The 115,343-nt window shown below is 71.4% G+C and carries 92 protein-coding genes, 8 tRNA genes and 1 other RNA gene; 47 read left to right on the top strand and 54 right to left on the bottom strand.

All coding sequences use genetic code 11. The annotated features are described in order from the left end of the window. The 5 genes from ACIQMU_RS11770 to ACIQMU_RS11790 form a co-directional block, all read right to left on the bottom strand. Positions 1-1,974: DEAD/DEAH box helicase (locus ACIQMU_RS11770; protein WP_402688762.1), on the bottom strand; the 1,974-nt coding region annotated here is incomplete at its 3' end. Between the two features lie 239 nt (positions 1,975-2,213). Then, a complete protein-coding gene (locus ACIQMU_RS11775) occupies positions 2,214-2,786 on the bottom strand; it encodes a hypothetical protein (RefSeq protein ID WP_402688763.1) in 573 nt (190 codons plus the stop codon). 341 nt (positions 2,787-3,127) lie between these two features. Then, positions 3,128-3,502: a CrcB family protein gene (locus tag ACIQMU_RS11780; RefSeq protein WP_352239402.1), complete on the bottom strand. Its 375-nt coding sequence runs from the start codon at positions 3,500-3,502 to the stop codon at positions 3,128-3,130. Between the two features lie 85 nt (positions 3,503-3,587). Continuing rightward, positions 3,588-4,052 carry a CrcB family protein gene (locus ACIQMU_RS11785; RefSeq protein ID WP_352239401.1) on the bottom strand — a complete coding sequence of 155 codons (465 nt, stop codon included), beginning with the start codon at positions 4,050-4,052 and terminating at the stop codon, positions 3,588-3,590. Then, positions 4,049-4,399: a metallopeptidase family protein gene (locus tag ACIQMU_RS11790; protein WP_012380216.1), complete on the bottom strand. Its 351-nt coding sequence runs from the start codon at positions 4,397-4,399 to the stop codon at positions 4,049-4,051. Before ACIQMU_RS11790 ends, ACIQMU_RS11785 begins: the two co-directional genes overlap by 4 nt. Before the next feature lie 112 nt (positions 4,400-4,511). Here ACIQMU_RS11790 and ACIQMU_RS11795 point away from each other — a divergent pair, with 112 nt between their 5' ends. The 4 genes from ACIQMU_RS11795 to ACIQMU_RS11810 all read left to right on the top strand — a co-directional run bounded on the left by ACIQMU_RS11795 (position 4,512) and on the right by ACIQMU_RS11810 (position 6,528). Further along, positions 4,512-6,167, top strand: a complete 1,656-nt coding sequence (locus ACIQMU_RS11795; RefSeq protein ID WP_352239432.1) for a metallophosphoesterase — start codon at positions 4,512-4,514, stop codon at positions 6,165-6,167. An 80-nt stretch (positions 6,168-6,247) separates the two neighbouring features. Then, positions 6,248-6,320, top strand: a tRNA-Glu gene (locus ACIQMU_RS11800). A 38-nt stretch (positions 6,321-6,358) separates the two neighbouring features. Then, a tRNA-Asp gene (locus ACIQMU_RS11805) sits at positions 6,359-6,433 on the top strand. A gap of 21 nt (positions 6,434-6,454) precedes the next feature. After that, positions 6,455-6,528: transfer RNA gene (locus ACIQMU_RS11810), tRNA-Phe, on the top strand. Between the two features lie 41 nt (positions 6,529-6,569). On the opposite strand, the gene ACIQMU_RS11815 is transcribed toward ACIQMU_RS11810, so the two are convergent. The 3 genes from ACIQMU_RS11815 to ACIQMU_RS11825 all read right to left on the bottom strand — a co-directional run bounded on the left by ACIQMU_RS11815 (position 6,570) and on the right by ACIQMU_RS11825 (position 8,776). Further along, positions 6,570-7,469: a cytochrome c biogenesis CcdA family protein gene (locus ACIQMU_RS11815; RefSeq protein ID WP_402688764.1), complete on the bottom strand. Its 900-nt coding sequence runs from the start codon at positions 7,467-7,469 to the stop codon at positions 6,570-6,572. Next, entirely contained in the window at positions 7,466-8,275 is an 810-nt protein-coding gene (locus ACIQMU_RS11820; protein ID WP_352239399.1) for a thioredoxin domain-containing protein, read from the bottom strand. Before ACIQMU_RS11820 ends, ACIQMU_RS11815 begins: the two co-directional genes overlap by 4 nt. A gap of 63 nt (positions 8,276-8,338) precedes the next feature. Beyond that, positions 8,339-8,776, bottom strand: a complete 438-nt coding sequence (locus ACIQMU_RS11825) for a hypothetical protein (protein ID WP_352239398.1) — start codon at positions 8,774-8,776, stop codon at positions 8,339-8,341. 133 nt (positions 8,777-8,909) lie between these two features. Here ACIQMU_RS11825 and hrpA point away from each other — a divergent pair, with 133 nt between their 5' ends. The 3 genes from hrpA (at position 8,910) to ACIQMU_RS11840 (ending at position 13,543) form a co-directional block, all read left to right on the top strand. Next, entirely contained in the window at positions 8,910-12,866 is a 3,957-nt protein-coding gene (gene hrpA, locus ACIQMU_RS11830; protein WP_402688765.1) for an ATP-dependent RNA helicase HrpA, read from the top strand. Positions 12,867-12,994: 128 nt separating this feature from the next. Then, positions 12,995-13,069 (top strand) — tRNA-Asp (locus ACIQMU_RS11835). Between the two features lie 153 nt (positions 13,070-13,222). Beyond that, a complete protein-coding gene (locus ACIQMU_RS11840; RefSeq protein WP_402688766.1) occupies positions 13,223-13,543 on the top strand; it encodes a DUF6274 family protein in 321 nt (106 codons plus the stop codon). A 612-nt stretch (positions 13,544-14,155) separates the two neighbouring features. Here ACIQMU_RS11840 and bldC read toward each other — a convergent pair. Continuing rightward, complete coding sequence (gene bldC, locus ACIQMU_RS11845) at positions 14,156-14,362, bottom strand: developmental transcriptional regulator BldC (RefSeq protein ID WP_003949541.1); 207 nt, start codon at positions 14,360-14,362, stop codon at positions 14,156-14,158. 675 nt (positions 14,363-15,037) lie between these two features. After that, positions 15,038-15,883, bottom strand: a complete 846-nt coding sequence (locus ACIQMU_RS11850; protein WP_352239395.1) for a hypothetical protein — start codon at positions 15,881-15,883, stop codon at positions 15,038-15,040. A 175-nt stretch (positions 15,884-16,058) separates the two neighbouring features. Here ACIQMU_RS11850 and ACIQMU_RS11855 point away from each other — a divergent pair, with 175 nt between their 5' ends. Both ACIQMU_RS11855 and ACIQMU_RS11860 read left to right on the top strand, forming a co-directional pair. After that, positions 16,059-17,141: a Leu/Phe/Val dehydrogenase gene (locus ACIQMU_RS11855; protein WP_402688767.1), complete on the top strand. Its 1,083-nt coding sequence runs from the start codon at positions 16,059-16,061 to the stop codon at positions 17,139-17,141. A 294-nt stretch (positions 17,142-17,435) separates the two neighbouring features. Next, complete coding sequence (locus ACIQMU_RS11860) at positions 17,436-17,693, top strand: DUF3073 domain-containing protein (protein WP_352239393.1); 258 nt, start codon at positions 17,436-17,438, stop codon at positions 17,691-17,693. 138 nt (positions 17,694-17,831) lie between these two features. Here ACIQMU_RS11860 and purM read toward each other — a convergent pair whose 3' ends face one another. From purM to purS, 9 genes are all read right to left on the bottom strand, one after another. After that, positions 17,832-18,905 carry a phosphoribosylformylglycinamidine cyclo-ligase gene (gene purM, locus ACIQMU_RS11865; RefSeq protein WP_352239392.1) on the bottom strand — a complete coding sequence of 358 codons (1,074 nt, stop codon included), beginning with the start codon at positions 18,903-18,905 and terminating at the stop codon, positions 17,832-17,834. 60 nt (positions 18,906-18,965) lie between these two features. Then, positions 18,966-20,492 (bottom strand): amidophosphoribosyltransferase, encoded by a 1,527-nt coding sequence (gene purF / locus ACIQMU_RS11870; RefSeq protein WP_352239391.1) that lies wholly within the window; start codon positions 20,490-20,492, stop codon positions 18,966-18,968. Between the two features lie 332 nt (positions 20,493-20,824). After that, a complete protein-coding gene (locus tag ACIQMU_RS11875; RefSeq protein WP_352239390.1) occupies positions 20,825-21,673 on the bottom strand; it encodes an META domain-containing protein in 849 nt (282 codons plus the stop codon). Between the two features lie 61 nt (positions 21,674-21,734). Continuing rightward, positions 21,735-22,538, bottom strand: a complete 804-nt coding sequence (locus tag ACIQMU_RS11880) for a sterol carrier family protein (protein WP_352239389.1) — start codon at positions 22,536-22,538, stop codon at positions 21,735-21,737. A 10-nt stretch (positions 22,539-22,548) separates the two neighbouring features. Further along, positions 22,549-23,442: a M23 family metallopeptidase gene (locus ACIQMU_RS11885; RefSeq protein WP_402688768.1), complete on the bottom strand. Its 894-nt coding sequence runs from the start codon at positions 23,440-23,442 to the stop codon at positions 22,549-22,551. Positions 23,443-23,481: 39 nt separating this feature from the next. Next, the gene (locus ACIQMU_RS11890) at positions 23,482-23,988 is read right to left on the bottom strand and encodes a helix-turn-helix domain-containing protein (protein ID WP_352239387.1); all 507 of its coding nucleotides are present in this window, start codon (positions 23,986-23,988) and stop codon (positions 23,482-23,484) included. A gap of 129 nt (positions 23,989-24,117) precedes the next feature. Then, positions 24,118-26,367: a phosphoribosylformylglycinamidine synthase subunit PurL gene (purL, locus tag ACIQMU_RS11895; RefSeq protein ID WP_352239386.1), complete on the bottom strand. Its 2,250-nt coding sequence runs from the start codon at positions 26,365-26,367 to the stop codon at positions 24,118-24,120. Beyond that, on the bottom strand, positions 26,364-27,044 hold the full coding sequence (purQ, locus tag ACIQMU_RS11900) for a phosphoribosylformylglycinamidine synthase subunit PurQ (protein WP_388537128.1): 681 nt from the start codon (positions 27,042-27,044) through the stop codon (positions 26,364-26,366). The genes purL and purQ overlap by 4 nt, the downstream gene beginning before the upstream one ends. Continuing rightward, complete coding sequence (purS, locus tag ACIQMU_RS11905; RefSeq protein ID WP_352239384.1) at positions 27,041-27,289, bottom strand: phosphoribosylformylglycinamidine synthase subunit PurS; 249 nt, start codon at positions 27,287-27,289, stop codon at positions 27,041-27,043. Before purS ends, purQ begins: the two co-directional genes overlap by 4 nt. 423 nt (positions 27,290-27,712) lie before the next feature. Here purS and ACIQMU_RS11910 point away from each other — a divergent pair, with 423 nt between their 5' ends. The 8 genes from ACIQMU_RS11910 (at position 27,713) to ACIQMU_RS11945 (ending at position 32,618) form a co-directional block, all read left to right on the top strand. Beyond that, positions 27,713-28,048 (top strand): Lsr2 family protein, encoded by a 336-nt coding sequence (locus ACIQMU_RS11910; RefSeq protein ID WP_352239383.1) that lies wholly within the window; start codon positions 27,713-27,715, stop codon positions 28,046-28,048. A 243-nt stretch (positions 28,049-28,291) separates the two neighbouring features. Continuing rightward, positions 28,292-28,363, top strand: a tRNA-Gly gene (locus tag ACIQMU_RS11915). Positions 28,364-28,442: 79 nt separating this feature from the next. Further along, positions 28,443-28,515 (top strand) — tRNA-Gly (locus ACIQMU_RS11920). A gap of 168 nt (positions 28,516-28,683) precedes the next feature. Beyond that, the gene (locus ACIQMU_RS11925) at positions 28,684-29,691 is read left to right on the top strand and encodes an ABC transporter ATP-binding protein (RefSeq protein WP_402688769.1); all 1,008 of its coding nucleotides are present in this window, start codon (positions 28,684-28,686) and stop codon (positions 29,689-29,691) included. Next, on the top strand, positions 29,688-30,506 hold the full coding sequence (locus ACIQMU_RS11930) for an ABC transporter permease (RefSeq protein WP_352239381.1): 819 nt from the start codon (positions 29,688-29,690) through the stop codon (positions 30,504-30,506). The genes ACIQMU_RS11925 and ACIQMU_RS11930 overlap by 4 nt, the downstream gene beginning before the upstream one ends. A gap of 1 nt (position 30,507) precedes the next feature. Next, on the top strand, positions 30,508-31,902 hold the full coding sequence (locus ACIQMU_RS11935; protein WP_402688770.1) for a sensor histidine kinase: 1,395 nt from the start codon (positions 30,508-30,510) through the stop codon (positions 31,900-31,902). Next, positions 31,899-32,519: a response regulator transcription factor gene (locus ACIQMU_RS11940; protein WP_352239379.1), complete on the top strand. Its 621-nt coding sequence runs from the start codon at positions 31,899-31,901 to the stop codon at positions 32,517-32,519. The genes ACIQMU_RS11935 and ACIQMU_RS11940 overlap by 4 nt, the downstream gene beginning before the upstream one ends. 23 nt (positions 32,520-32,542) lie before the next feature. After that, positions 32,543-32,618 (top strand) — tRNA-Gly (locus ACIQMU_RS11945). A 55-nt stretch (positions 32,619-32,673) separates the two neighbouring features. On the opposite strand, the gene ACIQMU_RS11950 is transcribed toward ACIQMU_RS11945, so the two are convergent. The 6 genes from ACIQMU_RS11950 to ffs form a co-directional block, all read right to left on the bottom strand. After that, positions 32,674-33,588: a phosphoribosylaminoimidazolesuccinocarboxamide synthase gene (locus tag ACIQMU_RS11950; RefSeq protein WP_352239378.1), complete on the bottom strand. Its 915-nt coding sequence runs from the start codon at positions 33,586-33,588 to the stop codon at positions 32,674-32,676. A gap of 108 nt (positions 33,589-33,696) precedes the next feature. Then, positions 33,697-35,151 (bottom strand): N,N-dimethylformamidase beta subunit family domain-containing protein, encoded by a 1,455-nt coding sequence (locus ACIQMU_RS11955; protein ID WP_352239377.1) that lies wholly within the window; start codon positions 35,149-35,151, stop codon positions 33,697-33,699. 517 nt (positions 35,152-35,668) lie between these two features. Further along, positions 35,669-37,348 carry a hypothetical protein gene (locus ACIQMU_RS11960; protein WP_352239376.1) on the bottom strand — a complete coding sequence of 560 codons (1,680 nt, stop codon included), beginning with the start codon at positions 37,346-37,348 and terminating at the stop codon, positions 35,669-35,671. Positions 37,349-37,800: 452 nt separating this feature from the next. Further along, a complete protein-coding gene (purD, locus tag ACIQMU_RS11965; protein ID WP_352239375.1) occupies positions 37,801-39,051 on the bottom strand; it encodes a phosphoribosylamine--glycine ligase in 1,251 nt (416 codons plus the stop codon). 302 nt (positions 39,052-39,353) lie between these two features. Then, complete coding sequence (locus ACIQMU_RS11970; protein ID WP_402688771.1) at positions 39,354-41,624, bottom strand: DNA polymerase III subunit gamma and tau; 2,271 nt, start codon at positions 41,622-41,624, stop codon at positions 39,354-39,356. Between the two features lie 134 nt (positions 41,625-41,758). After that, positions 41,759-41,853, bottom strand: an RNA gene (gene ffs, locus ACIQMU_RS11975) — signal recognition particle sRNA small type. A gap of 144 nt (positions 41,854-41,997) precedes the next feature. Here ffs and ACIQMU_RS11980 point away from each other — a divergent pair. The 3 genes from ACIQMU_RS11980 (at position 41,998) to ACIQMU_RS11990 (ending at position 44,998) form a co-directional block, all read left to right on the top strand. After that, a tRNA-Ser gene (locus tag ACIQMU_RS11980) sits at positions 41,998-42,085 on the top strand. Positions 42,086-42,590: 505 nt separating this feature from the next. Then, positions 42,591-44,222, top strand: coding sequence for an Eco57I restriction-modification methylase domain-containing protein (locus ACIQMU_RS11985; protein WP_313750812.1), 1,632 nt, complete (start codon positions 42,591-42,593; stop codon positions 44,220-44,222). A gap of 26 nt (positions 44,223-44,248) precedes the next feature. Next, positions 44,249-44,998, top strand: a complete 750-nt coding sequence (locus ACIQMU_RS11990; RefSeq protein WP_402688772.1) for a PaeR7I family type II restriction endonuclease — start codon at positions 44,249-44,251, stop codon at positions 44,996-44,998. A gap of 26 nt (positions 44,999-45,024) precedes the next feature. Here the strand turns inward: ACIQMU_RS11990 and ACIQMU_RS11995 are convergent, their stop codons facing one another. The 6 genes from ACIQMU_RS11995 to ACIQMU_RS12020 form a co-directional block, all read right to left on the bottom strand. Continuing rightward, entirely contained in the window at positions 45,025-45,615 is a 591-nt protein-coding gene (locus ACIQMU_RS11995) for a hypothetical protein (RefSeq protein WP_402688773.1), read from the bottom strand. 455 nt (positions 45,616-46,070) lie between these two features. Continuing rightward, a complete protein-coding gene (locus ACIQMU_RS12000; RefSeq protein ID WP_313750815.1) occupies positions 46,071-47,123 on the bottom strand; it encodes a hypothetical protein in 1,053 nt (350 codons plus the stop codon). Positions 47,124-47,304: 181 nt separating this feature from the next. Next, positions 47,305-47,817 (bottom strand): hypothetical protein, encoded by a 513-nt coding sequence (locus ACIQMU_RS12005; protein WP_030632948.1) that lies wholly within the window; start codon positions 47,815-47,817, stop codon positions 47,305-47,307. Positions 47,818-47,872: 55 nt separating this feature from the next. After that, entirely contained in the window at positions 47,873-49,633 is a 1,761-nt protein-coding gene (locus ACIQMU_RS12010; protein ID WP_402688774.1) for a tyrosine-type recombinase/integrase, read from the bottom strand. Next, positions 49,630-49,926, bottom strand: coding sequence for a helix-turn-helix domain-containing protein (locus tag ACIQMU_RS12015; RefSeq protein WP_313750817.1), 297 nt, complete (start codon positions 49,924-49,926; stop codon positions 49,630-49,632). The genes ACIQMU_RS12010 and ACIQMU_RS12015 overlap by 4 nt, the downstream gene beginning before the upstream one ends. A 177-nt stretch (positions 49,927-50,103) precedes the next feature. Further along, positions 50,104-50,592, bottom strand: coding sequence for a helix-turn-helix transcriptional regulator (locus ACIQMU_RS12020; RefSeq protein WP_313750818.1), 489 nt, complete (start codon positions 50,590-50,592; stop codon positions 50,104-50,106). Positions 50,593-50,913: 321 nt separating this feature from the next. On the opposite strand from ACIQMU_RS12020, the gene ACIQMU_RS12025 reads away from it, so the two are divergent. The 4 genes from ACIQMU_RS12025 to ACIQMU_RS12040 all read left to right on the top strand — a co-directional run bounded on the left by ACIQMU_RS12025 (position 50,914) and on the right by ACIQMU_RS12040 (position 56,337). Further along, complete coding sequence (locus ACIQMU_RS12025; RefSeq protein WP_402688775.1) at positions 50,914-52,431, top strand: DnaB-like helicase N-terminal domain-containing protein; 1,518 nt, start codon at positions 50,914-50,916, stop codon at positions 52,429-52,431. Positions 52,432-52,683: 252 nt separating this feature from the next. Then, entirely contained in the window at positions 52,684-54,024 is a 1,341-nt protein-coding gene (locus ACIQMU_RS12030; protein ID WP_402688776.1) for a hypothetical protein, read from the top strand. 273 nt (positions 54,025-54,297) lie between these two features. Then, positions 54,298-54,684, top strand: a complete 387-nt coding sequence (gene mobC, locus ACIQMU_RS12035; protein ID WP_402688777.1) for a plasmid mobilization relaxosome protein MobC — start codon at positions 54,298-54,300, stop codon at positions 54,682-54,684. Next, on the top strand, positions 54,685-56,337 hold the full coding sequence (locus tag ACIQMU_RS12040; RefSeq protein ID WP_402688778.1) for a relaxase/mobilization nuclease domain-containing protein: 1,653 nt from the start codon (positions 54,685-54,687) through the stop codon (positions 56,335-56,337). 176 nt (positions 56,338-56,513) lie between these two features. Here the strand turns inward: ACIQMU_RS12040 and ACIQMU_RS12045 are convergent, their stop codons facing one another. Together ACIQMU_RS12045 and ACIQMU_RS12050 are read right to left on the bottom strand one after the other, a co-directional pair. Further along, complete coding sequence (locus ACIQMU_RS12045) at positions 56,514-57,263, bottom strand: ATPase, T2SS/T4P/T4SS family (RefSeq protein ID WP_402688779.1); 750 nt, start codon at positions 57,261-57,263, stop codon at positions 56,514-56,516. After that, on the bottom strand, positions 57,212-57,406 hold the full coding sequence (locus ACIQMU_RS12050; protein ID WP_402688780.1) for a hypothetical protein: 195 nt from the start codon (positions 57,404-57,406) through the stop codon (positions 57,212-57,214). The genes ACIQMU_RS12045 and ACIQMU_RS12050 overlap by 52 nt, the downstream gene beginning before the upstream one ends. 9 nt (positions 57,407-57,415) lie before the next feature. Between ACIQMU_RS12050 and ACIQMU_RS12055 the strand changes: the two genes are divergently transcribed. Further along, complete coding sequence (locus tag ACIQMU_RS12055; RefSeq protein ID WP_402688781.1) at positions 57,416-58,417, top strand: DUF3800 domain-containing protein; 1,002 nt, start codon at positions 57,416-57,418, stop codon at positions 58,415-58,417. A gap of 285 nt (positions 58,418-58,702) precedes the next feature. Here the strand turns inward: ACIQMU_RS12055 and ACIQMU_RS12060 are convergent, their stop codons facing one another. The 4 genes from ACIQMU_RS12060 to ACIQMU_RS12075 are packed head-to-tail and all read right to left on the bottom strand — an operon-like array spanning position 58,703 to position 61,805. Then, entirely contained in the window at positions 58,703-59,107 is a 405-nt protein-coding gene (locus ACIQMU_RS12060; protein ID WP_402688782.1) for an NUDIX domain-containing protein, read from the bottom strand. A gap of 53 nt (positions 59,108-59,160) precedes the next feature. Continuing rightward, a complete protein-coding gene (locus ACIQMU_RS12065; protein ID WP_402688783.1) occupies positions 59,161-60,075 on the bottom strand; it encodes an FAD-dependent oxidoreductase in 915 nt (304 codons plus the stop codon). A gap of 4 nt (positions 60,076-60,079) precedes the next feature. Continuing rightward, a complete protein-coding gene (locus ACIQMU_RS12070; protein ID WP_402688784.1) occupies positions 60,080-60,649 on the bottom strand; it encodes an isochorismatase family cysteine hydrolase in 570 nt (189 codons plus the stop codon). Positions 60,650-60,671: 22 nt separating this feature from the next. Then, complete coding sequence (locus ACIQMU_RS12075; protein WP_402688785.1) at positions 60,672-61,805, bottom strand: helix-turn-helix domain-containing protein; 1,134 nt, start codon at positions 61,803-61,805, stop codon at positions 60,672-60,674. A 208-nt stretch (positions 61,806-62,013) separates the two neighbouring features. On the opposite strand from ACIQMU_RS12075, the gene ACIQMU_RS12080 reads away from it, so the two are divergent. The 9 genes from ACIQMU_RS12080 (at position 62,014) to ACIQMU_RS12120 (ending at position 71,529) form a co-directional block, all read left to right on the top strand. After that, complete coding sequence (locus tag ACIQMU_RS12080) at positions 62,014-62,481, top strand: NUDIX domain-containing protein (protein WP_359368679.1); 468 nt, start codon at positions 62,014-62,016, stop codon at positions 62,479-62,481. Positions 62,482-62,484: 3 nt separating this feature from the next. Next, positions 62,485-63,132: a hypothetical protein gene (locus ACIQMU_RS12085; RefSeq protein WP_359368676.1), complete on the top strand. Its 648-nt coding sequence runs from the start codon at positions 62,485-62,487 to the stop codon at positions 63,130-63,132. After that, entirely contained in the window at positions 63,129-64,928 is a 1,800-nt protein-coding gene (locus ACIQMU_RS12090; protein ID WP_402688786.1) for a DUF4254 domain-containing protein, read from the top strand. Before ACIQMU_RS12085 ends, ACIQMU_RS12090 begins: the two co-directional genes overlap by 4 nt. A gap of 47 nt (positions 64,929-64,975) precedes the next feature. Next, a complete protein-coding gene (locus ACIQMU_RS12095; RefSeq protein ID WP_402688787.1) occupies positions 64,976-65,551 on the top strand; it encodes a phosphoribosyltransferase domain-containing protein in 576 nt (191 codons plus the stop codon). After that, on the top strand, positions 65,548-66,708 hold the full coding sequence (locus tag ACIQMU_RS12100) for a glycosyltransferase family 9 protein (RefSeq protein WP_402688788.1): 1,161 nt from the start codon (positions 65,548-65,550) through the stop codon (positions 66,706-66,708). Before ACIQMU_RS12095 ends, ACIQMU_RS12100 begins: the two co-directional genes overlap by 4 nt. Further along, positions 66,705-67,841 carry a hypothetical protein gene (locus ACIQMU_RS12105; RefSeq protein ID WP_402688789.1) on the top strand — a complete coding sequence of 379 codons (1,137 nt, stop codon included), beginning with the start codon at positions 66,705-66,707 and terminating at the stop codon, positions 67,839-67,841. The genes ACIQMU_RS12100 and ACIQMU_RS12105 overlap by 4 nt, the downstream gene beginning before the upstream one ends. Next, positions 67,826-68,587 (top strand): SDR family NAD(P)-dependent oxidoreductase, encoded by a 762-nt coding sequence (locus tag ACIQMU_RS12110; protein WP_402688790.1) that lies wholly within the window; start codon positions 67,826-67,828, stop codon positions 68,585-68,587. Before ACIQMU_RS12105 ends, ACIQMU_RS12110 begins: the two co-directional genes overlap by 16 nt. Then, positions 68,580-69,137, top strand: coding sequence for a histidine phosphatase family protein (locus ACIQMU_RS12115; RefSeq protein WP_402688791.1), 558 nt, complete (start codon positions 68,580-68,582; stop codon positions 69,135-69,137). Before ACIQMU_RS12110 ends, ACIQMU_RS12115 begins: the two co-directional genes overlap by 8 nt. Before the next feature lie 1,033 nt (positions 69,138-70,170). Then, positions 70,171-71,529 carry a hypothetical protein gene (locus ACIQMU_RS12120; RefSeq protein WP_402688792.1) on the top strand — a complete coding sequence of 453 codons (1,359 nt, stop codon included), beginning with the start codon at positions 70,171-70,173 and terminating at the stop codon, positions 71,527-71,529. 279 nt (positions 71,530-71,808) lie between these two features. Here ACIQMU_RS12120 and ACIQMU_RS12125 read toward each other — a convergent pair whose 3' ends face one another. From ACIQMU_RS12125 to ACIQMU_RS12180, 12 genes are all read right to left on the bottom strand, one after another. Next, a complete protein-coding gene (locus ACIQMU_RS12125; RefSeq protein ID WP_402688793.1) occupies positions 71,809-72,294 on the bottom strand; it encodes a hypothetical protein in 486 nt (161 codons plus the stop codon). Further along, positions 72,291-72,617 (bottom strand): hypothetical protein, encoded by a 327-nt coding sequence (locus tag ACIQMU_RS12130; protein ID WP_402688794.1) that lies wholly within the window; start codon positions 72,615-72,617, stop codon positions 72,291-72,293. Before ACIQMU_RS12130 ends, ACIQMU_RS12125 begins: the two co-directional genes overlap by 4 nt. Before the next feature lie 838 nt (positions 72,618-73,455). Continuing rightward, positions 73,456-74,295 carry an ABC transporter permease gene (locus tag ACIQMU_RS12135; protein WP_402688795.1) on the bottom strand — a complete coding sequence of 280 codons (840 nt, stop codon included), beginning with the start codon at positions 74,293-74,295 and terminating at the stop codon, positions 73,456-73,458. A gap of 4 nt (positions 74,296-74,299) precedes the next feature. Then, the gene (locus tag ACIQMU_RS12140) at positions 74,300-75,124 is read right to left on the bottom strand and encodes an ABC transporter permease (protein ID WP_402688796.1); all 825 of its coding nucleotides are present in this window, start codon (positions 75,122-75,124) and stop codon (positions 74,300-74,302) included. A 26-nt stretch (positions 75,125-75,150) separates the two neighbouring features. Next, positions 75,151-76,035 (bottom strand): ATP-binding cassette domain-containing protein, encoded by an 885-nt coding sequence (locus tag ACIQMU_RS12145; protein ID WP_352239370.1) that lies wholly within the window; start codon positions 76,033-76,035, stop codon positions 75,151-75,153. Positions 76,036-76,166: 131 nt separating this feature from the next. After that, entirely contained in the window at positions 76,167-77,270 is a 1,104-nt protein-coding gene (locus ACIQMU_RS12150; RefSeq protein WP_352239369.1) for a hypothetical protein, read from the bottom strand. An 85-nt stretch (positions 77,271-77,355) separates the two neighbouring features. Beyond that, a complete protein-coding gene (locus ACIQMU_RS12155; protein ID WP_402688797.1) occupies positions 77,356-78,897 on the bottom strand; it encodes a hypothetical protein in 1,542 nt (513 codons plus the stop codon). Then, positions 78,894-81,353 carry a pyridoxal-dependent decarboxylase gene (locus tag ACIQMU_RS12160; RefSeq protein ID WP_402688798.1) on the bottom strand — a complete coding sequence of 820 codons (2,460 nt, stop codon included), beginning with the start codon at positions 81,351-81,353 and terminating at the stop codon, positions 78,894-78,896. The genes ACIQMU_RS12155 and ACIQMU_RS12160 overlap by 4 nt, the downstream gene beginning before the upstream one ends. Then, positions 81,353-82,018 (bottom strand): class I SAM-dependent methyltransferase, encoded by a 666-nt coding sequence (locus ACIQMU_RS12165; RefSeq protein ID WP_402688799.1) that lies wholly within the window; start codon positions 82,016-82,018, stop codon positions 81,353-81,355. Before ACIQMU_RS12165 ends, ACIQMU_RS12160 begins: the two co-directional genes overlap by 1 nt. Then, positions 82,015-83,088, bottom strand: coding sequence for a hypothetical protein (locus ACIQMU_RS12170; protein ID WP_352239365.1), 1,074 nt, complete (start codon positions 83,086-83,088; stop codon positions 82,015-82,017). The genes ACIQMU_RS12165 and ACIQMU_RS12170 overlap by 4 nt, the downstream gene beginning before the upstream one ends. An 8-nt stretch (positions 83,089-83,096) precedes the next feature. Beyond that, positions 83,097-84,179 carry a monodechloroaminopyrrolnitrin synthase PrnB family protein gene (locus ACIQMU_RS12175; protein ID WP_352239364.1) on the bottom strand — a complete coding sequence of 361 codons (1,083 nt, stop codon included), beginning with the start codon at positions 84,177-84,179 and terminating at the stop codon, positions 83,097-83,099. Between the two features lie 162 nt (positions 84,180-84,341). Then, the gene (locus tag ACIQMU_RS12180; protein ID WP_352239363.1) at positions 84,342-84,998 is read right to left on the bottom strand and encodes an HAD-IA family hydrolase; all 657 of its coding nucleotides are present in this window, start codon (positions 84,996-84,998) and stop codon (positions 84,342-84,344) included. Positions 84,999-85,675: 677 nt separating this feature from the next. On the opposite strand from ACIQMU_RS12180, the gene ACIQMU_RS12185 reads away from it, so the two are divergent. Together ACIQMU_RS12185 and ACIQMU_RS12190 are read left to right on the top strand one after the other, a co-directional pair. Continuing rightward, positions 85,676-86,710 carry an LPXTG cell wall anchor domain-containing protein gene (locus ACIQMU_RS12185; RefSeq protein WP_402688800.1) on the top strand — a complete coding sequence of 345 codons (1,035 nt, stop codon included), beginning with the start codon at positions 85,676-85,678 and terminating at the stop codon, positions 86,708-86,710. A gap of 675 nt (positions 86,711-87,385) precedes the next feature. Then, positions 87,386-88,279, top strand: a complete 894-nt coding sequence (locus ACIQMU_RS12190) for a phosphorothioated DNA-binding restriction endonuclease (protein WP_402688801.1) — start codon at positions 87,386-87,388, stop codon at positions 88,277-88,279. 99 nt (positions 88,280-88,378) lie between these two features. On the opposite strand, the gene ACIQMU_RS12195 is transcribed toward ACIQMU_RS12190, so the two are convergent. Next, entirely contained in the window at positions 88,379-88,936 is a 558-nt protein-coding gene (locus ACIQMU_RS12195) for a hypothetical protein (protein WP_352239360.1), read from the bottom strand. A gap of 593 nt (positions 88,937-89,529) precedes the next feature. On the opposite strand from ACIQMU_RS12195, the gene ACIQMU_RS12200 reads away from it, so the two are divergent. The 11 genes from ACIQMU_RS12200 to ACIQMU_RS12250 all read left to right on the top strand — a co-directional run bounded on the left by ACIQMU_RS12200 (position 89,530) and on the right by ACIQMU_RS12250 (position 111,041). Continuing rightward, entirely contained in the window at positions 89,530-91,383 is a 1,854-nt protein-coding gene (locus tag ACIQMU_RS12200; protein ID WP_402688802.1) for a lysyl oxidase family protein, read from the top strand. Between the two features lie 418 nt (positions 91,384-91,801). After that, complete coding sequence (locus ACIQMU_RS12205; RefSeq protein WP_352239358.1) at positions 91,802-92,512, top strand: Crp/Fnr family transcriptional regulator; 711 nt, start codon at positions 91,802-91,804, stop codon at positions 92,510-92,512. A 125-nt stretch (positions 92,513-92,637) separates the two neighbouring features. Beyond that, positions 92,638-93,549, top strand: a complete 912-nt coding sequence (locus tag ACIQMU_RS12210; protein ID WP_402688803.1) for a hypothetical protein — start codon at positions 92,638-92,640, stop codon at positions 93,547-93,549. Between the two features lie 2 nt (positions 93,550-93,551). Continuing rightward, positions 93,552-96,464 (top strand): hypothetical protein, encoded by a 2,913-nt coding sequence (locus tag ACIQMU_RS12215; protein ID WP_402688804.1) that lies wholly within the window; start codon positions 93,552-93,554, stop codon positions 96,462-96,464. Continuing rightward, positions 96,457-97,548, top strand: a complete 1,092-nt coding sequence (locus ACIQMU_RS12220) for a hypothetical protein (RefSeq protein WP_402688805.1) — start codon at positions 96,457-96,459, stop codon at positions 97,546-97,548. Before ACIQMU_RS12215 ends, ACIQMU_RS12220 begins: the two co-directional genes overlap by 8 nt. Continuing rightward, positions 97,545-98,096, top strand: a complete 552-nt coding sequence (locus ACIQMU_RS12225; RefSeq protein WP_352239354.1) for a Pycsar system effector family protein — start codon at positions 97,545-97,547, stop codon at positions 98,094-98,096. Before ACIQMU_RS12220 ends, ACIQMU_RS12225 begins: the two co-directional genes overlap by 4 nt. A gap of 119 nt (positions 98,097-98,215) precedes the next feature. Continuing rightward, on the top strand, positions 98,216-100,483 hold the full coding sequence (locus tag ACIQMU_RS12230) for a VWA domain-containing protein (RefSeq protein ID WP_402688806.1): 2,268 nt from the start codon (positions 98,216-98,218) through the stop codon (positions 100,481-100,483). Between the two features lie 133 nt (positions 100,484-100,616). Then, positions 100,617-104,342, top strand: coding sequence for a tubulin-like doman-containing protein (locus ACIQMU_RS12235; RefSeq protein ID WP_402688807.1), 3,726 nt, complete (start codon positions 100,617-100,619; stop codon positions 104,340-104,342). Continuing rightward, entirely contained in the window at positions 104,339-106,984 is a 2,646-nt protein-coding gene (locus ACIQMU_RS12240) for a hypothetical protein (RefSeq protein WP_402688808.1), read from the top strand. Before ACIQMU_RS12235 ends, ACIQMU_RS12240 begins: the two co-directional genes overlap by 4 nt. Next, entirely contained in the window at positions 106,978-108,990 is a 2,013-nt protein-coding gene (locus ACIQMU_RS12245) for a hypothetical protein (protein WP_402688809.1), read from the top strand. Before ACIQMU_RS12240 ends, ACIQMU_RS12245 begins: the two co-directional genes overlap by 7 nt. Beyond that, positions 108,987-111,041: a hypothetical protein gene (locus ACIQMU_RS12250; protein ID WP_352239349.1), complete on the top strand. Its 2,055-nt coding sequence runs from the start codon at positions 108,987-108,989 to the stop codon at positions 111,039-111,041. The genes ACIQMU_RS12245 and ACIQMU_RS12250 overlap by 4 nt, the downstream gene beginning before the upstream one ends. Positions 111,042-111,065: 24 nt before the next feature. Here the strand turns inward: ACIQMU_RS12250 and ACIQMU_RS12255 are convergent, their stop codons facing one another. From ACIQMU_RS12255 to ACIQMU_RS12270, 4 genes are all read right to left on the bottom strand, one after another. Then, the gene (locus tag ACIQMU_RS12255) at positions 111,066-112,172 is read right to left on the bottom strand and encodes a DUF4037 domain-containing protein (RefSeq protein WP_352239348.1); all 1,107 of its coding nucleotides are present in this window, start codon (positions 112,170-112,172) and stop codon (positions 111,066-111,068) included. Between the two features lie 129 nt (positions 112,173-112,301). Then, a complete protein-coding gene (locus tag ACIQMU_RS12260; RefSeq protein ID WP_352239347.1) occupies positions 112,302-112,808 on the bottom strand; it encodes a hypothetical protein in 507 nt (168 codons plus the stop codon). Positions 112,809-113,020: 212 nt separating this feature from the next. Next, a complete protein-coding gene (locus tag ACIQMU_RS12265) occupies positions 113,021-114,847 on the bottom strand; it encodes an alpha/beta hydrolase (RefSeq protein ID WP_402688810.1) in 1,827 nt (608 codons plus the stop codon). A 7-nt stretch (positions 114,848-114,854) separates the two neighbouring features. Further along, positions 114,855-115,316, bottom strand: coding sequence for a hypothetical protein (locus tag ACIQMU_RS12270; protein ID WP_352239345.1), 462 nt, complete (start codon positions 115,314-115,316; stop codon positions 114,855-114,857). Positions 115,317-115,343 lie beyond the last annotated feature (27 nt).

A 115,343-nucleotide genomic window follows, 5' to 3' on the forward strand; every position in this document is an offset into this window, starting at 1 on the left:
GCGGTTGAACGCCGGACGGTCGTTGTCCCGACGCTCGAACGAACGGCCACCACGGTCGTCCCGACGGTCACTGCCGCCACCCGAGCGGAAGCCGCCCGAAGGGCGCTCGTCACGACGGTCGCGGTTGAACGCCGGACGGTCGTTGTCCCGACGCTCGAACGAACGGCCACCACGGTCGTCCCGACGGTCACTGCCGCCACCCGAGCGGAAGCCGCCGGAGGGGCGCTCGTCACGACGGTCGTTGCCGCCGCGGTAGCCGCCACGGTCGCCACCGCGGTTGTCGCGGCGCTCGAAGTTGCCCCGCTCGTCGCGGCGCTGCTCGTCGCGGGCGGCCGGCTGCTCCGGCACGGAGACGGCTGCCACGAGGGCGGCCTCGGCCTCGGCGGCCACCGCGGCCACCGCGGCCTCCGGGTCGTCGCCCCGCTCCCGCGCGGCGCGGGCGACCAGGCGGTCGGCCTCCTCGCGCAGCTCGACGGCGCGGCGCTGGACGCGCTCCAGCTGCTTCGTCAGGTCGGCGGCCTCGCGCTCGGCCTGCTTGGCGGCGTTGTTCGCGGAGTCGGCCTGGACCTCGGTGAGCGAACGGGCGCCGGTGATCTCGGCGACCTCCGGCTCGAAGACGCCCGCGCCCTGGACGATGTGGCGCGAGGCGTCGACGCCCGCGTCCTCCATCAGGCGGAAGATCTGGCGGCGCTGGTGCGGAAGCGCCAGCGAGACGACGACCCCGGACTTGCCGGCGCGGGCGGTACGGCCCGAGCGGTGCAGGTAGTCCTTGTGGTCACCGGCGGGGTCCACGTTCAGGACGAGGTCGATGCCGTCCACGTGGATACCGCGGGCGGCGACGTCGGTCGCGACGAGCGCGTTGACGTAACCCTTCTTGAAGTCCTCCAGGACCCGCGTACGGGCGCCCTGGGTCATGCCGCCGTGCAGCGCGTCGGCCTTCACGCCGGACTCGATGAGCTGCTCGGCGATGCGGTCGGCGCCCAGCTGGGTGCGGACGAAGATGATCGTGCGGCCCTTGCGGGCGGCGATGGCGGCCGTGACCGGCGCCTTGTCCTTCGGCTTCACGACGAGGACGTGGTGCGACATGGTCGTGACGTTGCCCTGGGCGCTGTCGACCTCGTGCGTCACCGGGTTGGTGAGGTAGCGCTTGACCAGGGTGCCGATCTCGTTCTCCATGGTGGCGGAGAAGAGCATCCGCTGACCGCCACCGGGGATCTGGTCGAGCAGCTCGGTGACCTCGGGCAGGAAGCCCAGGTCGGACATCTGGTCGGCCTCGTCGAGGACGGCGACCTGGACGCTCGCCAGGGAGCAGGCGCCGCGGTTGATGATGTCGCGCAGCCGGCCCGGGGTGGCGACGAGGACGTCGACACCGCGCTCCAGCGCGTAGATCTGGTTGCCCATCGACGTACCGCCGCAGACGACCTTCATCTTGAGGCCGAGCACGTCGCCGTACGGCTGCAGCGCGTCCGCGACCTGCATGGCGAGCTCACGGGTCGGGGTGAGGATGATGCCGCGCGGCTTCTTCTTCTCGGTGGTGCCACCGGAGAGCGAGGCCAGCAGCGGCAGACCGAAGGAGAGCGTCTTGCCGGAGCCCGTACGGCCGCGGCCGAGGATGTCCTTGCCGGCCAGGGCGTCCGGAATGGTCGCCGCCTGGATCGGGAAGGGGGCGGTCACGCCGTTCTGCGCGAGCTTGCGGACGATGCCGTCCGGCAGGCCCAGCGAGCCGAAGGTGACGGTCGGCTCGGCGGCCTCCTCGGCCTCGGCGGAGGTCTCGGCGACGGGAGCGGTGGTCACCTCGGTGGAGGCGTCGGCCTGCGCGTCGGCGACGAAGTCGGCGACGGACTTCTCGGCCACGACGGGCTTCTCCGCGACGACGATCTCCTCGGCGGCCGGGGCGGAGGCGCCGGCGGGAGCCTCGGTCACAGCCAGCTCGACGAGCTCGGCGAGCTCGGCGTTGTCGACGTTCTCAGGCATGACGGTGTGGTCAGAACTGGAAATTGACATGCGAAATGCGAAACCTTCCGGAGTCTCGGCACGCGCCCATAACTCCGTGATTCGCAATTTCGACCGCCTCAATGCGGTCCAGCCACGGCAAGGGAGAGTACGCGCCACACGGCGCTCTTCTGTGTCGGCGCCGGGCAATGGGATCAAACGATCTACTACCATACGCACTCCCACCCACATTGCGCAAACCGGCCGTGCCGGCACCCCGGCTACACGGGCCCCACCTGCGGCGATGCCTCCGGCGTCCGCAACGGCCGAGCACTCTCCGGCCCGCTCATCGCGTGGGCTCGCAACTGTGCGGCGGGCGACGCGGAGGGGGACGGATCCGGCGGATCGGTGGGCTCCGGCTCGGGCTCCGGGTCCGGCGCGGGCGTCGGCGAGGCCGGCGGCTCCGGAGTGGTCGGCGGGGGCTCCCCCGGGCCCGGCGCCGACGGCGTCGGCGAGGGCGGCGGAGCGTCCGCGGTGGGCTCCGGGGCGCCGGGTTCGGGGCGCGGCCCCCGGGGGGTGACCGTCGGCACGGCACGGGACGCGTCCGGGCTCGGGCTGCTCCCGGGAACGGCCCGGTCCGAGTGCGGGTGGGCGCGCCCGGCGCGCCCCCGGACCTGTCCGGAACCGGGGACCGTGTCGCCGGCCGGGTCCGCGGCGGAGCCCTTCGGTCCGGCCGACCGCGAGGGCCCCGGCCCCCCGGCGCCGTCCTCGCCGACACTCATACAGCCGGTGGACGCGGCGATCGTCAGCGCGGTGACGGTTGCCCAGCGGGCGGGGGCGGACAACTGGCGCACGAGTGGCACCTCCGGGGCGAGGGGGCGAGGGGGCGGGAAGCAGGCGAGGAGCGGAAGCAGCAGCGAGGGAAGGCAGCGGGGGAAGCAGCGACGGGAAGCGGAGAGCGCGCGGCGCGGACGGCGGAGCGGGAAGCAGAAGCGAGCGGTACGGCGTCGTACCGTGCCCAACTCCCCCGACCCCGCCGGAGACACGCCCGAAACGCCACCCGCCCCGCACCGCGACCGCCGAAACGCCTCCGGGCACCGCGTGATCCGGCCGGGCCCGGCGCCCCCGCCGAACGCGCCGGGCAGGGCCGCGGGCGGGCGGAGCCGTGCCGCGCCGCGACCGCCGGAGCCTCCCGCTACACCCCGGCCCCGCCCGCCAGCTCCGCCCCCAGGAACACCGCGCCCAGGCCCGTCAGCAGCGACGCCAGCACGTTGGCCGCGGCCAGGAAGGCCCGGCCGGTCTCGGCCAGGCGGAGGGTCTCGTACGAGAACGTCGAGTACGTCGTCAGCGCCCCGCACAGGCCCGTCGCCAGCAGGGCGTGCGCCGGGGAGGAGACCGCGGCGCCGGTCACGAGCCCGAGCAGCAGGCTGCCCGTCGCGTTCGCCGTGAAGGTGCCCCAGGGGAAGAGGTACGGGGTGCCCGGCCCCTGGGCCGCCTGCACCGCACGGTCCGTCAGATAGCGCAGGGGCGCGCCCACCGCCCCGCCGATCGCCACCAGCAGCCAGTTCACGCGGCCCGCCCCTCGCCCCTGCCCGACCGGCCCAACCGGTCCAACCAGTCCAACCGGTCCAACCGGTCCGACCTGCTCACGCGGCTCACGCGGCTCTCCCCTCGTCCGGGGCGCCCCGGTCCAGCCAGGTCCGCGTCGCCACGGCCGCCGCCCACACCGACCCGAGCGCGGCCGACGCCGTCGCCACCGCGTACGCCGCCGCGACCGCGACCTCCTGACGCGCCAGCAGGTCCGAGACTCCGGCCGCGTACGTCGAGAAGGTCGTGAAGCCGCCGAGCACGCCCACACCGAGGAAGGGCCGCACCAGGGGACGGGCCACCCGGCCCCGTTCGACGGTGAGCACCATCAGCACGCCGATGAGGGCGCAGCCGGTCACGTTGACGACGAGCACCGTCCACGGGAAGCCGCCCGCGCCGGGCCACAGCACCAGCGCCCCGTAGCGGGCGAGCGCTCCCAGCGCGCCCCCGGCCGCGACCGCCGCCAGGACCCGGCCCTGCGGGGCGGCGGGCGGACCGGGCTCCGGCAGCTCGTCCGGGGCCTGCTCGCTCACCCGTAGCCCAGGGCGTGGAGCCGCTCGTCGTCGATGCCGAAGTGGTGGGCGATCTCGTGGACCACGGTGATCTCGGTCTCCGCGACGACGTCCTCCTGCGTCTCGCACATCCGCAGCGTCGGCCCCCGGTAGATGGTGATCCGGTCCGGCAGCACTCCGGCGTACCACTCGCCGCGGTCGGTGAGCGGGGTGCCCTCGTAGAGCCCGAGCAGGTCGGGATCGCCGGGCTCGGGTTCGTCCTCGACGAACACCGCCACGTTGTCCATCAGCCGCGTCAGCTCCGGCGGAATGCGGTCCAGAGCCTGGCTCACCAGCTCCTCGAACTGTTCGCGCGTCATCTCCAGCACCCGGCCATTGTCACGCACGACGGCCCCGTACGGGCGGGCCCCCGACGGCGAACGTGCGGACGCCCGGCCCGCGAACGGCATGGGCGGGGCCGGACCGGGACATACGGGCCCAATGGTCCGCGTCCCGTTCCGTGCCGCAGCCGACCGCGTCCGGCACCGCCTCAGTCAGCTCGTCGGCCCGCAGTCCCGGGGCCGTGCCTCCGTCCGCGCCCATCCCCGTATCCCCGCCGGCACCGGCGCGGCGGCCTCGGGCGGCCTGACGGGCCCCGTACGCCGCCCCGCCCTCCGGGCCCTCGGCCTGCTCGCCGTCGTCGTGCTGGGGGCCTGGCTGGGGCTCCTCGCCGTGGGGAGCATCCGTACGCCGGTCGGCCCCATGGACACGAACATGACGCTGCGCCCCTCCCTCACCGGCGGCAGCAAGATCAACGTGGCTCCGCTGGGGGCCCTGGAGCTGGACTCGCACGTGGCGCCGCTCCGTCTCGACGTGGACGTGGACCGCCTCGACCCCGAACGCTCCCAGGCCCTGGTCGACCAGCCGGAACGGTTCGCCGGCCTCCAGGACGAGGTGACCCGGGACGTCGCCGCCGGCACCCGGGAGCTGGCCGTGCGCTCCTGCGTCGCCGTCGTCTCCGGCGCGACCGCGCTCGGTCTCGTCGTCTACCGCCGCCCCCGCCGCGCCCTGGCCGCCGGCGGGCTCGCCCTCACGCTGCTGGCCGCGTCCGGCGTCAGCGCGTACGCCACCTGGAACCCGAAGTCCGTCCTGGAGCCGAAGTTCTCCGGGCTGCTCTCCAGCGCCCCGTCCCTGGTCGGCGACGCCCGCTCGATCGTCACCGAGTTCGACATCTACCAGCAGGAACTGGCCCGCCTGGTCACCAACGTCACCAAGCTGTACGACGCGGCCTCCACCCTCCCCGTCTACCGGCCCGACCCCGGCACCATCCGCGTGCTGCACGTCTCCGACATCCATCTCAACCCGGCCGCCTGGCACATCATCGCCTCGCTCGTCGAGCAGTACGAGATCGACGTCATCGTCGACTCCGGCGACACGATGGACCACGGCTCCGCCCCCGAGAACGGCTTCCTCGACCCGATCCGGGGCCTCGGCGCGCCCTACGTCTGGGTGCGCGGCAACCACGACTCGCCCGTCACCCAGACCTATCTGGAGAAGTTCGAGAACGTCCACGTCCTCGACGACGGCAAGGCGGTCGACGTCGGCGGGCTGCGGATCGCGGGCACCGGCGACGTCTCCTTCACCCCGGACCGGACCGCCCCGACCGGCGGCAAGGAGGCCGCTCGGCTCGAAGGCGCGCGCCTGGCCTCCGCGCTGCGCGACCAGGAGCACGCGGGCACACCGGCCGACATCGCCGTCGCCCATGACCCGAACACCGCCCGGGAGACCGACGGCACGGTCCCGCTGGTGCTGTCCGGCCACCTCCACCGCCGGATCAACGAGCAGCTGAAGTTCGGCACGCGGCTGAAGGTGGAGGGCTCCACGGGCGGTGGGGGGCTGCGCGCCGTGCAGAACGACAAGCCGGAGAAGGTGCACGCCTCCGTGCTCTACATGGACCGCTCCACCCGTCGGCTCCAAGCCTGGGACGAGATCACCCTGGGCGGCCTGGGGCTGACGACCGCCGAGGTCAGCCGCCACCTTCCGGAGGAGAACCTGAAGCAGGGCTCCCCCGTCTCGCCCTCCCCGTCGCCCTCTCCGTCCCGGGACTCGTCGCCGTCTCCGGGCCGCTCCCCGGCGCGCCCGACGCCCTCGCCGTAAACCGTTTTGGCGATAGCTCCGCCCATCCCATATGCTTCTCACGTCCCCGACGCGCTGCAAAGCGAACAGGCGGGCCAATAGCCCTCATCGTCTAGTGGCCCAGGACGCCGCCCTTTCAAGGCGGTAGCACGGGTTCGAATCCCGTTGGGGGCACGTTTCACCGTGTGCGAGACTCGTTTCGCACATTGCTTGGTCCTGTGGAGCAGTTTGGAGTGCTCGCCACCCTGTCAAGGTGGAGGCCGCGGGTTCAAATCCCGTCAGGACCGCTGCAGCCCCAGCGGCTGCGTGGCTGGGTAGCTCAGTTGGTACGAGCGATCGCCTGAAAAGCGATAGGTCGCCGGTTCGATCCCGGCCCCAGCCACCTCTCGAAGGCCCCGTCCACCGGACGGGGCCTTCGTCGTGTCACACCTTCTCGGCCTTCTCGGCCTTCTCGGCCTTCTCGGCCTTCTCGGCCTTCTCGGCCTCTTCCGCGGGCAGCCCGGATACGCGCCGGCGCCAGGCCCGGACGGCCAGGGCCGACAGCACCACGAGCACCACCGCCCCCAGCAGAATCCCGTCCGGCACCTGCTCGCCCAGCTTCTGCGCCCACTGCTCGACCGCGAACGAGTCGTCGACGCTCAGCAGCCCGGGCAGCGCGGTCGTCCCGTCGTACACGAGGAACAGCGCGCCGAGCCCGATGAAGAACAGTCCCGACAGCAGCGACGTGGTGTGCAGCTCGAACCGGCCGAGGCGGACGGCCCGGCCGCGCAGCCAGGCCCGGCGGCCGAGGTCGAAACGCTCCCAGAGCAGGGCGAGCACGAAGAGCGGCACGGCCATCCCGAGCGCGTAGACCGCCAGGAGCAGCCCGCCGTAGACGGGGCTGCCGCTGACCGCCGCCACGGTCAGGACGCTGCCGAGAATCGGGCCCGCGCAGAATCCGGCCAGCCCGTAGACGGCGCCCAGGGCGTAGACGGAGAACGCGGTGGTGGGGCGGACCCGGCCGCTGAGGGCCGCGATCCGCCGCGAGGCGAAGCCGAGTCCGACGATCTGCGCGAGGCCCAGCACGATGATCAGCCAGCCCGCGCCCGTGACGAGGGCGTCGCGGTGGCCGTAGAACAGCCGCCCGGCGTAGGAACCCGCCGCGCCGAGCGGGACGAGGGTCGTGGCGAGCCCGGCGTAGAAGATGCCGGTGCGGGCCAGCAGCCGGGAGGCGGAGTCGATGGAGTACGCGAAGAAGGCCGGCAGCAGCAGTGCGCTGCACGGGCTGACCAGGGCGAGCAGCCCGCCGAGGAAGGCCGCGAAGTAGCCGATGTCCGCCGTCACGGCGCGGGGTCCCCGGCGTCGTCGCCCGCGTTGCCGGTGTCCTCGCCGGTGGCCCTCGCCTGCTCGGCGGCGGCCTCGATGGCCTGGTCGAACGTCTCGTCCGGCTGCGCTCCCGCGATCGGGCGGCCGTTGATCAGGAACGACGGGGTGGACGTCGCGCCGATCCCGTACGCCTGCTCCTGGTCCTTCGCGACGGCGGCCCGGGCAGGTTCGCCGTCGAGGTCCTTCATGAACCGGTCCAGGTCCTTCACCCCGGCCTCCTCGGCGAGGGCCTTGACCCGGTCCTTGCCGAAGCCCTTCTCCTTCGCCCCCTCCGCGTAGGCGGCGCGGTGGAACTCCCAGAAGCGGTCCTGCTGCCCGGCGGCCCAGGCGCCGCGCGCGGCGTTCTCGGACTCCTCGCCGAAGATCGGGAAGTTGCGCCACTCGATGCGCAGCGTGCCGTCCTTCACGTACTTCTCGATCAGCTCGGGCTCGGTGTCCCGGGCGAACTTGCCGCAGTAGCCGCACTTGAAGTCGGCGTACTCGATCAGGACGACCGGGGCGTCCGCCCGCCCGGTGGCCAGCTTGTCGTCGGCGTCCCGGCGGGCGAGCTTCGCCAGTTCCGGGTAGACGCCGTCCCGCGGGCCGGCGGAGACCTCGGCGGCCGGGGCGGAGGAGGTGTCCTGGGCGGTGCCGCCGGGGGCGGTGGCCCGGTAGGAGGCGAACCCGAGGAGGCCGGCGGCCACGACGATCGCGGCCCCGTAGACCAGGGGTTTGCGGGCGGAGGACGTCGCGCTCGGGGAGTTGGGCTTCTTGGGTGTGGGCATGCGGCACTCCGTGCTGGTGGTGCGGAAGGGGAAAGGGCGGGCGTGGAACGGGCGGGGGCCCGCCTACACCCGCAGCACGGAGAGCTCGACCGGGGTCGGAGTGACGGGGACCGGCTCCCTGACCCGTATCCCCGGCGGCGGCTCGGCCGGCAGCGCGCCCGTCGCGGCGGGCAGCCCCCACGGCGCGAGGCCGGGCGCCTGGTCGTACGCCGTGCGGACGCGGGAGGGGGCGGCGGGCTCGCCGTCGTGGTCGCGGAGCTTCCCGCAGCCGGGGACCGGGGCGCGGGTGTCGGCGGCCTCCGCCGCCGGAGGCGTGGCCCGGGCGCGCGCGACGGGGGTCGCCGGCGCGGAGGCCAAGGGCCCGGGGGCGAAGTGCGCCGAGGCCGTCGGCGCGAGAGCTCCGGGCGCGGAAGCCGGGGACGCCGTCGCAGCCGGTCCGCACAGCAGCCCCACGACGACCGCGAGCAGCGCCGTCAGGCTCCACCAGTGCGTACGGGACACGGAACCGGGCCTTTCTCGCGCAGAGGGCGGGGGGCTGAGCGTTCGACTGCCCGAAATGGTACGTGCCGCGTGACGCAGCCCGCGCGAAATGAGGTCGCCACCGCGCGGGCCCGGGTGAGATCCTGGGAGCCGTATGTCTACTTCCTTCGCCGATCTCCAGTCCCAGCTCGGACAGCTCTCGCTCCGTGACGCGAACCGGCTCGGCCGGCGCCTCGAAGGAGCGCGCCGCATCCGCAAGCCCGAGGCCCGCCAGTCCGTGCTGGACGAGATCGCGGCCCAGGCGGGCAAGGCGGCCGAACGGCTCGCGGCGCGCGCGGCCCGGCTGCCGGCCCTGTCGTACCCGCAAGAGCTGCCGGTCAGCCAGAAGAAGGACGAGATCCTGGAGGCGATACGCGACCACCAGGTCGTGATCGTCGCCGGGGAGACCGGGTCCGGCAAGACCACGCAGATCCCCAAGATCTGTATGGAGCTGGGGCGCGGCGTCCGGGGCATGATCGGGCACACCCAGCCCCGCCGGATCGCCGCCCGTACGGTCGCGGAGCGGGTCGCGGACGAGCTGAAGACGCCGCTCGGTGAGACGGTCGGCTGGAAGGTCCGCTTCACCGACCAGGTGAACCCGGAGTCGACGTATCTGAAGCTGATGACGGACGGCATCCTGCTCGCCGAGATCCAGACGGACCGCGAGCTGCTGGCGTACGACACGATCATCATCGACGAGGCCCACGAGCGGTCCCTGAACATCGACTTCCTGCTCGGCTATCTGGCCCGGCTGCTGCCCAAGCGCCCGGATCTGAAGGTCGTCATCACCTCGGCGACCATCGACCCGGAGCGGTTCGCCGGCCACTTCGGCGACGCGCCGATCGTGGAGGTCAGCGGGCGGACGTATCCGGTGGAGGTGCGGTATCGACCACTGCTCGAAGGGGCCGACGAGGATGCGGCGGACTCCGACCGCGACCAGATCACCGCGATCTGCGACGCCGTCGACGAGCTGGGCCACGAGGCCCCGGGCGACGTCCTGGTCTTCCTCTCCGGCGAGCGCGAGATCCGGGACACGGCGGACGCGCTGAACAAGCGGAACCTCCGCCACACCGAGGTGCTCCCCCTCTACGCGCGCCTCTCGCACGCCGAGCAGCACCGGGTGTTCCAGCGCCACACCGGCCGCCGCATCGTGCTGGCGACCAACGTGGCCGAGACCTCGCTGACGGTCCCCGGCATCAAGTACGTGATCGACCCGGGCAACGCCCGTATCTCCCGCTACAGCCACCGCACCAAGGTCCAGCGGCTGCCGATCGAGCGGATCTCCCAGGCCAGCGCCAACCAGCGCAAGGGCCGCTGCGGCCGTACGTCGGACGGCATCTGCATCCGGCTGTACTCCGAGGACGACTTCGTCACCCGGCCGGAGTTCACCGACCCGGAGATCCTGCGGACCAACCTGGCCTCCGTCATCCTCCAGATGACCGCCGCCGGGCTCGGCGACATCGAGAAGTTCCCCTTCATCGACCCGCCGGACCACCGCAACATCCGCGACGGCGTGCAGCTCCTCCAGGAGCTGGGGGCCCTGGAGCAGGGCGAGAAGTCCACCCGGGAGGGGAAGACGGGGCAGCGTCTGACGCCGCTGGGCCGCAAGCTCTCCCAGCTGCCCGTCGACCCGCGCCTGGCCCGCATGGTCATCGAGGCCGACCGCAACGGCTGCGCCCGCGAGGTCATGGTCATCGCCGCCGCGCTCTCCATCCAGGACCCGCGCGAGCGGCCCGCGGAGAAGCAGACCCAGGCCGACCAGAACCACGCCCGGTTCAAGGACGAGACCTCCGACTTCCTGGCCTACCTGAACCTCTGGGCCTACGTCCGCGAGCAGCAGAAGGAGCGCGGCTCGTCCTCGTTCCGCCGGATGTGCAAGCAGGAGTACCTGAACTTCCTGCGCATCCGCGAATGGCAGGACATCTACGCGCAACTGCGTACGGTGGCCAAGCAGATGGACATCACCGTCGAGGAGCCCAAGACGGAGGGGTCCGTCCCCGAGCAGGCGGTGCACACCTCGCTGCTGGCCGGGCTGCTGTCGCACATCGGGCTGAAGGACACCGAGAAGAACGAGTACGTGGGCGCGCGCAACGCCAAGTTCGCGATCTTCCCCGGGTCGGCGCTGTTCAAGAAGCAGCCCCGGTTCGTGATGTCGGCGGAGCTGGTGGAGACCTCCCGGCTGTGGGCGCGGGTCAACGCGAAGGTCGAGCCGGAGTGGATCGAGCCCCTCGCCGGGCATCTGCTGAAGCGCACCTACAGCGAGCCGCACTGGGAGAAGGACCAGGCCGCGGTGATGGCGTACGAGCGGGTCACCCTCTACGGGGTGCCGATCGTCGCTCAGCGCAAGGTCAATTTCGGTCGTATCGACCAGGAGGCATCGCGGGAGCTGTTCATCCGCAACGCCCTGGTCGAGGGCGACTGGCGCACCCATCACCAGTTCTTCCATGACAACCGCAAACTCCTCGGCGAGGTCGAGGAGTTGGAGCACCGCGCGCGGCGCCGCGACATCCTGGTGGACGACGAGACGCTGTTCGACTTCTACGACGAGCGGATTCCCGAGCACATCGTGTCCGGGGCGCACTTCGACTCCTGGTGGAAGAACAAGAAGCGCGAGGAGCCGGACGCGCTCGACTTCGAGCGCTCCATGCTCATCAACGAGAAGGCCGGGGCCGTCACCAAGGACGACTACCCGGACTCCTGGCGGCAGGGGAAGCTCAAGTTCAAGGTGACGTACCAGTTCGAGCCCGGTGCGGACGCGGACGGCGTGACCGTCCACATCCCGCTCCAGGTGCTCAACCAGGTCACGTCCGAGGGCTTCGACTGGCAGATTCCGGGGCTTCGCGAGGAGGTCGTCACGGAGCTGATCCGCTCGCTGCCGAAGCCGGTCCGCCGGCACTACGTCCCGGCGCCGAACTACGCCGCCGCGTTCCTCGACCGGGCGGTCCCGCTCCAGGAGCCGCTGCCGTTCACGCTGGCGCGGGAGCTCCAGCGGATGGTCGGCGTGCCGGTCACGGCCGACGACTTCGACCTCTCCCGGGTCCCGGACCATCTGAAGATCACGTTCCGGATCGTCGACGAGCGGCGGCGGAAGGTCGCCGAGGACAAGGACCTGGAGGCGCTGAAGCTCCAGCTGCGGCCGAAGGCCCGGCAGGCGCTCTCCAAGGCGGCCGCGGCGACCGCCGGGCCGTCCGGCGAGTCCATCGAGCGTTCCGGCCTCACCGACTGGACGATCGGCACGCTCGGCAAGGTCTTCGAGACGCGTCGCGCCGGGCAGCCGGTGCGGGCCTACCCGGCCCTGGTCGACCAGGGTGAGACCGTCGCCGTGCGCCTCTTCGACACCGAGGCCGAGCAGCGGCAGGCGATGTGGCGCGGCACCCGGCGGCTGATCCTGCTGAACATCCCGGTGAACCCGGCGAAGTTCGCCTCGGACCGGCTCTCCAACCAGCAGAAGCTGGCCCTGTCCCGTAATCCGCACGGTTCGGTCCAGGCGCTCTTCGAGGACTGCGCCACCGCCGCGGCCGACCGGCTGATCGCCGCGCACGGTGGGCCGGCCTGGGACGAGAAGGCGTTCCGGACGCTGTACGACAAGGTGCGCGCCGACCTGGTGGACCTGACTGTCCGCACGATCGACCAGGTGCAGCAGGTCCTGGCCGCCTGGCAGGCGTGCGAGCGCCGGCTGAAGTCGACCAACAGCCTGACGCTGGTGGCCAACGTCACCGATGTGCGCGAGCAGCTGGCCCGTCTCGTACCGCCCGGTTTCGTTACGGCCACCGGCCTGCGCCGGCTGCCGGACCTGATGCGCTACCTCGTCGCGGCCGACCGGCGGCTCCAGCAGATGCCGACGGCCGTGCAGCGGGACACCACGCGGATGGCGAAGGTCCACGAGATGCAGGACGAGTACGCCTGGCTGCTCGAACAGCTGCCGCGGGGCAGGCCGGTGCCGCAGGAGGTGCTGGACGTGCGCTGGATGATCGAGGAGCTGCGGGTCAGCTATTTCGCCCACGCGCTGGGCACCGCGTTCCCCGTCTCCGACAAGCGGATCGTGAAGGCGATCGACGCCCTCGCGCCCTGAGCGCGGGACCCGTGAGGGCGCCCCCGGGGCGGTGACGGAGCCACCACCAGGAGTGAAGTCGACCTGGACCTCCCACCTCCTGTACAGTCTGGTTTCGCAGCAAGCCGCAAGGCAAGCGGCGAAAACCTGGTCCTGTGGAGCAGTTTGGAGTGCTCGCCACCCTGTCAAGGTGGAGGCCGCGGGTTCAAATCCCGTCAGGACCGCAGTAGAAGAAAGCCCGGATCGTTTCGATCCGGGCTTTCTCGCGTCTTGACGGCCCCGGGCCCGACGGGTACCCCGTAGATGCAGCGGCCGTCCCTGTCCCCCCGGCGCTTCGCACGGCGGGGGACGGCCGGGCTCGCCGGGAGGTGGCTCGTATGTCCGCGTCCACAGCACGACATGAGACCCGCGCACTGCTGCGCGCCCATCTGGCCGCCGCTTCCGCCTATCGCCATCTCACGCGGCACTGCGCGGTCTGCCATCGCCTCCTGCGCCTCGCCATGGAGTCCGGGGACGGCGGAGGGCGGAAAGCGCCCGCAGGCGCTTCCGACGCCCCGCAGACCGCCGCCGGACGGCCGCACGGGGGCGCGGGCGGCGACGGGGCCCCGGAGCGCGACCGGGGCGGGGAGCGCGCCGGAGAGCGCGACGGGAGGCCCGGCGGAGAGCCGGCCGGGGACGAAAGGCCCGCCACGACATGACCATCGGCCGGGTGCCTCCACGTCCGGGCAGTGGCACGGTGGTAGTTGGCAAGCTTTCCAGGGTGTGACGGTAGTCACCGAATGAGTTTTCAGACCGGGGGATTTTATGCCTCCCCTACAACTGGTGAATTTAATATGTGCAATTGCACGGGGGTGACAGGTGCGCGAGGACCGTTCCGTCCGGGGCTGTCCCACCGCGTCCCCACCGCGTCCGGGACGCTCACCCACACTCCCGCACAGACCCGCTCACAGACCCACGAAGCCCCCGGGGCCGACCCGCCGGCATGTGCGGGACGCCTCGCGGGACGGCCGTCGACGGTCGGCAGAAAGCCCTCAGAGCCCCTGAAGCCGACCGACCGCCCGGTTCTGACGCGGCTCGCCCGGGAGGCCGGGAGCGGCCCGAGGGGGCGGGTCCCGGGCACAAAAAAGATCGCGCTGGACCCGGCGGAGTCCAGCGCGATCGATACGACGACACCCGTAGACACAGGTATGACGCCCGTTGGGGCAGGCGTCCGTCGAGTGGAGCTATGGGTGGGCGGCTGGGGTTGGGGGACCCGGCAGCTGCCCGATAGGTGATGCTGTGCTGCTGTACTGCTGCGAGACAGGGGTGTGTCAGGCCTCGCTGCGCTGCTGCGGAATACCCGCAAGCAGTGCGCGGACCTCGGCCTCGCGGTACCGGCGATGCCCACCGAGCGTGCGGATGGACGTGAGCTTGCCAGCCTTGGCCCAACGGGTGACCGTCTTCGGGTCCACGCGGAACATCGTGGCAACCTCAGCCGGGGTCAGCAGCGGCTCGGCATCAGGGGTGCGAGCGGTCATGAGCGGCCTCCTCGGGAGAACCGAACCTTCTCGGTTCTTTCCTCTAAATTCTGCACCTTGACCCGCGTTGCCCGAAATGGCGGACGCGGGCCGAGTCGGTTATAGGACGAACGGCTTGTCCTCGGCACTACAACTACACCATCCGTCCAGCCACGTCGGCCAAACCGATGGAATTGCCCTCCAGGTGTTCATCAGCGACGGAAGCCGATGGACCATGCCATAGCGGACAGTCACGCCCCGGTGACGATCAGTCACAGAGCGATCAGGAGTCGTCAGACCCCCCATAAAACGCGATGTCGAGCATTCCGCCCTTATCTGGACAAAAGGAGCCCTCCCCGGACTCCTTGTCCTATTTTGGCATGAGGAGCTGGGATGGGCGCAAGGGCCCCGTAAGTGCTGTCCATCACGCTTGAGGCAAAGGCCCGGTTCGGGACGTAGGTCCCGGGCCCAGCGGAGTACGCTTCCGCCTCACTCTTCACACGCGCCACTCGGGACGCAGGTTCACGGTCCGTCAACTGCGCACCGACCCCGGTCGGCCGCCCTCCGCCGAGGCGACCCGGCTCCCTCCTCCTTCCGTACGGTCCGGCCTCATGGCCCGTCCGCCGGCCTCTCGGCCGTCCTGGATGAAGGATGCCCCGGTTCCGTCGCCTTGATGCCGCTGTGGGCCTTTTCACGTCAATTGGTGAACTGGAGGTCCCGGACCGCCCGCCAGCGCTCCGCCAGCCGCGCGTACGCCTCGCCCGCGCCCTCGTTGTCGCCGTCCCGCAGCGCGGCGAGCCCTTCGGCCACATCCGCCGCCGACCGGTCCCCCGCGAGCCGCTCCGCCGGCAACGCGTGCACGAGGCCCCCGTAGTCCAGCTCGACCAGGGAGCGCGGATGGAACTCCTCCAGCCAGCGGCCCACGTCCACCAGGCCCCCGGTCAGCGGGCCTTCGGGAACGTTCTCCCGCAGCGTCCGCAGCGCCCGCGCCAGCCGGCGCCGGGCCTCGACCATCGGGGTGCGGTAGCGCAGGACGGGCCCGGCGCCCTCGCCGTCCGCCGCCGCGTACTCCCGCTCCTCGTCCCGGAAGAGGACGAACCAGCGCACCGGCACCTGCCACACCGTGGTGCGGATCCACGGTCTCGCGTCCGGGTGCAGCCGCTGCCAGCGCTCGTGGTCCGCCGCCGCCTGACCGCGCACCACCGCGGGCAGCAGGAGGTCCAGCACGTTGGCCGGAAACATGCCCCCCAGTTCTTCCAGGGCCAGCCAGCCCCGCAGCCTGGTGCGCCACGGGCAGACGCACACCACCCCGTCCAGCTCCGCCACGAACGCGTCACCGCTCTCGTGCGCGGGCACCCCGACCGGCGGCGTCGGCACCAAGTCCGCCAGCGAGCGGCGCAGTTCGTCCTGGGCCGTGGGCAGCTCGCCGCGTTGCGCGTAACGCGCCCAGTGGCTCCGCTCGGGCTCGGCGAATGCGGCGAGCGGCTCGTAGACCCGGAGGTAGGACGTGTAAGGGACGCGCACCGAAGACACCACCGACATGCAGCGCATCGTGTCACGGCGGTACACCCGCAGGGGGCGATCCTCCGCACGGGGGCAGATCCGCGCCCTCGGAGGACTTACGCTCTTGCCCATCGGACCGGCCGTGCCGGTCGGTCCGGGGCCCTCCCCACCCCCAGGAGGGCCTCCGCCGCTTCGTTGTTTGGGAGTCACCACAGTGACCGATGTGACCGACGGCGTCCTGCACACCCTGTTCCACTCGGATCAGGGGGGCCACGAGCAAGTCGTGATCTGCCAGGACCGTGCCAGCGGCCTCAAGGCCGTCATCGCCCTCCACTCCACCGCTCTGGGCCCGGCCCTCGGCGGTACCCGCTTCTACCCCTACGCCTCCGAGGCGGACGCCGTCGCGGACGCGCTGAACCTGTCGCGCGGGATGTCGTACAAGAACGCCCTGGCCGGTCTCGACCACGGCGGCGGCAAGGCCGTCCTCATCGGCGACCCGGCGAAGATCAAGAGCGAGGAACTGCTCCTGGCCTACGGCCGGTTCGTCGCCTCGCTCGGCGGCCGCTACGTCACCGCCTGCGACGTCGGCACCTATGTCGCCGACATGGACGTCGTCGCCCGGGAGTGCCGCTGGACCACCGGCCGCTCCCCCGAGAACGGCGGCGCGGGCGACTCCTCGGTGCTCACCGCGTTCGGCGTCTTCCAGGGGATGCGCGCCTCGGCCCAGCACCTGTGGGGCGAGGCGACGCTGCGCGGCCGCAGGGTCGGCGTCGCCGGGGTCGGCAAGGTGGGCCACCACCTCGTCGAGCACCTGCTCTCCGACGGGGCCGAGGTCGTGATCACCGACGTCCGCGAGGAGTCGCTGCGCCGGATCACCGACGCGCACCCCGAGGTCGCCGTGGCGGCGGACACCGACGCGCTGATCCGCACCGAGGGCCTGGACGTCTACGCCCCGTGCGCGCTCGGCGGCGCGCTGAACGACGCGACGGTGCCGGTGCTCACCGCGAAGGTGGTGTGCGGCGCGGCCAACAACCAGCTGGCGCACCCGGGGGTCGAGAAGGACCTGGCCGACCGGTCGGTTCTCTACGCGCCCGACTACGTGGTCAACGCCGGCGGCGTGATCCAGGTGGCCGACGAGCTGCACGGGTTCGACTTCGACCGGTGCAAGACCAAGGCGGCGAGGATCTTCGACACCACGCTGGAAATATTCGCACGTGCGAAGGCGGATGGGATTCCGCCCGCCGCGGCGGCGGACCGCCTCGCCGAGCAGCGGATGGCGGAGGCGCGCGGGCACTGACCGGGCGGCCTCCAGCGGCCCGCCGACCGGCGACCGGCGACCGGCGAGACAAGTCTCACCCCCGTCGGCGGGTCGTCCCGCACAAGAGGTTAAAATCGCGTCTGACCAGCAAGGACGGGGCTCCTCACCGACCCTGTGCCGGGGCCGAAATGCGGGCGGCGTACCGTATGGCCACGGAAGCAGGTACCGTTAAAGCTCTACGGGCGCGGCCTCTCTGTCGAGAGACCGTCCCGAAACATGAACGCGTGTCAAGACTCTGGGGCCGTCGAGCCCCGTCACCGAGGGGGTCGAGCCATGGGGCGCGGCCGGGCAAAGGCCAAGCAGACCAAGGTCGCCCGCCAGCTGAAGTACAGCAGCGGCGGGACGGACCTGTCGCGTCTGGCCAATGAGCTGGGCGCATCGCCTTCGAGTCAGCCACCGAACGCTGAGCCGTTCGAGGACGACGACGAGGAAGATGACCCGTACGCACAGTACGCGGATCGCTACAACCAAGACGAGGACGAGGGTCAGGACGATCAGTCCGGTCCGTCGTCACAGCGCCGCGGCGCTTGACCTCGCGCTGACACATCAACCCGGTCCGGGCTTGTCCCGGACCGGGTTCTGTGCGTCCCGATCCGGCTCCGGTCCGTGCGGCGGGCACCGGGCGGGGGCCGGTCACGGCTTCCCGTCCGGTGCTCGCGCGCGTCCGGCCTAGCGTGCGTAGTCGCCGGTCAGCTCGGCGCCCGTGGTGCGGTCGCCGCGGGCGGTGATCTCGCCGGCGACCCAGGAGTCGACCCCGCGGTCCTCCAGCGTCGTGAGGGCGGCGTCCACCGAGTCGGCCGGGACGACGGCGATCATTCCGACGCCCATGTTGAGCGTCTTCTCCAGTTCCAGCCGCTCGACCTGACCGGCCTTGCCGACCAGGTCGAAGACCGCGCCGGGCGTCCAGGTGGAGCGGTCCACGGTGGCGTGCAGGCCGTCCGGGATCACCCGGGCCAGGTTGTTGGCCAGACCGCCGCCGGTGACGTGGCTGAAGCCGTGCACCTCGGTCGTCCGGGTGAGGGCCAGGCAGTCCAGGGAGTAGATCCGGGTGGGCTCCAGGAGCTCCTCGCCGAGCGTGCGGCCGAACTCCTCGACCTCGCGGTCCAGGGACCAGCCGGCCCGGTCGAAGAGCACGTGGCGGACGAGCGAGTACCCGTTGGAGTGAAGACCGGAGGACGCCATGGCGATGACGGCGTCACCCTCGCGGATACGGTCCGGGCCGAGCAGGCGGTCGGCCTCGACCACGCCCGTGCCGGCTCCGGCGACGTCGAAGTCGTCGGGGCCGAGGAGGCCCGGGTGCTCGGCCGTCTCGCCGCCGACCAGGGAGCAGCCCGCCAGGACGCAGCCTTCGGCGATGCCCTTCACGATGGCCGCGACACGCTCGGGGTGCACCTTGCCGACGCAGATGTAGTCGGTCATGAACAGCGGCTCGGCGCCGCAGACGACGAGGTCGTCCACGACCATGCCGACGAGGTCGTGGCCGATGGTGTCGTACACGCCCATCTTCCGCGCCAGGTCCACCTTGGTGCCGACGCCGTCCGTGGCGGAGGCCAGGAGCGGACGCTCGTAGCGCTTCAGCGCCGAGGCGTCGAAGAGGCCGGCGAAGCCGCCGAGACCGCCGAGGCCCGCGACCTCGGGGCGCTGCGTCTTCTTCACCCACTCCTTCATCAGCTCGACGGCGCGGTCGCCGGCTTCGATGTCGACGCCGGCCGCCGCGTAGGAGGCACCTGTTGTCTCAGACATGGCCTGGGATCTTTCGTGTGGAGATACGGGGCTGGTGGGAGGGGCGGCGGCGCGTCCGGGTCACGGACGGCGCAGCGCGTCGGCCGCGGCGGTCGCCGCCGGGCCCGCCGCCAGCTCGGTCTCCAGCAGCTGCTTGCCGAGCAGCTCCGGGTCCGGGAGCTCCATCGGGTACTCACCGTCGAAGCAGGCGCGGCAGAGGTTCGGCTTGTCGATCGTCGTCGCCTCGATCATGGAGTCGATCGAGATGTACGAGAGGGAGTCGGCCCCCATGGAGGTGCGGATCTCGTCGACGGTCATGCCGTTGGCGATCAGCTCGGCGCGGGTGGCGAAGTCGATCCCGAAGAAGCAGGGCCACTTCACCGGCGGCGAGGAGATCCGGATGTGGATCTCGGCCGCGCCCGCCTCGCGGAGCATCCGGACCAGGGCGCGCTGCGTGTTGCCGCGGACGATCGAGTCGTCGACGACCACCAGGCGCTTGCCCTTGATGACTTCCTTCAGCGGATTCAGCTTGAGCCGGATGCCGAGCTGGCGGATGGTCTGCGAGGGCTGGATGAAGGTCCGGCCGACGTAGGCGTTCTTGACCAGTCCGACGCCGAACGGGATTCCGCTGGCTTCGGCGTAGCCGACGGCCGCGGGGGTTCCGGATTCCGGGGTCGCTATGACGAGGTCCGCCTCGGCGGGCGCCTCGGCGGCCAGCCGGCGGCCCATCTCCACGCGGGAGAGGTAGACGTTCCGCCCGGCGATGTCGGTGTCGGGGCGGGCCAGGTAGACGTACTCGAAGACACAGCCCTTGGGCTTCGCTTCTGCGAATCTAGTGGTGCGCAGACCGTTCTCGTCGATGGCGACGAGCTCACCCGGCTCGATCTCGCGTACGTAGCTGGCACCGCAGATGTCGAGCGCGGCGGACTCGGAGGCGACCACCCAGCCGCGCTCCAGACGGCCGAGCACCAGCGGGCGGATGCCCTGCGGGTCACGGGCGGCGTAGAGCGTGTGCTCGTCCATGAAGACGAGGGAGAACGCGCCCTTGACGTCGGGGAGCACCTTGGCGGCGGCTTCCTCGATGGTCAGCGGCTTGTCGTTCTCGTCGCGCTGCCCGGCGAGCAGTGCGGTCACCAGGTCGGTGTCGTTGGTCGCGGCGACCTGGGTGGCGCGGCCGTCCCTGCGCGGGAGGTCGGCGACCATCTCCGCGAGCTGGGCGGTGTTGACCAGGTTCCCGTTGTGGCCCAGCGCGATCGAGCCGTGCGCGGTGGCACGGAACGTCGGCTGCGCGTTCTCCCACACCGAGGCGCCGGTGGTGGAGTAGCGGGCATGACCGACCGCGATATGGCCCTGGAGGGAACCCAGAGACGTTTCGTCGAAGACCTGCGAGACCAGTCCCATGTCCTTGAAGACCAGGATCTGGGACCCGTTGCTCACTGCGATGCCCGCGGATTCCTGTCCGCGGTGCTGCAGGGCATACAGTCCGAAATAGGTGAGCTTGGCGACCTCTTCACCCGGAGCCCAGACACCGAAGACGCCACAAGCGTCCTGGGGGCCTTTCTCTCCGGGGAGCAGGTCGTGGTTGAGTCGTCCATCACCACGGGGCACGACACCGAGTGTAGGCGAGATCGACCACTGGTCCGAATTGGGGACCGGTCGGCAAAGCCACGGCGGGACAGGGACGACGGGCCTGTCCGCCGCCCGGGGCGGGCGTTTCGCGGGACTTCGGCCGGTGACGCGGAGTGACCATCGGATGGCCCGCTCGGGCTCCCCGAGGCGGACGCGGCGCTCACTTGCGGGCCGAGAGCCCGGTTACCGACAGGTAGGCCCCGCTCGTGACGGACGGGCGGCCGTGGCGCTCGGTGAACCCGCCCGATCACCGTCCCGACGGCTGGCCGAACGCTCGTTTCGTGGTGAGCCTCACACCGGGAGGCCGCCGGTCAGCCGTGCCGGAAGCCGCTCGCGGCCCCGGAAGGTGTGGCTGTGGCGCCGATCCCCCGGCCGTCGTCGGCGGTGACCGTCAGCGTGCTGCCCTTGATCGTGTACGTCGTCGGGCCCTTGAGGGCGGCGAGCACGGCGCGCTCGGTCTCCATCTCCGCCTCCGGGCACATCTTCCTGGTGCCCGCCACCGCCCCGAAGACGATCGTGGAGCCCTCGACCGCCGCCCGGCCGCGGAAGGAGTTGCAGCCGGAGTCGCCCTGGACGGCGCCGTCCTCGGAGAGGGTCAGGTGGGGCGCCCGCCCCTCCGGCAGATCCGCCGGTACGGAGGTGGCCGTCTCCCCGCTGATCAGGGTGGTCACCGTCCACCGGGTGCCGACCAGGTCGGCCGCCTTCTCCTCGCTGAGCGCGATCGTGTCGCCGTCCTCGGTCGTGAGGGTCAGCCTCTCGCCGGTGAGCTTCGCGGTGAGTTCGCCGCCCATCGCGCCGGTGGCGGCCTTCTCGAACCTCTCGATCTCCTCCTCGCACGCCATCTGCGTGGAGACGGGCTTGCCCACGGTGATCCGGTCGCCCTCCACCCGGGCGTCCGCGCTGATGTGGTTGCAGCCGAAGTCGGCCTTGACCCGGCCCTTCGGGTCGATCTCCAGCCGGGACCCCTCCGGGGCCTCGGTCTTCTTCCCGCCGACGGTCACGGAGTCGACGCTCCACGCCACCCCGGTGACGGGGATGTCGCTCCGGGCGGCGCCGCCGCCGTCCGCGGACCGCGCACCGGAGCCGGACTCCGTACCGCAGGCGGCGAGAGTGAGGAGGGCCAGGACACTGGCGCTGAGGGCCGTACGTTGTGTGTGCATGGCGATGTGACGGCGCGGGGGGCCGGTCCGGTTCCCGCCCGCGCCGTGCGGCCGGGCCGCCTCAGCCCATCAGCGGCAGCAGTCCGGCCAGGTCCGCCCGCTCCCCACTGGCGCTGACCTCGGCGTCCTCCAGGACCCGCGCCCACTCCGTACGCCCGGTGGCGAGCCGCATCCAGGTCAGCGGGCCGGTCTCCACGACATTGGGCGGGGTGCCGCGCGTGTGCTGGGGACCGCCGATGCACTGGACCACCGCGAACGGGGGGACGCGCACCTCGACCGAGCCACCGGGCGCCCGGTACGCGAGGGCGTCGGCCAGCAGCCGGGTGCAGGCGGCCAGGGCCTGTCGGTCGTACGGTATCTCCGAGCCCAGCGCGTCGTTCAGGTCGTCCGTGTGCACGGCCAGCTCGACGGTCCGGGTGACCAGGTAGTCGGTCAGCCGCATGGAGCCGACCCGGGTGGTCAGCAGCCGCTCCCCCGTGCCGGTCGCCGGGACGGCCGCGGTGAACCCGGCCTCCGCCTCCTCGTACAGCGCGGGGAGGTCGGGGCGGCCGGCCGCCAGGTCCTCGACGTCCCCGGCGATCCGGGCGGCGTGCTCGGCGGTGGCCGAGGGCCACACCGACAGGGCGACCTCGGGCTTGGGGCCGGGCGGCTCCGGCAGGGACAGGGACCGGGCGACGCTGCTCAGGCCCATCGCGACATGTGCGGCCAGCTCGCGCACCGTCCAGTCGCCGAGCCGGGTGGGCCGGGCGAGCTGGTCGGGCGTCAACGTGCGGACGGCGTCGCGGACATGGGCGAACTGGGCGAGGACCGCCGTCCGGGTCCTGAGGTGGTCGTAGGCGCGCGGGCGCTTCTTGGCCGGGGGCATGGGGCAGAGACTAACCGGCCCCTCCGACATCGCCCTCCCGGACCGGTGCGATCCGCTCCCCGGCCTCCCCTGTCTCCCCGGCCTCCTCAACGGTGAACGTCTCGCCGCCCGCGGGCACCCCGACGCCCCGCCAGGTGAACGGGACGCCTCGCGCCGAGTCCGGGTCCGGGCCGTCCATCAGGTGGAAGTGGAGGTGGGGTTCGGTGGTGTTGCCGGAGTTCCCCACGCTGCCGAGCCGCTGACCGGCGCGGACCGTGTCCCCGGCCCTCACCCGGAGCGAGCCGCGCTGGACGTGGGCGTAGACGGCGTACGTGCTGTCACCGAGGTCGAGGATCACGTGGTTGCCGATGATCCGGCTCGCACCGAGCATGTCCCGTACACCGCCCTCGATGAGCATCAGGTAGAGCAGCGCCGGCAGCGAGTTGCGGCTCAGGTGATCACGCTGGCCGTCGCGCGCCCGGACGACCGTGGCGTCGGCCACCGCGAGCAGCGGGGCGCCGAACGCCGGGAAGTCACGGTTGCGGCGGACGACCGGCCAGAAGAGGCGGAACGGCGGACGGGCCGGTGGTTCGCCCGGCCCCGTCCCGGGCTCCGCCACGATGTCGATCGCGTACGTCTGTCCGTACACGTGCGTCCCGTGGCTCGGCACCTTGTCCGCCGGGCTGTTCAGGGCGGACCAGCGGCCCGTCACCGGCGGGGCGACCTCGACGGCGGGACGGCTCCTCGACGTCGCCCTCGGACCGGTGCGGCTCAGGACGAGGCCGATGATCACGGCCGCGCCCGCGGGCACGAAGACCAGGCCGAAGGGCAGCAGCGGTTCGGAGAGGACCCCGATGAGCACCAGCGCCACGAAGACGAGCCAGCACACGCGGTAGAGCACCATCATCGCTTTGCGGACAGGCATGATCATTTCCCCCGGTCGTCGGTGTTCGGTCGGTGGTCCCTACGGCCGCCCCGCCGCCAGCACCACCAGCAGCGGCACCACCCGGGCCGGCGGGATCTCGTACCGGCCGCGCCCCGCGGCGTGCAGCCAACCCGCGCCGGTCAGCTGGCGCAGGTGGTGGTAGATCTGGCCGGTGGTGCCGGCCCCGTCGAGCGCGGCCAGTTCGGCGGCCGTCCTGAGGCCGCGGAGGATCTCGCGGAGCAGGCGCAGCCGGACCGGGTGGCCCAGCGCGGCGAACGACTCGGCGGCGTCCGCCCAGTCCCCGTCGACCAGGGCCTCGGTGAGGGCGCCGTACTGCCACCCGTACTGCTCGCCGGTGGGCAGGCGGACCGACCCCGTGTAGAGCACTCCCCCGTCGGCCGCGGCCTCGCCGAGGTCGGTGAGCTGCTGTTTCAGCCCGTTCAGCGCCCAGAAGTCGCCGTCGCCCAGACGGGGGGACTCGGGGTCCCGCCGCTCCAGTGCCGTGAGCCGCCGCTCCAGCTCGGCGACCCGCTGCTCCAGCTCCATGACACCAACCTTACGTAGTTACGTAATTCCCATCAAGGGATGTGGGGAAAAGGCCGCAGCCCCCGCCCGGATCATCCGGGCGGGGGCTGCGGGCACACCGGTCGACGCGCGACCCGGCGGCTGCTCGGCTCAGGCGAGCAGCGCGGGGATCGTCGCCTCGTGCGCCGTACGGAGCTCGCTCAGCGGGATGCTGAACTCGCCCTGGACCTCGATCTCCTCGCCGTCCACGACACCGATGCGGGCCACGGGCAGACCGCGCGCGCCGCACATGTCGTTGAAGCGGAGCTCCTCGCTGCGCGGGATCGAGACGACCGCGCGTCCCGCCGACTCGGAGAAGAGGAACGTGAACGCGTCCAGGCCGTCCGGCACGACCAGCCGGGCGCCCTTCCCGCCGCGCAGGCAGGACTCGGTGACGGCCTGGATCAGGCCGCCGTCGCTCAGGTCGTGCGCGGCGTCGATCATGCCGTCGCGGGAGGCCGAGATCAGGATCTCGCCGAGCAGCTTCTCGCGGCCGAGGTCCACCGTGGGCGGCATACCGCCGAGGTGGTTGTGGACCACCTCGGACCAGGCCGAGCCGCCGAACTCCTCACGGGTGTCGCCCAACAGGTAGAGGAGCTGGCCCTCTTCGGCGAAGGCGACGGGCGTACGGCGGTTCACGTCGTCGATCACGCCGAGCACGGCCACGACCGGCGTCGGGTGGATCGCCGTCTCACCGGTCTGGTTGTACAGCGAGACGTTGCCGCCGGTGACCGGAGTGCCCAGCTCCAGGCAGCCGTCCGCGAGACCGCGGGTGGCCTCGGCGAACTGCCACATGACGTCCGGGTCCTCGGGCGAACCGAAGTTCAGGCAGTCCGAGATGGCCAGCGGCTTCGCGCCGGAGGCGGCGACGTTGCGGTACGACTCCGCCAGCGCGAGCTGCGCGCCGGTGTACGGGTCGAGCTTGGCGTACCGGCCGTTGCCGTCGGTGGCCATGGCCACGCCCAGGTTCGACTCGGCGTCGATGCGGACCATGCCCGCGTCCTCGGGCATCGCGAGGACGGTGTTGCCCTGCACGAACCGGTCGTACTGGTCGGTGATCCAGGACTTGGACGCCTGGTTCGGGGAGGCGACCAGCTTGAGGACCTGCTCGCGCAGCTCGGCGGCGTTCGCCGGGCGGGCGAGCTTGCCCGCGTCGTCGGCCTGGAGCGCGTCCTGCCAGGACGGGCGGGCGAACGGGCGGTGGTAGACCGGGCCGTCGTGGGCGACCGAGCGCGGCGGCACGTCGACGATCCGCTCGCCGTGCCAGAAGATCTCCAGCTGGGAGCCCTCGGTGACCTCACCGATGACGGTGGCGATGACGTCCCACTTCTCGCAGATCTCCAGGAAGCGGTCCACGTGCTGCGGCTCGACGATCGCGCACATGCGCTCCTGCGACTCGCTCATGAGGATTTCCTCGGGCGAGAGGGAGGAGTCGCGCAGCGGCACCGTGTCCAGCTCGACGCGCATGCCGCCGGAACCGGCGGAGGCCAGCTCGCTGGTGGCGCAGGAGAGCCCGGCGCCGCCGAGGTCCTGGATGCCCGCGACGAGCTTCTCCTTGAAGATCTCCAGGGTGCACTCGATGAGGAGCTTCTCCTGGAACGGGTCGCCGACCTGGACGGCGGGGCGCTTGGCCGGTCCGGTGGACTCGAAGGTCTCCGAGGCCAGCACGGAGACGCCGCCGATCCCGTCGCCGCCGGTGCGGGCGCCGTACAGGATGACCTTGTTGCCGGGGCCCGACGCCTGCGCGAGGTGGATGTCCTCGTGCTTCATCACGCCGATGCAGCCGGCGTTGACCAGCGGGTTGCCCTGGTAGCAGGCGTCGAAGACGACCTCGCCGCCGATGTTGGGCAGGCCCAGGCAGTTGCCGTAGCCGCCGATGCCCGCGACGACGCCCGGCAGGACGCGCTTGGTGTCGGGGTGGTCGGCCGCGCCGAAGCGCAGCGGGTCCACGACCGCGACGGGGCGGGCGCCCATGGCGAGGATGTCCCGGACGATGCCGCCGATGCCGGTGGCCGCGCCCTGGTAGGGCTCGATGTACGAGGGGTGGTTGTGCGACTCGACCTTGAAGGTGACCGCGTACCCCTGGCCGACGTCGACGACGCCGGCGTTCTCACCGATGCCGACGAGCATGGCGTCGTTGGCGGGGACCTTCTCGCCGAACTGCTTGAGGTGGACCTTGCTGCTCTTGTACGAGCAGTGCTCCGACCACATCACGGAGTACATGGCGAGCTCGGCGCCGGTGGGGCGGCGGCCCAGGATCTCGCGGATCCGGGCGTACTCGTCCTCCTTGAGGCCGAGTTCCTTCCAGGGCTGCTCGGCGTCCGGGGTCTCGGCCGCGTGCTTGACCGTATCCAGGCTCATGCGTTGACCAGCTTCTTGATGATCGAGGTGAAGAAACCGAGGCCGTCGGTGCCGCCGGTGCCGATGAGCGGCTCCACGGCGTGCTCCGGGTGCGGCATCAGGCCGACGATGTTGCCCGCGGCGTTGGTGATGCCCGCGATGTCGCGGAGCGAGCCGTTGGGGTTGCCGTCCAGATAGCGGAAGGCGACACGGCCCTCGGCCTCCAGTTCGTCGAGCGTGTGCTCGTCGGCGGTGTAGCGGCCGTCCATGTTCTTGAGCGGGACGCTGATCTCCTGGCCGGCGCTGTAGTCCGAGGTCCAGGCGGTCTCCGCGTTCTCCACCCGCAGCTTCTGGTCGCGGCAGATGAAGTGGAGGTGGTTGTTGCGCAGCATCGCGCCGGGCAGCAGGTGCGCCTCGGTCAGGATCTGGAAGCCGTTGCAGATGCCGAGGACCGGCATACCGGCCTTCGCCTGCTCGATGAGGGTTTCCATGACCGGCGAGAAGCGGGAAATCGCGCCGGCGCGGAGGTAGTCGCCGTAGGAGAAACCGCCGGCCAGGACGACCGCGTCGACCTGGTGCAGGTCCTTGTCACGGTGCCACAGGGATACGGGCTCGGCGCCCGCGATCCGTACGGCGCGCAGGGCGTCCTGATCGTCGAGGGTGCCGGGAAAAGTGACGACGCCGATACGGGTGGTCACTTCTCCTCCACCTTCACGACGAAGTCCTCGATGACGGTGTTGGCGAGGAACGTCTCGGCCAGCTCGTTAATACGGGCGAGGGCGGCGTCGTCGACCGGTCCCTCGACCTCCAGCTCGAAACGCTTTCCCTGACGGACGTCCGCGATTGACTCGAAGCCGAGACGGGGCAGTGCGCGCTGCACAGCCTGTCCCTGCGGGTCGAGGATCTCGGGCTTGAGCATGACGTCGACTACGACGCGTGCCACTGGCACTCCCGGTGTGGTGGTGTGGTGCGGCTGTCTCTCCGGGGGGCTCCCCAGACCCCCGCGGGTCCACTCAGCGTACCTGGCCAAAATTTCTACGCGGGTAGATATCGGACAGCGGGCGCCCCGGCGAGCACCGCACGCGGATCACATCGAGATATCGGCCGCGACCCCCGCGCGGGAAAAGGTCTGGAAAAATTACGCCCGGATTGCACACGGATTGCACACGGACACGCGGATGTAATTGGGCGGGCTTCACAATGCGGCACCCGTCGCTGTACAAATGATTACCGGGGAAAGCAACATTGCCCCGGGGACAACGGAACAGTCGACGTCTCGTCGATCCGCATCCGCCCGCCTGACAGCCGGAAGGCCGGCATCCGCGCTCGCGACACGCGCCGGTGCCGTAGGAAAGGACCGATATCCGTGGCTCAGCGCGTAGTGGTGACGCTCTCCGACGACATCGACGGGGGAACGGCGGCGGAAACGGTGACCTTCGCCCTGGACGGGAAGACGTACGAGATCGACCTCAATCCCGCCAACGCGAAAAAACTGCGGAAGACGCTGGCGCCCTACATGGCCGCCGGACGGAAGCAGACGAACGCCGGCAAGCACGGCAGGACGCCCACGGCCTACCACCACACCTCCCTCGCCCCGGACCCGGCGGCCGTCCGCGCCTGGGCCCGCTCGCACCGGATGGAGGTGCCGGCCCGGGGCCGCATCCCGAAGAAGGTCTACGAGGCGTTCAACGCGGCCGACTGAGCCGCCGGCGGCCGCGCACCGGCCGATCCGGCGGTCCGCCGGACTCCGGCGGCGCGGGTGCCGGACGCCGGCGGCGCGGGTGCCGGACGCTCCGTCAGGCGGCCCCGGGGGGCCTGCCGGCCGGGTCCGCAGGCCCGTTCCGCGGAGCCCGCGGGGAGCCGACTTGCGCGACACCCCCGCAGGTCGGCTAGAGTCTGGAGCACGCCGAGGGGCGAGGCCGCAAAGCCGAATCCCACGCAGCGTGCGGGTGTAGTTCAGTAGTAGAACATCCCCCTTCCAGGGGGAAGGCGCAGTGTGCAATTCCTGTCACCCGCTCTGCACGACTCTTCGGACCACTTCGTTGGATCAGGTAGAGTAGTGCTCGCTCCACCGGTGAAAGCCGAGTGGTTGCACTGCGGACGTAGCTCAGTTGGTAGAGCGCAACCTTGCCAAGGTTGAGGTCGCCAGTTCGAACCTGGTCGTCCGCTCAGCATCAAAGGCCCTGACCTTATCGGTCAGGGCCTTTGTCGTGCTCCCGGCCCTCCTCCCGCTCCGGCCGCCGCCCTTCCGCTCCGAGCACTGCCCATGACGTTTGTCATGGGCAGTGGTGACAGCGCGCACTGCTCGCGGACCCGTTCCGGCGGAAAGCTTGCGGCATGACCAGCGACGACATTCCCAGCGACCGTGCGAACGGTCCCGTGATCGAGGCGAGCGAGGTCCGGCGCAGTTACGCCGGCGGCTTCGAGGCGGTGTCCGGTATCTCCTTCTCCGTGGCCCGCGGCGAACTGTTCGCCCTGCTCGGGACGAACGGCGCGGGCAAGACCTCCACCGTCGAACTCCTGGAGGGCCTGGCACCGCCGACCGGCGGCACGGTCCGGGTCCTCGGCCACGACCCGTACCGCGAACGCGCCGCCGTCCGCCCCCGTACCGGAGTGATGCTCCAGGAAGGCGGCTTCCCCTCCGACCTCACGGTCATGGAGACCGTACGCATGTGGTCGGCCTGCACCACCGGCGCACGCCCCGCCGCCGAGGCGCTGGAGATGGTCGGTCTGACCGCCCGGGGACGCGTGCGGGTCAAGCAGCTGTCCGGCGGCGAGAAGCGCCGCGTGGACCTGGCGCTCGCCCTGACGTCCCGGCCCGAGGTGCTCTTCCTCGACGAGCCGACGACCGGGCTGGACGCCGAGGGCCGGCAGGAGACCTGGGAACTCGTCCGGGCCCTGCGGGACAACGGCACGACCGTGCTCCTGACCACGCACTACCTGGAGGAGGCCGAGGCGCTCGCGGACCGCCTGGCGATCATGCACCAGGGGAGGATCGTGACGACGGGGACCATCGCGGAGGTGACCGCGCAGCAGCCGGCCAGGATCCGCTTCACGCTGCCCGAGGCCGTGCCGGTGGCGCGGCTCCCGCTCTCGCTGCTGGCCGCGGCCGAAGGGCCCCGGGTCGAGATCCGCACCGCCGCCCTCCAGGAGTCGCTGCACGAACTCCTGGACTGGGCCCGGGAGTCCGGCGTACGGCTGCACGGACTCGACGCCCGATCCGCCTCCCTGGAGGAGGCGTTCCTCGACATCGCGAAGACCCGGCACGCGCCCCGGGACCAGGACCCGCGCCGAGTGGCGGGCCGCTCCACCCGCTCCGGCGGCACGACGAAGGTGACGGCATGACGACGACGACCCCCTTCCACGACCGGACGCCCGCCGGCTCCCCCACCGGCCCGGCGGCCGTGACCAGGCGGCTGACCGCCCTGGGCCGCGCCGAACTGATCCTCCTGGTGCGCAACCGGACCGCGATCGTCGTGGCCCTGCTGCTGCCACTCGTGATGATCTTCGCGATTCACTCCTCGCTCGAACAGGTCGACCTCGGCGGCACCGGGCTCACCGTCGCGGGCGCCACCCTGACCGGCGGCATCGGCATGGTGCTCGTCCAGGTCGTCTACATGAACCTCGTCTCCGCCTACGTCGCCCGGCGCGAGGAACTCGTCCTGAAGCGGCTGCGCACCGGCGAGATCCCCGACCGCGAGATCCTGATCGGCACCGCGCTGCCCTCCGTCGCGCTGGCGCTCGCCCAGTGCGCGCTGCTGGTGGCGGCCGGCGCGATCGCCTTCGACCTGAGCGCACCGCACCGGCCCGCCCTCCTGCTGGCGGGGCTGCTGCTGGGCTTCCTGCTGATGTCGGCCCTGGCGGCGGCGACCAGCGTGATGACCCGGACCGTGCAGACCTCGCAGCTCACCACCCTGCCGCTGTACTTCGCCTCGCTCTTCGGCTCCGGACTCTTCGTCCCGCTGACGGTGTTCCCGGACAGGCTGGCGTCGGTGCTGGAGCTGCTCCCGATGACGGGTGTGATGACGCTCGTCCGGCACGGCTGGCTCGGCGGCGTCGAAAGCGGCGACCTGCTCACCGCCGGGGCGACCGCGCTGGCCTGGACCGCTTTCGGAGTGTTTGCTGTGCGACGGTGGTTCCGCTGGGACCCGCGCGGCTGACATGAAGGGACTGACGGGCGTGATCGGTCGGATACGGGGCTGGCGGCGCGGCTGGCACGAACGCAGCAAGCTCCAGCGCATCGACCTCTACACCCGGGTCACGCTCTGCTCGATCACCTGGGTGTTCGCGGTGTCCTGGGGCCTCCTGCCCCTCGGCAGGACCCTGGAGGCGGGGCCGGTCGCGATGGTCCTCGGCGGAGCCTTCCTGGCCGCCAACCTCGCCCAGTCCGTGCTCAGCACCCGCGACCTGGCGCCGGCCTTCGCCCACTACCGGGGAGTGGAGCGGTTCCCCCCGGGGCGGCTGCGGCTGCCCGCCGCGCTACAGGCGGTGATGACCGGCCTGGTGGTGGCGCTCGCGGCGGTGGGCGGCCTCGACGACGACGGGCTGATCCTGCTGGTGCTGGACCTGCCCGTGGCCTTCGCCATCCCGTACGTCCTGCTCGTGCCGGTCCGCACGTTCCTGCTCCACGCCGCCGTCTTCTCGACGACCGTCGTGGCCCTCCTGGCAGCCGCGGGCGTACCGGCCCGGCTGCAGTTCGGAGCGGCCGCCGCGCTGGCCGTCGTCATCCTGCTGATCCTCCTCTCGACCCGGCCGAGCGTCTGGAGCCTGTCGGTGATGTGGCAGGCGGAGGAGGCGCGGGACACGCAGGCCCGGCTGGCGGTGGCGGAGGAGCGGCTGCGGTTCGGCCGGGACATGCACGACGTACTGGGCCGCAACCTGTCGGTGATCGCCCTGAAGAGCGAGCTGGCCGTGGAGCTGGCCCAGCGCGGCAACCCCGCGGCGACGGACCAGATGGTCGAGGTGCAGCGGATCGCCCGCGCCTCCCAGCAGGAGGTCCGCGATGTCGTGCGCGGCTACCGGGAGGCCGACCTGCCGACCGAACTCACAGGCGCCCGGGGCGTCCTGCAGGCGGCCGGGATCACCTGCACCGTCGAGGGCGCGGACGGCCCGGCCGGCATCGGGGCGCCCGCCGCCGTGCAGGCGGCGCTCGGCTGGGTGGTGCGCGAGACCGCGACGAACGTCCTGCGCCACGGTGACCCGCGCCACTGCCGGATCCGGCTCACGCGGACGGCGGACGCGGTGGTGCTGGAGGTCGAGAACGACGGGGCCGGCGCCACGGAGCCGTCCGGCGGCCGGGGCGACGGCGGCGGCTCGGGCCTCGCGGGACTGCGCGAACGGCTCGGCGCGGTCGGCGGATCGCTGGACGCCGGCGCGGCCGGGGCCGGCCTCTTCCGGGTGACGGCGACGGTCCCGCTCGCCGGCCCCCGCCCGGATGCGAGCGGTCGCCCCGTGCCCTCCGCCCCCGTCGCCTCCTCTTCTTCTCCGCCCCCCTCTCCCGTCCCCGCGGCTGTCGACTCCCGCGACACCCCTTCCGCTCCTCCGGAGGAACGATGACCACCGATCGGCCCCTGCGGGTCCTGCTGGCCGACGACGAACACCTGATCCGGGGCGCGCTGGCCGCGCTGCTCGCCCTGGAGGAGGACCTCGTCGTGGTCGCGGAGGCGGCGAGCGGCCCCGAGGCCCTGGCGATGGCCCTGGCGCACCGGCCGGACGTGGCCGTCCTGGACCTCCAGATGCCCGGTGCGGACGGTGTGAAGGTCGCCACATCCCTGCGGGCCGAACTGCCGCACTGCCGCACCATGATCGTGACCAGCCACGGCCGCCCCGGACACCTCAAGCGGGCTCTGGCCGCCGGCGTGCGCGGGTTCGTGCCGAAGACGGTCAGCGCCCGCCGACTGGCCGAGATCATCCGTGCCGTCCACACCGGAAACCGCTATGTGGACCCGGAGTTGGCGGCCGACGCCATCTCCGCCGGAGACTCCCCGCTGACCGCCAGGGAGGCCGAGGTGCTGGAACTCGCGGCGGACGGGGCGCCGGTCGCGGAGATCGCGGAGCGGGCCTCGTTGTCCCAGGGGACCGTGCGCAATTACCTGTCCTCGGCCGCCACCAAGATCGGTGCCGAGAACCGGCATACGGCGGTGCGTCTCGCCCGCGAGCGGGGTTGGGTATAGTAGGCATCGCGCTTCGGCGCACTGCGGACGTAGCTCAGTTGGTAGAGCGCAACCTTGCCAAGGTTGAGGTCGCCAGTTCGAACCTGGTCGTCCGCTCCACGAGAAGAAGGCCCCGGTCGTCACCGACCGGGGCCTTCCGCGTATCCGACCGCCGTTACGACCAGTTGGTGCCGGTCAGCACCTCGTACGCCTCGATGTACTTGGCGCGGGTCGCCGCCACGATCTCCTGCGGCAGCGCCGGGGGCGGCTGCTCGCTCGCACGGTCCCAGCCGGAGGCCGGCGAGGTCAGCCAGTCGCGCACGAACTGCTTGTCGTAGCTGGGCTGCGCCCGGCCGGGCTCCCAGGTGGCGGCGGGCCAGAAGCGCGAGGAGTCCGGGGTCAGCACCTCGTCGGCGATGATCAGCCGCTCGGACCCGTCCTCGGTGGTCTCGAACCCGAACTCGAACTTCGTGTCGGCCAGGATGATGCCGCGCCGGTGCGCGATGTCCCGGGCCCGGCTGTAGACGTCGAGCGTCGTGCGCCGCAGCACGGCGGCCGTCTCCACGCCGACCTCGCGGGCGACGTCCTCGTAACTGACGTTCTCGTCGTGGTCGCCGACGGCCGCCTTGGTGGCCGGGGTGAAGATCGGGCCCGGCAGCTCCGACCCGTTGACCAGGCCGTCGGGGAGACCGATGCCGCAGACCGTACGCGTGGCGTCGTACTCGACGAGCCCGGAGCCGGTCAGATAGCCGCGGGCCACGCACTCGACCTCGACCATCCGCAGCGACTTGCAGATGAGCGTGCGGCCCGCCCAGTCGGCAGGGGCGCCCGGCGGCAGCTCGGTGGAGATGACGTGGTTGGGGACCAGGTCGGCCAGCTGGTCGAACCACCAGAGCGAGAGCCGGGTGAGGACGCGGCCCTTGTCGGGGATCTCGGTGGGCAGGACCCAGTCGTACGCGGAGATACGGTCGCTGGCGACCATGACGAGGTCGCCCGCCTCGTTCCGGTACAGGTCGCGCACCTTGCCGGTGTGCAGGTGGGTGAGGCCCGGAACCTGTTCGGGCTCGGGCTTTTCTACAAAACCGGACACGGTGCCTCCGCGTAGATTGATCCAGGAGCGGTTCCGATTGTCCCGTACCCCCGGGGCCGTCCGCGCGCGGGGCTCGGCCGACCGCGCCCGCCTCTCCGGGGCCCCGGATCAGTCGCGCTTGCAGATCCGGTCGAGGAGATTGGCCGTGGCCCGCTGAATCCGGGGGTCGGTGTGCCCGGGGCGGTCCAGCGCGGGGGACCAGGCGAAGGTGCCGGAGGCGAAGACGAGCGCGCCGGAGGGGGCCTGGTAGAGCGAGGTCTCCTGGTGGCGGGTGGCGCCCTCGGAGTCCTCGTACGGGGAGTGGGCGAGCAGAATCCTGTTGTCGTGCTCGGGCAGGCTGGTGCGCGGGTAGTAGCGGTCGGCCTCCCCGGCGACCAGGCCCGGGATCTCGTCGCCCTCGACCGCCCCCGTGGAGTCCCAGAGCCAGTGCTCGGCGTTGCGCACGATCAGCGGGCGGGGCTCGGGCACCCGGCCCGCGTACTGGATGCCGAGGAGCTGCTGCTCGGGCCGGTCCACCTCGCGCCACAGGGCCGACTTGCCGGGCCCCCGGCGCTTGCGGCAGGTCAGCAACCGGTCCGGTTCGCCGGAGGCGGACGGGGCGAGGCCCACCTGCCAGTACATGGTGTTGGCGGAGAGGAAGACGAGCGAGGTCCCGGAGTCCCGGGCGCGCTCGGCGGCCCGGCGCATCGGCAGCGACCAGTACTCGTCGTGGCCGGGGAAGACCAGGCCACGGTAGCGACTGGGGTCCACGCGGCCCGCGTGCAGATCGCGGGCGTCGGCGTAGGCGAGGTCGTAGCCGTACCGCTCGGCCCAGCGGATGAAGTCGTACGCGTGCCCCACGTGCAGCGGCAGGCCGGCCCCGGCGTACGGGCGGTCGAAGGAGATCGTGACGGCGGCGTCCTCCTCGCCGAGCAGCCGCCCCCGCTCGTCCCACGCGTGGTACAGGCTCGCGCCGGTGCGGCCGTCCTCCGGGTAGAGGTTGTACGCCTGCCAGGTGATGTCGGGCAGCAGGAGCAGCAGGTCGGCGGGGTGGTCGTGGCGCACGGTGAAGGGGATGTGCGAGCGGTAGCCGTCGGCCGTGGTCAGGACGGCCACATGCGCTCCGACCGACCAGTAGCTCGGGATCTGGAGCCGCCAGGACATCCACCAGTGGTGACAGGAGACGGTCCGGTCGGCGGCGAGCGGAGGGGGCTGGACGATGCCGGAGAGCCGCGGGCTCGTGGTGATCTTGGCCGCGCCGTCGCCGCCGTAGTGACCGATCCGGTAGACGTCGACGGAGAACTGCTGGGGCGGGTCCACGGTGATGTGGAAGTCGATGGCCTCGCCCGGGGCCGCCGCGCCGGGCGAGACGAAGCCCTTGATCTGGCGGTGCACGTCGTCGGCGGTGCGGGTGCCGCCGCCGGTGGACCGGCCGAGGTCGGCGTACCAGGGGACGACCTGGCCGGTGTCGTCGAAGTAGTTCTCACTGCCGCGCAGCCAGGGCAGCGGGCCCTGTCCGAAGGGATCGCTCACCGCGTGCGCGAGGGCACCCGACTCCCACCGGCGAATCTGCTCCGCCCCCATGCCGCGCCCCTCCCTCGGATCCCCCGGACCGTTCGCGGGATCCCCGGACAACTCTGGTGCGCCGAATGTCAGCGCTGATCCCCAGCACATCACATAACGCACGCACCTCGTCACCCTTCGTCGCGAATTGACGGTAACGGAACGATTCCTTCCGAACAGGGGCGTCCCGTACCCGCGCGACGGCACGGGGCGGGTCACCGCGTTGACGCACGGGGCCCGACCACCGGCCGTACGGCGCCGCGGGGGCGGTCGTCGGCGTACGTGAACGCACGTGGACGCACGTGGACGACACCGACCGCCGCGTGCGCGCACACGCGTGGACGACTCGGGACCGGGCCGCGCCTCACCTGCACGAGGAGCGCGACCGGACCGGACCGGGCCGTCGGGTTCGCGTTCGGGTTCGGGTTCGGGTTCGCGTTCGGTCGAGCCGGACCGGACACACGTGCGCGGGGGTCGAGCGGACCGGGCCTCGCGTTCGCGTACGCGGATCAGTTTCTGGCCGGGCCCGCGTACGCGGTCAGACCAGGCGGACCGGCTTGTCGGAGCGCACGCCCACCTCGGCCAGCCAGGACAGCAGCGGGTCCGGGTCGCCGTCCTCGACAAGGCTGAGGACGGGAGTCGCGAGGTCCGCCCGGCGCTCGCCGCCGACGAGCAGCGCGGGACCGTCCAGCCAGTCCAGGCCGGGGGCCGCGCCCGCCGTGTCCACGGCAGCGCAGCAGACCATGGCCGCCACGTGGTCGGCGAGCAGTTCGGTGCCCGTACGCGGCGGCTGGAGCGGGAAGAGGGGCAGCGGTCCCGGTCCCCAGAGGTCGAGGGGGTCGTCGGCCGCGCCGGTCTCCGGGCCGACGTGACCCGGGCCGACGGGATGCGGGGTCTCGGCCTCCTCGCGGGCCACCGCCGCTCCGATGCCCGCCGCGAGCGCCTCGCCCGGACCGCCGGGCCCACCGGAACCGGACAGGTGGTCCATGACCCGCGCCAGCGTCGGAACGGCCTGGTCGGCGGCCGCGGAGGCCCGGGGGGAGCCCAGGGCCCCCAGGACCCGGTGCAGCCGGGCCGCCTCCGTACGCCACTTCCGGTCGACGACCTCGTCGGGATACTGCTGCCAGTCCACCGGCGCCCAGCCCGGACCGCTCTCGGCGGGGCCGCCGTGGAAGAGCCGGGCGGCGAGCAGGGACGCCGCCTCGTCGGCCACCCCGGGCTCTTCGAGCAGGTCGCACGCGGGCCGCTCGCCGAGGCGCAGGGCGAAGCCGTCGGCCAGCCGGTCCCGGCGGGAGAGCTCGGTGAGCGCGGAGACGACCCCGGCGTCCAGCCGGGAGGGCCAGCGGCCCATCCGCCAGGCGGGCAGCGCCACCCGGGTGAGCAACCGGTCCCAGCCGGCATAGGCGAGGCCGATCTGTTCCTGGGCGGCGATGCGCAGACCGTGGTCGACCGTCTGCGCGCGCATGGAGGCGGCGGTGGCCACACACCGCTCCATCTCGGCGGCATGGCCCCGGCAGGCCCGCAGCAGCAGCCTGGCGACCCAGCCCGCGAAGGCGAGCGGCGCCCCGCGCACCGCACCCCGGCCGGGGGCTGCGGCATCGGCGATCGCGGCGTCCAGACCGCGCACGAAGCGGCGGGCGGCGGCTATGTCGGGGTGCGCGGCCGGGCCGGTGCCCGCCACCACGGGGGCGAGGACCGCGCGCAGCTCGGCGACCCGCATCCACCACAGGAACGGCGAGCCGATGACCAGGACGGGAGCGGCGTCCCCGGCCCCGGGAGCGAAGCCCGGGGCCCTTCGGAGCGCGCGGTGGGTCCGGTCCTCCAGCCAGCTGTCACAGTCCGGGGTCAGCGCTATCGCGGAGGGCGCGGGTACGTCGAGCCGGTCGGCCAGGTCCCTGACCAGGCGGTAGAGGTCGGGGGCCCCGCCCTCGGGCACGGGGACGGTCGGACTCATGGCGGGCCGCGCACGGGCCACGGAGACGGCGACCAGGACGGTCACCAGCAGCACGACGACCGCGACGCCGAGGACCGTCCAGCGCACGGCGTCCCAGGCCGGACCGGCCAGATGCCCCTGCGCGCCCGCCGCGAACAGCACGATGGCGACGGCCGCGGGCAGGATCGCCACGGCCAGTGCCCTGCCGCGGATCCGCAGCAGGGAGAGCGCTCGGGCCTGCGCGGCCCGCGCCCCCAGCTCCTCACCCACATCGATACCGGACACGGCCGGACGTCACCCCCTCTGCCCTCCGACGGTGTTGCTCACTGCGACGGTGTTGCTCACTCCCCCACTGTGGCACCCCTCACTGACATCGCAATGCCGGTGGGCCAAGTGCCGGAACGCCTGCGCCGCACCCTAGTTGGGGCCCCGTCAGCCGTCATCCGGATGGCGCAGTCGTCACCCGATGGTGTGGCTTTGGGCAAAGCTGCTGACGTGTCCGCATCCATAGGCAAGCAGCAGGCGAGCAGCCTGCGCAGAGCGCGGTCACCCCGCAGCCCCTCGCGTCCACCCCGTACACCGGTGGCGTACGGGGCGGGCGGAGGGGCTGCGGGGTGTCCGGAAGCCGGGGGGGGGCGCCCCGGGGCTTCGCCCCGGCGGCTTGAGGCGCGTCGACGGGTGCCGGCACGGGGCGGCGGCCGTCAGGCGCGTTGCGCGTAACGGCACGGGTGGGTGTGTCAGCCGCGAGACGCCTTCAGGGCGATGTCCGTACGGTGCTGGGAGCCCTCCAGACGAATCCGGCCGAGCGCGGTGTAGGCGCGCTCCCGGGCCGCTGTGAGGTCCTTGCCGGTCGCGGTCACCGACAGCACCCGGCCGCCCGCGCTGAGCACCTGGCCGCCCTCGGCGCGGGTCCCGGCGTGCAGGACGTACGCGTCGGGGGCATCGCGCGCCGCGACGTCCGCGAGCCCGTCGATCGGGTCGCCGGTGCGCGGGGTGTCCGGGTAGTTGTGCGAGGCGATGACCACGGTGACCGCGGCGTCGTCGCGCCACTTCAGCGGCGGAAAGGTATCGAGGGTGCCGTTCGCGGAGGCGAGCAGGACACCGGCCAGCGGGGTCGTCAGCCGGGCCAGCACGACCTGGGTCTCCGGGTCGCCGAAGCGGGCGTTGAACTCGATGACCCGTACGCCGCGCGAGGTGATCGCGAGGCCCGCGTAGAGCAGCCCGGAGAAGGGCGTGCCCCGGCGGCGCAACTCGTCGACGGTCGGCTGGAGCACGCTCTGGAGGACCTCTTCGACCAGCTTGGGGTCCGCCCACGGGAGCGGGGAGTACGCACCCATGCCGCCGGTGTTCGGACCCTCGTCGCCGTCCAGGGCGCGCTTGAAGTCCTGGGCCGGCTGGAGCGGCAGCACGGTGGTGCCGTCGGTGATCGCGAAGAGACTGACCTCGGGGCCGTCGAGGAACTCCTCGATGACCACGCGGTCGCAGGACAGCGCGTGGGCGCGGGCCGCGGCCAGGTCGTCGGTGACGACGACGCCCTTGCCGGCCGCGAGGCCGTCGTCCTTGACGACGTACGGGGCGCCGAAGGCGTCGAGGGCCTCGTCCACCTCCGCGGGGGTGGTGCAGACGTAGCTGCGGGCCGTGGGCACGCCGGCGCCGGCCATGACGTCCTTGGCGAACGCCTTGGAGCCTTCCAGCCGCGCGGCTTCGCCGGAGGGGCCGAAGCAGGGGATGCCGGCCGCGCGCACGGCGTCGGCGACCCCGGCGACGAGCGGCGCCTCCGGGCCGACGACCACCAGCCCGGCGCCCAGGTCGGTCGCGAGACGCGCGACGGCGTCACCGTCGAGCGCGTCGACCGGGTGCAGTTCGGCCACCTCTGCGATGCCGGCGTTGCCGGGGGCGCAGTACAGAGCGGTGACATCGGGGTCGAGGGACAGAGAGCGGCACAGGGCGTGTTCGCGGGCGCCGCCGCCGATGACGAGGACCTTCACGGGGTGCAGCCTAGCCGCCGGGGGCGCCGGGCCCCGACGGCAGCCGATGCGTGGACGGCCCGGCACGTCCCCGGCGTCGCGTCCCCCCTGTCCCCCGACGCCGTGCCCCGGTCTCCGGCGCCGCGCCGCCATCACCGCCGGCGCGTCATCACCGCCGGCGCGTCATCACCGCCGGCGCGTCATCACCGCCGGCGCCGCCGACGGCTGACTTTCACCACCGGCTTGTTGCTCGTGCACCCCGCCGCGGCGCCGCCCCGCCCCTCGTCGATGCCGATGCTCGTCGATGCCGGCGCTCGTCCGCCTCACTGCTCGTTGGTGAACTCCTCGACCACGGTGGCGCCCAGCTCGCGGACGATCAGCTCATGGCCGGAGAGCGCGGAGTCGACGAGATCCGGATCGTCGGCCTCCGGGGTGTCGTCCTCGGGAGCCACGGATCGCGGCGGCTCCGCCCCGTACGAACTGTGGGAGACCTCGGGGGCGGGCGCGGTCTCCCGGCCCCGCGGCGGTGCGGAGGACGGCGGTGACTGCTGGGCCGACGGCGCCTGCTGCCCCTGCGGCGGGGACGCGGACTGCTGCGGGGCGGAATGCTGCGGGGCGGCGTGCTGGGGCCGGGGCTCGTACGCGACCGGGGCGGCGGGAGCCGGCGGGGCGGGCTGGTACTGCGGCGCGGGACGCCCGCCGCCTCCGCCGCCGGACTGTGGAGGCGTTCCGCCGCCGCCGGAGGGGTCGATGACCGCCTCGATGCGCCACTGGGCGTTGAAGCGTTCGAGGAGGGCCTGCTTCAGGACCTCCTCGCTGCCGCTGCCGGCGAAGTTGTCGCGGGCTCCGGCGCTGAGGAAGCCGATCTGGAGAGTCGTCCCGTCGAACCCGGCGACCTGGGCGTTCTGGCTGAGCAGGATCCAGGTGAAGCGCCGGCGGTTCTTCACCGCCTCCAGGATGTCGGGCCACATGCTCCGCACCTGGGCGGCGCCCTGGGCCATGCTCTGCCCGCCCTCGGACGCGGCGGGGACCGACGGGGCGGCCGGGGGAGCGGCGGGCGGCGGGGCGGCGGGGGCCGGGCCGCTGCCGGGGGCGGACGTGGTGGGCCAGCCCCCCGGGCGCCGCGCCTGTTCCCCGCCGGCGGCGGGCCAGGCCCCGGGCCGCTGGGCGGGCTCGGCGGCCTGCGGGGCGGGCACGTGCGCCTCCGCGGGGGCCTGCGGGACGGGCTCGGCGGCGGGTGGCGCGTAGGCGGGGGGCGGTGCGGGCGCCGTGTGGGGCGCGGCGGCGGGCGCCTCGCCCCGTACGGCGGCACGGGCCGCGTCCGGGCCTGCGGGGACCTGCGGGCCCGCCTGGAGGGCGTGGGTCTCGGGGCCCGGTGCGTACCCCATCGGCGCCGCGACGGGCGGGGCGCCGACGGAGGGTCCGGGTGCGGCGGCGGCCCCGCGCTCCAGCCGGTCGAGCCGGGCCCGCATCGACCGCTCGTCGTCGTAGGCGGCGGGCAGCAGGACCCGTGCGCAGATCAGCTCCACCTGGAGGCGTGGCGAGGTGGCCCCCCGCATCTCCGTGAGCCCGTCGTTGACCAGGTCGGCGGCGCGGCTCAGCTCGGCCGCGCCGAAGACCGACGCCTGGGCCTGCATCCGCTCGACCACGTCGGCGGGCGCGTCGATGAGGCCCTTGTCCCCGGCGTCCGGCACGGCGGCGAGGATCACCAGGTCGCGGAGGCGCTCCAGCAGGTCCGCGACGAAGCGTCGGGGGTCGTTGCCGCCCTCGATGACCCGGTCCACCACCTCGAAGGCGGCGGCCCCGTCGCCGGCGGCGAAGGCGTCGACGATCGAGTCGAGCAGCGAGCCGTCCGTGTACCCGAGGAGCGAGGTGGCCATGGCATACGTCACACCGTCGTCACCCGCACCGGCGAGCAGCTGGTCCATGACGGACATCGAGTCACGCACGGACCCCGCTCCGGCGCGCACGACGAGCGGGAGTACACCGTCCTCGACGGGGCTGTTCTCCCTGCCGCAGACGTCGGCGAGATAGCTGCGCAGGGTCCCGGGGGGCACCAGCCGGAACGGGTAGTGGTGCGTACGCGACCGGATCGTCCCGATGACCTTCTCGGGCTCCGTGGTCGCGAAGATGAACTTGAGGTGCTCCGGCGGCTCCTCGACCACCTTCAGCAGGGCGTTGAAGCCCGCCGGGGTGACCATGTGCGCCTCGTCGATGATGTAGATCTTGTAACGGCTGGAGGCGGGCCCGAAGAACGCCTTTTCGCGCAGGTCACGGGCGTCGTCCACACCACCGTGCGAGGCGGCGTCGATCTCGATCACATCGATGGACCCCGGCCCGTTGCGCGCGAGGTCCTGGCACGACTGGCACTCCCCGCAGGGGGTGGGCGTGGGGCCCTGCTCGCAGTTCAGACAGCGGGCGAGGATGCGCGCGCTGGTCGTCTTCCCACAGCCGCGCGGCCCGCTGAACAGGTACGCGTGATTGACCCGGTTGTTCCGCAGGGCCTGCTGGAGCGGGTCAGTGACATGCTCCTGACCGATGACCTCGGCGAACGACTCGGGGCGGTAGCGGCGGTACAGCGCAAGGGACGACACACCTACGAGGTTATCGGGGCCGACTGACAACCGACTCCACGCCGCCCGAGCCCCCACCTCGCCGGGCCGGGCACACCCGCTCCCCGTCCCCCGCCGAACCCGCACATCCGACCGGGCTCCCGCCCCCCGGAACGCAAAGGGCCCCCCACGCACCCGCCAGAGCCGACCTACCCTTGCTGCCTTCCGGCCCTGGGGGAGTTCAGTCAGATAGCGCCACGTGAGGGGCTGACGCCCACCTTAGCGGATCCCCACCCCCTGCGGTCCACCCGCCCACCCCGGCGAACGACAGCCGAACCACCCCGGAGGTCCGCTCCCGACGATCTTCGGCGAACGTGTTCGCGAGCACCCCCCAACGTCTTGTATTGTTTGCGGCGGAGGATTCGCCTAGTGGCCTAGGGCGCACGCTTGGAAAGCGTGTTGGGGGCAACCCCTCACGAGTTCGAATCTCGTATCCTCCGCCATTGCTCTCACCGGGCAATACGTTGAAGGGCCCCACCGTTCGCGGTGGGGCCCTTCGACGTTGCTGGTCTCAGTTCTGGTCTCAGTTGGCGCGACCGAGAGTGGGCGCCATCCCCAACGAGCGAGAGCTTCGGTCAGCGCCTGACCCCACGTGTCACACTCCGGGCCGTCGCCAAGCCATCTGCTACCACGACGTACAGGCCGCAGGTCTCCCGCGGCGGCTCCAGAGGAACGGGCGAGAGTTGAGGCGCAGCGCGCATGCAGTGGCGGGCGGAAGCTGAGCGAACCTCCCAAGGAGCTTGCTGGAGTGGGGGGCTTCGGGGCCCTGCTGCGACACGTGCCTGCTGCCGGAGGCACACGGGAACTTCGCTCATCACGAAAGAGAGCTTCGACGAGCCGCCGCGGCGACGAATCCGAGTAGCGAGGTGCGAGAAGTGCTCTGGCGGTCGCACCCACCGATAGCCTTGGAGCGAGGGCTCGTGCAGTGAGCCGTGACGAGAGGAACCCATGGCTGCAGCTGCCCCAGACGAGATCGAGTACGGCGAGGTCTTCACCCGACGATGGGTCGTCGAGACGATTCTTGATCTGGTCGGCTATACGCCAAACAAGGACCTAACCCAGATGAGGGTCGTTGAACCATCGCTCGGGTCCGGAGCGTTTTTCGTCCCAACGTTGGAGCGACTGCTCGAGTCTGCAAAGATCCATGGCGCCGAACTACCGGCACTGGCTGACTGCCTGTACGGCCTCGATCTCCAGCACGATCATGTCGCGACCTGCCGGAAGAAGTCAGAGGACATGCTCCAAGCCGCTGGGGCAAGTCCGACAGAAGCCCGAACCCTGTCCGCTGGCTGGCTGCATCACGGCGACTTCCTTCTCGACGCGGTACCGACCGATGCCGACTTCGTGATCGGCAACCCGCCCTACATCCGCACCGAGGATCTCGATGACGAGACCGAGGCTACCTACCGCAAGACATGGCGGACGATGCGTGGACGAGCGGACATCTACGTCGGGTTCTACGAGCGTTCGCTGTCCATCCTCGCAAGCGGAGGGAAGGTTGGGTTCATCTGCGCGGACCGTTGGATGCGAAACGCCTACGGGAAGCACCTACGGGGCCTTGTGACCTCACGCTACGCGGTCGAGTCGGTGTGGCAGATGCACGATGTGGACGCATTTGAAGCAGAGGTATCCGCCTATCCGGCGATCACGATCCTGACCAACTCCGAGCAGGGTAACGCCACGTTCATCGACACCACTGCCGCGTTCGGAGCGGCCTCCGCTAGCGAAGCCCTGTCGTTCGTGCGGGGCGAGGCGGAGGAGGCTTCAGGCAAGGGCTGGGAAGGCGCGCGCCTCCCCAGCTGGTTCGAGACCGACGACTTCTGGCCCGCAGGACCCCCTCGCACCATCAAGCTGCTCGAGCACCTACAGGATACGTTCCCGACGCTCGAAGCAGACGGCTCGACGAGGATCAGCATCGGGGTCGCGACCGGAGCCGACAAGGCTTACATCATCAGCCCAGAAGCCGGCATCGGTGTCGAGCAAGATCGGCTGACGCCCATCGTCATGGCCGACGACATCCGTACAGGTCGCCTCACGACGCCATCGAAGATGCTGCTGAACCCGTGGGACGACGAGGGCAGGCTCGTGGATCCCGGGGACTACCCGAAGTTCGTGGCCGCCCTCGCATCACACCCGAACGTCAAGCAGCGCTTCGTCGCGAGGAAGAACCCGAGCACCTGGCACCGCACCATCGACAAGGTCTACCCCGGCCTCGCCGAACGGCCGAAGCTGCTTCTCCAGGACATGAAAGCCCAGATCACGCCGGTGCTGGAGCCAGGCGGCTACTACCCACACCACAACCTGTACTACATCGTCTCGTCGACGTGGGACATGGAAGTACTCGGCGGGCTGCTGCTGTCTCGGATCGCAGAGGCTTTCGTGAGCGCCTACGGGGTGAAGATGCGTGGCGGCACGCTGCGATTCCAGGCGCAATACCTGCGGAAGATCGCCGTTCCGCGCCCCGAAACGATCCCTGACGACATCGCCTCCAGGCTCCGTGACGCGTTCCGCGCCGGCGACAGGGCGGCTGCAACGCGTGCGGCCGAAGAAGCATACGGGCTGCCCGTCGGCAGCATCTGAATATCCAGATAGAAGAAGAGGGGGCCATGAGCGACCTGACACCTGTCGAGACCAGGCGCGCCGCTGTTCTCGGCTACTGGAAGGGCCTGGACCTACAGGCCGCGAAGCAGGGCCAAGCGACCGGGGTGAAGGACACCGGCAATCGCGCAGCCGTCACCGGCGGCAAGCAGATGGACGCTATGCAGGAAGTCGTGGCGAAGATCTGGCGCGCCGATCCTGACATCACCCTTGAGGTGCGCACGACCGGTCACAACCATCTGCCGGCGTACTTTCGACCGGCGAAGAACTGGGATCTCCTGGTGCTCTACCGCGGCTCCCTCATCGCGGCGCTGGAGTTCAAGTCCCAGCGAGGCCCCTCGTTCAGCAACAACTTCAACAACCGGACGGAGGAAGCCCTCGGGCTCGCGGCCGACTCCAAGATGGCCGCGGAGCGCGGCCTATTCGGCAAGTTGAAGCCCTGGTTCGGTTTCATCATGCTCGTAGAACGCGCGCCGAAGTCATTGACAAAGGTCGAGTTGCCCAAGAACATGCCGTTTCCGCCGGACCCAATCTTCGAGGGAGCGTCGTACATAGGACGGTACAAGATCTTCTTCGAACGCATGGTCAAAGAGGGCAACTACGACGCTGCCGCGCTACTCACCGCCGAGGCGGGCAGCGAAGACTTCATCGAGCCTTCGGTGAGCTTGTCGTTGGCCAATCTCGAGGCAGCCATCCGTGCACGCATCGCGTACATCAAGACGCTGCCGGACGATGTATTCGACGAATTGACACTGTGAATCGATCCGTTCGAGAGCGTCGGTGATCACGTGGGTCCAGCGCCAGTACCGGTCGGGGGAGCGGGCACGGGAGAAGGCGGCAAGGCGCGGCGCGGCCGCGGGATGAGGCGGAAGGCGCGGCCCCCGGGGCGAAGGTGCGCTTCCACCGCGGCCATGTATCGCTCGCGGACATCCGCCAGCACCCGCAGGTCAACGACCGAAGTTGAGATCACCATCGCCGGATCGTCCCCCACTGGGGGCGAGCGCCACGCCTCCTTCATGCTCTGCCCCGCCACTGTCCGGGTGCGGGCTACGAGTTCGTCGTACGCGGCGCCCACCTCCGGAGCCTCGAAGCGGACCCATGCCTCGTGCCAAGTCAGTCTGGACTGGATCTCCCGCAGCTGCTCCGACAGGCGAACCCGCTCCTCGGCGGCAGCATCCGCGCGGCGGCGCCGCACGGCGTAAGCCATCTCCGCGTACTGAATACTCACCTCGTACGCGCTCGCGAACAATTCCTGCTTCCGCTCCTGCAGCTGAGCGCGACGGCCGATACGCGCCTGGACGCCGAGGACGAGGCCGGTCACTAGTGCGGCAAAAACAGCAGCGTAGGGGCCGAGGGCCTTGATCGCGTCAGCCAATTATTTGGTCCTGTTCGTCGAGGCCCGGTGAACCGAGGCCGTGGGGTGCTTCGAAGCCCGGCCAGACGCCGGTGGAGCGATAGGCAGACTCCCAGCGCAGATGGCGGACGATAATCGCGACGAGGAGTCGCCCGCCGTCGCCGGGCGACCACCGGCGCGAGGACGCGTCCTTCGGGTACCAAAGGCAAAGGGAACCGTCGGGGTTGCGGTGGGCCGGGCAGTCGGGTCCACGTGCGTGGACGCGGGGGAATGCTGGATCTCCGGGAGCGAAGACTATGCGGAGACTATGCAAGGGCAGGATCTGTACGTGCGGGTAGACCTGAACAGTGAAACCGGACGCGAAGTCGGTGGGCCTGTCCACCTCGCGCACGTCGAGCCCCGTTGAGCGCATCCCGGTCAACAGCTTGTCGCGGGCCGCGGGACGGGCGAACCAAGGACGGCGCGCGGCACGCCGGTCACCGCCCAACGGACACGTCTTCCCTCCACGAACGCGTCTTCGGAAGGAGCAGACTCGCGCCGGCGAGACCGAGGCTGGCGGTGGTGCTCAGGGGAGCGGAGGCGGCGGAGAAGGCACGCTCTCGTTCACGCATCGTCTTGGGGAAGAGCTGCTCCAAGACCTCCGCCACCGTGTCGATGTCGTCGGGATCGGCTATGGCCTTCGCGAGCTTGTCAGCGGCGACCCGCAGCCGCCGCTCCGCATCCGCGTCTGGGATCAGCGGCTTGAGGTCGGGCGAAACGGAGCGCGGATCCTCGGTCGGCTCGCCACGCTGGAGGCGCAGGGCGGCCTCCCGGAGCACCGCGTACACCGCGCCGACGAGGCCCATTCGCGGCTCAACGAACTCATACGCCCACACGGAGAGTTGGTGCGAGGAAAAGCCTGGCTTCGCAGCCTGAGCATTCCACGCCTTGAGGATGCGGATGGCGCGGCGCCGGGTGCGCCGCAGGGCGTCGGCGCCGGAAGTCAACAGCTCTACGTGGCCTTGGGGGTCGCTGGCACTCCATGCCTTCTTGGAGCCCTGGACCTGCTCCAGGTCGGGGATCCACAGTCCGCGCCCATCGCGGCGGCGCAGCGCCACGATGAGATCAACCGTGACATCCGTGCCGTTAACCGGAGCACCGAAATGAATCTTGAGGCCACGCCGGGACTTGCAAACTCGCGCTTTGGGGTAAGACGGGGTGCGCTCCGGGTCGCGGAGCTTCGGACCGATGAACGCGACGAGTGCGTCGGTGACGGCGTGCGGGGCCTCCCCTTCGCCGTCAGGACCAAGCTCCGGGTGCCGGACACGGTCCAAGATGATCCCGCCGTCCCCGTCGCTGACGGCTCCCCCGTGCGGCTGAACGTGGGTGCCAACGGGGATCGAACCCGAGCTGTAGGACGTACGGCCCTCGGGGTGCTTCTCAGCCAACGTGCGGGACAACACAAGACGTTCGCGCGTCGCCGCGAGGACGTCGGGTTCTACGTTGATCAGGGTGAGCAGGTCGTCGAACTGCTTGTGCAGATGTGCCATGACCGTTCCTTGCGGGTGCAGAGGAGTGAGAGGCGTGGACGGACGGCCAACACGGGTGTGCGCCGTGTTCCGAGTCTGACGCACACCACTGACAATGCCCCCGCGCACAGCAAGGGCACAGCCCAGCGCGCCCAGTCGATGAGACGGTCACCGAGAACACGGGCCGGCGCCGCCCACCGGGTCACGACTCCCCGGAGTCATCGGGTTCTTCCTTGCCCTGCGCCAGGATCCGGCCTCCGACGAAGACCACACCCAGAGCGAGCGCGGATCCGACACCGATCATGGTCTTCTTCAGCAGACCATCGACGTGGCGCTTGTGCTCAGTGTCCTTCTGAGAAGCAAGTCTTGCCGTTTCCTGAATGAGTTCGAGGATGTGCTTCCTCTGCTCCCAGGTCAGGTCGCCTCTGTGGAGTTCTCGCTCGAAGATCACCCGGTTCTCCCGGAGGGTCTGGTAGACCTGATCCAGGCTATGCCTGCCGTCGGCGAGAGTGGCCTCGTGGGCCTTCTCGATGGCTCCGAAAGCATCCGTGGCGAACTTCCTGAACTCGGGGAACTGTTCGACAATCTTCATGGCCACTTCGGTGTCCATGTCAGGCATCATGGCCGCGAACTTGACCGCTTTCTCCTTGGAGAGATGCCTCCAGGTGTCGATCCCGAGCGCGCGCATGATCTCGGCTTCGTTCTTGTACTTCATGCCCTGGGGCCTCCATCGCTCTCCTTCGCAACGCGTTCTTCCGCGCTGCGGGCCGCTAACTCTGCCCATCGCCGTACGTGGTGGGATTACGCGCCCGGTCCACAGCCTGTGCGCACGCCTCCCCGTAGGCCGACGAGACCGCGTTCTCGTCCGTGCCACGCACGTGGGCCTCGATCTCCTGGCCTGGCCGACGAGAAGTGTGCCAGCGGACTGGCAGGTCCGTGTACAGATCGGGCTCGAAGTCCCAGGCCCATGTCGACCATCGGGCAGGACTCCCGACGTTGAGCCGTTCTCCTCCCGTCAGAAACACGGCATGAGCGTGGTGCACCATCCGGCGGTCGGGAACCTCGTGACGGATGGGCTGGGCTCCGCCGCCTGCCTCGGCCTCCCACTGCGCCCGCCCTATCTCCTCAACCTGAGCGGCTTGGCCTGGCCGATCCTCACTCCACTGAGCAACCACTCGCTCCGCGTGCTCACGGGCGGCGAAGGCCAGGCGTCGGCCGCCGAGGTTGGCGAGGTAGAGAGCTGAGTCGGCCGAGGCAGAGGCGGAGCGCACGGCGGCACTGGAGCCGGCCTCCACCGACACGTCCGCGGGCACGGTCCAGAGCAGCGCTCCGACCTTGGCGGCGGTCTGCTTCAGGACGGGGCCGGTCATGTGCTGGTAGCGGCGGCGCATCCGTGCGGACTTGCCGGGCTCCCAGCCCATGATGCTGTCGACGACGGCGTCGGAGATCCCGAGGATGAGCAGGACCGTGGCCGCCGTGTGTCGGGCGTCGTGAAGGCGGCCGTCGCGAACAGCCTTCAGCAGGTCCTTCCACCGGTGGAAGTCGGTGTTCGGGTTCAGGGGTTCGCCGACCGGCGAGGTGAAGACATACCCCTTCTCCGTCCAGAGGTCACGAGCGAGAGCGCACTCTCGGCCCTGCTGCTCCTTGTGCCGTCGGAGCAGAGCCATCAGCTCGTCCGGAACGCCGATGGGCCGCTGACCGGCTCGTGACTTCACGCTCTTGGTCTCGCGCCGAACGTTGATCTTCTGCGGGCAGTAGCCTGGCTTGCGCCCACAGCGGTTACCGCAGCCGTGCTCGTAGCGGGGCCGTAGGCGGCCTCGTCGGACACGGATGACTCCGAGCTCGAAGTCGATGTCGGTCCACTGCATGCCGAGGACCTCGCCCTGACGGAGTCCGAGCGCCAAGGCGATGACCCAGCGGGCCGCGTTGCGGCGCTTCCCCGCCTCCGCCAGGAGGCGTCGGACCTCCTCAACCGAGTACGGCTCGACTTCGTCCTCTTCGAGGCGCGGGGCCTTCGCGATCGTCGCCGGGTTCCGGACGGCGTGCCCCCGGCGCACGGCTTCGTTGAGCGCGGTACGGAGGGTGCGGTGCACCTGGTGGGCAGTGCCGGCGGCGCTGCCGGTCTCCTGCATCTTCCTGTAGAAGCGCTCCAGGTGCTCCGGCTCCAGCTTCTCCAGGCGGTGGGCGCCGAGGCCGGGGACGAGGTGATGGTTCACCGCGACCCGGTAGCCGTCGATGGTGTTCTCGGAGACGTTCGGCGCTGCGATGTTCTCGACCCAGTGGGTGAGCCAGGTCGCGAGCGTCCAGCTCTGGCCGGCCTTGCGCACCGCGCCCTTGTCGCGCTGGCGCTCCAGCTCGCGGACGGCCTTGGTGACCTCGGGTCGGGTCTTCCGGCTGACATGGCGACGGTCAGGGGTGCCGTCGTCCTTGACGCCGACGGTGACTCGGCCGTGCCAGCGGCCGTCCTTGCCGAGGTAGATGGACGAGGCTCCATTGGGCTGGCGGGACTGCGATTCGGAGGCGCGAGTCACGCGGCGGCCCCGAAATCGGTCGCCGACAGCCGACGGGCCAGGAAGTCGTTCACCGCTTCTGCTGGGATGCGGCGCAGGCTACCGATCTTGACGGAGACGATCTCGCCGGAGGAGACGTACTCGTAGAGCTTGGTACGGCCGATGCCGATTCGACGGGCAGCCTCGGTGACGGTGAGAGCGACGAGAGTCGTGTCACCACTGGGGCGGCGTTCGGCCATCAGAGTACGCAGGGCGTCTTCTGGGACATCCAGAAGCTGGGCTATCTGGGAAATGGGCAGGCCGGGCTGCGGCATGGGGGGTGCTCCTCGCGTCGGCCGTGCGGCGTCGCGAGAGCGGCAACTCCCGTCGGCCTGGCCGGTGGCGTCGTTCAGGGATGGATGGGGCGGTGGATGGTAGTCGACGAGGGCAGGCAGTTCGCCGTGCGTGGGGCTTCTCGGCGTTCGTAGCGCCACAGAAAGGACAGTGGTCGGCTACTCGCCGGCTGGTGGCTGGTTCCTCATACGCGCCCGGGACGGGTGCAGATTTCTCTGCTGGGTCCGTTCTTCGAGCCGTAGGAGTTCGTCGACCTGTCCTCTCTGCTCAGGACCCTTGTCACCGTAGGCGTTGAGTTCGACATCGATCTCATGCAGGTGCATCTGGTTTCGGTCGATCGCCGCCCGCAGTTGGCGGTACTCCAACGTCATCTGCACGTACTCGTGTGCGAGCTGGCGGATGCGGGGCGTGGCCAGCTCGTCCGGCGGTCCGGTCAGGTCCTGCATGGTGAGGTCGAAGACCTTGCAGAAGCCGAGCGCCTCGTCGAGGTTGACCCTGCGACGCGGCTTGCCGCTCTCGATGCGCCAGATCGCGGATTGGTTGATCGGATGACCGACAGCGGCCATCTCCTCGGCGAGCTTCACCGTGCTCCAACCGCGGACCTCGCGTTCCAGCTTGACGCGTGCGGCGACGTGGTCTTCCGGCACCGGTCGGCCTGGGCCAGCGCGCTCCGAGCCTTCCTCACCACTCACTCGCGCCTCCCTTCCCACGACGACGAATCCGATCGAACCAGCATCCGCAACTAAACATCGTTGCGGATTGAAATGCAAGGCATTGCGCTGCCGAAAATCTCGGCTATGGTCGTACTCCGCCGTACAGCGACGGACGGAACCGCACACGCAAGCGGCCCCGGTGCTACGAACACCGGGGCCGAAGTAGAGGCTCCACCGCACAACCATCCATCCCTGAACGATCGAAACCTTAGGCCGGGGTTGCCGCCCCATATGGCCTGCCGGGTGAGGAGCTCCGTGAACCAGGGTACGACCCTGCCCTCCCAGACGCCATCCCGCTTCGACGAAGGCTCCACCCCGACGGAGCAGCCGTTTAACCTGGACGCCGAGTGCGCGGTCCTCGGCGCCTGCATGCACAAACCCGGCATCATCGCCGCGGTCAGGCCCATCCTCGGCGATGACGCCTTCTACCGGCCCGCGCACGAGACCATCTGGCGCGCGCTCCTCGCGCAGCATCGCGAGGACAAGCCGACCGATCCGATCGTCCTCACCGAGCTGCTCCAGCAGCAGGGCGAGCTGCAGCGCGTGGGCGGCCCCGTCTACGTTTCCCAGCTCGCCGATGCCCCCTACGGCACCAGCAGCGCGGAGTACCACGCGGAGATCGTCCGCGCCAAGGCGGACCTGCGCCGCCTTGGAGCCTCAGCCGTGCGCACACTCCAGCGGGTCCGGGAGCCCGGCGCCGATCCCGAGGCGATCCGCAGCGAGGTCGAGACGGAAGTACGCGCCGAACGGGAACGCGCGCTCGCATCGGGACAGGGGCGGCTGTCCCGCTTCGCCACCGACGGATGGTCGTTCGTCAAAGAGAGCGGCGCAAACGCCCAGCCCTTGTGGGGCACGGGCGAGAAGACCGTCTGGGCCCCAGGCGAGAGCCTGATGATCGTCGGCGCTCCGGGCGTCGGCAAGACGACGCCGGCCCATCAGGTGATCTTCGCCCGCCTCGGCCTGACGGAAACCGTCCTGGAGATGCCTGTCGCTCCCAGCAGGCGCGTGCTCTACCTGGCGATGGATCGCCCCAAACAGATCGCCAAGGCCATGGCCCGCCGCGTCTTCCCCACCGACGAGAAGATCCTCCGCGAGCGGCTCGTGGTCTGGGAGGGCCCGCTGCCCACCACCCTCGACAAGGAACCCGACCTCCTCGCCGACCTCGCCGCCGCCCACCAAGCCGACACCATCGTGATCGACAGCCTCAAGGACGCGGTCAGCACGATGGTCGACGACAGCCTCGCGGTCGCCTTCCATAACGCCCGTATGCGCGCTCTGCGCAACGGGGTGGAGATCCTGGAACTGCACCACCAGCGCAAGGCGACCGCCGACGCGCCACGCGGCCAGCGCCCCAGCCTGGACCAGGTCTACGGGTCCACCTGGTTCACCGCCGGCGCGGGCAGCGTCCTGTTCGTCACCGGCAGGGCGGGCGACCCTGCGGTGACTCTGCATCACCTCAAGACGGCCACCGGCGAAGTCGGCCCCCTGGATGTCACCCACGACCATGTACGTGGGACCACCACCGTCGACCCCACCAAGGACCCCGCCGTCCTGCTGCGGAACGCCCCGGGCGGGCTGACCGCACGCGAACTGGCCACCATCCTCGTCGGTGGCGATCCCGAGCGAGCCGATGTCGAGAAGGCACGACGCCATCTCAGCCGCCTCGTCGACAGCAGCCTTGCCACCAAGACCGACGGCATCGCTGGAGGGGCCGGAGGCGGCCAGCAGGCCCGCTACTACGCCTCCGCTCGCCACCTCATCTCCGTGGGCTGAATCCCGCCCCGGCCCTGCCGGAGCGTTCACGCGACCGTACACGCGGCCCCCACAGCCGCAGACCGTCGTGGACCGCTCACAGCGCACACGCTCACAGAAAACCGCAGGTCAAGCGATCACGCGAGCGTTCACGACGCTCACACGCCCGAGCGATCACGCGCGGGCCCCCTCTTTAGAAGGGGGCCCGCGTGTACGCCCCCTCCGTGAACGCCGTGATCGTCTTCCCTGCCCTGTCACGGAGTAGCCCCGTACATGCGCCCCGCAATACCCGAAACGCTCGCCACCATCTCGCTCCCGAACGCCGACAGCCCGCTCCTCATCGTGATCGTCTTGGCCGTCGCCGCCTCGGCGCTTCTTGCGTGCATGAGGACCCGGCGCAGCCGTCGTCCCGCCCGTAATCCGAAGCGGACGCCTTCGGCAGCAGTCGTCACAGCTGCCGTGGCGGCATTCGTGTGCACTGCCTACAGTGCCGACACGAGCTGGCGGTTCGCCGCCCACCACCTCGACATGCGCGATACCGCCGAACGCGTCGTGATGTTCGCAGCCGCTGAGCTCGCCCTGTTCTCGATGGCACTGATGGCCCGCCAGAACCTGCACGGGCCGAGGAACGCGGCCGGCCTGCCCGGAGTCCTGGTCTGGGTCATCACCACGGTGCAGGCCATCCCCGCGTACGCCGAGTCCGGCCCGGTCGGGGGCACCGTGCGCGCCTTCACAGGCCCCGTAATGGCCGCAGTGCTGTGGCACCTGGCCATGGGCATCGAGCTGCGCCAGCACACACCCGACTCCGTCTCCCGCGGACTCGCAGCCGTCCTCAGCCGGCAAGCCCGCGAGCGGCTGCTCGCCCGCCTCGGGATCGCCGAGCGAGACCAAGGCGCCGCCCAGATCATCCACGACCGGGCCACGCGCCGGGCCGTCGCACTGGCCGCCCGTCTCACCGAGATGCCGCCCGCGCAACGCACCGGGTGGAGGGGCCGTCGCACCGTGCGTCGTCTGTCCAAGGCCCTCGCCCGCTCGGGTGTCGATGCCGACCCGCTCCGCAATGAGCGGCTGCTCCGCCAGCTCGCCACCCGCCGTCAGGCAGCTGATCTGGCCTCCATCGACCTGCCCGGACGTTGGACCCCGCCCTCCGGGCAGCCCGCCAGCCCGACCGCAGCACAGCCCGACCGCTCTCGGGCGGAGCCCGTCGAGCGGGCGAATGTTGGTGGTGAGCGGGTGCAGAAGCAGCCCTGCCCACACCCTTCAGAGCCGGGCAACGAGGCACCCGGCCCCGGCGCTCGCCCGGGTCTCACCGCCCGCTTCAGCCCGGATCCTGCCCGCCCGCGAATGGCGGCTTCTCCTCCCACGGGCAGCCGCTCAGAAGCCACCACGGGCAAGTACTCCACACCGAAGCCGAAACGGCCCGGTCAGAAGCTCCGTGCTACCGACGAGATTCTTCGCGGCTACGCCCAAAGGCTCTTCGATGCGCACGGCCGGCTGTCTCGCGATCTCCTGGAGCAGGCCGTACGCGATGACGGATACAGCGTCGCTAGCGACCACGCCGGGGCCATGGTTCGGGCGGTCAAAGCCGAACGACACGCCTCTCGCCACGGCTGACGGCCATCTGTCCCCTCCAGACCGACAAGGAGACCCGTGCCCCACCCCCTTCACGAACCCACCACGCCCCAGCTTCAGTCGACCACCCACCCAGCCCCGGGCGGAGCAAGGTATGGCGTTGGACCGTCCAAGGGCCGGTCCAACGCAGAAGCCTCCGCCCCGGGAGTGGCGGAGACTGGTCCCCGGCGCGAGGGCGCACCGGGGACAGCAGGCGGGCGTGCCGCCGACGAGGCCGCGCTGCGTCGTGTCGCCCAGCGTCGCGCCCGCCAGGACATGCAGCGTAAGGAGCGTGTCGATGTCCGCTACAGCGTCGACGAGAAGGAAGCGATCCTGGCCGAAGCCCGTCGCCTAGGTCTGGCCGGTGCGCACCTGGTCGGTGCGATCGTCATGGCTCACCTGGACAACGACCTCGTCCTGCCTGGCAATCGGACCGCAGCCGATGACCTGATCGACGAGCTCGCCGCTTTGCGCGCGCAGGTTGCCAAGATCGGTACGAACGTGAACCAGGTTGCCCACCGCCTCAACTCCGGTGGTCATACCCACCCGGTTGACGCTGCCGTGCTCGCGGAGGCCGGACGGGTCCTGGTCACGGTCAAGCGGGCGGCCACCGCAGTCGACACCGCCGCCGACGCGGCGGCCACAAAGCACCAGGCGGCCTAGTTGATCGCGAACATCGTCAAGCCGGGGCACAAGACCCGGGGCGTCCTGAACTACCTCTACGGTCCCGGCCGAGCCAACGAACACACCGACCCCCACCTCGTGGCCTCGTTCGACGGTTTCGCCCCCGACCCCGGCCGCGACCCGGACGCGACACTCGCCCAGCTCGCCACCGTCCTCGACCTGAGGGTCAAGCAGGCCAACCACAAGGCGCCGCAGAACCACGTCTGGCACTGCTCGATCCGCGCCGCCCCCGAGGACCGCCACCTGTCCGACGACGAGTGGGCAACCATCGCCCGCCGCGTCCTCGACGCCACCGGCATCGCACCCGCCGGTGCTCCCGACGCATGCCGCTGGGTCGCCGTCCGCCACGCCGACGACCACATCCACATCGTCGCCACCAAGGTACGAGGTGACCTCCGTCCGCCCCGCAACTGGAACGACTTCCTGCGCGCCGACAAGGAACTCGAAGCGATCGAGAAGGAGTACGGGCTCCGACACGTCCCACGGGGCGACCGCACCGCCGCCAAGCGCCCCACCCGCGCCGAGCAGGAGAAAGCCCGCCGCACGGGGAACACCCGAACCTCACGTGAGCACCTTCGTACCGTCGCCCGCACGGCGCTCTCAGCTGCCACGGACACCGAGGAGTTCTTCCGGCTCGTCGAAGGTGCCGGAGCCCTCATCGACGTCCAGTACTTCCCGTCCGGGGACGTCCGCGGCTACAAGCTCGCCCTCGACGGCGACACAAACGCCCAGGGCCAACCGGTGTGGTTCTCCGGCTCCACCCTCGCCCCGGATCTCTCCTATCCCAGGATCGCCGAACGCCTCACGGCCACTGAGACGACACCGAGGGTGCCCACTGGCTCCACAGCTTGGCGGCGCCTCACCGTCGCCATCGATCGGACACCCGACCACCTCAGCAACGGTGGCACCGAAGCCGGGCAGGCCCACATCACCGTCCTCGCCGAAGCCCTCGACGTCCTGCCCCTCACAGCGCCCGCGAGCCTGCGGTCCGATCTCCTGCAAGCAGCAACCGCGTTCGAGCGGACAAGTCGCTCCCGAATCCGCGCAGAGCACCGACAGGCCCACACCACCCGCCGAGCGGTGAAATCGATCCTCCGTGAACCCGCCCCGAAGGACGGAGTCCTCCTCGCAGTCCTTCTCGACGCCGTCCTCCTGGCCGCCGTGGCCGCGCAGCACTGGCACCGTACTCGCGGCCACACCCAACAGGCCGAGGCCGCATCACAGGCCGCCGAGCACCTCCGCACCGCTTACCAGGCCGCTGCAGCCGGGCCGCTGGCCATGATCCACCAACAAGGAACCCAACTGCCCGAATGGCTTCACCACCAACAAGCGGCCGCCGTGCGCCGAGCCCTCCCCGAGCAGGCCGAGAAGATCCTCACCGAGACCGGCTGGCCCGCCCTGGCAGCCACACTCGCCCAGGCCAGCAGCGTCGGCCTCGACTCCGCCGCCCTCCTCACCCAAGCCGCCGAAAGGCGAGACCTGGACACCGCCATGAGCGTCACCGAGGTTCTCGCCTGGCGGCTGCACCGTATCGCCGACCTGAACCAACGGACCACCAGCCGTGGCCCGGCAGCACCTCAGTCGGCCCCCTACCGACCCGCCCGCACAGACCAGCAGCGACGTACGCGCTGAACTCCTTGCAGTCGTACGGACATGGAGCACACAGAAGAGACGGGAAGCTATCCAGCGGTCAAGACAAGCCTTTTAAGCGTCCCTGCTCGATGTGTGTTGGCGGAGACGCGGAACGCATCCGTTGGTGAGATTCCGAGCGGAGCGGAAAGCACCGCGCTCGGCGCATCGGACCAACACTACGGAGCGGAAGGAGGGAGGGGCAGCGACGCGGGGTCAAGGTCAAGGCGCATCTTGCCCCACATCGTGTCGAAGGCTTCGAACCATGCACGGTTGGCCTCTTTGAGCTCGGCCCAGCTGTCATAAGTCTGTCCAGCAACCAAGCTTTCTACGAGATCGCGCATGCCACGCAGCACCGTGTCAGATAGCGCGACAATCTCAGGTGGAGCGGTGATGGACACTTGGTATCGCAGTTCGTACATGCCGCCGTTCCTATAGGCGTGCGCTGCCTGACTGGCACGCTCCGGCCAAGGCTCCGTGCTGTTGATCGTTGCGGCGTGTATCTCGTTCCACGTCTGCGCCACCGCTGCAAGGTAGGCGGCGTACAGCTCGCGCCTGACAGTGGTGCGATTGACTCCCTGTTCTCGGCTCCACCTGGACCGGTCGGCTAGCCACGTGGCCCCCACGCCGATCACCGCGCCTGTCACCGTGCTGACGACTGAACTCCACTCCATCGTTGGAGGATAGGAGCGCACGGCCCCATCGCGTGCGACTTCGCTTACAACGAGGTGGACGCATGTATGTTTAGCCAGGCACCCGCCTTCGTGTCCGGTGTTCAAAGCGGCCAGCAGCTCGGTGACTTCAGCTCCGCGCACCTCGCCGACCACCAGCCGGTCGGGTCTCATGCGCAGCGCCTGCCGCACGAGGTCGCGTAACGTCAGCGGCCCGCGCCTTCCTGGTTGGCCGGGCGGGGACTCCAGGCGGACCACATGCGGATGGTCCGGTCGGAGTCCTCGGCGAGCACGATCCGCTCGTTCACGCCGACCGCGCCCCGCAGGCTGGAGAGATCGTGGCGCAGGTCCAGGCGGGCGTTGACTCGAAACCGGTGGCCTTCTCGGTTGCCTCCCGGCATGCTCCAGAAATGAATGCCCCCCTCGCCTCGCCCCCTGTCGTCTACGCGGACGAGTCCTCGAATTCAGGGCAGAACCTCCTTGACCCTGATCAGCCCGTGTTCACGGTGGCTGGGGTCCACCTTCCCGACGAGCTGGCCATGTCCATCGTGGACGAGGTCCGTGCCCAACTTCCACCGACCCAGGGAGAGCCCAAGTACGGCTCCCTCGCCCGCTCGTCACGGGGGCGGAAGGCGCTGATGCGAGCCTTCGAGCAACTACCTGAGGGGAGCATCCGCAGCTCACTGGTACACAAGCCGTTCATGGTGATGACCAAGCTGGTCGACGTTCTCGTCGAGCCGCTGGCGTACGCGGATGGATTCAACCTGTACGAGGACAAGCAGGCATTGGCTCTGGCGCAACTCCTGCACACGTGTGGGCCCGTTCTCGGGGGTGCTGTGGCTTATCGCCAGATGCAGCAGGCTTTCGTTGACTGGGTACGTCAGCGTCTCTCGACCGACGGCCTGTTTGCGGCTGTGGCCGCGTACAAGAAGTCGATCCCGGTTCAGTACAGCGACTTCGCCGAGCAGATAGAGCTGCTGGAGTACTGCCGGAGCGTGGCCGATGAGACCGCAGTTGACCTGGCGGCCGGCGGGCAGCGCGATCTACTCGATCCGGCTGTGACCTCGATCTACTGCCTGTGCGTCAGCTACCGCGAGTCCCTCGGCCAGTTCCGCCTCGTCCACGATGTGTCGAAGGTGATCGGCCGTCACGCAACGACGCTGCGTGACGCGCACCTTCTCCCGGACCCGGCACGTCCGGGGCGCCTCAGTCGGCCTGCTGCCACTCAGATCGAATTCGCGGACAGCAAGGCCCATCCGCAACTTCAGTTGGCGGACTGGGCAGCCGGCGCGGTGCGGCAGTGGGCGGCTCACTTGGCGGTGGGCGGCGGTGATCGGTTCGCGCAGGACTTGGAGAACGTGGTGCGGCCTTGGGTGATCGAAGCGATCTGGCCGTCTGTGCCGGGGAACTGAGCTGTCCGCCCGGAACGCAGTGTGCCAGGACTCAGATTCGAGCACCGTTCTCTTACACCTCATCGCCGAGAAGTGGGCCGCTGTCCAGGATCTCGCCGCCCGACCCGACACCCCCTATGCCCGCGACGTTCTCGACGGCTCGGACCAGAAGCACGCTCCCTTGCGCAAGCCTTGATCACCAGGCTTGACACGCCTCAGCCCCTTGGGTGCCGGCACGGAATGCGCTGGCCTCAGCGATCCCGAGCTGGATATACCCCGAAGGGACGGTGTCCGGCTTGGCCCGGATCACGAGAGTAGAGCCTCATCGAGATAGTCCCGTACCGGCTTGAACAGTCCGTAGGGCACGTAGTGCGGGATCTCGCCGTGCGCGACCCAAGCCAGACCTGCTACCTCGTCCGGACTCGCGATGCCCGCTTCGCCGCCAGAGCGTCTACACGCGATGTAGTGGATCTCCCAGCCGGTCATGGGGTGAACCCGTTGCCCGAGCACGATCTGGGGAGTCACCAGCAGCCCGGTCTCCTCCCGGGCCTCGCGCGCCGCCGCCTCCCCCGCACTCTCGCCGGATTCGATCTTCCCTGCCGGGAACTGCCACGAAAGCGCGCCCTCCGACACGCGCCGTCGCACAAGCAGCACCCGCCCGTCCTGCACGACGACGGCGGCTGCGACCGCCGGATTGACCTCAGTGGTCATGGAGATCCCTTCCCGAGTGCGTGGGTCGTCGCGCGTATCCCACCGCTGTGGTCTCAGCCCTTGGTGGGCACGTCCCTGGCCGCGTAGTAGGCGTGCAGTGCGGCCTCGCTGCCTGACCCCAGAGCGGTCATGATCCGCTGGAAGCGGGCGGAGCGGAGGTCGCCGGCCACGATGATGCGGGGGTGCTGGTCGCTCGGCGGGCAGTATCCGTCCGGGCCCCGGGTCAGATCGCCGGGCGGGGCGGTCGGGGCGTTGCCGATGCTGAGGTAGGCCGAATCCGCTGTGATCGTCCGCCGCGTGCCGTCCTGGCCCACTGCATCCGCCGACACCAGGGGGCCCTCTGCGGCCTTCAACGTCAGGTGCTCGACGGGAACGAGGGTGACGCGGAGGTCGTCCCGGATTTCCTCGATCTTGTACGCGTCGGCTGCCGGGTACGCCACGAGCAGGCGGGTGTCCGTGGCCGGATGGGCGCGCAGGAACGTGCCGATCGGGCGGTCACCACCCAGGACGAGGAGGGTGCGCCCCTGAGCGTCGTCAGCTTCGGCCTCCCAGAGCGGGGGCAGGACACGGCCGCCGGGGGCAGTGATCCAGGTGACGTCATGAGGCTGGAGGGGGCCGACGCCGGTGGCAACAACGGCGTACGGAGCCGTGAGACGCGCACCGGTATCGACCGTGACGGTCACCCGGTCATCATCGGCGCGGAGTTCAGTGACGCGCCTGCCGAGTTCGATGCGGCACAGCTCGGTGCCCTTCAGCTCCGCCACGACGGCGTCGGCCAGGTCGGGGCCGTTGGTGTGGCCGCCGAGGACGTTGTTCAAGGCCGGGATCCGATAGAGATTGCGGCACAGCCGGTCCGGCTCGACCAGGACTGAGCGCATGCCCACGCCGGCGGCCATGCGGGCGGCGGCGCAGCCGGCCGGTCCTCCGCCGATGATGATCAGGTCGGTGTCGAGCGGTGTGTCGGCCATGGGGCTATTCCAGCACCGAGTCGGCCACACGCGTATGTAGTTGGCCCATCACATACTCGGCGTCCACGAGTTGGCCTGTTCCGATCAGGCGCCGGGCGACGAGCAGACCGGCGTCGTGGACGTCCAGGCCGGCGTCGCTGGCACAGGCGTCCGTGACGATCCAGGGTGCGTATCCGTGCTCGAAGGCGTCTGCGGCGGACTTCAGAACGCAGCTCTCGGTGGCGATTCCGCAGAAGACGAGGTCGGTCCAGCCGGCCCGTCGCATCAGTTCTGCGGCCTCGGGGGTGAACAGCGTGTATCCGGTCTTGTCGACGCCTGCGTGCGCGTGTTCCGCCGCCTCGGCGAGCTCGGGAACGATGTCGGTCTCGGGTGGCTGCTGGAGTCGGCGCCATTGGAAGAACCGCTCGTACGGGCTGTCCGGATAGTTGAAGTACCGGGTGAAGACGACAGGCCGCCCTGCGGCGGACCATCTGGCGACGAGGTCGGCGACTGCGGGCACGACGTGGCGACTGTGGTGGTTCACAAAGCCGTTCTGCATGTCGATCACGACCAGTGCGGCACTGCTGATGTCCATCGGCTCTCACTCCTGCCCGTTCTCAGCCGTCACTCTCGCGCAGAGCTTCCTGCGCGGTGCGTAGCCGTTCGGCCAATCCGCTGGTTTTCATGATGGCCTCCCGCATCAGGACGTGTTGCGCGGTCTCCTGAGCACGGGCGGTGGTGAGCCGGGAAGCGGCGGCACGCAGGAATCGCCAGCCGTACCGCTCCGGCATGGAGGGGTCCTGGCCGTCCTCGACCATCTGCTGGATGTGGCGGGTGAAACACCACAGGGCCTGGACGGTCAGCTCGCAGGCGACCAGCTCATCGGTGGTGAGGCTGCGCTCGCTGGAGTGGGAGGCGTAGGCGACGCCGGACCAGCCGGCGTAGGCGGTGGACACTCCCCGTACGCCGAAGGAAACGATGTCCGGGTGGTCGAAGCCGGTGGCAAGAAGCGACTCCTCGACCGTGCAGGCCAAGGGCGCGGGACCACCCGGTGCCCCGCGGTCGACCAGAACCGAGGGAGTGGAGAGCAGGCGCAGCGCGGTGTCGTAGGCGTCCCCGGCCCACGGACCGGAGGTGAGGCAGTAGAGGGAAAGAACGTATTCAGGGTTGGGGGCCCCGGCGTGGTCCCCTTCGAGGAGTTCGCGGATCTTGTCCCGGGCCCACGGAAGGTCGGACGCGTAGGAGCGGTAGCGCCAGACGGCCAGGTCGGTCAACGCGGCGGGTTCGTGCGGCTGGACAAGGTGGAAGACGACCACCCCGCATGCGAAGACGTGCAGGACACAGCTCTGCGCCTCAGGGTGGTCCAGTCGGGTCGAGGAGGACTCCAGCCACTGAGCGCCCCCACTCGGTGTCAGATGCTCCCGAAGTCGGCCGGCGCGCTCGACACCGATGAAGACCGGCAGGAATTTGTGGGAGTCGACTTCTATCCGCCCTGTGACGGGTGCAGCCGCGTCACTCATTCCCAGCGCTTCCGCGAACCGGGTTTTCGTTTCGTCGGGTGCGCGACCGAGCGCGGTATCGAGAATTCCCTGAGACTCGGCGCGAGGCTGGTAGCCGGCACCGCCTGCCTCCCAGTTCGACACCGTGCGGTCGCTGACCCCCAGGTACGCGGCGAAGTCCCGCAGGCTCATTCGCAGGGCGTCGCGTAGCAGCCGGGCTTCCCGGCCGGACCATCTCTGCACCGTGACCACCGTGGCACCCCCTGTCCATCACCCGGTGGAACGACCGAACGACCAGCGTAGCCAGCCTTGTTCAGCAGTGCTGCGGCATTGCTGCAGCGCCCGTACATCACACTCCGCAACCGTCTTGCTCCATGCTGAATCCACCGCGCCGGGGCCAGCCACCACCAGGCAGCCCCTCCGCGTTCTCTACCGCACCACCACCAGAAGGAGCACCGGCATGACCGATATCGTCAAGCGCAATGCCCGCGCCATCCTCCTCGACGGCGACGAACTGGTCCTGATCAAGCGCACCAAGCCGGGCAGGGAGCCGTACTGGGTGACGGTCGGCGGAGGGGTCGAGGCGGACGACGCGACCATCGAGTCGGCTCTGCACCGCGAGGTGTTCGAGGAACTCGGCGGCAAGCTGGCGCGCGCCGAACTGGTCCACCTGATCACCGACCAGGTGGAGGGCGGCGTCGGCGTCCAGCACATCTTCGCCGCGCGCCTGGAGTCGATGGACCTGGACGCGCGTACGGGAACGGAGTTCGCGAAGCCGGAACGGGGCGAGTACGAGGTGGTACGCGTCCCGTTCACCGCCGAGGCGGTCCGCGACCTGAACCTGATGCCCCCGGAGCTCGCCGAGTTCATCGCCGCCAACACGTACGCGATCACCTCCGTCCTCGACACCCCGATCCGCGAGGCGTGAGCGATGACGCGAGCTCCGGACTTCGTCAGCCTCAACGGCCCTGACAACGTCGGCAAGACGACCCACTTGGTGCGGCTGGCCGAACGGTGGAACGCCTTCCAGCCGCTGGGCGCGGTCCACGAGCACGATCCCGATTCCTGGGCACGGGTGGCCGCAGGCGACTACGCCCGGTGGTGGTTCGAGACGTCCACGACCGTCGAGCTGACCGAGATGCTGCTCGCCGGTCATGCCAAGCGGGCCGCCGCACGCGAGAACGGACGAACGGGTCTGCTGGACCGGGGCCTGCCCATGCTTCTCGCCGTGGCCGCTGCGACCTGCGTGGTCAAAGACGGGCTGACCGTCGGCGAATCGTTCAAGACCGTGATGGGAATCGCCGGTTCGCGGTCCGCCACACCCGAGACCTCCATCCTTCTGCTCCCGTCATTCGACGCCGAACGCAGTTACGTCATCACCAGCGCCCGCGAGGGCCGCCCCTGGACCGGGATCTACCCGGAGTACCAGAAGACGCTGCACGCGGTCCTGCTCCACCAGGTCGACCACGGTGCGTTCGCCTCGGTCGTCGACTGCGAGGACCGTTCCTTGGACGTCGTGCACAGCGACGTGCTCGATCGCCTCGGCCTCAGCCGACTCACCGACGGGAGTCCCCGATGACGCAGAACTCCCCGCTGCTGGTCCTGCCACCCAGTCTGTCCCGCACCGTGGCAGCGCTCCCGAACAAGGACCGGAGCCGCCTGGACGACACCATCACCCGGCTCCACACCGTCAACGGGCGCCTGTGGGACACCGAGGACCGGGTGCGCGGCGCCTTACTCTCCGCCGCCCAGGTCGCCGACTGCAAGCGCGAGATCGACCAGCTCAACGCCGAACGGAACCTGCTCGCCGAGCGGGCTGACGAGGTCCTCGGCTCACTGGCCGACGCAGGCCGCGCCGACGCACCGCTGCATACCGAGACGCTCGCCTCCGTCGTCGACCGCCTCTCGGTGCTGACACTGAGGACCTGGCACAGCGAACGGGCAGCTGCCCGGGGCGAGTTGGCCCGCCGACGTGTCCCCGTCCTTCACGGCCAACGGGAGGAACTGTGCGCCGCCCTCGACGCGCTGGTCTCCGACGTCGTCGCAGGCCGCCGCCGGCTCCCCGTACCGGCTCGCTTCAAGCTGTACGGCCGGGACGACGCCGCCCCTGCGGAGATCAAGCCGAGTCGGCGTCTGCGCCGGGTCCTCGCCTTCGGTGGACTGAGCGAGTGCGGCAAGAGCACCAGCGCCGAGTTCGTCCAGCGCACCTGCGGTGCGCAACGCTTCAAGATCGGCTTCCTGTTGCGGCAGGCGGCCCACCGAGAGGGTCTCGCGGACCCGTACGCCCTGTCGCCCCGTCGGCAAGCCGAGTTGCTGCTCGGTGAGCTGAACCGTTTCGCGGACGCGCACATCGACACGGAGTTGTTCACCATCGAGTCCGTCCACGACGACGCCTCGATCGCCGAGCTCAAGCGACTCATGGGCGACGCGCTCCAGATCGTCTACCTGGACGCCTCATTCGCCCTTCGCGTCGAGCGGTCCGGCACTCCGGCACAGGCCGTCGCCGCGAAGGACGAGATCAAGATGAGCCGTGGCGCCCACCAGGTAGCCGCGCTCGCCGACCACGTCATCGACAACACCGGCAGCATCGCCGCCCTCCGCGCCCGACTCCGGCGCATCGCGGCCCCGCCCGCACCCACGGCGCTACGCGCGGCCACTCCGTACGGGCTGGGACTGCCTGCCGCCGTAGCCTCGGCGACGGCCGACTTCACCGACGCGGTACGGGCCTACGGCCCCGGCGTACGGCTCGCCGCGCTGACCGGCAGCCCCGGCGAGGGCAACTGGATCGCCGGCTGGTCCGACCTGGACCTCCTCGTGATCGCCGAGCACGAGGCCATCGGCCGGGTACACGAGGCCCTGGAGCAGTACCGGACCGCCCTCGGCGGTGCGGCCTCCCTCGGCCCCACCCTCGTCACCCCCGGCGAACTGACCGCCCGGCGCCTCACCCCGCGCCTGGCGTTCGTCCTCCACCAGCTCCAGCAGGGCAGCCCTGTTCTGCATGCCGCACCCAGCCTCGAACTGCCGACGATCAGCCGAGGCGAGCTGGCGTTCGCCGCTGTCCGGGAACTCCCCCAGGTCATCCTGACCATGCGCCGTCTACGCGCCGACGCGGGGCCGACCGCACTGCGGCAGCTCTACAAGCACCTCGTGCTCGCCTGCCGCCTGCTCCTGCGCGAGCACAACCAGTGGGAGTCCGGCCCCGATCGGATCCTCGCCGCAGCCTCCCGCATGCCGGGCCTGACGGCCCTCGCGACGCCCTCCCTGGCCGAGATCTCCAGCGCTTGGCGCGACGGCGAGGCCGAGCTCGTCCTCAAGCCCGTCACCGTGGCCGTCGACCAGCTCCTCACCTGGTACGCCGCCCAGCTCGCCGCCTGAACAGGCTCCCTCTCCCTCCTCGTTCTCCGTCCGACAGGAGCTTCGCCATGCCCGAAACCATCGCCGTGCCATCCTTCACCGCCCGGATCGTCGAACGGCTCAGCGTCGGAGCCACGAGCCGCCGCGAGCGCGTCATCCATTCCCTGGACGGCCTGGAGGACCCGGTCCACCCCGAGACCCTCGCCAACACAGGGGCCGACCTGTGGCGTCTGCTCCAGGAGCAGGTCCCGGAAGAACTCGGCTCCGTGGACTTCCTCCTCGGCCTGGACGCCGGCGGCATCCTGCCAACCGTCTCCCTCGCCAGCGTCGCTCAACTCCCGTACAAGATCGCCTGGAAGCTGCACCTCCCGCTCGACGGCGCGGTCCGCTTCAGCGAGCCCCACGCGATGCGCACCGACGTCTTCGCGTACGGCATCACTCCCGGGCAGCGCATCGTCATCGTGGACGACGAGATCACCACCGGCCGGACCCTCGCCGACCTCACCCGCCGCCTCCGCGAGGCCCGCGCCGTCCCGCTGGCGGCGGCCTGCCTGGTGGAGGACACGACCCGCGGAGCCCGCGACCTGCTCACCGACCTCGGCCTGCCGCTCGTCTCGCTCACCACGATCGAGGGCGCGGAGTGACAGCTGTGGCCCCGGCGGGGATCCAGTTCCACCACGGTTCCCGGGTCATCCCCGCCGGGGCCGTCCACACCACCCCGCTCGGGTACGACCGGGACAGCGTTCCCATCGGCGCACCGCTCCCGCTGGCTGCCTCCGCCGAGTTTGTCCACCGCCTGAGGTGGTGCGGCGAGATCGTCGTGGCCTTCGAGGGGAAGCTCGGTGACACGCTCCTCGCGCTGTCGGGGGTCCGCGCGGTTCTCGACTGGCTGCGGCTGCGGTCGGTACGCGTGGCCGTCCGGGCGGTGGGTCCGTACGCGAGGCTGATCGCCCGCACTGGGCTGATCACGCAGCCCCAGGCCACCACGCCCAACGGCTGGCGGGCCGTGATCGGCGACCGCACGGGTGTTGAGGCACCTGGCTCGGAGGCGGCGGTGAGCCTGGTGCTCGACCCAGCTGCCCCGCCGTGCTGGTCGAGCGACGGCCGCACCCACCCGGACCTGCCCGCCCGCCACTACCTGGCTCTGGAGCGCCGCCTAGGCATCCGCCTGCCCGGCACGGCTCCGTTCGCTCCCACCCTCGCGACCGGGCCGAACAACCTCGTGGAGGAGCTGCGCTCGGTGGGCTGGCTGGGCGGTCTGACCATCGCCGCCATCACCGCCACCAGTTGGCCGGAGCGCAAGGACTACACCGCCCAGCGCTTCATCGCCCTCGCCGAGCACATCGCCGAGGCACAGCAGGCCCAGGCCCGGCTGCTGCTCATCGGCGGTAACCCAGGCCACGGCCTCCGCGTCACGGCGGAGGCTCCCCGGCGTCACGTGCAAGCCCTCCACATCGACGGGATGCCAGCCGACGGCCTCGTCGACCTCTTCCCGCACTGCCACCTGATCGTCGGCAACGACACCGGCCTCACCCACCTCGCCGCGATGGCGCGCGGCGGCCAGGATCGCGGCGGACCGCCGGTCATCGGCCTGTACGCGCGCCACAGCCACAGCAAGTGGCGCACCGGCCTGTCGCACCACCATGCCGTCGCCACCAACCTGTCCGACCGCATGCACCAGGGCGACCTCTGCCCCGTCCGCGACGCCATCGCCCCGAACTCGGACGTGCACATGGACGCCTTCCCGCCCGCCGCACTGGCCCAGGTCGGCCTCGAACTACTCAACGAGGTGGGGCGATGATCTCCCAGCCCCTCCTTCGGGTCGGACCGGTGCGGCGCTTCACCCGCAACCTGCTCTGCCCGGTCGACCTCTTCGGCCACTCGCTGCTCCTGAAGTACACCCGCAACCCGGCCGAGGCCGGAGAGGAAATCCACGGCCACGCCCGCCTGGCCCGGCACTACCGTGTCCCCGCCCTCCACGCCCACCTGCGCGTCCCGGGCGGGCACCTGCTCGCGTACGAACGCCTCCCCGGCAGCACCGACCAGGGCCTCCTGCTCGACCTCCTCAACGCGGACGAGCCGAGCGGCGACCTCCGCACCTACATGGACCAACTCACGGCCGCGTATCAGGAGGTCATCCTCACAACGTCATGGCCGGCCGATCCTGCGAACGTCGTCCGCAAGCTGTACTGGGACCGCGCGGCACCCGGCGACCGACTCGACACGTACTACGCCGGCAAGGACTTTCTGATCGCCGACGGCCTCATCGACATCCCGGTCTCCCGCCTCAGGACCTACACCCTGAGCATCAACGGCCGCCGACACCGCCTCGACTGGGCTGCCACCCTCCGCTGGCTGCGCGCGCACTTCGCCACGGCAGAACCGGTATGGGCGGCCCTCACCCAGGGTGACCCCACGGACGTCAACCTCGCCCACCCGCTCGCCTGGTTCGACTACGACACCGCAGGGATGAACAGCATCCCCGGCGAGTTCGCCAACTTTCTCTGGTACGCCTCCGCTCTCGGCGGCTGGCTCGTACCCACCTACAACCCGACCGCCTTCGCCGACCACCCCGCCACCTTCACCTACGTCCCGGCCAACACCCCCGAGATCCGACGAGCGGCAGTCGACCACACCACCAGCACCATCCACATCGACTACACGCCGCGCCTCTCTGCACCCCGGCGAGCCGCCGTGATCGCGTACTGGAACAAGCTCGTAAGACCAGTCGCGGACCGTCTCTGGCCCGGCGAGGACCTGGCGAACCTGCTCCGCCCCTACCTCGCCATGCGCATTCTCGGCGTCTACAACCTGGCCGACCTGACCTCTGAGGACCGGCTCGTCCTCCTCGCCCGGCTCGCCGAGGCCATGAGCCCCACCTTCGACCCGACCACCTACTTCTGCCCGCTGGAGTCGCCATGCCCGGCCCCCTGAACGGCCGCTCCGCTCTGGTCACCGGAGCCACCGGCGGCCTGGGCTCGGCCATCGCCCGCCGTCTCGCCGCCGGTGGCGCCTCCGTCGCCCTTGCACACCTCGACGAGGACCAGGCCGTAGCCGAGCTCGCCGCCCGCATCACCAGCAGCGGCGGCGCCGCAATTTCCCTGGCAGCCGACCTCCGAGACGCCGATGCCGTGCGCGCCCTCTGCCACCAGACCCACGACCAGTTCGGCCCGATCGACATCCTGGTCAGCAACGCGGGCGCCTACCCTCGCCGCCCGTGGACGGAGACAACTCCGGCTCACTGGGACGAGGCTCTGGCCTCTAACCTGACCAGCCACTACCTCCTCGCCCACGAGCTGACCCCTGCCATGACGGCCGTCGGCTGGGGCCGGATCATCACCATCGGCTCGGTCCTCGCCACGGCGGGCCGTCACGACCTCGCCGGCTACATCAGTGCCAAGGCCGGCCTCGAAGGACTCACCCGTGCCCTCGCACGCGAACTCGGTCCCGTCGGCATCACCGCCAACTGTGTCGCCCCCGGTTCCATCCGCGTCGCAGCTGAGGACACGGTCGTCGACGATCCGGAAGCCATGACCGCTCGGCAGCTCGCCCGCCAGTGCGTCCAGCGCCGGGGCCGCCCGGAGGACATCGCTGCGGCCGTCGCCTTCCTCGCCACCGAGGACGCCGGCTTCATCAGCGGCCAGACCCTGCGCGTCGACGGAGGCTGGATCCTTGGCTGACATCTGGCTCATGCGCCACGGCGCCTATGAAGGCCACCGCCCCGGCTACCACGCCCCGCACGAAGCCGCCCTCACGCAGGAAGGCCGCGAGCAGGTACGCCGCTCCTTGCCCCTCCCTGAGGGCGTCACCGCGATCGTCACCAGCCCGATCCCCCGAGCCCGTCAGACCGCCACCCTCGTCTCGCACCTCACGGGCCTGCCGATCGTGGCCACCTCCGGCCTCCTCGCCGAATGGCGCGCCCCGAGCATCGTTCTCGGCCGCACGGCCGAGACCTACCCACCGGCCTACAGCGCCTGGCGAGTTCGGCGCCTCGCCAACCCCTCCCTACGCTGCGAAGACGGCGAAAGCCTCACCGACCTCCACACCCGCGCCCGCCACTGCGCCGCCTTCCTCCACCACACCGCCGGGCGCCACGGCTCCATCTTGGCCGTCTCCCACACCCTCCTCCTCGGCGTCCTCACCCACCTTCAGGAGGGCCCCGCCGCCTTCGTCACCGCCGCGAAGGTTCCCTGGCGCTTCGCCGAACGCCGACCTCTGCCCGGCAATTAGTTAGAGAGTGGCACCCGGAATGCGACGCCTTAATCAATAGATGACTGAGGGATACCCAGCACGAAGAGGTCGCGAAAGCAGCGTGACACAAAGGTGGACGACCTCGCGGGTGGGCGCCCAAAGAGACACATCATCGCGCTTGGAACCTGTGCCCATTCACCCTTCGTTTCTGCCGCTCTTCCAATCGCCCTACCGTCTGCGGAAGCCGCGCTTGGCGAGGTGAACGGATAGAGCGGCCGCGGGACCTGGGGGGTTGATCAGGTCTCCAGCCGAGAACACGACGTACCTCCTGCCATGCTCCCACCAGCCCAGCAAATCCCTCAAGAACGTTACGGGCTTGAACCAGGACAGCTCCCAAGAAGCCGAGGAACGCGGGAATCCCTAATAAGACAGCAGCCCAACAACACACCAGGACTCCCTCCCATACATAGTAGCCTGCGGAACGCCTAGACACGAGAAAACCAACAGGGATGACCCTGCCGCCCTTTCCGATCGAAGTCAGTACCCAAATGGACGCCTTCCACGATGCCAATATCTGTTCCACGGTGGGCATTCTTGGACGGTTCCGTACGCACCGCAGTTCCTTGTCTGCACGGTCTCACCCGGCAGGCCACTGAGTCTGTAGGGTAGAAGCTGCATTTTTTGATCTTCGCTGAGTCATCACTACCGTGGGAATGCTGGCACTAAGGAGCCTCAGCGGTCTTTACGGTGCAGCGTGAATTCTTTGATCACTGACCGTTTGCCCGGCACAGCCTGTCGGTGCGGGGTGAAGGCATGATCTTGGGTTGCCGAAGGCCCCGGCGCGGCTTCCGGTCAGAGCCGTTGTCACTCCGTGACCGCGGTTTCCGGTCAACGCCGACGAAGGGTGTAACGGCATCACATGGCGGCGGTCCAGCCTTGGTACCGCATCAGCAGCTGTCAAGGGATGGCCGAATAGCGGTCTGCGCCCCCTCGTGCGCACTTGCTTGCGCTCCCCCGCCGGGCTCTACCGTCCTTCGGCTCACGCCACACGACATCGATGGAAGGGCAGCCGGTGCACAAGGACGAATCCAAAGCCGTCAGCGAGGTCCTCCACGAGCTGAGCAACACCTCACACGTTCAGATCCGCTCGTCGGCCGAACTGGGCGCCCACGTCTCCGAGGCTGCGCAAAATGAGGACGAGAAGCGGACAGACAACGGGCAGGGTCCGCTTCGCCGACGGACCGACTACAGAGCCGCCCGGAACGCGCCGCGTTCACTGACCCTCAACCCCTGGCAAATCATTCACGCCATCGGCCTCGGGGCTGCCTCGGCCCGCCAAGGTGCGGGACGAGGACTGGCCGAGCACTGGGGAAGCCTGCGCTATATCCAGGCTCTGGAGGGCAACCAAGGCGACTACCTGCAGCTGTCGTCCGAGGGGCGCGATCTCCTGCGCTTCTATAAGGCCACGCAGTCCGGGGAGATCGGCACCGGCTTCGCTTCCCTGCTGGCCGAGAAGCTGGTCAGGTCCCGGTACCCCGACCACTCGGTCTCCGTGATTCCCGCGGATGTTGCACTGAAGGCCGGCTGGACCCTCCGCAGCGCTTCCGGGACGGGTGCTCGCCCGGAGCCGCTGCAGCGACGGCCCCACTTCTTCGTCGAAGCCTGGCAACCGGCGCAGCCGTCCAAGGTCCTCCTCGTCTCCTCCAAGGGCACCCACAGCAGCGTTCAGCAGGTGCACAAGCAGCTCAGCACGGCCAGCGCTCACGTGGAGTCCGTGCACATCGGGGCCTACGGCACCGTCCCGTACCTGCTCATCGGGACAGAGATCCCCAAGAAGGAGAGCCTCGCCCTGCACATCCTGGAGGCGCCGGGCACGACCGTCCTCCGCCCGTCCGGAGGGGCATCAGAAGCCGACCTGGACCTCGCCCTGAGCCAGGAGAACCGCATGGCCGACGTCGTACGGCAGGCTGAGCAAGAGCACACGATCATCCCCGGGTTCCAAGTACTGCCCGAATCCTTCGCCTGGTTCAGCATCGTGCTGGCTAGGACGGAGGCGGCCACGCTGACCGCCTTCACCGGAGGTGGCAAACCCACCGCCCAGTACCTGACCAAGGAACAAGGACGGCGCCACTTCCAGCACGACGTCCACGCCAACACCGACAGACTGCGAGATGCACAGCACCGCATCCACGGCATCGACTTCGTCGGCACCGACCACATCTACCGCCTCAACGGCACCCGCGTGGAGGCATTCTCCGGGCTCGAGAAGAGCCTGTACACGCATCTTCACCACGGGCGCGTCAATGAGTACCGACGCGAAGTACACGAACGTCGAGACCAGTGGCCGGGCCGCAGCACATCGGAACGGTGGAGCGCGGTGTCCATTCGTGCCGACGGAACTGTGCTGGCAATCCGTCTCCAGGAGGAGTGACAGTTCCGGCGGGGCCTTTGCTCTGATGGTCTCACTTCCGGTCTCGTTCGCCCCCGTCCGACGCCATTCGCGGGTGCCACCATCACCAGCTCCGCACCAGGTCAGGACACCCACGGCCCCCGCCGGACCCCCATACGAACATTTGGAAAGCGTGTTGGGGGCAACCCCTCACGAGTTCGAATCTCGTATCCTCCGCCATTGCTCTCACCGGGCAATACGTCGAAGGCCCCCGCAGCTCGCTGCGGGGGCCTTCGACGTTGACCAGCTGTCGACCGGTGCTCAGATCTGCACCACGTGCACGTCCTGGGCATCCAGTGCCTTGAGATAGGCGTCGAGGTCTGCCGGGTCTCTGGTGAAGACCACAGCACTGCCGTGTCGGGCGGCTGTGAGAGCCACCAGGGCATCCACAGCGTCCGGCCGCTTCTTCGGGGGCAGCTCTGCCGAACCGAGTGCGCTTCCGATGCGGTGCCATTCGGTGATGTCCGGACCGGTGGCGCACATAATGCATGCCGTCTGCCCCACGCTGGTAGGGCGCATGGCCGGGACCGAACTACGAGCCTGAGGCACCGTGCAATCCTTCATCACCCCGGCCAGGGCATGCACCGTGGCGGGGCTGGGCCGCCAGACTTGCGCGAGCACCGGTCCGAGCACGAGCGCCCGATGCGGTGTCTCCCGGAGACCGGCGTGCAGACGCACCGCCTTCGCCTTGCGGTCCGCGAGCGCGATCAGCATGCCGGTGTCGTAGACCGGCACCCGGACGGTCACGCCGCGTTACCGGATCGGGTTGCAGGACCCTCGGCACCATAGATGAGCCCCATAGCCTCCTGCACCTCCCGCCGCTCCTGCTCCGTGAGGTCGTCGTCGGCGACTTCAGGCAGCGGGGCCAGTGCGGCAGCCTCCGCCTCAGCTGCCGCGATCACCGCGTCAAGTCGGGCGAACTGAGCCTCCGCCGCTTCCGCCTCGGCCATCTGCCGGGTCGCGGCGTTAACGAGGTAGGCGGACACATCCATTCCAGCCCGCTCCGCGTGGGTCCGAATGCGCTCGGCATGTTCACTGTCCAGGCTGATGCTGATTCTCGTCTTCGGCATACCAGCAGTGTATGACGCGTATTACGACTCCGCCAGGCATTCCGCCCGCGCAGGGCCGACAGGCCGAGCCGCCCTGACTCGACCACGACCGTCCGAACTCTGTCCGACAAGGCTCATGGTCTCCGTTCCGTTCTCCTTCACCTCTGTACGGCGCCATCCGAATATGCGGCGGCCTCCTGAACCGTCGCAGGTCCTTACGCACCTGACCGTCTCCGGGCCGCCGGACGAAGACTTGGAAAGCGTGTTGGGGGCAGCCCCTCGCGAGTTCGCATCTCGTGTCCTCCGCCATGGCCCTCACCGGGCAGTACGAAGAAGGCCCTGACCCGTTTCGACTGGTCAGGGCCTTCTTCGCGTGCTGGCCCGAGTTGGACCGGTCTCGATCACGCGTCGCTGGGCGGTGGGCTCTTCGTGATCTTCCGTCTCGGTCGCGGCCTGGAGGGACCCTCGTTCGGGCCTCCCCGGCCTCTTCGCTCGCCTCCGGCGCGGTGCCCCAGAGTGCGTCGCGAGGCTGGGAGGGTGTGGACCCCGGCCGTGGTGATGTGAGGTACGAAGGGTGAGGCCGCTGGTCTCCCCACGGCCTCGCCCATCGCGCTGGACGCGTCTGCCGGATATTGCGAGCTACCGGCGGACGGCGCCTCGGGGCCGCGGCCGGGGCAGGCCGCCGATCTTGTCGGCGGGGTCCGTGAGCACCCCGTTGGTGAGGTACCGGTAGCGACGGCGCGTCCGGGCCGATATGCCGGGCCCCCGCCCATCATCGCGTCAACGATCGTGTCCGGGACGCCGACAATCGGACCAGGTCGGTTTCTCGGGGCCATGCGACGTCGGTGGTTCGGTCGGTCTACCCGTTGCGCGAGTACCAGGCCAGTCCGCGGCGCCAGGCGGCGAGTCCCAGTGCCGTTACGGCCACGGCCACCAGCGGGAAGGCGTACACCAGGGCCTGCGAGAAGGGGACCGTGTCGGTGTGGCCGGTCAGCCAGGCGGCCGGGTAGTAGCCCGCGAAAGCAATCGGGACACCGAAGGTGAACACCGTTTGCAGAATCGTCGGGAAGACCGACAGCGGGTAGTTTCCGAAGGTGCCCGCGGTGTTGTCCAGCCAGAAGAACAGCGACTCGCTTCCCCGGAACCGCAGCACGAGCGCGGCGATGTGGAGGTTCAGGCCCAGCTCTATCACCGTGGCGCACACCATGGCCAGGAGGAGGAACAGCACTGCCCCGACGGTCCATTCGACGTCCAGCAGGGACAGACAGACGCTGAGCGAGACCGCGGCCACCACCAGGTCGCCCAGTGCGTTGACGGGCGCCTCGTACGTGAACACCTGGAGCAAGGTCGGTGCCGGGCGGGTGCGGAAGGCGTCGAAGCGGCCTTCGCGCAACAGCTGCGGGACCAGTCCCAGATTCCCGAAGAAGAGCATGTACAGGCCGTGGCCCACCATGCGGATGCTGCTCACGAGCAGGATCTCACCGAGCTCCCAGCCATCCAGCGCGGGAAAGCGGCTGAAGATGACGGTGGCGAAGAGGACCACGGTGATCTGGTACGTCACACCGTTGGCCACGGCCATCGCGAAGTCCGCGCGGTTGGCGAGTTGGCTGCGCAGTCCGGCCCGCAGGATCACCGTGGCCAGCCGCAGCCGGCCGACCGGAACAGCTGGGGTGGGCGCGGCAGAGGTTTTCGTGCTCATCGGATCAGCCACCAAGGACGAGGAGACGGCGGGCGGCGCGGTGCCACATAAAGCGGCCTGCCAGGGTCAGCAGCACTCCCCAGAGGGCTTGTTCGGCCAGGAACCAGCCGGCGTCGGCGGCTGCGATGCGCCCGGTGTAGAGCGAGACCGGCACATGGATCGTCGCCGCGAACGGCAGATGCTCGCCGACTGCCCGGAACCAGTCGGGAAAGAACCACAGCGGGACGAGGCCGCCGGACAACAGCAGTTGGGCGAACGCCACCAACCGGTTCACCCCGAAACTGGTGATCGTCCAAAAGCTCGTCAGGTCTACCAGCAGGCCGATCTGGTAGAAGACCACCTGGCCGAGCGCGTACGAGAGGACCGCCACCGCCGTGGCCGCCCAGGTCGGGGGAGCCGAGACGAGTCCGGTGGCCAGGCCAATGGCCAGCCCGGCGCACAGCCAGGCCGTGGCGTAGAGCCCCTCCCCTACACCACGCCAGGCGCAGTAACGACGGGCTGCCAGCGGTCGTACGAACCAGAAGACGACCGATCCGTCTCGGATCTTGCTCTGCGCGGTCTCCTGCGAAGCCCCCTCCAGAACGACCCTGCCGGTCCCCATGAGGGTGGCCAGCACCGAGTAGGTAATGGCTTGGGAGGCGTCGAGACCGACCACGGTCTGACTGCTCTCCCCGTACAGCGCGCGCCAGAGCAGCACGTACAGGAAGACCTGGGTGACGATGACGAACGTCGTGGCGACGATGCGCGGCTTGTAGGCCCATTCGGTGCGCGGGACAAGGAACGCGAGCCGAAACGCGCGTGGACGGCCGGCTGCCGTACTCGGGCTCACGGGGCGGGCCGGGGAGGGCGGCGTCATCACCCGGCCAGTCCCGTCGCCGTCGGCGCTTCCTCGTGGGAGCGGCCGTAGAGCGTGCGCAGCATGTCCTCGACTCTGGTGCCCTCGTACACCAGCGAACGCACCGGGTGGGCGGCGAGCAGCTCCGCGGTCACCTCGATGCGGTCGGACCCGGGCAGCGGGCGGACGCGCACGGTGGGCCCGTCGGCGGAGACGACCTCGGCGGTCAGCAGCCGCAGCGAGGGCGGCGGCGCCTCGAACTCCACCACGAAGGTGTGTTGGTCACCGGATACGGCGGCGAGTCCCTCCCGTGACCCGTCATGGACCACCCGGCCCCGGTCGATGACCACGATCCGCTCGCAGAGCGCCTCGACCTCCCCCATGTCGTGCGTGGTGAGAATGATCGCGTGGTCCCCGGTGGCCGCCAGCCTGGCCAGCAGTGCCCGTACCTGGTCCTTGACCAGGACGTCGAGGCCGACCGTCGGCTCGTCCAGAAAGATCACCTGCGGCCGGTGCAGCAGGGCCGCCGCCAGGTCGCACCTGACGCGTTGGCCGAGGGAGAGGAAGCGGACCGGGGTGTCCCAGAACGGCGACAGCGAGAGGACACCGTCGAGTTCGGCCAGGGCGGAACGGTAGACGGGCTCGGCCAGTCCGTAGATGTCCCGCAGGATGTCGAAGGAGACCCGCGCCGGAAGGTCCCACCAGAGCTGGGTGCGCTGCCCGAAGGTGACTCCCATCGTGCGCGCGTTGCGCTCGCGGTCGGCGTACGGGTCCAGGCCCTTGACCCGGACCGTTCCGGTCTCGGGCAGCAGCAGGCCCGTCATCAGCTTGATGAGCGTCGACTTGCCTGCCCCGTTCTGACCGAGCAGTCCCACGAACTCCCCCTGCCCGACACGGAGATCCACATCGGCCAGGGCGACGGAGCGTCGCGCCTTCCGCCGCCGCAAGGGCCGTCGGACACTCCATCGGTCCCCCGGGTCGAAGGACCGGAAGGTTTTTCCCGCCCCGGCGACGTCGATCACCGGCTCCCCGCCGGTCATGAGGCGGCCCTGCCCGCGGCCTCGGAGCCCCTGAGCACAGCGGTGGCCACCAACGGCGCGAGCAACTCGCCCACCGCGGGCAGCCACTGGACGGGGACGACCCGGCGCAGCGCCCCCGGTGCGAGGGTGGCCAACGCGGAACGCGCCTGAAGTCGGCCCGGGTCCACCGCCCCGCCCAGGTCGTGCAGCACGGCTCCGAGGGTGAAGGCCGTGGTCCACACCTCGGCGAGCAGGACGTCGCTGATCCGGTCGTGGACCAGGGAGCGGTGGGGCAGAACGTCCAGCGCCTCGCGCAGAGGTCCGACGGTCTCCTCCCTCCCGATGCCCCGTTCCAGCAGGGTCTCCTCGGCGGGACCGCGGCGCCAGCCGTCCGGCGCGGAGTCGTCGCGGGTGTAGACCACGGCCAGCTGCTCCCACCAGCAGAAATAGGGCACGGCGCTCGGCGTCGGCAGAGTGCTGGAGCCGGGCCCGACCGAGGCCCCCGCACCGAGGAGGCCGTAGTTGGCGGAGTTGCGCGGCCCCATGACGTCGTTGCCGACCAGGCTGGGGGGGTTGGCATGATCCACCGGCTGTACGACCGGGGTGAGCTTCTCGATATTGGTCAGGTGATCGAGAAGGGTGACGTCGTCCGTGGCGTCGGCCACGGTGTTCGCCGCCGCGTACTCCGCGAAGGACCGTGCCCGGGAAGCGGGCAGTACGAGCGCCACGGAAGGCAGGTAGTCGTCGACCACCGGAGCCCAGTCGTGGCCCAACAGGGCCGCGGCGCGGACAGCGTTGGCGGTGCGTGATCCCCACTCCGCGAACAGGCTGATGGCGGCGTCCGGCCTCGCCGCGACGAGGGCCCCCACCCGTTCGGCGAACCCGGGCGCGAGGATCGCGTCGTCCTGGATCACCAGCTGATGAGTGGCCGAGGGCGCCACCGTCTGCCAGGCGAGACGGGCTGTGCGCAGGGCGGACGACGGGCCGTCCGGTTCGGGGTCGGTGACGACCACGGCCGCCAGTTCGGGGTGGGCTGCGGACAACCGCTCTGCGGCTGCCTGGCGGCGTGGGTGAGCCATGATCACGGTGGAGAGGCTGATCGGGCGGGGTGCGGCAGTCATAGGTCAGGGGTTCCGGTCTGACAGGGGGCGGGGGACGGTAGCGGTTCGTGGGGTTCGGGGGGGCCGCGGTCGCCGCGGGCGGGTATCACCGCTCGGTCTTCCCGGACTCCGCGGAGCGCCCGCCGAGGAGTCCTGTCGCGTACCGCAGGGGCCCGAGCCAGTGCAGGACGGGCTGGGCCAGGAACGCGTGCACCAGCCGCAGTCCGCCCGGGGACGGGAGCTCGGCCCGCTCCCGGGCGCCTTGATGGCCCGCCAGCCAGGACTCCGCCCGGCGCACACACCACAGGGTGTGCGCCACGGTGTAGCCGAAGGCGGCCGCGGCCCAGACGATCAGCTGCGCGTGCGCCTGGGCCAGAGCGAGGACGGTGACCGCGGCGAGGACCACGACCGGGCCGACGAACCACCAGAGGGTGTCGAGGAGTTCCTTGACGAACACCGCTGAGTTCCGCGGTTGGTGGGTCCGCAGGACGGGGTCGGTCAGCAGCCGTCGCAGCCCCGCCAGACTCCCCTTCGCCACGATCGCGTAGGCGTTGCCGAGGGAACGGACGCTCGGGTACCGGTCGACGAGATTGAAGACCGGGAGCACCACCATGCCGGCCCTCGCGGAGGAGAGCTTGTAGCCGATGAGGAGGTCGTCCACGGGCTCCTCGTACATACCGATCGCCACGAGCGTGTCATGACGCACGAAGAGGCCGGCGCCCACGCCGTACACCACCGGTTCGGCGACGGCCGCGAGGCCGGAGGGAAGCCCGGACCCGGCGATCCGGGCGCACGCCCGGATGCGGTGGGCCTCGACACCGGCGCGGCGGCGCAGATCGGCCAGGGCATGGGCGCGCAGCAGTACGTCCTGGCGCCCCGGTCGGGCGGCGTGCGGGCGGCGGAGCTGGAGCGGCAGTTGCTGGATCAGTTCCGGCGGGTGTCCCGAAGGCGCCCGGGCGGCCTGCGCCACATGCCAGAGGGTGGTGCTGTCCGGCTGGGAGTCGGCGTCGTACAGACCGACGTAGGTCATGGCGGGCACGGCGTCCGGGGGCAGCAGGTCCGGGAGCTGTTCGACGGCGTGCACCAGCTGGCTGCTCTTGGCTCCCTCGGCGGTGTGGTGCAGGTGGTGCAGGCTCGCTCCGGGGTGCTCCGCTGCCAGCAGGGGCAGTAGGTACCGGGCGATCTCGCGCGTGGTGGGGACTGCGCCGACCTCCGAGCGGAGGGCAGCGGCGGGGTCCGCCGCCGCGCGCACGCGCGCCGCGACCGCCGCGGCCCTCGCGGAGGGGACGAGTCCGCTCAGCCGCGCCGCCGCTCGGGCGCCGTCCTCGGCCAGGGCCGTGGCCAGGGCGGGCAAACGGCGGAGGGCGGCGTCCCGCTCGCGTTCCTCGCGTTCGGTGGTGACCACCACGATGTGCAGCAGATGCCGTGGGTAGTCGAGGGCGAGCGCGCCGCGCACGACCTCCTCCAGCAGGTCCTGCTCGCGCAGGGCGGGCACCAGAAGCACGACATGGGGCGCCGGGCCGTCCTCCGGCGGGCGTACGGCCCGGCGTCGGCGGTCGAGGGCCCGCGCTGTCCGCGCGGCGCGGGCGGTGAGCAGAGCCCCCCAGAGGAGAACCGCCCACAGGACGGTCAGAGCGATCGTCGTCACGTGGGCCCCACCACGGTGTCACCGACCGCCAGGAGCCGCATGCCGCCGCGGGTGGCGCCGGCCTCACGCAGACTCGCCACCACTGGGCCGAGGCGCTCGGCCCAGGCCACGACGTCGGCGGGCACCAGGCGTTCCGGCTCACCGACCGGAATGCCGCGCAGCAGAGCACCCAGCCGCGTACCCAGGGCCAGTGGGATCTCGGTGGTGAGCGTCCGCGCCCCGCCCACCTCCGCGAGGTCCACCCGCAGGACGCCGTCGGCCAGTGACGGTTCAACGCGGACCAGGCCGAGCTCCGCCGAGCGGGCCAGGAGCGGCCCGGCGTTCTCCAGCAGGAGCTTCGCCGGGACGGCGGAGCGGTGGCGCACGCCGACGCTCAGCTCGACGACCGTGTCGAAGAACCTGTTGGGGAACCTGCGGTACTGACCGCGCAACAGGTGGCGGCGGCGGGGCAGGGAGGGATCGGCGTGTCGTGCGATCCGTACGATCCGCGGCGGTTCGGCGTCGTCGCTCAGGGTGAAGCGCAGTTCGCACGAGGTGTCCAGGGAGAAGGAGTAGTCGTCCCCCTGCCGCCGCACACTGCGCGCGTCCTTGCCGATCTTGACGACGGTGCCGGTGGCGAACACCTGGATCTCGTCGTTGTGCCAGCGGTCACCGTACTTGTACTCGGCGGACCGGAACGAGCCGTCGGCGTGGAAGTTCGCCAGGACCACGGGGATGTCGGGCGTACGGGCCGGGCCGAAGTGGGCGAAGTGGGCGGCCCCGACCAGGGAGAGCTTCTGCTGGTGGCGGTCGAGCACTTCGAGGGACCACTGTTCGGGACTGACCACTCCGAACAGCTCGTTGGCGAAGGGGCGGTCGAGGTCGGGAGCGTAGATGTGCAGGCCGTTCCCGGCGCCGTCATCGCCCCAGGGGCGGCTCTGCACCCGCTCGCCGAGTTCGGCCCTGGACTGGAAGGTGTGGAAGGAGTACGCGTGCGGGTAGTCGTCGGGGTCGCGGCGCTGCGGGGGGTGCACGACGAGGTGGCGCAGGCAGGCGCTGGAGGAGCGCAGGGAGCGCAGCTCAGCCGGGGCCGCGCCGGGTTCACCGACCGGCCGGGGCGGCTCTCCGTCCGCCGCCCGCCGCGGCTGGACGGCGGGGGCCGCCGGGACGGGTCGGCTCAGCGCGGTTGCCAGGTGCCCGGCGAACCCCTCGATGTGGGCCGACGTCATGTGCGGCATCGCGTAGAAGTGGTGGAAGAGCCGGTCGACGACCCGTCCGTCCTCGGCCCGCCAGGGAAGCCTGTTGCCGACCAGGCGGTAACGCTCGGTGAGCTCCCTGGGCAGTTTCCCGTCGTCCGCGGAGAACCCGACGACGAGAACGGTATTGCCCGGCGACGGCTTCGTCAGTGCGCCGGGGTCCACCGCACGGATGGCCTCGGCAAGCTCGTCGCGCAGCTCCAGGCAGCGGCGGAACGTCTTCCGGTAACCCTCGGCGGCCACGCCGAAGACCAGCGACCAGAGCGCCGCGGCCATGGCTCCGGAGCGGGACCCGGTGATGGTCTCGTCGATGAATCCGGACATCGGCGCCGCTACGGCACCGTGGCCGAGCAGACCTTTCCGGCACAGGAAGACGCCGCAGCTGTAGGGCATCAGGCCGGATTTGTGCGGGTCGAGCACCACGGAGTGGACATGAGGGTTGCGGAAGTCGAAGGGCGTCGCGGGCGCGGTGAACGGCAGGATCATGCCGCCGTGGGCGGCGTCCACGTGGTGGAAGGACGCTGGCCCCGTCCCGTCGGCCGCCCGGCGTCCGAGCAGAGCGGCGATCTCGTCGATCGGGTCGACGGAACCGGTGTTGTAGTAGCCGGCCGTGGTCACCACGATCACGCCGGTCCGGTGGTTCCCGTCCCCCGCCGCCGTGTCCTGGGCGGCCAGTTCGTCGAGGGCGCTCGCAACGGATTCCGCGTCCCACACCCAGGAGGGGCCCACGGGACAGGTCACGATCTCCAGATCGAGGATCTCCGCCGCCTTGGCCACCGAATGGTGGGCCAGATCCGAGGTGAGGACGACGACCCGGGTGGCTCCACCCGCGCGGAGGGCGTTCCGGCCGATGCGCAGCCCGGCGAGGGTCCCCTCGTTGGCACCGCCGGTCAGATACCCGTCGACGGAGTCGGCGTGCAGCAGCCCGCCGAGCGCCAGCACCGCCTCGCGCTCCAGGCGGCGCGTGCCGCGGACCCCGTCGCCGAAACGGGTGTGCACACCGACGTTGTTCGCGTTGCGGGCCACGAAATGCTCATGGCCGAGCAGGGCCAGCGGGTGCGGGGCGGTCATGGCGAAGCCCAGGCGTACCGGCTCGTCGTCGCCGTGCCAGTCGGGAATCTCCGCCAGCCGGGCATCCAGGATGTCGCGGAGGGCCCCCGCGTCGAGCGGCAGGGAGGGGAAGGGGTCGGTCTCCGTCGACCCGTCCTCAAGATCGGGCATCAGTGTCCCTCCCGGCGCAACGTGCAGCGGAGCACGGCACGTGGCCCGACGTCCAGCTGTCGCACGTAGTCGTGCACCGCGCCCTCGGGGGTCAGGCCCGCGTCGGCGAACGCCCGGAGTACGCGGTCCGGGGGAAGCAGCGTCATCGGCACCCCGTCGGGGAGCAGATACCGGCCCTCGGCGCCGTCCTGGCGCAGTTGGGGGTCGAGGACCCGCGAGGTGAAACAGTTCAGCGCGAGCAGTCCGTCCGGACGCAGCACCCGGACGATCTCGCTCACCGCGGCGCTCCACTGCGCGTGGTCCACGGCGTTGTGCAGCACTCCGTAGCAGACGACCAGCGCGAAGGACGCGTCCGGCGCGTCGATGGCGTGGGCCGCTCCCTGTCGGACGGCCACCTGTTCCCCGTACTCGCCGGTGCGGGCGCGGGTGGCTTCGACCATGCCGGAGTGCAGGTCCAGGGCGACCGTGGTGAAGCCCCGGCGCAGGAGGGCCAGGGTGTTGCGGCCGCCCCCGCAGCCGAGATCGAGCGCGACCCCTTCGACGGGTGTCTGCTGCAACAGCTCGATCAGGTAGGGCTGGGCGTCGAGCGCGCTGAACCCGGCGACCGTCTCCGGGGAGTTCCAGTAGTCCGCGGCCAGCTCGGAAGATGTCTCGGTACGGGTCATCGGGGGAGCTCCGTCTCCTCGTAGGTGCCGTTGTGCGGACGGGCGTGCGTGACGTCCATGCCCAGGTCCGCGAAGCGCTCCGCGCAGTGGTCCGGGCGGTCGGTGAGCACGAAGAAGGCGGGGCCGACGGAGGACAGGGACAGCATGGTCGCGGCTCCCTCGTGCCACAGCGGTTCCAGATCTTTGGCCAGATCGGTGAGTCCGGGGTGGGTGAAGGAACAGTTGTCGATGCTGCCCATCCGGAACCGGTAGTCGAAGACGAGCGAGCCGAGGGGCCCGAGGTCCCCCCGGCGTGCGGCGGGCATGGCCTCGTGAAGCATGCGGAAGGCGATGGTGGGCGCCCACCGCTCGCCCGTCGCGCGGAACTGGTCGAACTTCTCGGCCTCCGCGGCCATCAGCTCGTCGGTCGGACGCCGGTCCCAGTCCGAGGGGACGCCGATGACCAGGGAGAGCCGCTCGGGCACGGGCACGGTGAGGACGACGGTGCTGCGGCCCGCGACGATCTGGATGCCACCGTCGTACAGCCCCGAGGCGGCCGAGCCTCCGATGCACTGCACGGGAATCAACAGGCCCGGGAGTGTGCCGTGTTCCTCTCCGTGGTTGGAGGTGAGGTAGGACAGGAGGTCGGCGCGGTCCACGGGGTTGCCGTAGAGGTGGTTGACGGCCGTGGCCACAGCAGCGATCAGACTGCTGCTCGACCCGAACCCGGCGTGCACGGGCAGCGGATCGCTTTCGGCCCGGATCGACAGGTCGCAGTCGACACCCAGCGCGGAGCACATGATGCGGGCGGCGTGCTCGACGAGTTCGGGTCTGCGGACCACCGGGTCGACGACAAGTCCGGCTCCGGGCTCCAGGCGACGGACGTGGACGTGATGGAACCGGGCGACGGAAAGGACGAGTTCACCGGCGTCGTAGAGGAGGTTGCGGTCGCCGGCTATCGCCCCCGGCTGCAACGCCATGGCGTTGAGCCGGGTCGGGTAGCGGATGGCGGTCTCGTCCCGGGGCTCGGCCCCGCCGGGAGAGGCGGCCAGCGGATGGTGGACGGTGCCGGGAATGAACGGTTCGAACATGCTGCTCCCTAGGCAGTGGTCCGTGCGGAGACGTCGGGCACCGCGGCCAGGAGCCGCTGGCGGCCCACGGTGAGATCCGCCAGGTGATCGAGGGAGTCGGTGGTGTAGCCGCCACTGCCCAGCGAGCCGGACGGGCGGATGTTCATGTTGGCCTTGGCCAGACGCAGGTGGGGCAGCCGGAAGCGCAGCACCTCGTGCATCAGCCCCCGCAGTGCCCGGATGGCGTTCATCACCCGGGTGTCCGCGCCACCTGCGCGCCCCGCGTCCTCGACGAGGCGCGGCAGCAATGGACGGTGGTGGCCGGCGGCGGCACCAATGGCTCGGTAGGACGCCGGGAGATAGCCGATGTTCTCGGCGAGATAGCCCTCGTACCACTCCTCCAGAGGGTCGCCCGGTTCCGGGCGGAGCAGGATGATGTCGACCAGCATCGGTGTCATCTGGGCGCCTCCTGGAGCGAAGAGCACCTCACCCCCGACGGTCATCGGAGGAAAGTAGGGGCGCAGTTCGTAGGAGAAGCACTCCGGTGTGACCTCGCGCTTGACCTGTAGCAGGGCATGCGCGAAGGTCTCGAAGCCTTCGGTGGCGGTGTCCAGCAGGGCAGGCAGTTCCGGGTCGTCCGCGGCGAGCGGCAGTGCCTCGACCAGCGCGTCGATCGCGGGGCGCAGCGCGATCCCCGCACGGCGCACCTCACGGATGAAGAGCGCCTCCTCGGGGATCTCGGAGAAGGACCGGGTGCCCTGCTCCGGGTTGCGAAGGGCGTAGGTGTAGACGCTGTCCCGGGGGACCTCGTCAGCGATCCCGCCCAGTTTGAGCAGGGTCTCCTCCGCGCCTTCCAACGTCCGGTAGTCGACGCCGTGCCGCTCCAGCGAGGCCAGAGCGAAACCGAGGTCGCGCAGGGCCGCACTGGCCGTGGGAATGTCGTGTACCGCCTCGCCGACTCTGCTCAGCCAGAGGCGGCCGAGACGAGCTATCTCGTCCGTCGCGGCCCCCCGGTTCAGCATGGGCAGGCGGAAGATGTCGGGAGCGGCGCCGAGTGGATCCAGCGCGGCCACGTGCTGGTCCAGGGCGCGCATGTGCATGGCAAGACTCAAGGGACGCGACCTCCTGGTCGTGTTGAGCGCATGTCGTGTTCGCCTCGCTCGTCGGTACCGGGCTCGATCGCCTTCGACGGCGTGTCACAGTGCCCCGGCGGCGGGTGCGGCGGCGGGAGTGCGAGGCGTCGGTCGGTAGAGGACGGGGGAACCCCGGTGGTCTCAGAGCACGGGAATCAGTTCGTCCAGCGTCCGGACCCGTCGGGCGACGGGGACCGGCGGGGTTGCCGAATGGTCGGCTCCGGTGGCCCACACCACCGGCAGGCCGGCGGCATGGGCGGCGGTGAGCCCGACGTAGGAGTCCTCGACGGCGAGACTCCAGGAGGGGGAACCGCCACTGTGTCTCACCGCGTGCAGATAGGTATCCGGCGCGGGCTTGGCCTTCGTCCCGGCGTCGGCGCAGCTGACATGGGTGAACCAGTCGAGAATGCCGAGTCGGCGCAGGTGACTCTCGACCCAGTCGCGGGAGTTGCCCGAAGCGATGGCCGTCCGATGGCCGCGTGAGCGGCAGTGTCGGAGAAAGGAGAGCACCCCGGGCATCAGGTCCGCCCGGGAGGAGTGCGCCAGGTTCTCCCGCTCGAACGTCTCCCAGAGCGAACAGGCCCGATCGGGCCCCACTGAAGCGTTCAGTGCTACCAGCAGCTCAGTGCGATCGAGTGTCCCGTCGGGACGCACCGGGAGGTCGAGCGGCTTCGCCGCCCCGGACCGCAGCAACCGCCGCCACACGCTTACAGCGATGTGCTCCGTGTCCAGGAGTACACCGTCGAAATCCAGGACGATCACGCCCTGCGTGCCACGGTGAACAAGCCCAGCCAACATGTTTTACCCCCCGGTTCATGCTGTGCGACCGGCGTTCCCGCCGATCGGCCCTGCCCGGCTGGGAGACGCCGACCCCCCGTTGGTCTGGACCAAAGCTGAGGCTAGACGCGGCCCCAGCTCTTCGCAAGCAATCAATGCGTCAGCCGGTTGATCAGGCCATGAATAGTCGATTCTCAGCCATTGATGCCAGCGCATCCCGGAGCCGGACAGGCTTCCCCTGCACTCCCGACGGCATGCGGCCACCGTCCTCCGGAGCAGCCCTCAGTCGCATTCCGAAAAGCTCGGATCGGCTCGGGTCGGACCGGGCAACCCAGGCCCCGAACCGTCCCTCTCACAGTGACGAAGCTCGTCCGGAATGCACTGACCCAGGCGAGGCCGATCGCGCTCAGGGCCTTCCAACCAAGGTCAAGCCCGCCTCACGGGTTCGCATCTCGTATCCGTCATCCGCGACGAGCCTGGCTTTGGGCGTACCGAGACCCGGACCAGGTGGCATGCGCCAGATCGATATACCGGCCTCACTCCCGGCCCCGGCCTCACCCCTGTGCCGCGGGAGGACGAACATACGTGCGCCGCACAACCTATTGACCGTCTCGTTGATCATCTCCGTGTATGCGTACGACCGTGCTGCTCTCCCACGCAAGGCGACCGTTACAGCCGCACATCCCCGGAAGGATCACATGAAGCTCCGACATGTTCTGGCGACCGCCGCCCTCACCGCCGTCGTCGGCCCCATGGCGCTGTTCGCAGCTCCGGCCGCGTACGCGACAGGAGAAGCCTCAGCCGCCGGCACCCCCTCCGCGTCCGCTGCCCCGACGACGACACCCGTGCCGTCCGCCCCTGCCGAAGCCAGTGACGATGCACAGGAACCGGCCACGCAATCGGAGGCCACTCCCTCCGCAACGGCCGGATCGACCGCTGCGAAGCCGGCGGAGTCGGCAAAGTCGAGTGCCGAGCCGTCTCCGACGTACACGCGCCCGACGTTCTGTTCCGGCATACCGGACGAGGAGCGCGGCAAGACGGCGCTTCTCGGCCTTCCGAGCAAGATCGTCGCCGGGTCCGGCTGGCATGACTTCACCTACCGTGTGACCAACGTGTCCAAGGTGAAGGTGATGGAGACCGACATCTCCCTCTATCTCGGCACTGCCGATCCGAAGCTCGACGATATCGCCGAACTGAGCGTCACGGTCGAGTGGTTCAACTCGGCCACCGGAAAGTGGAAGGCCATTGAAGGCGACGGGGCGGAAGTCTTCGACGACCACGAGTTCGCCACTGTGAAGGCCCTCGGACCAGGTGAGTACGCGGACGCCGCGATGCGCATCAAGATCGGCGCCGTGGCCGAGCCGGGGACAGGCTACTTCTTCACCATCGGCCACTCGTACGGCGAAGACGGCCAGTGCGGGTTCGACGACATCAGCCAGTTCGACTTCACGGTCCTCGCCTCCGGCAGCGAACCCGGCAAGGTGGAGGACTCCGAGGGCACCCCCGGCAAGGTGGAGGGCGCCAAGGACACGGACGCCGCCGCCAAGGGCACCAACGGGAACAAGCCTGCACCGCAGGGCGAGCTCGACGAGATCCCCGCCAGCGGCAGACTCGCCGAGACCGGGGCTTCCAGCGCGATGCCGACCGCCGCCGCCCTCGGGGCAGCCGCTGTCGTCACGGGCGCAGGGGCTGTTCTCGTCGTGCGCCGTCGCAGGGCCGGGTCCGCTTCCTGAGTCGGCCATCGCATCGGCACGCGGTGAACGAGGAGCCCACGGGCAACCGGCGTCGGCCTGCCGCAGGATCACGGCCGTCAGCTCCCACACGCTGCGGTCATCCTCATGCCCCATGCGTGACGGCCCGGCTGCCCCTGGTCCCAGGCCGGGTCTCATTCACGTACGTCCCGGACCGCCCACCGGCCCCGTCCCCTGCCGCCGCGCCGTAGATCAGAACGCTGCCGATCGCCCCCGGACCGCCGGACGACGGCTTGGAAGGCGTGTTGGGGGCAACCCCTCACGAATTCGCATCTCGTATCCCCCGCCATTGCTCTCACCGGGCAATACGAAGAAGGCCCCCGCAGCTCGCTGCGGGGGTTTTCGACGTTGGTGGGCCTCGCCGCCCTCCGTCATGGGCCACAGGGGCTGTTTCCCGGGGGCTCCCCGGATCACGGGCCCGATCTTCGGCCTTCGGGGCCCCACAGCAACCGGTGGTCGGGGATGTGGCGCTGACGCGCTCGTATGCGGGCGGCGCCGCCCGCGTCCCTCCCATGACCTGGTCGAAGACCAAGTCCGTCACGCCATCAGTACGGGGCCCGTTCCGGCAGTGTGCCGGGCATCGTGTGGCCGCGAGAAGGAGCGCGTTCAGGGCAGTGTCGGGCCCGTGTCGACGAGCCGCCGCTACGCTCACCGATCATGGACTGGGTCGAACGCACCGCGCAGTTGAGGCAGTGGACACGGAGCGGAGTGCGGGCTCCGCACAAGCCTTTGCTGCTCCTGTACGCACTCAGCCGGTTCCAGCAGGACTCCGACGGCGCACTGCAGTACAGCGCGGTGGAAGAGGACCTGGGACGGCTGCTCACCGAGTACGGCCCGGGCAACCGGACAACACCCGCCTACCCCTTCCATCACCTGGTGAGCGACGGCGTGTGGGAGGTGCGCACCGAACGCGGGCCGGGCAGTCCCGGGACCGGGGTCAGGGAACTGCGCGCGACCGGCGCCACCGGGCGGCTGACACCGGAGCTGCGTGCGGCGCTGCGGCGGGAGCCGTCCCTCCTCGGCCGCATGACACGGGTGCTGCTCGATCTCAATTTCCCGCCTTCCCTCCACGGCGAACTGTGCGAAGCCGTCGGCCTGGCGCTGGAGGAGGCGGAGACGGGTCCGACCTCGAACGCGCTCAGGCGGAGGGACCGGCGGATGCGAGAGCTGGTCCTGACGGCCTACGAGTACCAGTGCGCCTTCTGCGGATACGACGGGAGGATCGGAGCGGTGCCGGTGGGGCTCGAGGCTGCCCATGTGCGCTGGTGGGCCTTCGACGGGCCGGACGACATCGAGAACGGGCTGTGTCTCTGCTCGCTGCACCACAAGCTGTTCGACAAAGGCGTACTCGGCATCGGCGAGGGCCACCGCATCCTGGTCTCACAGAGCTTCGTCGGCCGCAGCACCGCCGCCCGCGAGCACGTCGTCACGCTGGCCGGCCGGCCGCTCATCGGCCCCCAGCCGGGCGTCCGCCCCATCGCCGCCGCCCACCGTACCTGGCACACCAGTCAGGTCTTCCACGGCAGCCCACGCCTCGCCACGACCGCCTGACCAGCACCGCTTTCGAGCAGCTGGCGGACCTCGATGCCGAACACGGGCGGCGGCCCGCCACCTGCCGGAAGATATCAAGCTGCACGGCCACGGCCACCCTCATGGCTCCCCGGCGAGGAGCAGGAGGTACCAGAGCCCGTGAACGGCGGTCATCGCGGGGAGGAATGTCCAGGACAGCTGTACGCTCCGCCTCACGTCCAGCCCCGCCGGCGCAGGATCCGCGGGGGTCAGCAGAGGCTGCACCGCCCGTCGGAACCTCTTCGCGGACTGGTAGCCCCCGAGCCGCCCGCTCAACGAGGGGGCGACAGCCGGGCTTCTGAGGACGCGGCCGTCCTTGAGCTCGACTTCGAGCCCGTCCGTGGTGCGGATGCGCTGGATGAGACCGTAAGGCACCCGGAGGTGGGTCAGCCTGTTGTGCATCAACAGCCCGTCCTTGCCCGGGACCACCCGGCATCGGAGGCTCAGCCACGCCGGGTAGCCCAGTGCCAGGCTCATCGACAGCCCCTGAAGCGACCGTTGCCACAGGGGCAGTGTCTCGCCGGCCGGCTGGGTGGCCGCGTGGAAGAAGCCCAGGACGACCGAGAAGCAGAGCCCCACCAGCCACGGGCCGAACTCGGAGCTGCGTAAGCGGAACATCGGCTCCGGCCTGGATCTCACGGGCCACTCCGTCCTCCCCCGGGGCGGCTACCGGGTGCCGGTCTCGCATCACGGATCGCGCCAGGCGGGCTTGAAGGCCGATGTACCGGACGGCTCCAGCCTGACATCGAAGCCCTGCCATCTCCAGATCCTGCCCGGATCTGTCGTCGCGCCTTGCGTGCTTGCTCGTCGTCCGCGTGTGCTGCTTGTGCCTGCCGTTGGCGGCGCTTTCCGGGCGGCCCTGCGGCCCGAAGGCCGTCGTCGCCATCGCGCACTGCGGGTGATCTTCCGGCCGGTCAGCCGGTGGTGCCCCATGCGACCGAGCGTCGAAGCGGCGTTCGCCTCGATCGGGACGGAGTCGGCGGTGCCGCTCGTGCCGGTTCGGGTGTGGGTGTGGGCGTGGGCGTGGTGGTGACGCGGGCCCTTCTCGCCATTCGTCCGCGCGGCGATCAGGGGCGCTTTTCGGACATCTACGGGCCGACCGGGTGAACGCAGACAACCCGAAGGGCCCCGTACCTCCTCTCACAGCCCGGACACAGCGTCGCCACCGGTGAGTTGGGGCCCTGCTGTTCGTCCACGTTCCGTTACGCACCCGGAGTCCGGAAGTACGAGGAATGATGACCAGAACCACGCAGGGCCGCACCAGCCGCCTCACCCGTCCCTCGATCGCCGTCGCCGCCGCGGTCGCCGTGACCGCCGGCGTCGTCGCCGCCGCGCCCGACGCCAAGACGGCGGAGGCGACGCCGAAGCTCAGCCTCGTCGCCGCCTCCACCTCGGTGACGCTCGACTCGTGGAAGGAGGATCCCGGCGTCTATCTGGACCTCGGGACGTATCTCACCTCCGAGAACGGCGCGTTCGAGGTCAAGGTGGCCCGGAAGTCCTACAAGGACCCGGTCGTCGCCTCGCAGCTCATCCGGGACGGGAAGAAGACCACGGTCAAGGCCCTTCCCGCCGGGCTCGTCAAGGACTTCTCCGGGCTGCCGGGCTTCGCGCGGATCAAGCTCACCGACGCGGCCGGCAAGCCGGTGCTCGACCGGACCGAGGCGTTCTGCCCCAACAACGCTTCCGGGCGCATCCGGCCGGACGCCCCCGCCAACTCGAAGTATCCGCAGAGCTGTCCGGTGAACCCCTTCACGCTGGGCTCGGTGTGGGGCGTGGAGAAGGGCTGGGCGTCCAACACCTATGCCGGCTACTACTCCGAGCCGGTCCAGCTGGCCGCCGGTACCTACACCGCGAGGATCGGCGTGACGAAGAAGTACCGCGACCTCTTCGGCATCGCCGACGAGACCCGTACCGTCAAGGTCACCGTGCGCGAGCGCAGCTGGGAGGAGCCTTCGACGGCGGCCCCCGCCGGCAGCCGTAGCGCCGCGGGCTCGCACGAAGGCCACGGAGCGCAGAAGGGGCGCGGGGGGCACGAAGGCCACGGGGGGCAGGAGGGGGACGGGCACGGGGGCCACGGAGAGGCGGCGCCCGCCGGCGGGGGCGTGGCGTCCGGCTCCGGGCACGGTGGTCACGCCGCGCACGGCGCGCCCGTACGGACCGAGGCGCCCGCCGCCCGGACGACCGGCGCGGGCTCCACGTTCAACGTCGGTCACGGGCCCTACCCGCCGGCGCCGCCCGCCCTGCCCTGGGCGCTGAAGAAGGAGTCGCTCCAGCGGGGCGCCTTCTCGGCCGCCACGGTGGGCGACCGTGCCGGGCAGACCGACGGGTCGCGCCGGGCGCCCGGCGCGCGGCCCGACGCGAAGCGGCCCACCGGCGGGGCGACCGTGCCGGACGTGCCCAAGCCCGACCTGCGCTCGCTGCCCGCGTACGGCATCACCGTCAGCGACGGTTACGAGGAGGTGCCCGGCAAGGACTACCTCGCCTTCAGCGCCAACGTGTGGAACGCGGGCCCCGCCAAGCTCGTCGTGGACGGCTTCCGTTCCCCGGGCAAGGAGCTGATGGACGCCTACCAGTACTTCTACGACGCGGACGGCAAGCAGGTCGGCTACACCCCGACCGGCACCATGGAATGGGACCCGCGCCCGGGCCACGAGCACTGGCACTTCACGGACTTCGCCAGCTACCGGCTGCTGAAGGCGGACCGGAAGGAGTCCGTGCGCAGCGGCAAGGAAGCGTTCTGCCTGGCCAACACCGACGCCGTCGACTACACGGTGAAGAACGCCAACTGGCACCCGGACAACACCGACCTGTCCACGGCGTGCGGCCAGGAGAACTCGATCTCCGTCCGCGAGGTGCTCGACGTCGGCTCCGGTGACACCTACACCCAGGACCTGCCCGGCCAGTCCTTCGACATCACGGACCTGCCGAACGACACGTACTACATCCAGGTCCTCGCCAACCCGGAGAACCGGCTCAAGGAGACGAACCACTCCAACAACAGCGCGCTGCGCAAGATCGTCCTCGGCGGCAAGAAGGGCGCCCGCACGGTGAAGGTTCCCGCCCATCACCTGGTGAACGCCAACTGAGCGTAGCTCAGAGCGTGTTGGGCATTCTCTCTGTGCACGCCGCGCCGGCCCCGGGAAGCCGTTCCCGGGGCCGGTGGTATGCGCGGAACCAAACCTCAGTTCTCGCCAAGTCGGCGTCCACCCGTAACCCCGGGCCCGCGCCACCGCCGCTCCGCCGCCGCGGCCCCGCCCCGCCGCGACTGCGCCGGTCAGCGACCCGGACCGGGGCGCGCACGGTGTCCGGGGCGCCATGGAGAGCCCCTTCCGGCACCGGGGCTCGGGAGAGGCCGTCGTGGCGGGCCCTGCCGCCCACCAGGCAACGCATCGGTTACCTGTGCGTAGTGCATGTGTGGCGCAATTCCCGCCCCCTCAGGGGCAGTTCTGGGAACATCTACGCCAACGAGATCGGGCCATACATACCGCCGCGGGGGGAGTGGCCATGGGGCTGCTCGGCGATGAGCTGGCGTTCGGGCGGGCTCTGACCGCCCCGGAGTACGAGAGCGTCATGGCCCTGGGGCACCGCAAGGAGTACCCGGCCGACACCCCGCTGCTGACCGAGGGCGACCGGACCGGCCATGTGGTGATCGTGCTCCGCGGCTGGGCGACCGTATCGCTCACCACCGACCGGGGCGCCACCCGGCTGATACTGGGACTGCGCGGACCGGGCGAACTCCTGGGAGAGATGGCCGCGTTGGACAGTCATCCGCGCAGCGCCACCGTACGGGCCCTCGGGACCGTCGAGGCGACCGTCATCGGCGGCGACGCGTTCCGCAGGTTCCTCGCCACCCACCCCCGGGTCAGCGGGCTGGTGATCCGGCAGCTGACCTTCCGGCTGCGCAGCGCCGACCAGGAGCGCTCCGCCCTCGCCTCGCTGACCGTCCTCCAGCGCCTGGCCAGCCGGCTCACCGAGCTCTCCGCGGTCGCGTCCTCGGGCCCCTACACGCCGTCCGTACCCGGGCCCGGGCACACCGGCGCCGTCGTCCATCTCGCCCAGGACGAACTGGCCGCCACCGTCGGGGCGACCCGTGAGGCGGTCGCCAAGGCGTTGCGGCTGCTGCGCACCCAGAAGGTCGTGCGCACCGGTACGCGGCGGGTGGAGATCCTCGACCCCGCGCTGCTCGCTCTCCTCGCGGAGGGGCACCGGGAGTAGAACTCCGCCCAGCCGTGTGTAAACGGCTACAGACGGCCCTCGTCCCGGGCCGGAAGCTGGACGGGACGGCACGCGGACGGGACGGCGTGCGGACGGGACGTACGCGGAGAGAGTGGGGGCACGGGGTGGAGCACGACGCGCCGGACGCCGGCGAGGCACGCTACGAGCTGGTCATCAGCGTGGACGCCAGAGGTTCCGGCAGTTACGGCGACGCGGAGAAGCCGCGGATGCGGAAGCGGATCTACCGGGTACTGGAGACCGCGTTCGCCCAGGCCGGAGTGGCCCGGAGCGCCCTCCACCTGGAGGACCGCGGGGACGGCGTGCTGGTGTCGGTCCCCGGCCGGTTCCCGGTGACGCGGATGCTCGGCCTGTGGATGGTGGAGGTCCACGAGAACCTGCGTGAGGAGAACGCCTCCCTCCTCGTGCCGCTCGGGCTGCGGGTGGCGATGCACGTCGGTCCCGTACGCCATGACAGCCGGGGCATCAGCGGGCGCGCCGTCGACCTGACGTGCCGGCTCGCCGACTCCTCCGTAGCCCGTCGGCTGCTGGACCGGGAGCGGGCCGATCTGGTGCTCGCCGTATCCGACTCCCTCTACACCGACGTGGTCGCCGCCGGCGGCAAGTTCATCGAGCCCGCGCGCTTCGCCCCGGCGCGGCTCGCCCTGAAGGAGGGGGAGGTGGCCGCCTGGTTCCACCTGCCGGGACGCCCCGCGCCCCTGATCGGGACGGCCGCCACGGAGCACCCGGAGACCCCGGGCGCCGGGCGTCCGACGGCCCCGCCGGCGGATGCGCCGCCCCCTCGCGGCGACGCGAACCCGCCCACCGCCGCGCAGGAAGGCGCTCGGGACGACGAGGACGGCTACGAGCGCGGCTCCAGTCACGGCCACGAGGACGACCGCGGGGACGGTGGCGGCGAGGACGGCGGAGAGCCCGCCCGCTACAGCGCGCGGGGCGACCTGTCCATCCACCGGCACAACGTCTACCAGCAGCCCGTGCACATCGGCCGCGTCACCGGCACCGACCCCCGGAAGGACTGAGCATGGCCGACGAAGCAGCCGCCGAGCGCCCGGCCGAGCCCGCCCCGGCTAAGCCGCAGGACGCGCGCCCCGCCGAGGCCCCGCCGCGCGGTGGGGCGCGGGGGGACGACCGGGTCAAGGACGCCCCGGACGGCACGGAGGCGCCCGCGCCCGCGGAGTCCGCCGACGACGAGGCCGCGGAGAAGGAACGCGAGCGCGAGCGCGCCGCGGACCGCTTCAAGGGCCTGACCCGGGACCCGCTCGCCGAGGACGAGGGGGAGAAGGAGCCGGCCGTCGCCGCCGCCGCCGAGCGTGCCCGGCGGGCCGGACAGAAACTCCTCAGCAGTGGCCGGGACTTCATCGGCTTCGACCGGTCCGACGTCGGCCGGCTCCACATCGGCGACATCAACCTCGGCCTGGACGCCCGGCGTTCCGGCCCCTTGCGCGACGGTCCGGTGCCCGAGGAGGAGCTGCTGCGGATTCGTCGTACCCACATCGAGCCCACGGGTTACGTTCGGCTGCGCCGGGCGCTGGAGTCCCGTCGGCTGCTGGTGCTCGGCGGGGCCCCCGGCACCGGCCGGACCAGCACCGCCCTGGCGCTCCTGGAGGAGGTCACCCGCGACCACGGGGGCGCCAGGGGCGGTGAGGGGGTGCGCCGCACCGGCACCGAGAACGGCGCCCGCGAGCGGGTGCGCCGTGCCGCCCCGGAGGAGGGGGTCCGCGCGCTGGCCCGCGAGGTGGCCGGCGGGGAGGGCGGGCACCTGCGCGGCACCGGCTATCTGCTGGAGCCCGCCCTGGACCGGCCGGGCGCCCTGCCACCGGACGGGATGGACCTGGACCGGCTGGCCTCGGCGCTGGCCGAGCGGGGTTCGTACGCGGTGATCGTGGTGAGCGTCGGCTCGGCGGCCAACCCGTTGCTGGCCGGGCGGTACGGGGCGATCTGCCCGCCCGCCCCCACCCGCGAACTGGTCGCCGTCCGGCTGCGGGAGCGCCTGGAGGAGGAACACGGCGGCCCGGAACGGGACGGGGACGGACGCGGGTCCGGGGACCCGGCCCCGGCCCCGGCCCCGGCCCCGGTCCAGGCTCCGGACGGGAACCGGGACGCAGGCGGGGGCCAGGGCCGGGTCCCAGACGGAAACCGGGACACGGGCGGGAGCCGGGACACGGGCGGGAGCCGGGACACGGGCGGGAGCCGGGACACGGGCGGGAGCCGGGACACGGGCGGGAGCCGGGAGAGCCGGGACCACGACCGGGGCGCGGACGGGGGCCTGGGCGGGGACCTGGGCGGGGACCTGGGCGCGGATGGAGACCTGGACCCGCACAGAGGCCGGGGCCTGGGCGAGGGCCGGGGTGAGGGTCAGGGCGGGGACCTGGGCGGAGGCCGGGGCGGAGGCCGGGGCGGCAGTGGCGGCGCGACGCTCGACGATCTGCTGGAGCGCGCGGCGGCGCTCCGGGCGGACCCCGAGGTCACCGAGGCGGTGGGGCTCGACGATCTGCGCCCCGCCGAGGCCGAGCTGTTCGCCTCGCTGCTGGCCGGGCACCTGCTCGGCACCCTCGGCCGCGAGGAGCTGCTGTCCGGCTGCCGGGGCCTCGCCGCTGTCCAGGCGTACGAGTGGTTCGCCGGGGTGGACCGGGCCCTGGCCGCCCCGCCGGCGGGCGACGGCCGGACGCCCACGCGCTCCGGAACCGCCGCCCTGTTCCACCCGGTGGCCTTCCGGATCGCGCTCGCCGTGCTCGGCGGTGCGTCGCACAGCGCGGTGTCCGCCGCCGCCCACCTGCTGACCTGGGAACTGTCCGTACAGAGCGATCCGGACAGCACCCCCTCGCGGCCCCTGTTCTGCGACGACCCGGAATCCGACCTGTCGCTCTCGCGCGCCCGGCCCGCCGACGGGACCGTGGACGTGGCGGGCGCCGAGGTGTCGGGGCGGCTGATCTACTACCGGGGGGCGGCACTGCCCGCCGCCGTCCTCGCCGAACTGTGGGACCGGCACTTCCCCGTCCGCGCCCCGGTCGTCCGCTGGCTGCGGCTGCTCGCCGACGACCCCCGGCCGCAGGTGTCGATGCGCGCCGCGGTGGCCGCCGGGGAGCTGTCCGTACGCGACTTCGAGCACGGGTACGCGGAGCTGGTCCGGCCGCTCGCGGAGGCCCCCACACCCCGCCGCAGGGTCTTCGCCGCCACCGCGCTGGACCAGGCCGCCGGTCATGCCTCGCACCGCCGGGCGGTGCGCAAGGTGGTCGACGACTGGTCGCGGTACGGCACGGCGTCCCTGCGCTGGACGGCGGCCATGGCACTCGGCTACGGGCGGTCCGCCGACTCGATGGACGACACCCTGGACGCGCTGGCCCGCATCGGGGTCCGCGACGACGGGGAGCAGCTCGCCGTGGCCTCGCTCAACGTGGTGCGGCTGCTGACGCTCCCGGAGTGCGCCACGGTGCTGCGGCGGCTGGCCGACTGGACGGGGCACCGCGGCGAGGAGTACCAGGACCTCGCCCTGGTGACCATCGTCCGGATGGCGCTGACGCAGGTGGACGAGGTCCTCGACGACGAGCCCGGCACCCCGCTGGGCGACCGGGGGGACTGGCCGCTGCTGCTCGCGCTGGCCGCGACCCGGCCCGATCTGACCGGGCGGCTGGCCGACCTGTTCTGGACGGCGCTCAACACCGGGCGGTCCCGGGATGTGGCGCTCGACGCCCTGGAGGACCTGCTGCGCTCCGCTTCGCGCGGGGACGGCCGCGAGCGTACGCGGGCGGGACTGGCCGCTCTGCTGCCCGCCCTGACCGCCGAGGAGCACGACCGGCGGCGGCTGGACTGGCTGCTGCGCCGAATGATGAGGGATCAGGACCGCCCGCTCACCGAGGAACAGGCGCGCGCCCTGTGGTGGCTCGCCGTGCCCGCGCGGCAGCGGCGATCCGAAGAGGAGGAGAGTCATGGCTGAGGAGAACGGCAGGGCGGTGCACGGCGCGGTGGACCCCGCGCGGCCGGCGGGCTCCGCGGTGGACCCCGCACGGCCCGCGGGCCCGTTCCTGCGGGAGTACACGCCGACGGGCCCGTTCCGGCAGGGCGGCGCCCGCACCACGTCGGTGCTGTTCTACCGGCGGGGCTACAGCGTGGCCGGGATCTCCGGCATCGACCACTACGACAAGCCGCCGCTGGCCTGGCGCCCGCACACCATCTGCGAGATCGCCACCGGCACCTACGTCACCACGCTGCGGATGGAGCTGCCCGCCACCGGCGGCGCGACGTTCTTCAAGGCGGAGGTGGACATCCACTGGACCGTCGAGGACCCGCACCTGGTGGCGGTGCAGGTGGTCACCGACATCGCCGAGCGCCTCACCGCGCCGACCCTGGAGCGGCTGCGGGAGATCTCCGCCCAGTTCCCGGTGCACCAGGCGGAACAGGCCAACACCGCCATCACCCGCACGTGCGTCTCCGGCCGCTGGAACGACCTCGGCGCCGACCTCGGGCTGCGGGTGCGGCTGTACGTACGGCTGCGGGTGGACGACCGGACGATCGGCCACACGGACAAGGTCCGGAGCCAGCAGAGCGACTCCGAGCTGGCGCGGATGCGGCAGGAGAACTACCTCAGGATGCTGCGCGGCGGTGAGCTGGAGCAGCTCAGCCACATGCTGGCCGCGGACCCGAAGGCGGCGAACAGCTTCCTGGAGAAGATCCGCCAGGAGGGCCGGCAGGACGAGAAGGACCGGGTCGACCGGCTTTTCTCCATGATCGCCGACGGCCACATCCACTCCAACGAGATCGAGACCCAGGTGCTCGACGACCTCAACAAGCAGCGCCTCGGCATCCAGGGCCCCGTCGGCGCCCGGCCCGCCCGCCGCACCCCGCAGGAGCTGGCGCCCGCCCGCGACGAGCCGTTCACCCCCGACTGGGTGGTGGACGAGCCTCCCGCGCGGCGTCCCGCCCGGGACGCCGGACCCGGCCCCGAGCCCGCACCCGGGCCGCCCGCGCCGCGCGCCCGCGCCCGGGACGACGGCTGGGGCTGGGCGGAGGACGACGGATGAGCGCCGACGGAGGCACACGGACTTCCCCCGCCCCGACCGCGCCGGTGCCGGACGGGGGTCAGCACGGGCCGGACAGGGCGGGGGAACGCATCGCGGAACGGCTGCTGGTCACGGTCCGGGAGGACCTCGGCAGGGCCGACTCCAAGGCCGCGGTGCTGCTGTCGGGGGCGCTCGCGCTGCCCGCGTTCCTCATCGGGCGGCACGGCTCCCCCGACTGGCGGGGCCCCGGCGACCTGGCGCTGGTCGCCGCGGGCGTGCTGTGGGTGGTCGCGGTGGCCGCACTGGTCCGCGCGCTCCTGCCGCGTACGGGAACGGTCCGCGACCAGGAGGGGGTGACGTACTTCGGGGACCTGCTGGCCCCGTTCGACTACGACGTGCTGACCGCCCGGATCAACGAGGCGGGCCGCGACCCGGTCGGCTGGCTGCTCGTCCAGGCCGTGGACGTCAGCGCCATCCTGTCCGCCAAGTACCGGGCGATCCGCTGGGCGGTCGCCACGCTCGCCCCGTCGGCCACGCTGGCTCTCGCCTGGAGCCTGGCCGCGCACTGACCGCCCCCCGCACGGACGCGCCGCGTCCGGGGGCGCACCACCGACGATCACGCAGAGCACCGCGAGGCGCATCTCGCGGCACCACACAGACACGGCGACGACAGTTGAAGGGGACGGTCGTGCGAAAGGACCGAACAAGAGGACCGGCCGGCACCGGCCGGGCCGGGCGGGCGGCGCTGTCCGTCCTGGCGGCGGCCGCCGTGCTCGTCTCCCTGACGGCGCCGGCCGCCGCCGACCCGGAGCCGGCCGCCGCCGCACCCGCTTTCGGCTCGGTCAACTACGCGGTGGCCGTGGACCAGTCCGCGAGTCTGGCGGAGAAGGACATCAAGGCGGAGAAGGCCGCCGCCGCCCGGATCGCGCTCGGCGACGTCTCGGCGACGTCCCACATCACCGTGTTCGGCTTCGCCGCCGCCGAGTCGGCCGACCAGCGGGCGGTGGACCCCGTCTGCCCCCGCACCCGGCTGGACGCGGCGGGGCGGGAGTCGGTGGGGAGCTGTGTGGAGAAGCTGCGCGGCCGCGAGAAGAGCGAGGGCACGGGGACGGACTTCCCGAGCGCGATACGCCAGGGCGTCCACGAACTCAGCTCGGGCACCGACCCGTCGGTCCCCCGGGTGCTGTTCCTCCTCACCGACGGGGAGATGGACGTCACCGGCAGCCCCCAGTACGGGGACCCGGCGCACCGCGAGGCCGAGGGGAAGCGGCAGCTGGACCTGGAGCTGAAGAACGCCGCCGCCAAGAACGTGCAGATCTGGCCCCTCGGGTTCGGCCCCGCCCCCGACAAGAAGCAGCTCGACCTGATCGCCGCGGGCGGCTACCAGAAGGGCTGCGTCGACCTGCCGTCCGCCCGGCCCACCGCGGTCAAGGTCTCCGGGGCCAAGGACGTCGGGCCGGTGCTGGAGAGGATCTTCGCCGCCGCCCACTGCCTGCGCTACCAGCCGGGGCCGAGCAAGCGCCCGCCCGCGACCCTGCCCGTCACCATCTCGCCGCTGGCGACCGTGGGCAGCATCGTCGTCGACAAGGGCTCGCCCGAGGTGACCGTCACCTACACCGACCCGCTCGGCAACAAGGTGCCCACCACGGGGAAGTTCGAGAAGTCCACCTTCGAACTCGCGGGCGGCGGCGGCTCCGTGGAGGCCCTGAAGATCATCGACCCGGTGCCCGGGCGGTGGAAGGTCGACGTGAAGGCGCCCGAGGGCCATCGCTCGCTGCCCGTCGGCGTCAGCGTCCTGTGGCAGGGGGAGCTGCGCGGCTCCATCACGATGGATCCGCCCTCCCCGCAGGCCGGGCAGAAGGCCACCGTCACCATGCGGCTCCAGACCCGCGAGGGCTACGAGATCAAGGACCCGGCCGACTACGCCGGTCTGAAGGTCAGCAGCGAGCTCACCGGTGACGGCTTCACCCCCCTGCCCGTGCGGCTCGCGGACGACGGCAAGGGGCCCGATCCCACGCGGAGCGACGGCTCCTTCAGCGGTTCGGTCACCATCCCGAGGAGCGCCGACGGCGCCCTGAAGGTCAGCGGCACCCTCACCGCCTCCGGGCTCAGCGCCGACACCCGCAGCGAGGGCGGCCGAATCGCCCCGGGGGCGCTGCCCGTCACCACGGCGCTCGGGCCCGTCCGCGGCGAGGGCCACCCGGGGGGCACGGTCACCGCGAACCTCTCCGTCACCAACACCACCGACGCCCCGCACACCCTGCGGTTGTCGCTCGCCGACGTGCGGGCCGGGCTCCTCACCGTGAGCCCCGCCGAGATCGTGGTGAAGCCCGGCGCGTCCTCCACCCACGAGGTCAGGATCGGGATCGGGCCGGAGAAGTCCTTCGACGGGCGGCTCGACGACGGGCCGCTCGGCATCGGCGGCACCGTCACCGTCCAGGACGCCACCGACGGCGACCGCACCCTGGTGCGCACCCCGCTCTCCGTTCGGGTCACCCCCGAACCCGGCCTCCTGGACCGGTACTGGTGGGTGCTGGTCGGCGCCGTCGCGTTGGTCGTCGCCGGGGTGCTGCTGGCGCTGGCCTGGCTCCGGCAGCGGCGGGGCCGCCGCGACCCGTACGGGCTGGTGCTCCACCTGGTCTCCGAGGACGGCGACGTGCTCGGCGTCCACAGGGCCGGGCACGGCCAGAAGCAGTGGTACGCGTTCGACATCGCCGAGGCGCACAGCAACCCGCGCATCGAACGGCGCACCCACGGCCTGTACGCCGTGCAGCGCAGCCCCGAGGGCGGCGCGGTGCTGCGCAGGCGCGGCGGCGCCCGGACCCGGCTCACCGCGAACGGCCGGGCCGAACTGACCGACCGGCTGAGCCTCGCCCTGGGTGAGGACTCCGTACGCCCCGCCGCCCCCGGCCGGCCCGACCCGGTGAGCTCCGGCGGACACGACGACTACCTGTGAAGCGGACGCCGTCCGCCGCCCGGCGGACGGCGTCGCAGACCCCGGCGGGCCGCACGGGTGCGAGGTCTCGCACCCGGGCGGCGGCGCCCCTGGACGAACCGGCCCCACCCCGGCCGGAAGCGGGAGGAACCCCATGAAGATCTTCCAGCCGATGCTCTTCGTCGGCCTGGGCGGGACCGGCGGGCTCGTCGGCGCCGAACTGGAACGCCGGCTGCGCGTGGACCTGTGCGGCCCCGACGGCACCGCCCTCCAGCACATCGGCGGCCTCGCCCCCTACCAGCTGCCCGACTGCCTGCAGTTCGTGTACGCGGACTTCAGCGAGTCCGACCTCCAGCGGCTCCCGCAGTTCAACGTGGACTCCTCGCTGCGCGCGGCGTACGCCCGCACCTCGCGGGCCACCCACAACCTCCTGCCGAACTTCGACAGTTCGCCGGAGGTGACGCAGATGCTGCGGGCCAGCCTGCGCGAGGAGGTCGCCGGCTGGCTGCCGCCGCGCGACGGCGAGCCGCGCGTCACCCCGCTGCACAACGGCGCGGGCCAGCTCCCCACGGTGGGGCGCGCCGCGCTCTTCGCCACGCTGCGGCACTCCCTCCAGCCGGTCCTGGAGCCTCTCCTCCAGGCGATCGACGCCATCGCGAAGGCCGCGGGCGAGCTGAGCGAACTGGGCGGCGGCCGGGTCACCGGGTGTGATGTCTTCGTCGCGTTCTCGGTCGCGGGCGGCACCGGGGCCGGGATCTTCCTGGACTACCTGCACCTGATCAACCAGGCGTTCAAGATGCGCCGCTTCAACGGGGTGAAGATCTACCCGCTGGTCGTCATGCCGTCCTCGTTCCCCGCCTCCACCGGCGGCGGGCGCGAGGCGGACCTCAACGCCGCACGCGCTCTGGTCGACCTGTTCCGGCTGGTCGACGGGCAGAACGCGCCGACCGCCGGGGCGGAGATCGGCGACCTCGACCAGGAGACCGGCCTCGGGATCCGCTACCCGGGAGCCACCCCGGTCCGGCTCCGCACCGGAATCCTGCCGACGGCGTTCCTGTTCAGCCCGACCGCGGGCATCCGCCAGGACGACCTGCGCCGCTCCATCGTCTCCCTGGTGATGTCGCTGATCGGCACGGAACTGGGCGACAACCGCGCCCAGGGCCGGTCGATGGCCGGCGACGACGACTTCCAGACCTTCGCCGCGAGCTTCATCAACCGGGGTGTGCACCGCAGCGCCCTGTCCCCCACCGGCATCGGCCGCCAGGGCGTCTCCACCAGCCTGGTCGCCTCGATGACCGCTCCCATGGACCAGCTGGCCGACCTGGTGGCCGGGCGGCTGCTGCGGGTCGCGGTCACCGAGCTGATGGAGCGGCCCCGCAATCCGGCCAAGGAAGACGCCGTGCCGCTGATCCGGCGGCTGTTCGCCGACTCCCACCTCGAAGAACTGTGGGAGCGCAAGCAGTTGCCCGTCGAGGACCCCCAGCCGCTGCCGCGCGGCGGCCGGGCGATCGAGGAGGCGCTCAACCACCGCGTCGGGGACATGCAGCGGCTGCTGTCCGAACTCCAGGGCATCGCCGACCGCCAGGCCGCCGCCATGGCGGGCCGCTTCAGCCCGCGCCCGGCGATCGAGAAGCTTCTCCAGAGCGTCGACCCGTTCCTCGCCGAGCGCCTGGTCCGGGGCGTGCCGGACAGCGAGGACGAGATCACCCGGCTCGGGTTCCTGGGCATGCTCACCGCCCGGTCGCGGGCCCCGAAGCGGCCGCCTGGCGTCACCGACCAGCCGCCGAAGACCCCCCGGATCAAGGGCCGCATCGCCGGGATGTCCCCGGCCCGGTGGGGCGACGACGACGTACGGTCCGCTCTCCAGGCCCAGGACAACTGGTACCGCTGGCGCAGCCGGGCCGTGTGGCACGAGGCGTGGCGGGAGCAGCAGCAACGCTGGCAGTCGCAGGCGGACATGGCGGGCACCGACCTGGCCCGGCTGGTGAACGCCTTCCGGAAGCAGGCGGACCAGGAGCGCAAGTCCGCCGAGCAGAAGGGCCTGGAGCTGTACGCGGAGCGCACCGGCATCTCCTATCTCCTGCCGCCGCAGCGCAGCCTCAACCACTTCTACGAGGACGTCGTGACCCGGCTCGTCCGCGGTGAGGGCCTCCGCGACGGTGACGACGAGGCGTCGCTGCTGCTGCGGCTCGTCGACGGGGACACCTGGCGGGACGTGCACGCGCGGAGCCACCGCAGTCCCGACGGGGCGGTCGGAACCGTCAAGGCCCGGCTGGAGGGGCGGATCACCCGGCTCTTCGCCGAGAGCGGCGCGCAGTTGGAGGAGCGGCCCCTGCTGCCCTCGATGAGCACCCTGCTGTCGGCCGCCGCCGGTGACGCCGATGCCACCGACCAGGTCAGCAAGGAGGCGCTCGACCTGTTCAGCCGCAAGCTCGCCGGCCTGCTGCCGGTCGGCTTCACCCCGGAGGGCACCGGACCGCTGCGGGTCCTGGTGACCCACCCCCGGGTCCAGGCGGGGGCGGAGGTGCAGGAGTACCTCGCCAAGGCGCTGCGCCTGCCGTCCGACGCGAAGAACGCCGTCGAGTACCGGGGGGTGGAGAGCGACTCGATCACCGTGGTCCTCTTCCGCAGCGAGATGAGCCTCACCCAGGTGCCCGAGGCCCGCAAGGTGCTGCGCCAGTGGGCCAGGGCCAAGGACGACGAGCAGGCGCACGACGTCCTGCGCTGGCGCCAGCGGCTCGGCTTCGAGGACGACTGGATGGTCAGCAGCGAGGAGGACCGGCGCTGGATCCTGCACCGGCTGCTGTGCTGCCTGTGGAACGGCCAGGTGGACGTCCTGGACGGCGACATGTCCTCGCCCTCCCGGGTGCGGCTGCGGCTGTTCCCGGAGAAGGGGGCGAGCGTTCCCGGCGTACGGCTGCGGCTGGGGGACTTCCCCGGCGGTATCTCCAGCTGGTCTCAGCTGCTGCGTTCCTACGAGCGCTGGACGGTGCTGGACGACGAGCGGACCGTGGAGGACTACTGCCGCGAGCTGATGGGCGCCCAGCCCCTCGGCCTCGCCCGGGCCGGCAGCACACCGCACCCGATGTTCGTCGAGCTCGTCGAGCGGATCGCCCCGCGCCAGCTGGAGCTTCTGGAGGAGCGCCGGGAGCACGGCGGGCAGCGCGTGGACGGCTGGATCCGGCCGCTGTGGGAATTCTGGGCGGAGACCCTGCCCGCGGCCCTGGACACGGAGTTCGGCGACCAGCACGCGATCCAGCCCACACTGCGCACCCTGCTGGAACACGCGCGCGGCGGCACCCCGAAGCCGCCCCCCTCCCGGCCCGCCCCGGAGCGCCGGCGGGTCGCGGCGGACGAGGAGGACTGGGGCACGACGGCCCCGAGCACCGACGAACGGCCGGCTGACGAACGGCTCCGCGAGGACACCGTGCCCGCGCCGCGCCCGGCGCCCCGCTCTGCCCCGTACGACGCGGAGGAGCGGTACGACGGCGGGAACCGGCACTCGGACGCCCGGCACACGGACACCCCGTACGGCCGGGAGCGGTACGGGGAGGAGCGGTACGGGGAGGAGCGGTACGGGGAGGAGCGGTACGGAAGCGGCGCCCCGCGCGACGAGCGGCCCCACGGCGAGCGGTTCACCGGCCCCCGGGCCCGTGACGAGAGGTTCACCGACTCCCCGCCCGCCGGCGGCCGGGACAACGACGGCGGGTACGTCGGCGGCGTCGAGGACGACGACGGGTGGTACGACGGCGGCCGGGACGGGTCCGGCACGCGGGATCGGCCGCCGGTCCGCCGCCCGGCGGGCGGCTGGGACGACGACGGCCGCGACGCGGGCGAGGACGCCACCGGGCGCTCCTTCCCGGACGGGGGCGCGTGGTGACGTTCACCGAGGACACCACCGCCGTCGTCCGTATCGACCTGCGCTCCGGGGCCGCGGCCCTGGCGACCGCGCACGCGGTGCGCGACCGGGTGGCCGAGCAGTTGGGCCGGGCCGGACTCCCGGAACCGGACTACCCGTTGTTCCTCGTCACCGACACCCCGGCCGGGCTCACCGACCACCAGCTCCAGTACGAACTGCTCTGCGGCTACCGGGCGGTGGGAGAGACCCGCGTCCTGGTGCTGCTGGTGGGCAGCTCCCCCGGTTCGTACGCCGGCGGGGAGGAGGCGTACCTCCCCGACCGCCGGCTGGTACGGCCCACGACGCTGCGGGCCTCCTCGATCGGCCTGCTGTGGGCCGGTGACCTGCGGTCCGCCCGAACCGCCCTGGACCGGCCCGAGCCGGACGATCCCGCGTCGCTGGCCGTCCTGGTGGACGTCCTGTCGGTCCCCGACGTCTTCGTCCGGGTCCTGGAGGGGCTGCGGAAGCTGCCCGACTCCGTGGCCGCCCCCGGGGTACGGCTGCTGGAGCAGGACCTGCCGACGGAGGTCAGGGACCGGGCCTGGCGGGACGCCCTGACCCGGTTCGCGGGGGAGGACACGGGGGGCGGCGACCCGGTCGACGTCCTCCCGGACGCCCGGCTGCCCGAGCCCCTGCGCGCCCTGCTGACGGGGCGGGCCGGCCGGGGCCACGGGCATCGGCGGCCGGACGGCCCGGCGAACCTCGCGCACCGGGCCTGCGCGGAGTCGCTGGACCGCGCGGACGAGGACCTCGTCGCACTGCGGGCCTTCCCGGGCCTGCTGCACCCCGCCCGGCGGGAGGCCCTGGAGGCGGATCTGCGGCAGGCGCGGGAGGATCTGGGGGAGTTCCGCGCCCTGGTGGAGCGGGCTCTCCAGGGCGGCGGCCCGGCGGCGCCCACCGCCGAGGCGGCGGCCCGGCTCGGCGCGCTCGGGCTGCGGGTGCCCCCCGCGGACAGCGCGGGCGAACGGGTCGGCGAGGGGCTGCGCGAACTGGCGGGCACGCTCCTCGGCGACGGGCTCGCGCTGCGTTCGGTGGCCCAGCACTTCACCGCACTGGCCGGGCGGGTGGAACCGGTGCCGGGCACCGCGCTGCTGCACCGGCTCGCCGACCACTCGGAGGAGTCGGTCACCCGGGGTTCCGCCACCGAGTACGCGGCACCGCCCCGCACCCCCGGCCCGGTGCTGCTCATGGCGGGCGCGGCCGGGCTGCTGGGCGGCCTGTGGCAGTGGCCGGCCGCCGCGGCGGCCCTGGTGGTGCCGCTGGTGTTCGTGGTCGTCGCGCTCGTGGGCGCGGGCCGGCTGCGCACGGGCCGCCGGACCGCCCGGTGGACGGCGGGCCCCCGGGTCGCCGCCGTCGCCGGTGCCGCGGCCGGGGCGGCGGCGGCGTACGCCGCCGATCCGCCGCTCTGGCTCGGCGGGGCCGGGCTGCTGGCCGGTCTCGGCATCACCGCCGAGGCGGTCCGCAGGCTCTGGCGGGACGCCGCCGACTCCTGGGCCGCCGGGCGCGGCACGACGACGCTGCGCACCGCGCTGGACGGGCTGGACGCCCTGTTGGCGGAGTTGGTCCGCGAGCACTGGGCGGCCGAGAAGCGGCTGTACTGCGCCGACGCGGCCCGCTCGGTGGCCGGGATGCTGCGGGCCACCGCGGCCGCCGCCGACGCCCAGGCGGCGCCGGAACCCCTCGCCCCGGGCAGGCCGGGCGGTTCCGGCGGTTCCGGCCCGTACGAGGACGACGACTGGCTCTCCGCGCCGTCCGCGCTGGAGACCCTGGAGCCCGGCGCCGCCGACGGGGGCGCGGACGACGACTGGGCCGCCGCCTACGCCTGGGACGACAGCGCGGCCCACGACGGCGCGTGGGCCGGCGAACGGGCCGACGCACCGGACGGCGGCCGGGACGGCGGGGGCCCCGGGCCGTACGGCGCACCGGTCCCGGGCGCGTACCCCGCAGGCCCCGACGACGCCCCGTGGGAGGGCGGCGCGGACGACCGCGCACCCCGCTGGCTCGACCGGGAGACCGGCGAGGGCGGCCCCGAACTGGTCGCCACCCTCGCCGGGGACCTGCGCAACACCGCGATGGCCGCCATGGCCCCCTACTGGGGCGCCGTCGAACGTGGTCAGGCCGGGGCGCTCGCCGTCTCACGGACCGAGGAGCGGGTCCGCGAACTGCTGTCGGCCGCCCGCCACCACCTGTGGAGCCACGGTGTGCTGGCCCCGCCGCCGTACCCGGCCGACCACCGGTCCCGCACCACGGCCGCCGGGCTGCTGGGCACCGACTCGCTGCGGGTCGCCGAGCTGGTGGGCCGGGAGGCGGACCGGGGGGCCGTCGTCCAGCTGTCCTCGCCGGAACAGGGCGCCCTCCTCAGCCGCGACCCGGAGGCCGCCCTGTGGATCCGCTTCGCCCCGGGGACGTTGCAGGGCGAGATCGAGGCCGCCTGGCACCGGAGCGGTTCGCCGCCGGCCGAGGAGGCGCTGTGGACCTCCTCCGGCCGCTACGCGGGGCTGATCCGGCTCACCCCGCTGCGGATGGGCGTGGTCGACACGGTCCTGCCCCGGCAGAGCACCGGCGGCACGGGCCAGGCCGAGCCCTCCGCCCGCGCCGACTCCAGGGAGGACGACCGGTGGTGAACACCCTCGTCTTCGCCGATCCCGCCGGGCGGAGGCGCACCGCTCCCGCCCGCTTCGGCCGGCCCACGCGCCGCGATCCGGCGCTGCCGCAGTACGTCCGCAACGGGCTGCTCGACGACCAGGGCCAGCAGTGCGTCCAGGTGTTCCTCTCGGCGGCCGACGCCGCCAACCCGGTGGCGCGCACCCTGCTGGACACCGAGGCGGGCACCGCGATCCGCCTCGCCCGGACCCTGGAGAACACGCCGTACGCGTACCTGTTCCCCACGGTCATCGGCTACGAACTGGACACCGCCGAGCCGTTCCTGCTGTACGCCGCCCCGCGCGGCACGGCCGCCGGGCGCACCCATGTGATGTCCGCGACGGACCAGCGGGTGTTCGCCCGGGACCTGACGCTGGCGCTGTGCCTGCTGGACGGCCAGGGACTCGTGGCGCGCGGGGTCTCCCCCGCCACGGTGCTCTGGGACGGGACGGCGGTGCAGCTCTGGGGGCTGGAGGGCGTCGCCCGCGCCGGGCGGCCCCGGACGCCGTGGGGCCGGGCGCCGTTCGCCTCGCCCGAGCAGCGCCGGGGCGAGGGCCTCGTCGACGCGCGGGACGCGGTGTGGAGCGCCGCCCAGGTGCTCTACCAGCTGGTGACCGGCCGCCCGGGTCCCGCCGACCGGGCCCCGGCCGACCTCGACCGGCACCGGGTGCTCGCGGGAACGCTGCCCCGCGCGTTCGCCCCCACGGCGGCCGGCCGGCCCGCCCCCGGGGCGCTCCTGGAGCTGCTGGCCCCCGAGGAGGCGCGGCGGCTGGCCCCTGCGGCACCGGTGGACGGGGCCCGCCCGCACCAGGAGGCGTTCGACCGGGCGCTGGACGCCAAGCGGCGGACGCCCGCTCCCGCCGAGGACCCGACGGCCGGGGCGGCCGACGACCGGCCCCCCGGCGAAGTGCTCTGCCCGTACTGCCTGGAGGCCATCCAGCTCGACCTGAATCGCCTGTACGTGACGGACGACCAGATGCAGTACCGGCCCCTGGACCTCTCCCGTATCGGCAACCCGGTGCGGCGCGAGGACGTCATGCGGGGCGCGGTCCAGCAGTGCACGGCCGACCCGGACTTCCCCGAGCACCACATCCCGGTGCCCTACCTCACCCACGGCCGCCCCCTGACCGTGGCCATGATCGGCCAGTCGAGCACCGGCAAGAGCCATCTGCTGACCCAGATGATCGCCGAGATCACCGACGGCGGACTGGAGCGGTACGGGGTGGGCTGGCAGTCCGTCAACCCGGAGCAGCACGCCCGCTTCGTCCGCGAGCGGGTGCAGCCGCTGCGCAGCGGCAAGGTCCTCGACCACACCAGCGGGGTCGGCCTGGACGGCTTCGCGCGGTTCGTCGAGTCGCTGCTGCTCACCGACGCGCGCGGACGGGTACGCCCGGTCGCCTTCTTCGACCTCGGCGGCGAGGACCTCGTCCGCACCGACGGGGCGCTGCGCTTCCTGCTCGGCATCGACGCCCTGGTCTTCGTCGTCGACCCGGCGCTCGCGCTGCCGCTGCCCCAGCTCGACGAGGTGCGCGAGCGCCGGGGCACCGAGGTGGACCGGGACGGCGACGCGGCCTTCGGCACCGTACTGGACCGGCTGCCGCGTACGGGCCCCTATCTGGAGACTCCGGCGGCGATGGTGCTCGGCAAGTCCGACCTGCTCCGGTTCCAGCCGCCGGTCGACCGCTGGCTGGGCGAGGACCCGCCCGCCACGATCGGCCCGGACCAGTTCCGCCAGGAGAGCGGGGACGTCTACGCGCTGCTGCGGCAGCACGCCGGAGCGGCCTGGCTGCGGCCCTTCGAGGCGTTCCGCCGCTGCACCCTGCACATCGCCTCGGCCACCGGGGGCCAGGAGAGCCGGGGCCGCTACCCGGCGGGCACGGGGCCGCGCCGGGTGCTGGAACCCCTGGTGTCGCTGCTGGCGATGCACGGGATCATCGAGGCGCCCGGAGGCGCCGCATCATTCGGCGTGGGAAGGGAAGCGCGGTGAACGACGCCCTCGATCGGCGCGAGGAGAACGGCCGGCCCGGCCGGCTCGACCAGGTGGTGTTCCGCTGGGACGGGAATCAGGGCCGATCCAACGCGGGCATGGCGGCGGTGGCGCACTCCTGCTCCGCCGAGCGTGCGGAGGCGCTCCGCCGGGAGCTGGGCCCGCTGCTCTGGGTTCCCGGTTCCGGCCCGGCGCCCCGGCCGAGCAGCGTCCGCGTCCCCTCCCGGGCCTGCGGAACCGTGCTCCTCCAGCGGTGGCCGACCCTGGACCTGGGCGGTCGGCCCAGCACGGCCTGCCACGCCGTGTTCGGTGACGCGGACACCCTGACGCCGCTGCTCTGCCTGGGGCTGAGCGGCAGGGCCTGGAGCACTCCCGAGGCCGCCGAGAGCGCCGTCGGCGGCCTGCCTCCGCTCGACGGGGACCGGTTGCGGGCGACGGCGGCCGCCCGGCTGCGGGAGATGGCCCAGGACCTGCCCACGGTCAAGAAGCCGTTGATGGTGGTGGTCGCGGAGTGGCTGCGCGACCCGTCCCGGCGGCTGTCCCTGCTCGCGGAGGAACACGAACTGCCCGGCTGGCCGCGCCGGAACTCCGCGCCCCTCCTCTATCTCGGGCTGCTTTCGGTGTTCGGCGACTGGTTCGGCACGGAGTGGAGCTACGCCACCTACGACACGGTGGACACCCACGACGTGCGGCTGACCTGCGTGCCCGGATGGTCGTCCCAGGCGGCGGGCGCCCGTTCGCTGGCCCGCGTACGGCTGCGGCTGCCCGCCGAAGGCGATCTGGAGATGTCGGCGGCGAAGGAGCTGGTGGAATACGTGCTCGACCACCCCGGCGCGGATCCGGGCGTGCCCCACCTGACCGGCGACCTGCTTCTCGGGGCCGGGCTGCCCCGGCAGGAGCGGCGCGACGCCCTGCGCCGGATGCTGAACACCTGGCTCGCCCCGGCGCCGTCCCTGCCGCCCGTACCCGCCCCGCGCCCGGAGGGGGAGGAGGCGTGGGGACGGGAGCCGGAGCGGGAGCGCGAAAGGGACCGGGAGCGAGGGCGGCACGCACAGGACCGTGACCGGGAGCTGCGCGAACAGCGATGGGAGCGGGAGCCGCACGACCGGGAGCGGGAACGAGAGCTGCGCGAACAGCAGGACCGGGAGAGGGACCGGGAGCGGGAACGAGAGCTGCGCGAACAGCAGCAGGACCGGGAGCGGGAGCGGCACGAGCGGGAACGCCGTGAGCGGGAACTCCGCCGCCTGCGCGACGAACTGCTGGTTCACCAGCGGGTCAACGCCGCCCAGAGCGCACGGCTGGCCGCCCGGCTCATGGACCTCCGGGACAGCTCGCTGCTGTCGCTGCTGAGAGCCGACGAACTGCCCTGGGTCTCCCGTGATCTCGTCCTGGCCGAGCTGGCCCGCCCCGACCGGCGGCGGTCCCGGGACGAAGCGACCGCACACGCGCTGTGCGCCGAGGTGCTGCGGCACAACCTGTACTTCAGACCCGGGCGGTCCGAGGCGGACGGCCCGTCCGCGGCGGAGATGCGGGAACATGCGGCGGATCTCTTCCACTGGGCCGTCGCCCCGCTCGCCCGGGAACCCCACCACGCCCCCGATCTCCGGCCGCTGTTCAACGTCTTCCTCAAGGACGGCCGGAGCACCGGCATGGAGTGGCTGCGGCGCGTCCTGGTCGCACCCCCGGGCGGCCGGGCCCCCGACCTGCCGCCGCAGCTGTGGCAGCAGGTCGTGACGGAACTCCTCGCCCGCCCCGGGGCCGTACCCGCACCCACGACGCCACCGTCGCCCCTCGTGGCCGCGTCCGTCGCGGGGCCGCCCGCCGCGCCGTCGCCGCGGACGGCACCGGAACCGGCGGTCCGGACGGCCACGCCCCTGTCTTCGACGCCGACGCCGACGCGGCCGGTCCGGCCGGCGACGACGGACCCCGCGCCGCGGGGGGACGAGCCCGAGAAGCAGGGGCTCCTCTACCGGGACTCGTTCCTGGCCGCCTTCGCCGGGGTCGTCGGAGCGATCGTCATCGGCATCCTCGTGCTGATCATCGTCAACTGACCACCGCGGGCGGGCCGGCCGGCCTCAGCCGACCGCGTCGACGGCGGCCCGTACGGCGTCCTGCCGCTCCAGGAAGTCCGTGCCGTCCGCCCACTGGTCCACGCTCCCGGTCAGCGGCAGGGCCAGCAGCTGGGGGTCGGTGATGGTCCGGGCCAGCGCGTGGGCGAAGCGCTCGGCGTGCAGCACCTGGAACGGGCGGCCGTGGTACGGCCGCCGCCGGGGGTCCACGGCTTCCGCGAGGCCCGTGCGGTTCTGCCACGCGGCCACCGCCTCGTACGCGTCGCAGAGGTGCCGCTCGCGCGCCGGGTGTTCGGCGGCCGTGACGGCTCCCCGCAGGGCGGGCAGCAGGTTCTCGGCCCCGGGCAGCCGGGCGAAGGCGCTCCCCAGCCACTTGCCGTACGGCGCGTACCGCCGCTCCAGGAGCAGGCACAGGCGCATCAGGTCGCGCACGAGCCGCCCCGCGACGACGGCCGACCCCAGCTCGTCCCCCACCTCGGCGCAACGCCCGACGAACGCCTCCTCCTGGGAGATCCGCTGCCACTGGCAGGCCAGCAGGTAGCGCCACACCTCGTCCGGATACCAGGCCAGCACCCGCCGTGCCCGGGTCAGCGCGCCGACGCCGTCGTGGAACACCGCGCCGCCCGTGGTCTCCGCGAGCTTCTGCTGCGGCATGGCCAGCCAGTCGCGGAGCGCCGGCTCCGGAGGTCCCCCGCCGGGGCCCGGGCGCAACCCGAGCCGGTGGTGCAGCCACCCGCCGACGTCGTCGACGGTGACGCGGTGGTCGACCGGGCCGTCGGTGAGCTCCATGTGCCCGACCGGGTCAGCCGGGCCGCCCCGCCGGAAATGCGTCGGCCAGCCACGCACCTGCTTGGGCAGCCGCTCGGCGAGCAGACGGCGCAGCCGCTCCCCGTGCTCGGCGGCGTCGGCCGGTTCCAGGAAGAGGTCCAGGCGCGGGCCCCAGTCGTGGTCCGCCGACCGGGCGGTGTCGAAGCCCAGCACCTCGGAGCCGGGGCCGACCCGGGCGGCGGCGTACCGCAGCCCGGGGCACTCCGCGGCGAGGACCGGCCGCACGGCCTCCTCGTAGAGAATCCGGGACAGGTCGAGACCGGGCAGGAACACGCGATCACTCATCGTCATACGGTCACTCTGCGAGGAACGGGCGGCGGGAACCAGTCGATTTCGCGCGGTGCCGGGGCCGGGCGGCGGGGCCGGAGCGCGGGCCGGAGCCCGCTGCCGCCGCCCGGGGCGGAAGCCGCCGTCTCAGAACTTCTCCACCTTCGCGCCCTCGGGCACCTCGTAGCACCCGGACGTCGTCGTGATCCCCAGACTGGGCTTCTCCCGGTCGCGGTACTGGACGATCCAGACGCTGACCTTCTTGGCGTCGTTGTCCGCGACCAGGTTGAGGTTCTGGTTCTCGCTGTTGTCCCGGTATTCCCTCTTCAGCACCCAGTCGCCGGTGTTCAGCTTCTTCTTGAGGTTCTCCATCGCCCGGTCGGATTCGGCGGCGGAGCCGGGCTGGAAGTTCCACGGGTGGAACACCCGGAAGAACCGCTCCGGGTCCTTCCCCTCGCACTCCTTGACCCCGGGGCCGGGCTCGGACGCCTTACCGGGCACGCCGGCGTACTGGTAGATCTTGCTGGAGACGGCTTCGAGCGCGTCCGCCGCCTCGTCGGTCGTGGCGACGCCGGCGTACGGCACCTTGGAGGACGCGTCGCCGGAGCCGGTGGTCTCCCCGCCGGGCGAGCTGGGGCTGTCGGAGTCGTTCATGCCACATCCACTGAGGAGAAGAGCGGTCAGGACGAGGCCGGTGGGAACACGGCCCCGGAAGGAGCGGGACCCGGAAGCGCCGGGTTCGGGACGGTGGCGCGCCGCGGCGCGTCCGGTGGTGCGCGATGGTCGGAACAACGGAGATCCTCGGTCGGCTGGGGGGACGCGCACGGATGCGCGGGGGTGCGGAGTGCGGCGGATCCGGTGGACGGTCACTCGGGCGCGGTGACGTCACCGTATTCACCGACGACGACGAGCGCCTGGTTCTTCAGCGCGGTCGAGGACTCGTCCCAGTAGCCGCTGTGCCCTTCCACCCCCTTGGTGCCGCCCGGCCCACCGCCGCCCTCGGCGTCGGTGTTCATCTGGTTGGCGCCGAAGACCTCGTCGCTCGGGATGAGGAAGACGCCGCCGCCCAGACTCCACTGGCTTCCGCCGTGGCCCCAGCGGCCGATGTCGGGGACCTTGTCGCCGTCCGCCTCCTGGTTCCACACGTGTCCCTGGGGGACGTCCATCTCCTCCGCGGACCCGACCTTGACGCCCGGGCTCCCCGCGAGGATCACATCGTCCGCGTTGAGGTCGCCCGTCTGTGCCGCCGCCCCGATCAGGGTGGTGCCGTACGAGTGGCCGACGGCCGTGCGGTGGGGTTCGCCGGGGCCGCTGTGCGATGCCTCCAGGCCGTCCAGGAACTGCCGGTAGGCAGGGGCCCCGTCGTAGGCGTAGTGCTCGAAGGGCGCGTCCTTCACGATGTCCTGCGGCGCGTCGTAGCCGAGCCAGGTGATGGTGGACACCGATCCGCCCGGGGCCGCCTCCTGGGTCTGGCGCCACAGCTGCGTCATCCGGTCGATGTCCCCCTCGACCTTGCTGAGGTTCGCCGTCGTGCCGGGGACGTACACCGCCTGGTGCTCGGCCGTGTCCGGGTTGCCGGTGGCCACGATCGCCCGGCCGTTGCCCTCGGCGCTGAACCCCAGCAGATACGCCTCCGGCAGCCCCCTCTCGCCGGTCTGGTCGAACCGGTTTCGCAGGGCGTCCATTCCCTTGAGCGACGCCTCCAGCCGCCGGTACTGGTCCCCGTGCTTCCTTTCCCACTCCATCCACTCGTCGGTGTGCACCTTGGAGGGGTAGCCGCCCGCGGTGATCCAGGTCCACTCGTTGGCAGGGGGCTTGGGGACAGCGTTCAGCTGGAGCCGGTGTTCGGCCTGCGTCTCGTCGAGCACGACCCGGTTGGCCTCGTCCCTGACGTCGGAGGGGAGGCCGTCGAGCCTGCCCACCAGCGCGGGGTCGAGCGACAGGTACGCCTCCCGCTCCTCCGGGGTGAGGCCCGCCCACCACTCGGCGTTCGCCTTCGCGGTCCCGTCCTTCGGCGGACCGCCGATCGCGTCCAGGTACTCCCTGCCCGCCTCCCGCACGCCGTCCATGTCGGACCGCGTGTCCTTCCAGTCGGAGTCCGAGACGGTGAGGTCGTCGTCCGCCGTCAGCGCGCGGACCTTGGGGGCCCACTTCTCGTCCGCCTCCGTCGCGTCGCGGAGCGCTCCGGCGATCCGGTCGGCGATCTCCTGGGCCGCCGGGGCGTGCGGGTTGGGGTTCAGGTTCGCCGCCTGGCGGCCGACCGCCTGCGCGGTGGGCTCGGTCGCCCCGGCCGTGGAACCGGCCTCGGGCGGCAGTTCGACGCCGTTCTTCGGCTGGGCCGCCGGATAGCCGACACTGCCGTCGGGGCCGACCGTGAACGAGCGGGCCTCGGCGTCGTCGAGCGCCGACAGGAGCTTCCTGCGGGCCGCCGCCATGTCGTGCGCGAACCCGTTCAGGGCCGCGCTCACCAGGCCGCACTGCACCTGCGTGTAGTGGAAGTTGGCCGCGACCCGCTTCAGCTCCGCGATGGCCGCGTCGGCGGCCTCGCCCCGCAGGGACTTCCGGATGCCGGCGGTGACCACGTTCTCCACGTGGTCCTTGGACTTGGCCGCCATGTCACCGGTGGAGCGGTAACCGTTGGCCGCCTCCTCCCACTCGGACGGCTTGAGCTGCTTGAGCGTCGTGAGGTTCACGGACCCGTCACCGTCCCGCGTTCCGGCCGCCGACGGCGGGTGTGTCGGCGTACTCCGTCTTGATCCGGTTCAGCTCCGCCGTCACGGCGTCGTCGGTCAGCAGCAGGTCGTGCCCGGTCTTCTCCAGGACGCCCTGGACGCTGACGCACCGCTTGCCGAGCGCCTTGACGTAGCGGTCCCAGGAGGTGTGCACGGTGCTCTGTGCCCCCGCCGTCAGACAGCCCTCTCCCGAGCCGAGGCCCTTCTGGCCGTCCGCCAGCCGGCTCACCGCCCGGTCGATGTCCTCCCGCAGGGAGCCGATGCCCGCACCGGCGTCGTTCCACGCCTTCTTGGTGGTCTTCACCCCGCCGGTGACGCCGCTGGTGGCCGGGCCGGGGTCGTCACCCGGCGGGTGCTGGTTGAGCCGCATCCCCACGTCCTGGCGTTGGGAGGCGTCCTGCTTCAGCCGCTCCCATTCGTCCCATGCCACCGGCGTTTCCCCCTTGTTCGGCAATCA

The organism is Streptomyces sp. NPDC091649, assembly GCF_044756785.1.
In the GTDB taxonomy this organism is placed as follows: domain Bacteria; phylum Actinomycetota; class Actinomycetes; order Streptomycetales; family Streptomycetaceae; genus Streptomyces.

Excerpts from the sequence above, each read along its gene's own strand:
- hrpA (WP_402688765.1), top strand. The coding sequence starts at position 8,910 with ATGTCTACTTCCTTCGCCGATCTCCAGTCCCAGCTCGGACAGCTCTCG.
- ACIQMU_RS11795 (WP_352239432.1), top strand. The coding sequence starts at position 4,512 with ATGGTCCGCGTCCCGTTCCGTGCCGCAGCCGACCGCGTCCGGCACCGC.
- ACIQMU_RS12000 (WP_313750815.1), bottom strand. The coding sequence starts at position 47,123 with ATGGCACATCTGCACAAGCAGTTCGACGACCTGCTCACCCTGATCAAC.
- ACIQMU_RS11850 (WP_352239395.1), bottom strand. The coding sequence starts at position 15,883 with ATGTCGGTGGTGTCTTCGGTGCGCGTCCCTTACACGTCCTACCTCCGG.
- ACIQMU_RS12220 (WP_402688805.1), top strand. The coding sequence starts at position 96,457 with ATGGCTGAGGAGAACGGCAGGGCGGTGCACGGCGCGGTGGACCCCGCG.
- ACIQMU_RS12170 (WP_352239365.1), bottom strand. The coding sequence starts at position 83,088 with ATGTTCGAACCGTTCATTCCCGGCACCGTCCACCATCCGCTGGCCGCC.
- ACIQMU_RS12050 (WP_402688780.1), bottom strand. The coding sequence starts at position 57,406 with ATGCCGGGAGGCAACCGAGAAGGCCACCGGTTTCGAGTCAACGCCCGC.
- ACIQMU_RS11935 (WP_402688770.1), top strand. The coding sequence starts at position 30,508 with ATGAAGGGACTGACGGGCGTGATCGGTCGGATACGGGGCTGGCGGCGC.
- purM (WP_352239392.1), bottom strand. The coding sequence starts at position 18,905 with ATGTCTGAGACAACAGGTGCCTCCTACGCGGCGGCCGGCGTCGACATC.
- bldC (WP_003949541.1), bottom strand. The coding sequence starts at position 14,362 with ATGACCGCTCGCACCCCTGATGCCGAGCCGCTGCTGACCCCGGCTGAG.
- ACIQMU_RS12180 (WP_352239363.1), bottom strand. The coding sequence starts at position 84,998 with ATGTTGGCTGGGCTTGTTCACCGTGGCACGCAGGGCGTGATCGTCCTG.
- ACIQMU_RS11880 (WP_352239389.1), bottom strand. The coding sequence starts at position 22,538 with ATGCCCCCGGCCAAGAAGCGCCCGCGCGCCTACGACCACCTCAGGACC.
- purL (WP_352239386.1), bottom strand. The coding sequence starts at position 26,367 with ATGAGCCTGGATACGGTCAAGCACGCGGCCGAGACCCCGGACGCCGAG.
- ACIQMU_RS11985 (WP_313750812.1), top strand. The coding sequence starts at position 42,591 with ATGGCTGCAGCTGCCCCAGACGAGATCGAGTACGGCGAGGTCTTCACC.
- ACIQMU_RS12200 (WP_402688802.1), top strand. The coding sequence starts at position 89,530 with ATGATGACCAGAACCACGCAGGGCCGCACCAGCCGCCTCACCCGTCCC.
- ACIQMU_RS12225 (WP_352239354.1), top strand. The coding sequence starts at position 97,545 with ATGAGCGCCGACGGAGGCACACGGACTTCCCCCGCCCCGACCGCGCCG.
- ACIQMU_RS12095 (WP_402688787.1), top strand. The coding sequence starts at position 64,976 with ATGCCCGAAACCATCGCCGTGCCATCCTTCACCGCCCGGATCGTCGAA.
- ACIQMU_RS12015 (WP_313750817.1), bottom strand. The coding sequence starts at position 49,926 with ATGCCGCAGCCCGGCCTGCCCATTTCCCAGATAGCCCAGCTTCTGGAT.
- ACIQMU_RS11940 (WP_352239379.1), top strand. The coding sequence starts at position 31,899 with ATGACCACCGATCGGCCCCTGCGGGTCCTGCTGGCCGACGACGAACAC.
- ACIQMU_RS11820 (WP_352239399.1), bottom strand. The coding sequence starts at position 8,275 with ATGCCCACACCCAAGAAGCCCAACTCCCCGAGCGCGACGTCCTCCGCC.
- ACIQMU_RS11955 (WP_352239377.1), bottom strand. The coding sequence starts at position 35,151 with ATGGGGGCGGAGCAGATTCGCCGGTGGGAGTCGGGTGCCCTCGCGCAC.
- ACIQMU_RS11840 (WP_402688766.1), top strand. The coding sequence starts at position 13,223 with ATGTCCGCGTCCACAGCACGACATGAGACCCGCGCACTGCTGCGCGCC.
- ACIQMU_RS11990 (WP_402688772.1), top strand. The coding sequence starts at position 44,249 with ATGAGCGACCTGACACCTGTCGAGACCAGGCGCGCCGCTGTTCTCGGC.
- ACIQMU_RS12135 (WP_402688795.1), bottom strand. The coding sequence starts at position 74,295 with ATGAGCACGAAAACCTCTGCCGCGCCCACCCCAGCTGTTCCGGTCGGC.
- ACIQMU_RS12110 (WP_402688790.1), top strand. The coding sequence starts at position 67,826 with ATGCCCGGCCCCCTGAACGGCCGCTCCGCTCTGGTCACCGGAGCCACC.
- ACIQMU_RS11875 (WP_352239390.1), bottom strand. The coding sequence starts at position 21,673 with ATGCACACACAACGTACGGCCCTCAGCGCCAGTGTCCTGGCCCTCCTC.
- ACIQMU_RS12055 (WP_402688781.1), top strand. The coding sequence starts at position 57,416 with ATGAATGCCCCCCTCGCCTCGCCCCCTGTCGTCTACGCGGACGAGTCC.
- ACIQMU_RS12080 (WP_359368679.1), top strand. The coding sequence starts at position 62,014 with ATGACCGATATCGTCAAGCGCAATGCCCGCGCCATCCTCCTCGACGGC.
- ACIQMU_RS11890 (WP_352239387.1), bottom strand. The coding sequence starts at position 23,988 with ATGGAGCTGGAGCAGCGGGTCGCCGAGCTGGAGCGGCGGCTCACGGCA.
- ACIQMU_RS12185 (WP_402688800.1), top strand. The coding sequence starts at position 85,676 with ATGAAGCTCCGACATGTTCTGGCGACCGCCGCCCTCACCGCCGTCGTC.
- ACIQMU_RS12005 (WP_030632948.1), bottom strand. The coding sequence starts at position 47,817 with ATGAAGTACAAGAACGAAGCCGAGATCATGCGCGCGCTCGGGATCGAC.
- ACIQMU_RS12165 (WP_402688799.1), bottom strand. The coding sequence starts at position 82,018 with ATGACCCGTACCGAGACATCTTCCGAGCTGGCCGCGGACTACTGGAAC.
- ACIQMU_RS12130 (WP_402688794.1), bottom strand. The coding sequence starts at position 72,617 with ATGCCGAAGACGAGAATCAGCATCAGCCTGGACAGTGAACATGCCGAG.
- ACIQMU_RS12205 (WP_352239358.1), top strand. The coding sequence starts at position 91,802 with ATGGGGCTGCTCGGCGATGAGCTGGCGTTCGGGCGGGCTCTGACCGCC.
- ACIQMU_RS12060 (WP_402688782.1), bottom strand. The coding sequence starts at position 59,107 with ATGACCACTGAGGTCAATCCGGCGGTCGCAGCCGCCGTCGTCGTGCAG.
- ACIQMU_RS11885 (WP_402688768.1), bottom strand. The coding sequence starts at position 23,442 with ATGCCTGTCCGCAAAGCGATGATGGTGCTCTACCGCGTGTGCTGGCTC.
- ACIQMU_RS12150 (WP_352239369.1), bottom strand. The coding sequence starts at position 77,270 with ATGACTGCCGCACCCCGCCCGATCAGCCTCTCCACCGTGATCATGGCT.
- ACIQMU_RS12235 (WP_402688807.1), top strand. The coding sequence starts at position 100,617 with ATGAAGATCTTCCAGCCGATGCTCTTCGTCGGCCTGGGCGGGACCGGC.
- ACIQMU_RS11925 (WP_402688769.1), top strand. The coding sequence starts at position 28,684 with ATGACCAGCGACGACATTCCCAGCGACCGTGCGAACGGTCCCGTGATC.
- ACIQMU_RS11930 (WP_352239381.1), top strand. The coding sequence starts at position 29,688 with ATGACGACGACGACCCCCTTCCACGACCGGACGCCCGCCGGCTCCCCC.
- ACIQMU_RS12105 (WP_402688789.1), top strand. The coding sequence starts at position 66,705 with ATGATCTCCCAGCCCCTCCTTCGGGTCGGACCGGTGCGGCGCTTCACC.
- ACIQMU_RS12085 (WP_359368676.1), top strand. The coding sequence starts at position 62,485 with ATGACGCGAGCTCCGGACTTCGTCAGCCTCAACGGCCCTGACAACGTC.
- ACIQMU_RS12070 (WP_402688784.1), bottom strand. The coding sequence starts at position 60,649 with ATGGACATCAGCAGTGCCGCACTGGTCGTGATCGACATGCAGAACGGC.
- ACIQMU_RS12215 (WP_402688804.1), top strand. The coding sequence starts at position 93,552 with ATGGCCGACGAAGCAGCCGCCGAGCGCCCGGCCGAGCCCGCCCCGGCT.
- mobC (WP_402688777.1), top strand. The coding sequence starts at position 54,298 with ATGCAGCGTAAGGAGCGTGTCGATGTCCGCTACAGCGTCGACGAGAAG.
- ACIQMU_RS11860 (WP_352239393.1), top strand. The coding sequence starts at position 17,436 with ATGGGGCGCGGCCGGGCAAAGGCCAAGCAGACCAAGGTCGCCCGCCAG.
- ACIQMU_RS12260 (WP_352239347.1), bottom strand. The coding sequence starts at position 112,808 with ATGAACGACTCCGACAGCCCCAGCTCGCCCGGCGGGGAGACCACCGGC.
- ACIQMU_RS12255 (WP_352239348.1), bottom strand. The coding sequence starts at position 112,172 with ATGAGTGATCGCGTGTTCCTGCCCGGTCTCGACCTGTCCCGGATTCTC.
- ACIQMU_RS12030 (WP_402688776.1), top strand. The coding sequence starts at position 52,684 with ATGCGCCCCGCAATACCCGAAACGCTCGCCACCATCTCGCTCCCGAAC.
- ACIQMU_RS12090 (WP_402688786.1), top strand. The coding sequence starts at position 63,129 with ATGACGCAGAACTCCCCGCTGCTGGTCCTGCCACCCAGTCTGTCCCGC.
- ACIQMU_RS12160 (WP_402688798.1), bottom strand. The coding sequence starts at position 81,353 with ATGCCCGATCTTGAGGACGGGTCGACGGAGACCGACCCCTTCCCCTCC.
- ACIQMU_RS12065 (WP_402688783.1), bottom strand. The coding sequence starts at position 60,075 with ATGGCCGACACACCGCTCGACACCGACCTGATCATCATCGGCGGAGGA.
- ACIQMU_RS12190 (WP_402688801.1), top strand. The coding sequence starts at position 87,386 with ATGGACTGGGTCGAACGCACCGCGCAGTTGAGGCAGTGGACACGGAGC.